This window comes from Rothia sp. 27098_8_29 (assembly GCF_041432785.1).
In the GTDB taxonomy this organism is placed as follows: Bacteria; Actinomycetota; Actinomycetes; order Actinomycetales; family Micrococcaceae; genus Rothia; species Rothia mucilaginosa.
Window position 1 is genome coordinate 403701 of record NZ_JAPWAI010000001.1, and the last position, 115343, is coordinate 519043.

Annotated in this window: 88 protein-coding genes, 1 tRNA gene and 1 other RNA gene (2 of these 90 cut by a window edge); 54 read left to right on the forward strand and 36 right to left on the reverse strand. The window is 59.6% G+C overall.

From position 1 onward, the window contains the following. The 4 genes from O3649_RS01655 to O3649_RS01670 all read left to right on the forward strand — a co-directional run. On the forward strand, positions 1-672 hold the end of the coding sequence (locus tag O3649_RS01655) for a UPF0182 family protein (protein WP_371572457.1). Its footprint begins 2481 nt before the window's first position; only the last 672 of its 3153 coding nucleotides appear in the window; its start codon lies beyond the left edge, outside the window; it ends in the stop codon at positions 670-672. A gap of 347 nt (positions 673-1019) precedes the next feature. Then, positions 1020-1096 (forward strand) — tRNA-Met (locus tag O3649_RS01660). Positions 1097-1736: 640 nt separating this feature from the next. Continuing rightward, the gene (locus O3649_RS01665) at positions 1737-2972 is read left to right on the forward strand and encodes an IS256 family transposase (protein ID WP_371572459.1); all 1236 of its coding nucleotides are present in this window, start codon (positions 1737-1739) and stop codon (positions 2970-2972) included. A gap of 98 nt (positions 2973-3070) precedes the next feature. After that, positions 3071-3664 (forward strand): protoglobin domain-containing protein, encoded by a 594-nt coding sequence (locus O3649_RS01670; RefSeq protein ID WP_005505324.1) that lies wholly within the window; start codon positions 3071-3073, stop codon positions 3662-3664. Between the two features lie 575 nt (positions 3665-4239). On the opposite strand, the gene O3649_RS01675 is transcribed toward O3649_RS01670, so the two are convergent. The 3 genes from O3649_RS01675 to O3649_RS01685 form a co-directional block, all read right to left on the reverse strand. Continuing rightward, positions 4240-4863 (reverse strand): cytochrome C oxidase subunit IV, encoded by a 624-nt coding sequence (locus tag O3649_RS01675; protein WP_371572461.1) that lies wholly within the window; start codon positions 4861-4863, stop codon positions 4240-4242. Positions 4864-5589: 726 nt separating this feature from the next. Further along, entirely contained in the window at positions 5590-6192 is a 603-nt protein-coding gene (locus tag O3649_RS01680; protein WP_231840295.1) for an ABC transporter ATP-binding protein, read from the reverse strand. 64 nt (positions 6193-6256) lie between these two features. After that, positions 6257-6496: a gallidermin/nisin family lantibiotic gene (locus O3649_RS01685; RefSeq protein WP_005505332.1), complete on the reverse strand. Its 240-nt coding sequence runs from the start codon at positions 6494-6496 to the stop codon at positions 6257-6259. 1433 nt (positions 6497-7929) lie between these two features. On the opposite strand from O3649_RS01685, the gene O3649_RS01690 reads away from it, so the two are divergent. Then, on the forward strand, positions 7930-10422 hold the full coding sequence (locus O3649_RS01690) for an S-layer homology domain-containing protein (protein WP_371572463.1): 2493 nt from the start codon (positions 7930-7932) through the stop codon (positions 10420-10422). Between the two features lie 120 nt (positions 10423-10542). Here the strand turns inward: O3649_RS01690 and O3649_RS01695 are convergent, their stop codons facing one another. From O3649_RS01695 to O3649_RS01710, 4 genes are all read right to left on the reverse strand, one after another. Beyond that, positions 10543-11307 (reverse strand): PspA/IM30 family protein, encoded by a 765-nt coding sequence (locus tag O3649_RS01695; protein ID WP_371572465.1) that lies wholly within the window; start codon positions 11305-11307, stop codon positions 10543-10545. 265 nt (positions 11308-11572) lie between these two features. Continuing rightward, the gene (locus tag O3649_RS01700; protein ID WP_371572467.1) at positions 11573-13642 is read right to left on the reverse strand and encodes a TPM domain-containing protein; all 2070 of its coding nucleotides are present in this window, start codon (positions 13640-13642) and stop codon (positions 11573-11575) included. Positions 13643-13926: 284 nt separating this feature from the next. Then, positions 13927-16371, reverse strand: coding sequence for a non-ribosomal peptide synthetase subunit (locus O3649_RS01705; RefSeq protein ID WP_371572469.1), 2445 nt, complete (start codon positions 16369-16371; stop codon positions 13927-13929). Between the two features lie 302 nt (positions 16372-16673). After that, positions 16674-16841: a hypothetical protein gene (locus O3649_RS01710; protein WP_162837313.1), complete on the reverse strand. Its 168-nt coding sequence runs from the start codon at positions 16839-16841 to the stop codon at positions 16674-16676. Between the two features lie 375 nt (positions 16842-17216). Between O3649_RS01710 and O3649_RS01715 the strand changes: the two genes are divergently transcribed. Next, entirely contained in the window at positions 17217-18545 is a 1329-nt protein-coding gene (locus tag O3649_RS01715) for a S1C family serine protease (protein ID WP_012903198.1), read from the forward strand. Positions 18546-18753: 208 nt separating this feature from the next. Here O3649_RS01715 and O3649_RS01720 read toward each other — a convergent pair whose 3' ends face one another. Both O3649_RS01720 and O3649_RS01725 read right to left on the reverse strand, forming a co-directional pair. Next, a complete protein-coding gene (locus O3649_RS01720; RefSeq protein WP_371572472.1) occupies positions 18754-19401 on the reverse strand; it encodes a uracil-DNA glycosylase family protein in 648 nt (215 codons plus the stop codon). A gap of 1 nt (position 19402) precedes the next feature. Then, the gene (locus tag O3649_RS01725) at positions 19403-19870 is read right to left on the reverse strand and encodes a tRNA (cytidine(34)-2'-O)-methyltransferase (RefSeq protein WP_371572473.1); all 468 of its coding nucleotides are present in this window, start codon (positions 19868-19870) and stop codon (positions 19403-19405) included. Between the two features lie 161 nt (positions 19871-20031). Here O3649_RS01725 and O3649_RS01730 point away from each other — a divergent pair, with 161 nt between their 5' ends. The 10 genes from O3649_RS01730 (at position 20032) to secA (ending at position 33828) form a co-directional block, all read left to right on the forward strand. After that, positions 20032-21279: a cysteine desulfurase family protein gene (locus O3649_RS01730; protein WP_371572475.1), complete on the forward strand. Its 1248-nt coding sequence runs from the start codon at positions 20032-20034 to the stop codon at positions 21277-21279. 195 nt (positions 21280-21474) lie between these two features. Further along, on the forward strand, positions 21475-22698 hold the full coding sequence (mnmA, locus tag O3649_RS01735) for a tRNA 2-thiouridine(34) synthase MnmA (protein WP_049327676.1): 1224 nt from the start codon (positions 21475-21477) through the stop codon (positions 22696-22698). Between the two features lie 134 nt (positions 22699-22832). Continuing rightward, positions 22833-23231, forward strand: coding sequence for a chorismate mutase (locus O3649_RS01740; RefSeq protein WP_371572477.1), 399 nt, complete (start codon positions 22833-22835; stop codon positions 23229-23231). Positions 23232-23298: 67 nt separating this feature from the next. Next, on the forward strand, positions 23299-24606 hold the full coding sequence (locus O3649_RS01745; protein ID WP_371572480.1) for a methionine synthase: 1308 nt from the start codon (positions 23299-23301) through the stop codon (positions 24604-24606). A gap of 55 nt (positions 24607-24661) precedes the next feature. Next, positions 24662-25363 carry an MtrAB system response regulator MtrA gene (gene mtrA / locus O3649_RS01750; RefSeq protein WP_005505360.1) on the forward strand — a complete coding sequence of 234 codons (702 nt, stop codon included), beginning with the start codon at positions 24662-24664 and terminating at the stop codon, positions 25361-25363. A 34-nt stretch (positions 25364-25397) separates the two neighbouring features. After that, the gene (gene mtrB, locus O3649_RS01755; RefSeq protein ID WP_070819471.1) at positions 25398-27149 is read left to right on the forward strand and encodes an MtrAB system histidine kinase MtrB; all 1752 of its coding nucleotides are present in this window, start codon (positions 25398-25400) and stop codon (positions 27147-27149) included. Positions 27150-27377: 228 nt separating this feature from the next. Next, entirely contained in the window at positions 27378-29084 is a 1707-nt protein-coding gene (locus O3649_RS01760; protein WP_371572482.1) for an LpqB family beta-propeller domain-containing protein, read from the forward strand. Positions 29085-29286: 202 nt separating this feature from the next. Beyond that, positions 29287-30009 carry a ComF family protein gene (locus O3649_RS01765; protein ID WP_371572484.1) on the forward strand — a complete coding sequence of 241 codons (723 nt, stop codon included), beginning with the start codon at positions 29287-29289 and terminating at the stop codon, positions 30007-30009. A 209-nt stretch (positions 30010-30218) separates the two neighbouring features. After that, positions 30219-30860: a ribosome hibernation-promoting factor, HPF/YfiA family gene (gene hpf, locus O3649_RS01770; RefSeq protein ID WP_239665130.1), complete on the forward strand. Its 642-nt coding sequence runs from the start codon at positions 30219-30221 to the stop codon at positions 30858-30860. A gap of 352 nt (positions 30861-31212) precedes the next feature. Further along, positions 31213-33828, forward strand: a complete 2616-nt coding sequence (secA, locus tag O3649_RS01775; protein ID WP_371572486.1) for a preprotein translocase subunit SecA — start codon at positions 31213-31215, stop codon at positions 33826-33828. Positions 33829-33954: 126 nt separating this feature from the next. Here the strand turns inward: secA and O3649_RS01780 are convergent, their stop codons facing one another. Together O3649_RS01780 and O3649_RS01785 are read right to left on the reverse strand one after the other, a co-directional pair. Then, positions 33955-34620 (reverse strand): Rv3235 family protein, encoded by a 666-nt coding sequence (locus O3649_RS01780; protein WP_371572488.1) that lies wholly within the window; start codon positions 34618-34620, stop codon positions 33955-33957. A gap of 109 nt (positions 34621-34729) precedes the next feature. After that, a complete protein-coding gene (locus O3649_RS01785) occupies positions 34730-35662 on the reverse strand; it encodes a LysM peptidoglycan-binding domain-containing protein (RefSeq protein ID WP_371572490.1) in 933 nt (310 codons plus the stop codon). A 208-nt stretch (positions 35663-35870) separates the two neighbouring features. Here O3649_RS01785 and O3649_RS01790 point away from each other — a divergent pair, with 208 nt between their 5' ends. Next, the gene (locus tag O3649_RS01790; RefSeq protein ID WP_049349479.1) at positions 35871-36524 is read left to right on the forward strand and encodes a hypothetical protein; all 654 of its coding nucleotides are present in this window, start codon (positions 35871-35873) and stop codon (positions 36522-36524) included. 191 nt (positions 36525-36715) lie between these two features. Here the strand turns inward: O3649_RS01790 and O3649_RS01795 are convergent, their stop codons facing one another. Beyond that, positions 36716-36949 carry a helix-turn-helix domain-containing protein gene (locus O3649_RS01795; RefSeq protein ID WP_044150292.1) on the reverse strand — a complete coding sequence of 78 codons (234 nt, stop codon included), beginning with the start codon at positions 36947-36949 and terminating at the stop codon, positions 36716-36718. Positions 36950-37312: 363 nt separating this feature from the next. Here O3649_RS01795 and O3649_RS01800 point away from each other — a divergent pair, with 363 nt between their 5' ends. The 3 genes from O3649_RS01800 (at position 37313) to O3649_RS01810 (ending at position 41552) form a co-directional block, all read left to right on the forward strand. Continuing rightward, a complete protein-coding gene (locus O3649_RS01800) occupies positions 37313-38005 on the forward strand; it encodes an SAF domain-containing protein (RefSeq protein WP_371572492.1) in 693 nt (230 codons plus the stop codon). Beyond that, complete coding sequence (locus O3649_RS01805; protein WP_371572494.1) at positions 38002-39672, forward strand: CpaE family protein; 1671 nt, start codon at positions 38002-38004, stop codon at positions 39670-39672. The genes O3649_RS01800 and O3649_RS01805 overlap by 4 nt, the downstream gene beginning before the upstream one ends. Before the next feature lie 305 nt (positions 39673-39977). Beyond that, complete coding sequence (locus O3649_RS01810; RefSeq protein WP_070819477.1) at positions 39978-41552, forward strand: sensor histidine kinase; 1575 nt, start codon at positions 39978-39980, stop codon at positions 41550-41552. A gap of 155 nt (positions 41553-41707) precedes the next feature. Here the strand turns inward: O3649_RS01810 and O3649_RS01815 are convergent, their stop codons facing one another. Then, positions 41708-41956: a WhiB family transcriptional regulator gene (locus O3649_RS01815; protein ID WP_005505386.1), complete on the reverse strand. Its 249-nt coding sequence runs from the start codon at positions 41954-41956 to the stop codon at positions 41708-41710. A 472-nt stretch (positions 41957-42428) separates the two neighbouring features. On the opposite strand from O3649_RS01815, the gene O3649_RS01820 reads away from it, so the two are divergent. Beyond that, a complete protein-coding gene (locus tag O3649_RS01820) occupies positions 42429-42869 on the forward strand; it encodes an alpha-N-acetylglucosamine transferase (RefSeq protein ID WP_070819478.1) in 441 nt (146 codons plus the stop codon). 65 nt (positions 42870-42934) lie between these two features. Here the strand turns inward: O3649_RS01820 and O3649_RS01825 are convergent, their stop codons facing one another. Then, positions 42935-47467, reverse strand: a complete 4533-nt coding sequence (locus O3649_RS01825; protein ID WP_371572497.1) for an FtsK/SpoIIIE domain-containing protein — start codon at positions 47465-47467, stop codon at positions 42935-42937. A 618-nt stretch (positions 47468-48085) separates the two neighbouring features. Between O3649_RS01825 and glf the strand changes: the two genes are divergently transcribed. The 19 genes from glf (at position 48086) to O3649_RS01920 (ending at position 66019) form a co-directional block, all read left to right on the forward strand. Continuing rightward, complete coding sequence (gene glf / locus O3649_RS01830) at positions 48086-49273, forward strand: UDP-galactopyranose mutase (RefSeq protein ID WP_070848099.1); 1188 nt, start codon at positions 48086-48088, stop codon at positions 49271-49273. Positions 49274-49275: 2 nt separating this feature from the next. Further along, the gene (locus O3649_RS01835) at positions 49276-51282 is read left to right on the forward strand and encodes a glycosyltransferase (RefSeq protein WP_371572499.1); all 2007 of its coding nucleotides are present in this window, start codon (positions 49276-49278) and stop codon (positions 51280-51282) included. After that, complete coding sequence (locus O3649_RS01840; protein ID WP_049342191.1) at positions 51279-52160, forward strand: ABC transporter permease; 882 nt, start codon at positions 51279-51281, stop codon at positions 52158-52160. Before O3649_RS01835 ends, O3649_RS01840 begins: the two co-directional genes overlap by 4 nt. Positions 52161-52164: 4 nt before the next feature. Continuing rightward, positions 52165-52938 carry an ABC transporter ATP-binding protein gene (locus tag O3649_RS01845; protein ID WP_005505398.1) on the forward strand — a complete coding sequence of 258 codons (774 nt, stop codon included), beginning with the start codon at positions 52165-52167 and terminating at the stop codon, positions 52936-52938. A gap of 492 nt (positions 52939-53430) precedes the next feature. Continuing rightward, positions 53431-54693 (forward strand): ATPase, T2SS/T4P/T4SS family, encoded by a 1263-nt coding sequence (locus O3649_RS01850; RefSeq protein ID WP_311446693.1) that lies wholly within the window; start codon positions 53431-53433, stop codon positions 54691-54693. Continuing rightward, positions 54693-55547, forward strand: coding sequence for a type II secretion system F family protein (locus tag O3649_RS01855; RefSeq protein WP_005505400.1), 855 nt, complete (start codon positions 54693-54695; stop codon positions 55545-55547). Before O3649_RS01850 ends, O3649_RS01855 begins: the two co-directional genes overlap by 1 nt. Further along, complete coding sequence (locus tag O3649_RS01860; protein WP_294633313.1) at positions 55544-56476, forward strand: type II secretion system F family protein; 933 nt, start codon at positions 55544-55546, stop codon at positions 56474-56476. Before O3649_RS01855 ends, O3649_RS01860 begins: the two co-directional genes overlap by 4 nt. Positions 56477-56584: 108 nt before the next feature. Beyond that, positions 56585-56812 carry a hypothetical protein gene (locus tag O3649_RS01865; protein ID WP_005505403.1) on the forward strand — a complete coding sequence of 76 codons (228 nt, stop codon included), beginning with the start codon at positions 56585-56587 and terminating at the stop codon, positions 56810-56812. Continuing rightward, positions 56812-57267: a TadE family protein gene (locus O3649_RS01870; RefSeq protein ID WP_070819484.1), complete on the forward strand. Its 456-nt coding sequence runs from the start codon at positions 56812-56814 to the stop codon at positions 57265-57267. The genes O3649_RS01865 and O3649_RS01870 overlap by 1 nt, the downstream gene beginning before the upstream one ends. Beyond that, on the forward strand, positions 57233-57754 hold the full coding sequence (locus O3649_RS01875; protein ID WP_049352612.1) for a hypothetical protein: 522 nt from the start codon (positions 57233-57235) through the stop codon (positions 57752-57754). Before O3649_RS01870 ends, O3649_RS01875 begins: the two co-directional genes overlap by 35 nt. Beyond that, positions 57741-58340 carry a pilus assembly protein TadG-related protein gene (locus O3649_RS01880; RefSeq protein ID WP_371572503.1) on the forward strand — a complete coding sequence of 200 codons (600 nt, stop codon included), beginning with the start codon at positions 57741-57743 and terminating at the stop codon, positions 58338-58340. Before O3649_RS01875 ends, O3649_RS01880 begins: the two co-directional genes overlap by 14 nt. A gap of 246 nt (positions 58341-58586) precedes the next feature. Next, positions 58587-59714 carry a peptide chain release factor 2 gene (gene prfB / locus O3649_RS01885; RefSeq protein WP_070615000.1) on the forward strand — a complete coding sequence of 376 codons (1128 nt, stop codon included), beginning with the start codon at positions 58587-58589 and terminating at the stop codon, positions 59712-59714. Positions 59715-59733: 19 nt separating this feature from the next. Beyond that, on the forward strand, positions 59734-60228 hold the full coding sequence (gene smpB, locus O3649_RS01890) for an SsrA-binding protein SmpB (protein WP_005508591.1): 495 nt from the start codon (positions 59734-59736) through the stop codon (positions 60226-60228). Between the two features lie 127 nt (positions 60229-60355). Beyond that, positions 60356-60820, forward strand: a complete 465-nt coding sequence (locus O3649_RS01895) for a DUF4190 domain-containing protein (protein ID WP_049354298.1) — start codon at positions 60356-60358, stop codon at positions 60818-60820. Between the two features lie 239 nt (positions 60821-61059). Next, positions 61060-61923, forward strand: a complete 864-nt coding sequence (locus O3649_RS01900; RefSeq protein WP_070543751.1) for a DUF4190 domain-containing protein — start codon at positions 61060-61062, stop codon at positions 61921-61923. A gap of 345 nt (positions 61924-62268) precedes the next feature. Continuing rightward, positions 62269-62641, forward strand: a transfer-messenger RNA (tmRNA) gene (gene ssrA / locus O3649_RS01905). Between the two features lie 677 nt (positions 62642-63318). After that, complete coding sequence (locus O3649_RS01910) at positions 63319-63681, forward strand: hypothetical protein (RefSeq protein WP_065425615.1); 363 nt, start codon at positions 63319-63321, stop codon at positions 63679-63681. A gap of 167 nt (positions 63682-63848) precedes the next feature. Then, entirely contained in the window at positions 63849-64298 is a 450-nt protein-coding gene (locus O3649_RS01915; RefSeq protein ID WP_049333302.1) for an 8-oxo-dGTP diphosphatase, read from the forward strand. A 1118-nt stretch (positions 64299-65416) separates the two neighbouring features. After that, entirely contained in the window at positions 65417-66019 is a 603-nt protein-coding gene (locus O3649_RS01920; protein WP_070738811.1) for a hypothetical protein, read from the forward strand. 107 nt (positions 66020-66126) lie between these two features. On the opposite strand, the gene O3649_RS01925 is transcribed toward O3649_RS01920, so the two are convergent. The 8 genes from O3649_RS01925 to O3649_RS01960 form a co-directional block, all read right to left on the reverse strand. Further along, complete coding sequence (locus O3649_RS01925; RefSeq protein ID WP_371572506.1) at positions 66127-67062, reverse strand: inositol monophosphatase family protein; 936 nt, start codon at positions 67060-67062, stop codon at positions 66127-66129. An 81-nt stretch (positions 67063-67143) separates the two neighbouring features. Next, the gene (gene rsgA, locus O3649_RS01930; protein WP_049342178.1) at positions 67144-68271 is read right to left on the reverse strand and encodes a ribosome small subunit-dependent GTPase A; all 1128 of its coding nucleotides are present in this window, start codon (positions 68269-68271) and stop codon (positions 67144-67146) included. Next, on the reverse strand, positions 68272-69783 hold the full coding sequence (gene aroA, locus O3649_RS01935) for a 3-phosphoshikimate 1-carboxyvinyltransferase (RefSeq protein ID WP_371572509.1): 1512 nt from the start codon (positions 69781-69783) through the stop codon (positions 68272-68274). A gap of 262 nt (positions 69784-70045) precedes the next feature. After that, positions 70046-70360 carry a mycothiol system anti-sigma-R factor gene (rsrA, locus tag O3649_RS01940; protein ID WP_314938000.1) on the reverse strand — a complete coding sequence of 105 codons (315 nt, stop codon included), beginning with the start codon at positions 70358-70360 and terminating at the stop codon, positions 70046-70048. A 92-nt stretch (positions 70361-70452) separates the two neighbouring features. Next, positions 70453-71202, reverse strand: coding sequence for a sigma-70 family RNA polymerase sigma factor (locus tag O3649_RS01945; protein ID WP_371572511.1), 750 nt, complete (start codon positions 71200-71202; stop codon positions 70453-70455). Positions 71203-71359: 157 nt separating this feature from the next. Beyond that, positions 71360-71434, reverse strand: coding sequence for a 50S ribosomal protein bL37 (locus O3649_RS01950; RefSeq protein ID WP_095343185.1), 75 nt, complete (start codon positions 71432-71434; stop codon positions 71360-71362). Positions 71435-71674: 240 nt separating this feature from the next. Beyond that, positions 71675-72274, reverse strand: a complete 600-nt coding sequence (locus O3649_RS01955; protein ID WP_005505446.1) for a GDSL-type esterase/lipase family protein — start codon at positions 72272-72274, stop codon at positions 71675-71677. A 220-nt stretch (positions 72275-72494) separates the two neighbouring features. Further along, complete coding sequence (locus tag O3649_RS01960; protein WP_371572513.1) at positions 72495-76172, reverse strand: multifunctional oxoglutarate decarboxylase/oxoglutarate dehydrogenase thiamine pyrophosphate-binding subunit/dihydrolipoyllysine-residue succinyltransferase subunit; 3678 nt, start codon at positions 76170-76172, stop codon at positions 72495-72497. Positions 76173-76759: 587 nt separating this feature from the next. Between O3649_RS01960 and O3649_RS01965 the strand changes: the two genes are divergently transcribed. From O3649_RS01965 to O3649_RS01985, 5 genes are all read left to right on the forward strand, one after another. Next, a complete protein-coding gene (locus O3649_RS01965) occupies positions 76760-78100 on the forward strand; it encodes a hemolysin family protein (protein ID WP_371572515.1) in 1341 nt (446 codons plus the stop codon). Further along, a complete protein-coding gene (locus O3649_RS01970) occupies positions 78097-79179 on the forward strand; it encodes a hemolysin family protein (protein WP_070819486.1) in 1083 nt (360 codons plus the stop codon). Before O3649_RS01965 ends, O3649_RS01970 begins: the two co-directional genes overlap by 4 nt. Positions 79180-79531: 352 nt before the next feature. Then, on the forward strand, positions 79532-80539 hold the full coding sequence (locus O3649_RS01975; protein WP_371572517.1) for a metal ABC transporter solute-binding protein, Zn/Mn family: 1008 nt from the start codon (positions 79532-79534) through the stop codon (positions 80537-80539). Beyond that, positions 80540-81439, forward strand: a complete 900-nt coding sequence (locus O3649_RS01980) for a metal ABC transporter ATP-binding protein (RefSeq protein ID WP_298699165.1) — start codon at positions 80540-80542, stop codon at positions 81437-81439. Next, complete coding sequence (locus tag O3649_RS01985) at positions 81436-82356, forward strand: metal ABC transporter permease (RefSeq protein WP_371572519.1); 921 nt, start codon at positions 81436-81438, stop codon at positions 82354-82356. The genes O3649_RS01980 and O3649_RS01985 overlap by 4 nt, the downstream gene beginning before the upstream one ends. A 265-nt stretch (positions 82357-82621) precedes the next feature. Here the strand turns inward: O3649_RS01985 and O3649_RS01990 are convergent, their stop codons facing one another. Continuing rightward, positions 82622-83086: a Fur family transcriptional regulator gene (locus tag O3649_RS01990; RefSeq protein WP_005505454.1), complete on the reverse strand. Its 465-nt coding sequence runs from the start codon at positions 83084-83086 to the stop codon at positions 82622-82624. Positions 83087-83243: 157 nt separating this feature from the next. Between O3649_RS01990 and O3649_RS01995 the strand changes: the two genes are divergently transcribed. Beyond that, positions 83244-83921, forward strand: a complete 678-nt coding sequence (locus O3649_RS01995; RefSeq protein ID WP_005505455.1) for an MBL fold metallo-hydrolase — start codon at positions 83244-83246, stop codon at positions 83919-83921. A 53-nt stretch (positions 83922-83974) separates the two neighbouring features. Beyond that, a complete protein-coding gene (locus tag O3649_RS02000) occupies positions 83975-84403 on the forward strand; it encodes an HIT family protein (protein WP_005505456.1) in 429 nt (142 codons plus the stop codon). A 126-nt stretch (positions 84404-84529) separates the two neighbouring features. Here the strand turns inward: O3649_RS02000 and budA are convergent, their stop codons facing one another. The 5 genes from budA to lipB all read right to left on the reverse strand — a co-directional run bounded on the left by budA (position 84530) and on the right by lipB (position 90587). Next, on the reverse strand, positions 84530-85279 hold the full coding sequence (gene budA, locus O3649_RS02005; RefSeq protein WP_005505457.1) for an acetolactate decarboxylase: 750 nt from the start codon (positions 85277-85279) through the stop codon (positions 84530-84532). A gap of 659 nt (positions 85280-85938) precedes the next feature. Continuing rightward, positions 85939-87363 carry a type I glutamate--ammonia ligase gene (glnA, locus tag O3649_RS02010; RefSeq protein ID WP_371572522.1) on the reverse strand — a complete coding sequence of 475 codons (1425 nt, stop codon included), beginning with the start codon at positions 87361-87363 and terminating at the stop codon, positions 85939-85941. Between the two features lie 346 nt (positions 87364-87709). Continuing rightward, positions 87710-88426 carry a DUF4191 domain-containing protein gene (locus tag O3649_RS02015; RefSeq protein WP_005505470.1) on the reverse strand — a complete coding sequence of 239 codons (717 nt, stop codon included), beginning with the start codon at positions 88424-88426 and terminating at the stop codon, positions 87710-87712. A gap of 209 nt (positions 88427-88635) precedes the next feature. Continuing rightward, entirely contained in the window at positions 88636-89643 is a 1008-nt protein-coding gene (lipA, locus tag O3649_RS02020) for a lipoyl synthase (RefSeq protein ID WP_005505472.1), read from the reverse strand. 164 nt (positions 89644-89807) lie between these two features. Beyond that, positions 89808-90587 (reverse strand): lipoyl(octanoyl) transferase LipB, encoded by a 780-nt coding sequence (lipB, locus tag O3649_RS02025; protein ID WP_371572524.1) that lies wholly within the window; start codon positions 90585-90587, stop codon positions 89808-89810. 105 nt (positions 90588-90692) lie between these two features. Between lipB and O3649_RS02030 the strand changes: the two genes are divergently transcribed. After that, a complete protein-coding gene (locus O3649_RS02030) occupies positions 90693-92438 on the forward strand; it encodes a peptidase (protein ID WP_371572526.1) in 1746 nt (581 codons plus the stop codon). A gap of 219 nt (positions 92439-92657) precedes the next feature. Here the strand turns inward: O3649_RS02030 and sucB are convergent, their stop codons facing one another. The 3 genes from sucB to O3649_RS02045 form a co-directional block, all read right to left on the reverse strand. Next, on the reverse strand, positions 92658-94331 hold the full coding sequence (gene sucB, locus O3649_RS02035) for a 2-oxoglutarate dehydrogenase, E2 component, dihydrolipoamide succinyltransferase (RefSeq protein ID WP_371572528.1): 1674 nt from the start codon (positions 94329-94331) through the stop codon (positions 92658-92660). Positions 94332-94522: 191 nt separating this feature from the next. Next, positions 94523-95908: a dihydrolipoyl dehydrogenase gene (gene lpdA, locus O3649_RS02040; RefSeq protein ID WP_044142607.1), complete on the reverse strand. Its 1386-nt coding sequence runs from the start codon at positions 95906-95908 to the stop codon at positions 94523-94525. Positions 95909-96325: 417 nt separating this feature from the next. After that, complete coding sequence (locus O3649_RS02045; protein ID WP_303937905.1) at positions 96326-97822, reverse strand: leucyl aminopeptidase; 1497 nt, start codon at positions 97820-97822, stop codon at positions 96326-96328. Between the two features lie 432 nt (positions 97823-98254). Here O3649_RS02045 and O3649_RS02050 point away from each other — a divergent pair, with 432 nt between their 5' ends. The 3 genes from O3649_RS02050 (at position 98255) to O3649_RS02060 (ending at position 103069) form a co-directional block, all read left to right on the forward strand. Further along, positions 98255-99160, forward strand: coding sequence for a PAC2 family protein (locus O3649_RS02050; RefSeq protein WP_371572530.1), 906 nt, complete (start codon positions 98255-98257; stop codon positions 99158-99160). A 278-nt stretch (positions 99161-99438) separates the two neighbouring features. Then, a complete protein-coding gene (locus tag O3649_RS02055; RefSeq protein ID WP_371572532.1) occupies positions 99439-101286 on the forward strand; it encodes a metal-dependent hydrolase in 1848 nt (615 codons plus the stop codon). Positions 101287-101698: 412 nt separating this feature from the next. After that, positions 101699-103069 carry an RNA polymerase sigma factor gene (locus O3649_RS02060; protein WP_294632931.1) on the forward strand — a complete coding sequence of 457 codons (1371 nt, stop codon included), beginning with the start codon at positions 101699-101701 and terminating at the stop codon, positions 103067-103069. 514 nt (positions 103070-103583) lie between these two features. Here O3649_RS02060 and O3649_RS02065 read toward each other — a convergent pair. Continuing rightward, the gene (locus O3649_RS02065) at positions 103584-104729 is read right to left on the reverse strand and encodes an ADP-ribosylglycohydrolase family protein (protein ID WP_371572535.1); all 1146 of its coding nucleotides are present in this window, start codon (positions 104727-104729) and stop codon (positions 103584-103586) included. A gap of 383 nt (positions 104730-105112) precedes the next feature. Between O3649_RS02065 and O3649_RS02070 the strand changes: the two genes are divergently transcribed. From O3649_RS02070 to O3649_RS02080, 3 genes are all read left to right on the forward strand, one after another. Then, positions 105113-106309 (forward strand): exonuclease SbcCD subunit D, encoded by a 1197-nt coding sequence (locus O3649_RS02070; RefSeq protein ID WP_070629400.1) that lies wholly within the window; start codon positions 105113-105115, stop codon positions 106307-106309. Next, positions 106306-109554: an AAA family ATPase gene (locus O3649_RS02075; protein WP_371572537.1), complete on the forward strand. Its 3249-nt coding sequence runs from the start codon at positions 106306-106308 to the stop codon at positions 109552-109554. The genes O3649_RS02070 and O3649_RS02075 overlap by 4 nt, the downstream gene beginning before the upstream one ends. A 65-nt stretch (positions 109555-109619) precedes the next feature. Next, on the forward strand, positions 109620-111209 hold the full coding sequence (locus tag O3649_RS02080; RefSeq protein ID WP_371572539.1) for an MFS transporter: 1590 nt from the start codon (positions 109620-109622) through the stop codon (positions 111207-111209). Positions 111210-111357: 148 nt separating this feature from the next. On the opposite strand, the gene O3649_RS02085 is transcribed toward O3649_RS02080, so the two are convergent. The 4 genes from O3649_RS02085 to O3649_RS02100 all read right to left on the reverse strand — a co-directional run. Beyond that, entirely contained in the window at positions 111358-112005 is a 648-nt protein-coding gene (locus tag O3649_RS02085) for an MBL fold metallo-hydrolase (protein ID WP_005508635.1), read from the reverse strand. 9 nt (positions 112006-112014) lie between these two features. Further along, positions 112015-113106, reverse strand: coding sequence for an S-(hydroxymethyl)mycothiol dehydrogenase (locus tag O3649_RS02090; protein WP_371572541.1), 1092 nt, complete (start codon positions 113104-113106; stop codon positions 112015-112017). Positions 113107-113290: 184 nt separating this feature from the next. Continuing rightward, positions 113291-114310 carry an alpha/beta fold hydrolase gene (locus O3649_RS02095; protein ID WP_102033330.1) on the reverse strand — a complete coding sequence of 340 codons (1020 nt, stop codon included), beginning with the start codon at positions 114308-114310 and terminating at the stop codon, positions 113291-113293. Positions 114311-114427: 117 nt separating this feature from the next. Further along, on the reverse strand, positions 114428-115343 hold the 3' portion of the coding sequence (locus tag O3649_RS02100) for a YihY/virulence factor BrkB family protein (protein WP_102033329.1). 476 nt of this gene lie beyond the right edge of the window; the window shows 916 of its 1392 coding nt (coding positions 477-1392); its start codon lies beyond the right edge, outside the window; its stop codon occupies positions 114428-114430.

The window sequence follows — 115343 nt, forward strand, 5'->3', positions numbered from 1 at the left end:
GGCCCGGGTCAGGCTCAGAATATTTTCAACTCTGATGCTGAGGTGTCGAACCAGCTGAACCTGCTGCGCCGCGGTTCGTCTGAGGTTATTAACGGCAATATGCTGACTCTGCCGGTGGGCGGCGGCATGCTGTACGTTCAGCCGGTGTACGTGCAGTCGAGCGGTGACGCTAAGTACCCGCGTCTGCAGCGTGTGCTGGTGAGCTTCGGCGATAAGGTCGGTTTCGCTCCGACTCTGGAGGAGGCGCTGAACCAGGTGTTTGGTGGCTCTTCGGGTGCGAAGCTGGACGGCTCGGCGGCTAGCCCCTCGGCTTCTGCCTCTGGCTCCTCTGGTACCTCTGGTTCTTCGGGCGCTGCGACCGGTGGCTCGTCGGCTTCGCAGTCTTCGGAGCTGAAGCAGGCTCTCAACGATGCCTCGAAGGCGATGACCGATGCTGATGCGGCGATGAAGAAGGGCGACTGGGCTGCCTACGGTGAGGCTCAGAAGCGTCTGGAAGCAGCCGTGAAGAAGGCTCTGGAGGCTGAGGAGGCGCAGAGCGCGGCTTCCGCTAAGGCTTCGGCAGCGCCCAGTGCCTCTGCGGCTCCGAGCGCCTCTGCAGCTCCCAGTGCCGCGGCTTCTGCAAGCGCCCCCGCAAGCGCGAAGCCCAGCGCCAGCGCCTCGGCTTCTCGCTAAGACTAAGAGGCTAAGCCTAAGAGACAGCGGGGGAGTAGCCCATACCGGAGGCTCATGGGTCTAGCGTCCTCGCTCTAGATCCGGGGCCTGCACTGGATACGGCTCCTACCGACTAGCTCTAGCGGTCTCTGCGGGAACATCTCTGCGGGAACGGGGTGGAAGTGATTCACTTCCACCCCGTTCCTGTATGTTCTACCCCTGGCACTGCCCCGTAGCCCCTATTCCTACCCAACTGCTTTCTACCCAACTGCTTTCTACCCAACAGCCCCTATTTTTGTGTGCTTGGTTACAAATCGCGTTTTTGGCTTGCATGCCCGGTTTGGGGTCTGTATAGTTGTATGAGTCGCCGCGGGGTGGAGCAGTTCGGTAGCTCGCCGGGCTCATAACCCGGAGGTCGCAGGTTCAAATCCTGTCCCCGCAACCAGAAAAACCCGGTATCTCAACGAAAAGTCGCTGAGATACCGGGTTTTGTTTTGCCCTGACGAGACCGAATCCCTATGTTATTCCCTACCTTTCAGCCAAACTCAGGCCCGTCGTCGAGGTGGGGGGAGGGGGGACTATCACCCAACATCGAGGACTATCATCCAACGCCCCTTCGGGGCGTATGACTATCTTCGCTCGTGCATGATCTCGTGGGAGGGAGGTTGCAGAGGAGGATTTTCACCGCCTAATCGGCGTTGATACCGGCTGTTTACCGCCTGAAAATGCAAAAGCGGTATAGCATTTTCCCTCGTATCTCAACCGAATCCCAACCCTTTACCGCCTAAAACCGAAAACTTTTATATATACACACGCATATGTAGGAAGATGAACACTCGCGTGTACACTTTTTAGAAATTAGGCGGTAGAGGCGGCAACACACTATGTTTTGACTGATATACCAACGTTTTCGATATACCGCTTAGCCTCAAACAGGCGGTAACTAAGCGGGTGAAAGAGTAGCGTCCCGCATAGTGGTGTAACCGTGTGGTGATCGGCCCGTTGCTTGTGATGGGTGCGGTCACCGTGTGATCCTTCGAGAAAGCTCTTCTACTTCTGACTCGAAATGATTTGGAGGCACAACGATGACCGCTCCTCATATTATCGACCCTGCTGGCATGCTTGGCGAGGCGTTGTCCCAGGCATCCCCAGATTTGATGCGTTCCCTGCTCCAGCACGTCATTAACGCGTTGCTATCAGCGGACGCTGACACCGTGTGCGGGGCCCAGTGGGGCCAACAAGACCCGCAGCGTCAGGCCCAGCGCAATGGGTATCGCTACCGGCCCCTGGATACCAGGGTCGGCACCATTGACGTGGCGATCCCCAAGCTACGCTCAGGCACCTACTTTCCAGAGTGGCTGTTGCAGCGCCGCAAACGCTCCGAAAACGCCTTGATCACAGTGGTTGCTGACTGCTACTTAGCGGGAGTATCCACACGCCGCATGGACAAGCTCGTCAAAACCCTGGGGATCACAGGACTATCGAAGTCCCAGGTCTCACGTATGGCAGCCGACCTGGACGAACACGTGGACGAGTTCCGCCATCGCCCCCTCGACGACGCTGGGCCTTTCACGTTCGTCGCCGCTGACGCACTGACCATGAAGGTGCGCGAAGGAGGACGCGTCGTCTCGTGCGCGGTCCTGGTTGCCACCGGAGTCAACAATGACGGACACCGCGAAGTACTGGGGGTGCGCGTATCCACCAGCGAGACCGGCCCGGCGTGGAACGAGTTCTTCGCCGACCTGGTCGCCCGAGGCCTCACCGGCGTGCGCCTGGTGACCAGTGACGCCCATCTGGGCCTGGTTGAGGCCATCGCCGCCAACCTACCCGGAGCCACCTGGCAACGATGCCGTACCCACTACGCCGCTAATCTCATGTCCGTCACCCCCAAAGCACTATGGCCCGCTGTCAAAGCGATGCTGCACTCGGTGTATGACCAGCCCGACGCCGCCTCAGTCAACGCTCAATACGACCGACTCTTGGACTACGTGCACGACAAGCTCCCCGCTGTGTGTGATCACCTCGATCAAGCCAGGGCAGACGTCCTCGCCTTCGCGTCCTTCCCCACCGGGGTATGGACCCAGATCTGGTCCAACAACCCCAATGAGCGCCTCAACCGCGAAATCCGCCGACGCACCGACTCCGTGGGGATCTTCCCCAACCGCCAGGCCATCATCCGCCTGGTCGGAGCCGTCCTCGCCGAACAAAACGACGAATGGGCCGAAGGCCGACGCTACCTCAGCCTCGACATCCTCACCAAATCACGACTCACACCACAACCCACCGGGCAGGAGGACACCCCACTCCAACTCAGCGCATAACCCACTCCGAAGGACACAAAACGATTACACCACTCCACAGGACTTGACCTGAGCAAGAGCACGTTCTACAATTGACGCATAAGTTCAAGGGGGTTCGCATGACCGCTTACGACCACTCGTCGGGGTACACCTACGGCACCGATGCCGTCCCCACGTCTCCGCTCACACTCGAGGATCTACGCCAGATTGAGGCCGCCGCGCACGTCCAGCCCGGTGACGCAGAGCTGCTCGCGCGAGCAGAACCCATCCTGGCGCCGCATGCCATGGAAATGGTCGACACGTGGCGCGGGATTTTGGCTCAAAAGACCTACCTGGCAGCACATTCCGCGCATCCGGATGGACAGCCGAACCCCGAGTACGCGCAGGCGTCAAAGCCCCGATTCGCCCAGTGGATCATCGACATGTGCACGCGCGAGCGGGATCAGGCGTGGTTGGACTACCAGTACCTGATTGGAGCTCGACACATGACCGCGGCGAAGAACGCGGCGGATGGGGCGGACTCGACGCCATTCGTGCCTCTGCGCTACGTGCTCGCCTTCATCGCGCCGACTGTGGAGGTCGGGCACCGTCTCCTGGCGGAGGGCTTCGAGGGCGCAGAACTGGACGCTGTCCGTGACGCGTGGACTCGCGCTGTGACTGTCGCCGTGACAGTGTGGGCGTATGCCTACCGCGATCACCCCGAGCAATTCTGATCCGGCGCTCGCCACCTACGACTCCCCCATCGGCCGCCTCACGCTTGATAGCGGTGTATTCGTCTTTCGCACTCTCTGACTGCTCTCCCTGGAAGCCTCAGTGGCTTCCAGGGAGAGCTTTCTTTCTGGGTTATAGGACACTACGTGTTGCTGGTTGGGTGACTTTTCGGCTTTCTGGTGCGGGAAAGTCACTCTTTCAGTTGGTCGTGTTTGCCTCGTTCCTGTGAATACTGCATCGTGCTCTGTGTGTGGCTGCCCCATGATCCGTCACGGTAAGAAGTCAACAGGAGGTCCTTTGAAGATCGCGGTGGTAGAAGTCCGCTCATCATCAAGGACCTCGACCTCTACCCACAACCCCCGACCAATACCTGGTCACCCACACTCAACTCGGAAGAGCCGGAAATAGCCTTCGTGATAGCGGAATAAAACGAAGGTGTGGAACTTGCAAGGACCGATCTCAAACTGGGATTCGATAGAACAGTTTAGCAAACGCTGACTTCGCTTTGCCGTCACTTGGAAACCTATCCGTTGGAAGTGCAGCTATCCTCACATACGCTTTTCCAAGTGAAGTATAGCTATGCACGTTTCACCGACGTTAGTAAAAACCCCGAACTTATCGCAGCCAACAGAAACCCGGTAGAAAATATATAGGAGCCAAAGGTGACGCCTTTTAAAATCCAAGTCGTGGGAACGACAGCAAACAAGATCGGTGAGTTCGCAAAATCACCTGTGCTAATCGGAAGACCTGCCACCACAAAAAAGATGATAACAATCCATGAAACTAATGAAGTAGTCCAAAGCCGAAGCGCAAAACAGGCCAGAGTTAGCACAACCGAAGAGAAAACAAGTACTAAAGCAGTATGACTCGACAGTCGCTCATTAACAAGCTCGCCAATGATAGAGACATAAAGCAGACTCAAACAAAGGTTAACTACTTGTGCGAGAAGCAGCGATTTAGCAATGAACCGGAGCAGAACTTTATCGTGAATACTAAACGAGACGTACGAGGCAGGGACCTTAGCATGCGACAAAGCTAGACCTGCCGTGGCAATTGGGAGCATGATGAGTAACGCGGATTGCGCTACGGCAATGGTATTTCCATAACGGAGAAACAGCAGCGGAAGAACTAGTGCACCGAGATAAGCGATCGTGACCCAACGAATGATTGCAATTCGCTCGATAGAACACAAAGACTTCATTTTCTTACTGCTCCTTTACTTCGAAACCTAGCCACAAGAACATAGGTAATAATTAGGATTGGTACCGGGATAAGCGCAGAGAAACCGAAATTTGATTGCTCCTGGATATCTACGAACGAGATTGCGGTACCATTGAGATTCAGCCCTACGGAGTGGAGGGCGTTTGATATGTATGGGGTAGCATTGTCAGCTAGGTTACCGGGTAGCACTATCCAGAAGTACAGAAGAACACCTGAAATTACCGCGGCAGTCGGAGGTTTTGAGAGACTTTCTAATGTCGAGTAGATCAGAGCAATTAGTATACTTTGGAAGGTAAGAAAGCAAAGCAGGGTTGCTAGCCCAGAGTGCATTTTCGAACCAGACAAAACCATTGTTAGATCGAATAGCAGCACACTAAGTAGGTTTACAAGAACTATTGAAAGTGTTCGACAGATGGTGCGTAGGACGCTAGGCAACCAGGCAATGTATACCTGCTGAGGCAAACCCCCGTAGTGGACCTTGGAAACCCTAGCATCAAGTATAAAGAGTAATGCGAGGGAAATTAGTGGCTGCGTTCCAGTAAAGAAGAAGCTGTATCCCCCTGTTATTGGAGTTCCGCTTGCCTCACTTGAAATCCATGCACCGAGGAATAGTGACGCCATTGAGCCCAAGATAGCCGCGAGAAAATACCAGATGTTCCAATAGTAAGTAAGCAAAGCACGGATAGCTGAAGTAATTCGCATGGTCCTACCCCCGGTGATATAGGTCCGCGAGATTCACGCCGTTGAGGTCGGGGATATGCAAAGCTTTGCCGTTACGAACTACGACACACTCATCCGGGACGCCTTGAATCTCATGGAGGAGGTGCGTTGATATTACAACGCAGTTCCCTTCGTCCCGATAACGACGAAGCGTCGCAGACAAGGAGATCATGCCATCTGGATCCAAACCATTCTGTGGCTCATCAAGGAACAAAAATCTTGGTCTAGATAATAAAGCAAGACAAAGCTCCAGCCGTTCCTTCATGCCGGTCGAGTAGTCCTTGGCTTTCCGCCCGTGGGCAGCGCGGACGATGCCCACACTATCCAAGGCCGACTCAGGATCAACATCCAGACCCCAGAATGCCGCGACGACCTGTACATTTTGTTTACCGCTCAGATACGGAAAGTAGCTTGGATGGTCGATTGCAGCTGACATTTCGCTAATGTCTGTCTGATCGTATCTAATGTGGCCACTTATTGGTTTTATCCGACCAAGGAGCGTTTTCATTAAGGTGGTTTTACCTGCCCCATTTGGTCCAAGGAGGCAGATTATCCTGCCAGTATTTAGCTGCAAGTTAATGCCGCTCACTACTGGGGAATTCTTGTACCCAACCGACAAATCAGTTACCGATATAGCTGGCATGGCCTACCTTTCAAAGAAAACGGCCCTGGAGGTAAGGCCTAGGATGCCTTCCCTCCAGGGCCGACTGCTGCGACAAAGCTACTAACCACTTGCAGCCAACAGAGATGCCGCAGCCGTTAGCACACTGGGCAGTGAAGCATGCAATGCCACCCGTCGGGCACCCAGGGGCGCACAGGAACTTCGAGGTGATGTGAGGACAAACAGCTTCCTCAACCTCTTCAACACGGGTGTCAAGGTCAACGGTGACCACGACTTCTCCAAGCTCTCAGAATCTGAACATATTCAGGTAACAGAAAGTTACCCGCACTGCTATGATACAACGATGCAAGATTAGTAGGGGCAACTTTCAGAATGTTCAGGTCGCAGGTTCAAATCCTGTCCCCGCAACGGATAACTCCCGATAGCTTAGCTATCGGGAGTTTTTTTATTCCCTAAAACCCGTACTCCCGCCGACCTGTCTCCTTCTGCTGTCCTCCCGTCACCTTCCGACCGCCGGTCTGCCTTCTTTCGCCACCTTCCTGCACCTTTCCTGTCGGCGACCTGTCTTCATTTGCCGCCTACTTTTCTTCTTCTTGTGCTACCTTTCTGCCGCCTGCTGGGCGGCTTTCTTTATATCTCCTGCCTCTCCGTATCTCCTGCCTTCTGTAATCTGCGGAGGGGGTCTTCTGAACCTTGTCGGGGCGGTGCTTCGGGGAGACTGATGGGGGGGCAGCCTGCTGCCCCTTCCGGGGTGCTTGAGGTGGATCTTTCGGCCTCTCGAAACCCCTCTTGAAACCTCCTCACGGAATTTCATAGAACCGTCGTGAAAGTACCCTGGACTGGTTTCGGAACGTCTCCCGATGCGTCTTTCGAGGTATTCCTCAGTCCGTCTATCGGGGCTTCAAGCGGGTGTGCCCATGGGGGTGGTGGAGTCACTTCCGAGCGGTTGCTGGAGGGTGGTTACGCCTTCTTGAGACGCTGCTTTTGAGCTCCTTGAAAGGGGATCTGAAAGGGGTCCTGAAGGGGGCTCTGGGGCGGGTCTCAAGAGCGTGATGAGGGGTCCGATAGGATGCCTGGGTGGGGGAGTGGCGAGGGGGCTGTTTTTGCCTCAAAGTGCATGCTCAAAGTGGAATATGCGAAAGGTGTCTATATTCCGGGCTTGGAAATCACTCGTTTTGCCCCGGAATTCCGCGGTTTTTGGAAGAAAATGGTCTTCGAGTGCAACAATTCACTCTGAAAGTGATTGTGGTCACATATAAAACATTCAAGTTAATTGTAGGGTTTTTTGAAACTCTTTCAAAAAACGCTCAAAAACCCCGGAAAATCAAGGAAAAATAGCTCATTCAACCTCTACTTGAGGGTGATTCAAGTTAAACTAGAAGCTTAGAAAAAGCTCTTGTTAAGATTGAATCTTGTTCGATACCCAAAAATAGCCCCAAAAAACCGCTGGAAAAGGCTTTTTGACCTGGTAGCTTTGAGTACGTGGTCACCGCGGTCCGCCGCGTAGCTCTCCGAAATGAATACTGCACCCCTCCATCACACGAGGAAACCCCCGCAACACACACGGGACGGTTACTGGACTTGCTCCATGCGGCATCACATTCGCAGGCCGACCGCCTATAGGCTTCTCACCTATAGACCACCTATCACTCAACCACTCTCGGGCGTCCGCGCCCCACGAAACACCAACAACGAGGACAACCCATGGCACTTCGCCCCCGCACTGTTAAGGCTGGCTCTCTCGCAGCCATCGCTGTACCCTCCGTGCTCGGTAGCACCCTGGTAGCACCCGCTTCCGCATTCGCACCCGTCGTTCAGGACATCCCCGGCGCAGCTACCCAGGCTCCGAAGTCCCTGTTCACCTCCACCGTGCAGCCCACCCTCTCGCAGGTTGCTGTGCAGATCCGCCAGCAGGCAGAACAGGCAAAGCAGACTCAGCAGGCTCCCGCAACGACCGCGGTTCAGCCCATCCAGAAGACCTACACTGCCCAGGCAACTCAGCAGACAACCCCCTCGGCTACCTTCCAGTCCGCACAGGCGGCTCAGCCTTCCGCTCAGCCCACCCTGGCACAGGTTGCACAGACCCCCGCAGCTACCCAGGCTCCCGCAGCTACCCAGGCTCCCGCAGCTACCCAGAGCGCTGCAACCCCTGCCGCGCAGCCCGCGCAGACCGCACAGGCTACTCAGGCGGCATCCGGTGTGGCGGCAACCCGCACCAACCAGACTTTCCTGTCCTACACCTCCCCGGCTGGTACCACTTCGCAGTACCACGTCTACGCTGAGGGTGTGGACTTCTCCAAGCCCGTTGGCGTGGTCTTCTACTTCGACGGTGACTACTGGCGCAACGACCAGTCCAAGGTCTACGACCCCTCCGGTGAACTGGCTCAGATGGCTGCATCCGCTGCGGCACAGAACATGCTGTTCGTGCCCGTCATCTCCCCGGACACCAACCGTTACGATGCTGGCGTGACCTGGTGGGAAGACATGGAGCGTAACGGCGAGTTCTTCCGCTCCTTCGCTTCCTCCTTCATTGCGGCTAACGGTGTGGACTCCTCCAACGTGTGGACCATGGGCTACTCCGGTGGCGCTGAGTTCATCACCTACGAGCTGAACACTAAGCCCCAGACCTGGCGCAACGGCGGCGGCTCCATCATGGTCGCTGGCGGCGGCCTGGACGAGGGCACCCCCTCGGCTGCGCTGAAGTCCCAGCCCATGTTCTGGTACGCAAACTCGAACGATGGCTCCGGCGAGACCTACCCGCAGACCTGGAGCGCACGAGGGGCCGTTGAGGGCGGCTACAACGCCTACCGCAACGCCGGCTACACCAACGCTTCCGCGACCGTTCTGAACGGCTCGGGCCACTTCGACTACAACTTCTCCGAGATTCTGAGCAACTCGCTCACCAAGGGCAAGGCAACCGCCGCTCCCAAGGTCGAGCAGAAGGCTGAGCAGAAGAGCGAACAGAAGTCTGAGCAGAAGCAGAACACTCAGCGTGCCCGCACCATGAGCTCCGCAACCTACCAGAGCTACACCTCCCCGGCGGGCACCACCTCCCAGTACCACGTGTACGCGAACAACCTGGACTACTCTAAGCCCGTTGGCGTGGTCTTCTACTTCGACGGTGACTACTGGCAGCGTGACGAGTCCAAGGTCTACACCCCCGACGAGGGTATGCTCGCGGCAATGGGCAAGATCGCTAACGCCCGCAACATGGTCTTCGTGCCGATCATCTCCCCGGACACCAACGCATCCGGCGACGGCATCACCTGGTGGGAAGACATGAACACCAACGGTGAGTTCTTCCGCTCCTTCGCTTCCTCCTTCATCGGCCAGAACAACCTGGACGCTTCCCAGGTGTGGACCATGGGCTACTCCGGTGGCGCTGAGTTCATCACCTACGAGCTGACCGACCACAACACCTCCTGGCGTAACGGCGGTGGCTCCATCATGGTTGCAGGCGGTGACTCGGACGGCTCCGTGGATGCTGACGCAACCACCAAGGGTCTGCCCATGTACTGGTGGGTTGGCGCGAACGACACCTCCGGTAACACCAACCCCGTCACCTGGAGCGCACGAGGCGCAGTCGAGTCCGGCTACAACGCATACCTGGGCGCTGGCTTCTCCGACGCCCGCGTGAAGCTGATTGACGGCTTCAGCCACCACGACTACGACCTGCCGCACATCCTGGCGTCCTCCCTGGACTTCGCCGGTAAGACCCCCGCGCTGGGCTACACCGACGTGTCCTCTTCAAACCCGAACTACAACGAGATCAGCTGGAACTCTGATCGCCGCATCATGCTCGGCTTCGCGGACGGCACCTTCCGCCCGAACGCATCGGTCAACCGTGCGCAGCTGGCAACCTACCTGTACCGCGTGGCTGGTCGCCCCGCCGTGAACGCACCGGCTGTTTCGCCGTTCAGCGATGTTCCGGTCAACCACCCCGCGTACAAGGAGATTTTCTGGCTGAGCCAGCAGGGCATCAGCGGTAGCGACTTCCGCCCCCTGGAGGCTGTCACCGAGTCCACCATGGCTGAATTCATGTACCGTGCGGCTGGATCCCCGGCACAGGCTCAGGGCGGCTACGCGTCCCAGGCTCTGGCATGGGCTGCCTCCAACGGCATTGGTACCGGCTCCACCTCCTCGGCAGCCATCACCCGCTCCGCTATGGCAGGTTACCTGTACATCTACGCGAACTAAAGCTCGCACCCCATAACGCATAAAGATCCGCCCCGTTCCTGAACTCATCAGGAACGGGGCGGATCTTTATAGGTTTAGCTCAAGAAGCTATGCGCTAGACCAGGCTTGAGAATTCCAGGCTTAGAGAGTCTGGGTGGGGAGTTCCACAGCCAGGGGAGCCGGAGCTGCCGGAGCGTTCTTTGCCTTCAGAGCGGCCAGGCGAGCGTCCAGCTCGGTCTCGCGCTCCATCTGGTCCAGGGTGTTGAACTGAGCATCCAGGGAGGAAGCTGCCAGCTCCTGCTGACCGATGACGCGTGCCTCTTCGCGGCGAACCTTCTCTTCGAAGCGGCTCATCTCGCTGGTCGGGTCCAGAACGTCGAACGCCTTCAGAGCGTCGTTCACCTGGGTCTGAGCTGCTGCAGTCTTCTGACGTGCGGTCAGCTCATCGCGCTTGTACTTGACCTCTTCAAGCTTGGAGCGCATCTTCTCCAGGCCGTCCTTGAGCTGGTTGACAACCTGAGTCTGAGAAGTCAGCTGAGGCTCAACAGCCTGCGCAGCCTTCTCAGCCAGCAACTGCTTGTTCAGAGCGATCTTAGCGAGGTTATCGAACTTGTCAGCGTTGGCAACGTCGCCAGCTGCACGGAACTCATCAGCCTTGTTAGAAGCTGCCAGAGCCTTGGTGCCCCACTCCTGAGCGGCCTTGACGTCCTCAGCGTGGTCCTTTTCGAGCAGTCGCAGGTTGCCGATGGTCTGTGCTACTGCAGCCTCCGCCTCGCGGATGTTGTTGGTGTAGTCACGAACCATCTGGTCCAGCATCTTCTCCGGGTCCTCAGCTGCATCAATCAGAGCGTTGATGTTTGCCTTAGTGAGCTGTGCAATACGGCCGAAGATGGTCTGCTTAGCCATAATCTCCTACTTTCTGTTCACGGGCTGCGGGGGAGCACTACGCTCCTCGTGAGCCGTGCCCGTATAACTAATTATGTGGCAGATTTCTGGGTGCATGCTGTGAAAATGATGCACGCCTGATTTCTGCAACCTAAACTTTTGGTAAATTACCTCAGGTGTTTTCCGACTGGGGAAGAAAGCGGTGAGGTAAGCTATCCACCCCGCCGGTCAGACTGTAGAAAAACCTACAAAAACCGACCGACAGAATCGGTAGCATCGGAGGCGGTTAGAAGCTACCGCCGTCACCGCCGCCGCTACCCCAATCGCCGCCACCGCCGCTGAAGCCGCCGCCCCAGCTGCCGCCGCTACTACCACCACTGCTGTGGCCGCCGCTGCTACCCCAGCTACTGGTGCCGGAGTTCATCGCGGTCATCAGAGCGCCCAGCAGCAGGCCCTTCGCCAGGTCACCGCCGAAGCTGCCGCCGCCGCGGTCGTTCTGGTTGTTGTAGTAGTTGCCGACCTCGCTCTGAGCTCGGTTCTGCGCATCGGTCGCCTTCTGAATCGCCATGTTGGCTTCCTTCATAGCGTTCAGCGGATCCGAAGAAGCCAGACGCTGAGCCTGACCCAGGTGACGCTCCGCCTCAGAAACAGCGGTCAGGGTCATCGGACCCACCGCAGCACGGCGGTTATTGATGTAGCTACGCGCACCGTTCACCGCAGCGTACGCAGAACGCATCGTACGATCCAGGTTCTGCGAAGCCGCACGAGAACGCTCACGGGTAGCACGCATATTCGTCATTGCCTTATCCAGCTCGGCGGAAAGCTGACGCAGCTGGTTCGCCAGAGTCAGCGGGTCATTCGGGCGAGCCGAAGCGCTCTGATTGACCTGGTTGAGCACCGCCTCCATACCGGCAGCGACCGCACCCAAATCATCGCGACGCTGAGAAGCAGCCAGGCTCTTCGCCTCAGCCACGTCACGCTGAATGCTCAGCAAGTCGGTGCTCAGACCCAGCTGAGCCTGCTCCAGCTCATGCGAGCGGGTATTCACTGCCGCACCCAGAGTCTGAATCTGCGAGGCGGCTTCCTCAGCGGTGCGCAGGTGAGCAACTGCCTCCGAACGAGCGGTCGCAACGGTCGCCTGAGCCTTCTCAACCTCCGCAGCGCACAGCACCATGTTCGACTCCAACAGGGTAGGAGTCTTCGAAATGGGCTCCAGTGCGCTGGGCAGGTAACGTTCCTTCAACGCGCGGTACTGGGCGGCAATCTCCTCCACCGAGGCACGCAGCTGCGGCAGACGCTGAGCCAGAGCCTCAATAGCCTGCGGTGCCTCCTGCTCCAGGTTGCGCAACTGAGCCAGCTTAGCGTCCTGCTCCTGAGCAATACGGGTGACTTCCTGAGAGTTATCAATAATCTCAGTCAACCAGGCACGCTGCTCAGCCTCAGTATCCGGGATGCTATCGGTCAGAAGCTGCTGACGCTGGAAGGACTTACGCATCAGATCCTCAGCACGCGCAATCTCCTGAGCGAACTCAGCAACCTGCTGATCGCTGTACTGTGCGCGCGCAAAATCCAGTTCCTGCTTCGCGTGGCTCATCGTCGTATCAGCCTGCAGAAGGGCGCTACCGGCGCGAGTGCGCAACTCCTCCAGCGGAACCTCCGGAATGGGGGAGTAGTTACGAGGCGCACCGTAGGAACGCTGAGGCTGCTGCTGAGCGTTCTTCTTCTTGCGGCGGCGGTACATCGCGTAACCGCCAGCACCCACGGTCGCCGCAGCACCCACACCGAGCACGCTGGTTACAACACCCGAAGAGCTACCGCCCTTCTGGGCCTCGATACCCTCAACCGCGGCAAGCGCCGCACCCGAATAGTCGCTATTCTGCAGCTTCGGTTTGATGTAGTTCTGGTACACCTTCGTCTGCTGATCGCTCGACAGGGTCTTCGTGCTACCCGCCAAGAAATACGCCTGGCGAGACTCGGTAGCAATCACCAGCACCACATCGGCAGAACCCCAATTGTTCTTCGTAGCAAGCGCCTTCGTCCAGCTCGAAGAAGTAGACGGGTTCTCAAACTTATCGATGACCACAACGTGCAAATCCACGTTGTGCTTCTTCGACAGAGCAGAAATCTTAGACTTCAGGGTAGCGGTATCACCCAAAGAGTTCGTGGAATCGTACACGGTGGTGCCCGTAATCTGCATCGGGTCAGCAGCCTGCGCCGATGTGCTCAAAAACGCAGAACCAGCCGGCAAAACCACCGGGGCACAAGAAAGACCTGCCGCCAGCACTGTGGCACCCAAGATAGTGCGCAGGCGAGGGCGTGCGGGACGAATCTGACGCGCAAAGGCGTGCTCGGTCATGGTCTTTCCTCCGTTGTCGTGAAGTATGAACGGACCTGCACTTCACGGTGTGCTTGTTCAACGCACACCTTAGTGCTGGTCACATTATTAGTGTAGCGGTGGCATAGCTACACAGACGCACAGATACGAGAATATTGCGCCGCTGTTTGCCGACCGTTTACCGTCTTCCCAGGCTTTATACAGGAAAGCCGGTATACAGGAAAGCCGGTATACAGGAAAGCCGGTATATAGGAGAGCCGGGGTCTAGCCTCACGCCAGACCCCGGCTCACCGGCTATTCAGTGATTAGCGCCGACGCGCAATCTTCAGATTGCTCATCAGGTGCTCCACTACCTCTGCGGCATCAACATCGTGGATACTCTGCGCTATGCCGTTCACCACCTGAACTCGCGAAGACGAGGCGAACATCCAACCCAAGAACTGCACATAATTCAGCAACCTAGAACTGCGTTCTGCCTGCTTTCGCATCTGTGACCACAAAAAGGGCGTAGTCGGCACGCCACGGCCCTTATACACCTGGGAATTAGAATGGGCATCCAGAAGCTCAGCGAGCGCCTCAATATTTTCGGTCAGCTCCTTCAAATCCTCATCCCCGGCAGAGGAGCCGACGTAATACCGTTCAACCAGGCTCAAAGGCATGTAGCCGCTACAGCTACTCACCCACGCCAGCTCCAAACGCAGATTCTGCAGACGAAGCACCTGCTTCAGAAGTCTCGAATGGGTGCGCAACACAGACAACGGCATGGAAGATAGTCTCTTCTCCTCCGAAAGCAGACCCTCGAAGGAGCCTTCCCCGGAAAACGCCTTATACGGATCCGAGACGCCCACCAGAAGCACCGGTCCCTCGTAGTGAACGAACGCCAGAACCTCGGGAACACTCGAGAGGGAACGGATGCGCTCGCCAATGGTCGGAAGATCCTCCCCATCCGGGGCGTACTGTTCGCGGCTGAACGTCAACGTCTGGATAGGCTGCTCGGCAAGGTCGGGCGAGTCATGAGCAAGCGCTCGCAAATCGGTCACAACCTCCGCCAGAACGCCGTCCTGCTCAACCTGCAGAAGCTCCTGGAGAAGCTCAATGACAGAGCGCGCCTGCAGGCACAAGACAGCGGCGCAGAACTCCGCATCCTGAAGCTCAAGACGCACCTTCTCCAGGCGCTCTTCCAGCGTGGACTGCACGCCCTTGAGCTCAAACTCGCTTAGCTGTTCCGGACGGAGCATACGGTGCGTACCATCATCGCCGGAACGGTAGAAAAGCTCGCTAAACTCCAACGTAGACTGAACGCCCTTCAACGCCCGCTCTCGCAACTCGGGCAGAACGTTAAAGGCGACTTCGGTCATCTCATTCCAGACCTTGGCCTCATCGATCTTCGAATCCTTACGAGCAGTCTTCTTCCATGTCTCGGCAAGCTGCATAGCGCGGTCAAATTCGCTCAGTTCCACAAAAGCCGCCAGCTTCTGTGCGCTCTCACGCAGATAACGCACCGCATACAGGCGGTCGCTCAAAGAATCTGGGAGGGTATCCTCCAGCAGACGCCAACGGAAGGTACGCTCAAAGCACTCCTCGGTCAGGCTAATGACGGTGGCGCTCAGGGAGAGCGCATGATCGCGAGCAAACGCGAAAGAACCCGGGGTATCCGCCAGACGAGGCAGGGACGTATAGAACTCCAGCGCCCCGCTCAGCTTCAGCTGAGATACCCGGATGGTTTCTTCCAGCTCGGCGGCAAGCACCGCGCGGTCAGCCTGGGCAGTCTCCTTGAAACAGTGCAACGGAGAAACCTGCGCACGCTCGAGCGTCTGCAGGTTCATGACTGCACGCATGAGATAGTTCTCAAGAATATCGATCTGCTGCCGGCGCGGACGCTGATTCAGCGGAACATGATTCTCCTGCGTGCCGACCAGCAGATGCTGCGGCACACCGCTAATCGACGGCAGCGCAAAGACCTCATCCTCTGATGTACTGACAGAAAGCACCATGGGGTAGCGGCTACGCTGCGCATTCTCTAGAGGGGGAATGAGCTTGAAGTTGGTGCTCAAAGAGAAATGGTCAGAGGGCGCCGGGTTACTCTTGGGAGACTGCTGGGCGGTCTCCTGCTGCGGGCGCTCTTCAGGCTGCGCCGGGGTGTTCTGGGGCATGCTCTGCTGTTCCTGGCTTTCTGCTGAATGGTTTTGCGCCGAGTGGTTCTGTGCCGAGTGGTTCTGTGCCGAGTGGTTCTGTGCCGAGTGGTTCTGTGCCGAAGAACCGGAGACACCACCGGCCTGCATCGGCTCCAACGGGGATGGCGCCGCCACCGGCTGCTGAGGAGGCTGAGGCGACTGAGTCTGCTGTGCCTGAGCCTGTTGAGCTTCGACAGCCTGATCCTGCTGGGGGATCGGGGGCTGTGCCGGCTGCTGAACGCTACCACCGGGCTGTGCCGGTTTCGGTTGGTAATGCATCGGGTAGCTCACCGCGCCCTGTACCTGCTGAGGGGGTACCTGCTGATTGGGTGCCTGCGGGGGCGGTACCTGCTGATTCATCGCCTGGTTCTGTTGCTGTTGCAATACCTGCCGCCTAATCTCACGCGCACGACGGCGCGAAGGGCTCAACGACGCGAAAAACGCTACCGCCGCGCAGATCAGAACAAATATAAGCAATGCATACAGGCGTGTTGCGCCATCCAAAGAAGACGCCACCGCTGCAGGCATGACCGGCAGCGCGCCAACAAGAGCGAAAACAGCAGAAATAATCCTCATGACTTCACCATAACCCAGCTAAATCCCGGGTGCTCGCAACGCCGTTGCCTTACCGCATACTAAAAGGGAAGTAGCCGGGGTACCGGGTGCTCTCCGCCAGTGCTTCCCGTATCCGCCTCACAATTAAAAGACGATGCGGCGTGCGCCCCATGTAGGGGCTCACGCCGCATCAATCATCACTCAACTCATTATCACACCCGGGCCGGTCCTCACACCGACCCTTCGGGACATACTGGGGATTCTCGCCCCTCCCGGTGCAGGGCTCTCATCTCCCGCCCCGGAAAACTATCAAACTCTATACGCTACCTACCGGCAGTCAGTGCGTGGGTAGCCATCTGCTGAGCCAGCTCGGAGGCCTTCTCCGCACGATGACGGCGGTACACCATTCCCGAGCAACACGCCACAATACCCGCACCAATACCGATGGAGCTTGCCAAGACCGCACAGAAAATCAGGGTTCCGATCATCATGGGCTTCTCCTTTACCTTTGTCCTTTGCCTTTGTTCTCTGCTCTATGTGCCTTCAACATTACGGACTGACCCTGTGTTCAAGCTGTGTACCAAGAAGCGTCATGCTGTGTAAACCGTGGAGAAAAACTGGGCGCTTTAAAAGAGAAACCTGAGAGTGAGTAGCGAACAAAGCCCCAAAATAAACTAGCCGTCGGGTGAATCGCCGGGTGCCTCAAGACCGGCTCATCAGCTGCCGATGAAAGGGCGCGAGGAAAATTCCCAGGGAACTCCCCGATAACCAACAGCAAAAAGATATAGAACGCAATGAAACACCCTCTACAGTAGAAAGATAGCGTGTGCCCAGGGTGACGCATACGCACGACTCTAGGAGAACTCATGACTCAAAACAATGGATGGTCCTACGGCGGCAATGACGGCGTCACGGATGCAACCCGTCCCCTGCAGAACGTGAACGGACAGGCAGGCTACCAGCCCGCAAACCAGCAGCAGGGTCAGAACGCATACCCGCAAGCATATGCTTCTCCCGGCTACACCTACCCCCAGGCTGCTGCCGCGCAGGTTGCGTCGGCGCAGTCTGCACCCCAGAACACCGACCATAACAAGCGTTACGGCGCAGGTGTTGTGCTCACCGCAGCTCTGCTCGCCGCCCTCGTTGGCGGTGGCGTTGGCGCGGGCGTCGGAGGCGGCATCGCAGCATCGAATAACAGCTCCTCCAGCTCCTCCTCGCGCGGCTCCGTGAGCTCCAATATCAGCAACTCTTCCACCGTGGCAGGCGTAGCAGAAACCGCGAAGAAGGTCCTGCCCTCCACCGTGACCATCATGGCCTCAAGCGGCTCCACCTCCGGCGGCGGTAGCGGTGTCGTCCTCGACAAGGACGGCCACATCCTCACCAACCACCACGTGGTTACCCTCGAATCTTCCAGAGAAGCATCCACCATTGAGGTTCGCCTGAGCGACGGTACCGTGCGCACCGCAACCGTGGTGGGCCTGGACGCTGCTGCTGACCTAGCGGTCCTGAAGATTAACCCCTCCGGTCTGGACCTGCAACCCATCACCTGGGGCGACTCCTCCAAGCTGGTCTCTGGCGAGGCAGTGGTTGCCCTCGGCGCGCCGTATCGTCGTAGCGAATCGGTGACCGCCGGCGTAGTCTCGAACGCAAACCGCGTGCAGCCCGCTGATGCGAAGGGCCAGAACTACATCCCCATGATTCAGGTTGATGTGCCCATCAACCACGGTAACTCCGGCGGTCCGCTGGTGAACCTCAAGGGCGAACTGGTCGGCATCAACGCGCAGGGCCAAGCAAGCCAGGACGGTGGTGCCGCCGACGGTATGGCGTTCTCCATTACCTCCAACTACGCCAAGCGCATCTCCTCCGAGATCATCGCCAAGGGTAAGGCAACCCACGGCTACCTGGGCGCGAGCGTAAAGAACAGCCCCGCGGATACCGGTTCGGGCTCGTCCAAGCTCATCCCCGGTGGCGTGGAAATTGCCTCGGTAGAATCTAACAGCCCCGCCGCGAAGGCAGGCCTGCGATCCGGCGACGTCGTGATTGAAGCCGACGGCCACGCTGTGACTAAGAGCGACGAGCTCAACGGTACCGTGCGTGCCGCGGCAGCAGGCTCTGATCTGAAGCTGAAGATTAAGCGCGGCTCCTCCACCCATGACATCACCGTGACCCTGGGCGACGCCGACAGCCAGAAGTAAACAGCCAGAAGTAAAACGCACTCTGCCTCTGAACAGGTAGAAACGCGGTTGGGAAACACCCGCTCAGCCGGCTCTACCGTTCAGTAACTTTAACTTCAAATAGAGTGCCACATGGTGTAACGAAAGAAAGCTCCCACCCCATACGCGGGGTGGGAGCTTTCTTTCGTTAGCACAGCAAACTGTATTGGCGTTGCAGATTAGGGGAGAATTAGACGCCCTCGAGAACCTCACTCACACGCTTCTGCAAAGCCGGGACAACCTCCTGCTCGAACCACGGGTTCTTCGCCTGCCACCTAAAATTCAGCGGCGAAGGATGCACCAGCGGCAGAAACTTAGGAAGATAAGACTCCCACGCACGAACCGTCTCCGTCAGATTCTTCTGCGCCTTAGGGGCGTGCACACCATCCAGGTAGTGCTTCTGAGAGTAAGCCCCCACCAGCAGAATCAGCTGCACATCCGGCATCAGCTCCAGAAGCTGCGGATGCCACTTCGGCGCGAAATCCTTACGCGGCGGGTTATCGCCGTGCGCGCCCTTACCCGGGTAATAGAAATCCATCGGCAACAGCGAAATCAGGTCGGGGTCGTAGAACTGCTCAGCCGTCACGCCCATCCACTCGCGCAACTTCACGCCGCTCGGGTCATTCCACGGGATGCGGCTCTCCTGCGCGGCACGCCCAGGCGCCTGACCAATCACCACAATACGGGCATGAGGCGACGCCGAATAAACCGGCTCCCAACCCTGCTCCGTGAACTCCCTATTCTGCGGGTCCAGGCGAATCTGCTCAGCCAGGGGAGGGCGCGTCTCCAGAATCTGCTGAACCAGAGGCCCCGGCAGATTATGGTGTGCTGTAGCCATGCTAGATAGCGCCTCCCTCAAAACCGTTCTGACGCCACGCCTCAAAAATCGCAATGGACGCAGAATTAGCCAGGTTCAGCGAACGGCGACCCGGCTTCATCGGAATCTTCACCCGCTCAGTCACATGCGAATCCTGCTGAACCTCAGCGGGCAGACCCACCGACTCTGGACCAAACATGAACACGTCACCGGGACGGTACTTAATATCCGCATAGGACCTCGAAGCAGTCGTCGTGAACGCAAAAACACGCTCCGGAGCCAGAGCCTCCCACGCATCCTCAAGGGTCTCATGCACCGTCACCACCGCCAGGTCGTGATAATCCAGACCCGCGCGGCGCAGATGCGCATCATCAAAGTTAAAGCCCAGCGGCTTCACCAGGTGCAGCTCAGCGCCAGTAATTGCCGCCAAACGGATAGCATTGCCGGTATTGCCGGGAATCTCAGGGGTATAGAAAAGAATCTTGAACACGTTCCTAAGTGTACCGCGCAGCCCCCGACCAGCATTGAGCGTCCCGGGGCAGTAGCGCTCGCCGACCCAGCCGCAGGTGAACACACCTAGAAGAGCTCGGACAGGGCGCGATAAAATAAGCGAGGCGAAAAAAGCCGCCAAACAACCCAGTAGGAGGAACCATGAGCGCAGAAACCAACCGTCAGAACGGCCGCGTCTACCTCGACCACGCCGCCACCACCGACGTACTGCCCGCAGCCATCGACGCCATGGTCGAACAGATGCGCAACGGCGGCAACCCCTCCTCCCTGCACGCTACCGGACGTGATGCCCGCGCCACCGTCGAGTACGCCCGCGAACGCATCGCCCGCGCTGTTGGAGCGGACCCCGCCGAGGTTATTTTCACCTCCGGCGGCACCGAGGCGGACAACCTCGCGGTCAAGGGCATCTACTGGAAGCGCCGCGAAGAAGACCCGCAGCGCACCCGAATTCTCGTCTCCTCCATCGAGCACCACGCCGTGGAAGAAACCTGCGAATGGCTCGAAAAGGCAGAGGGCGCGCAGCTCGAATGGATCCCCGTAGACGAGCACGGTAGCGTCAACCCGCAGACCGTCCGCGAACTCATCGAGAAGAACCCCGAAGACGTTGCCCTCGTGACCGTCATGTGGGCGAACAACGAAGTCGGTACCGTACAGCCCATCCCCGAAATCGCCGCCATTGCTGCTGAATACGGTATTCCCGTGCACTCGGACGCTGTGCAGGCATTCGGCGCGGTGCCTATCGACTTCCACGCCAGCGGGGTAGCGACCCTCGCAATCTCGGGCCACAAGATCGGCGGCCCCATGGGCATCGGCGCGCTGGTCGCAACCCGCGCCGTGCAGCTGACCCCCGTGCTTCACGGAGGCGGCCAGGAACGATTCGTACGCTCCGGCACCATCGATGCGCCCGCCATCGCAGGTTTCGCAGAGGCCGCCGTGCACTCGGTCGAGAACCTTCCCGAAGAATCCGCCCGCATCGCCGCACTACGCAACGAACTCGTTGCGGCAATTAGCGCGCTCATCCCGCAGGCACACCTGAGCGGCGAAAACCCGCTCACCGAAGAATACCCCGGCCAGAAGCGACTGCCCGGCAACGCCCACTTCACCTTCGAAAACGCAGAAGGCGACACCCTGCTCTTCCTGCTGGACATGCAGGGCATCAGCAGCTCCACCGGATCCGCATGCAACGCCGGGGTGACCCGCCCCTCCCACGTGCTCATGGCAATGGGAATGGACGAAGACACCGCCCGCAGCGCCCAGCGATTCACCCTCGGCCACTCCACCACCGGAGCCGATATTGCACGCCTCATCGCGGCACTACCCTCCGCCTACGAACAGGCAGCAAAGGCGGGACTGTCCTCGCAACTGCCGGACGCATCCCGCTGGCACTAGAAAGCCAGAAGAGAAGATACCCAACCGCCCTCAGCCTGCAATCTCAGCGTTCGCTGAGGGCGGGCTGAGGGTGCACTGCCCAATATCCCGCCGAGCCCCTGCGTACAATGGGTAGCTACAGTAACGGAAAGTCCGCCCGCACACAGGGCACGCTCCGAACGTTCCTAGAAGCTCAACACAACAGAAGGATAGGCAGTGAAAATTCTTGCAGCTATGAGTGGCGGCGTTGACTCCGCAGTCGCCGCAGCCCGTGCCGTAGAAGCAGGACACGAAGTAGTCGGCGTTCACCTAGCCCTATCCCGCATGCCCGGCACCCTACGCACCGGCTCCCGCGGTTGCTGCACCCTCGAAGACTCCATGGACGCCCGCCGCGTCTGCTCCCAGCTGGGCATCCCCTTCTTCGTCTGGGACTTCTCTGAACGCTTCAAGGAAGACGTTGTCGACGACTTCATCTCCGAATACGAAGCCGGCCGAACCCCCAACCCCTGCATGCGTTGCAACGAAAAGATCAAGTTCGCCGCGCTACTCGAACGCGCCCTCGCGCTCGGCTTCGACGCCGTGGTGACCGGCCACTACGCCCGCGTCATCACCACCGAAGACGGCAACCGCGAACTGCACCGCGCCGCCGACTGGGCCAAGGACCAGTCCTACGTGCTCGGCGTGCTCACCCACGAACAGCTCAAGCACGCCTGGTTCCCCTTGGCGGATACCCCCTCCAAGGCACAGGTGCGTGCGGAGGCGGCAGAGCGCGGCTTCTCCGTGGCGAAGAAGCCAGACTCCTACGACATCTGCTTCATCCCCGAAGGTGATACCCGCGCCTGGCTGGGCGACCACATCACAATGCGCCCCGGCCTCATCAAAGACACCCACGGCGAGGTGCTCGGCGAGCACCCCGGCGCGCAGGCGTACACCGTAGGCCAGCGTAAGGGCCTGGCGCTGGGCCGCCCCGCCGCCGACGGCAAGCCCCGCTTCGTGCTTGAGGTGCGCCCCAAGGAAAATGAAGTCATCGTCGGCTCCCGCGAGCTACTTGCCGTGCACGAAATCCGCGGTATCCGCGCCACCTGGGCGGGCGTCCCCGTGGAACAGGCGGCACGCTTCCTGGAAGAGCCCGCGCATCTGGGCGCTCGCAGCGAAGAGTTCGAGGTGACCGCACAGGTGCGCGCGCACGCCGACCCGGTCCGCGCCAAGGCGTACATGACCTGGGCACCCGACCCCGAAGCTGAAGAAGAAGGCGCGCTGCGCCTGGAAACCGTAGTGCGCCTCCTGGATCCGCTCTCCGGTGTGGCACCGGGGCAGACCATGGTGCTCTACCAGGGCACCCGCGTGCTGGGCCAGTCCACTATCGCCCGCGCCTACTCGCTGGACCGCGAAGACATTCAGGAAACCCTGTCTGCCGGCGCCTCAACCAGCGCCGAATAGCCGCTCAGAATAGCCACACTCAGCTGTTCCCGCCCCGTTGCCGCAGCCGCACACCCCGCTATTGCCAACCGTTGCTGCAACATCCTGCTTGGGCGGAACACACAGAAGACCACAACCGAACTGAGGAGAGACCGATGACCCCCGAAAACACTTCCTGCGAATTTGACCCCCACGCCACCTCCATGGGCGATGAAGTCGCACCGGAGATCTACGAGGAGCTCTTCGCCATGCGCCGCTCCATCGACAACTTCGATGCAGCGCTGGTGCACATCCTCGCGGAGCGTTTTCAGGCGACCAAGCGGGTGGGCATCCTGAAGGCTAAGCACAACCTGCCCGCCGGCGACCCTGGCCGTGAAGAGGCGCAGATTGCTCGCCTGCGTGCCATGGCGAAGGAATCCAGCCTGGACCCGGAATTCGCGGAGAAGTTCCTGAACTTCATTATTTCTGAGGTGATTCGTCACCACGTGCGCATCGCAAACGAGCAGGCTGAGCAGGACGGCGAGGCAACTGAAGCCGAGAACTCCGAAGGCTAGTACCGCGCAACTTTCGCATCATTGCGTTTGAACCTGTACTCCATCAGACCCCTCTGGACACACTCCTATGCCCGCTCAATCTTCCAACCGCCAGAACGTCCGTACTGAACCGACGCCGGAGCGCCTGCTACTGCCCGGTGAGTACCGTGCCCCCGAAGGGGACGAACTGACCGAACAGGACCTCGCCGCGCTCGCTACGGAGCGTCCGCCGGTGCGCGCCAGCGGACTGGGCGATTTTCCCGGCGATGATTTGGGCGAAGCAATGTCTCGAGTGGAAGGGGAGCTGGGTGCCCCGCACCTGCCGTTCTTGCCGCATCTGCCGGCGCTGGGCTGGCGGAGTACTCCTCTGGCACGCACCCTGGCGGTGTGCGAGGGACTTGCTTTTGACGGTGCCTCGTTTGGCTGGCGCATGGTGCATAGCGGCGGCAGGGGAGCACGCGAGTCTGCCTTGGCGCAGGACCGTCTGCTTTCGGATATCAATCTTCTCGCTGACCGTGTGGGTGCGCAGAAGAAGAGGTTCACTTCCAGTGCTGAGGGTTCCGCTGCGGTGTATAAGATTCAGCTGGTCGGTCCGCTGACTCTTGCCGCCAGTATCTATCTGCCCGGCGGCGAGCGTGCCATTAGTGATGCAGGGGCGAGCCGTGACCTGCTGGAGTCGTTCCTGGAAGGCCTGGAACGCTGGATGGGTTCTCTGCGCGAGGCTCTGCAAGCTCCGCGGGCGCTGATTGCCGTGCAGCTGGATGAATCCGAATTTCAGCGTCTGCTGGAGGGGGCCATCCCTACGGTGAGTGGCTTCCGCTCCCTGTCGGCGTTGCAACCTCACTACTATCAGCAGGTGTACCGCCGTATCTCGGAGCGTTTCGCCGAGCTGAATCTGCAGCTCATCCTGGACGTGGATGGCACCGCGCTCAAGCCTGTGCAGGAGCTGAAGCTGCTGAGCCAGTCCCGCCCCGCCCTTGACGCGTTGGCCCTTGTGAAGGCGATGCGTGTTGAGGACGGCGCTCCCTGCGCTTTGCTGTTGCATCCTGATCGCGCCCGCCTCAAAGGGCCCGGCACGCTGCAGGTTCCGCCGCTGAGCGACCCTCGTTCCTGGGAGCCCGTCGCGCAGCTTCTGGATGCGCAGACCCAGCTGTGGCTGCCGGTGGTGACTTCTGCACGGGTTCCTGATCAGGTGCGCCGCCTGTACAGCCTGTGGCGTGAGGTTGGTCTTGAGCCGACGCAGTTGAGTGCGGTAGGTTTGATGCCTGATGAGCGTATTCAGAGCGGTTCCGTGCCTGCTGGGATGACTTCAGCCGCGGTAAGTATGCTGGATGCCACGGCTTCGCTGGCTCGGGTGACAGAGTGTGCCCGTGCATTGGCCGAGTGCGCGGTATGATTAGATAATCAGCATTTTTATGTAAGTATTTACGACAATTCTTTAGGGAGGTACTGTGAGCGCAAGCGACGCACACACCATTTTGGTGGTTGATGACGATGATGCTCTGGCGGAAATGATTGGCCTCGTGCTCGCGCAAGAGGGCTTTAACGCTGTTTTCTGCGAAAATGGCAGCCGCGCTTTTGAAACTTTTATGCGCTCCACTCCCGATTTGGTGCTTTTGGATTTGATGCTTCCTGGCATGAACGGTATTGAAGTGTGCCAGCAAATTCGCCGTTCTTCTAATGTGCCGATTATTATGTTGACCGCTAAAAGCGACACTGAAGATGTTGTTAAGGGTCTTGAAGCTGGCGCTGATGATTACATTGCTAAGCCTTTTAAGCACGCTGAATTGTTGGCGCGTATTCGTACCCGTTTGCGTCCGCGTGAGAGCCGTCAGCTGGTGGTGTCCATTGGCGATATTGTCATGGATATGGACGGTCGTACCGTCAAGTACCACAGCACTGAGGTTCCGATGACTCCTCTGGAGTTTGACCTGTTGGCCGCGCTGGTTCGTCACCCGGGTCAGGCGTTGAGCCGCCAGGAACTGCTGGACATGGTCTGGGGTTACACTGATGTGAGCGATTCGCTGGTAAATGTGCACGTCCAGCGTTTGCGCGCTAAGTTTGATGAGCTGGGTGCGGATCGTTTTATCCAGACGGTCCGTGGCGTTGGCTATAAGATTCCGACCGAGCTGGTGGGATCTTCCGGTAGCTAATCGGAACCTATTCATAGGCGAAGGGATAACCTGATTGTCTGTTGCGAAGTCGAGCCATGAGCACGGCGCTTTGACGGCGGAGGCGGTAGCCTCCGCCTCTTCGCGTACCCGCGCTTCCAAGCCGCGTAAGGCACAGAAGCAGCGTAGGAACCTGATCCAGCGCGCTCAGCGTCTGTGGAAGGAATCTCTGCAGTTCCGTGCTCTGGGAACCGCGGGCATCATGATGTTCCTGAGCTTCTTGATGGTGGGTTGGTCCTTGTCGAGCCAGATTGCATCGAGTCTTTTTGAGAATCAGAAGAGCCAGGCGTTGGCGGAATCAGAGAGTGGTTTCCGCAACGTTCAGAGCGTGCTGGACTCCTCTGAAGCCCGTAGTGACAGCGAGATTCGTCGTAATGTGAGCCGTACCCTGACCGTCTTGGACGCGGGTAGCTCGGGTAAGCGCAATTGGATTCTTGTGCCTTTGGAAGGTCAAGGTAAGCAGGGTTTTATTCCTGAGCAGAGCAGTAATAATTCTTTGAATTCTTCGAGTATTCCGAATGATTTTAAAAAAACTGTTCGTGATAAGGACGGTATTTTCTGGCAGACGTCTACGGTGACTACTGTCGAAAATAATCGTGAGCGCACCTATCCGGTGCTTATCGTTGGTACACATATTTCTATTTCTCAGAACCCTAATTACGGTTTGTTCCTTGTGTACGATATGACGGATTCTTCCGCCACGATTGCGCATATTAACTTTGTTCTTTTTGGTGGTTTCTGTGCACTGCTTACTGTGGTGCTTTCTGTGGTGTGGATTGTGACTCGTTTTGTGGTCCGCCCGATTACGCAGACCGCTATTACGGCGGAGAAGCTGGCTGCTGGCGACCTGGATCAGCGTGTGTCTGTACACGGTGAGCATCAGGCGGCGCGTCTGGGCTATTCCTTCAACCTGATGGCTGACTCGCTGCAGGAGAAAATTGTTCAGCTGGAGCGCCTGTCGACTTTGCAGCAGCGCTTCGTATCTGACGTTTCTCATGAGTTGCGCACTCCGCTATCGACGGTGCGTTTGGGTACTGAGCTGCTGTACGATTCGCGTGAGAATATGAACCCGATGCAGGTCCGTAGCGTGGAGCTTCTGCATGAGCAGGTGGACCGTTTCCAGTCAATGCTTTCTGATCTGCTCGAGATTTCGCGCTTCGATGCTGGTAGCGCAATGCTGACCATTGACACGGAAGACTTCATCCGTGTTCTCTCGAATATTTTGCAGGAGGCTCTGCCTCATCTGGAACGTACGCATACGAAGCTGAACGTGCATACGAGCCATGAGAGCATCATGGTGGATATGGACCGTATACGTATTGAGCGTGTGCTCCGTAACCTGCTGTACAACGCGATTGAGCATGGCGAATCCCGCCCGATTGACGTGTATGTGGATGCAAACGCCACGAATCTGGGTATTGCGGTGCGCGACCACGGTATCGGCTTGTCTGAGGATGAAGCCGTTCAGGTGTTCAACCGTTTCTGGCGTGCTGATACTTCGCGTAAGCGTACCCTGGGCGGTACGGGTCTGGGTCTGTCGATTGCTGCTGAGGATGTGCGTCTGCACGGTGGCACGATTGAGGCGTGGGGCGAGAAGGGCCGCGGTGCTTGCTTCACGGTGAACCTGCCCCTGGTTCATGGCGCTCCGTTGGGTGAGTCGCCGGTTTTGGTGACGGGTGAGCCTGAGTCAAGCTCGCATCGTTCGGCGCCGGCTAAGGATACGCTGCCCAATATCGCTCCTCGTACGGCTGCTGGGGGCGACCTCTAGAAGAGGCGCGGGGCCCTGGTCCCTGTCATGAAACGGGGGATTGGGGTCGGTGCGGTTGTATTTGCACTTATCCTTGCGTATTTGCACTGTTTACCCAGTACAATCAATGCAGATATATTTTCACGGTGTTGCTATTTCGCTGTGTTGATTCTTTCGCCGCGCTGCGATGGCTTGCAGTGGTAGCTGGTGATTGTTTGTCTTTGTTCGTAGAGGAAGGTTAAGACCTCCATGTCTCACAGGGCTATTGTTTCTCGACGCGCCGCGCTGTCTTGGTGCGCGGTGTCTTTGGCGACGCTGATGAGCTCTTGCGCGGGTCTTCCTTCGAACGACCGAGTGACTCAGCACAGCAGTGGTCTGGACGTGAAGAGCGTTAATACTTCTCCGGCGCGTGCGCCGGGACCGCTGGCGGGCTCTACCCCCGAGGCGATTATTGAGGGCTTCGTGCGTGCTGGCGTGGATAGTATCGAAAATTATGCTGTGGCGCGCCAGTATTTGAGCTCTTCTTTTGCGGGCCGTTGGAATCCCTACGGTACGACTCGTGTGTACCGTAATACGGTGCAACCGCGCAGTGATGATAGCGGAAACGCTGAGGGTACGTACCATGTGCGTTTTCAGCAGACTGCGACCGTGAATAGTCAGGGTATTACGAGTACCTTCCCTGAGGCTCAGACTGAGACTCAGGATTTCACCGTGGTCATGGAAGATAACCAGTGGCGTATTAGCTCCTGCCCGGATGGCTTGTGGCTGGATGGCACTGAGTTTGAGCGTGTGTTTAGCCCGTGTCGCCTGTATTTCTACGATCGTGCGTTCCGTTATGCTGTGCCTGATATCCGCTGGTTCCCGCATACGGACCGTTACTTTGAGCTGCTGGTGCGTACCCTCATGATTGGTACTGCATCCTACTTGAAGGATGTTGCGTTCTCGGCGTTGAATGAGTCGATGAGCCTTGAGGTCGCTAACATGAGCGATAACCAGGATGTGCTGGTTCGCCTCTCGGGTGAGCACCTGGACGATAACCGTTTGGCGCGTGTGCGTGAGCAGATTATGCACGGCTTGGAGAACTTCTCGGGTCTGGGCAAGACTGAGGTTTTCTATAACGGCACTCTGATTCCTGAGAACGCGCCGAGCGGCTTTTCTGCGGTGAAGCTGAATCCGGGTGTTCCTGCCCGCACGGTTGCTATTAATTCGAACGGCCAGATGGTGGCGCGTGATGACTATATGAGCAATGCGGGTGAGCAATTGCTTCTGCGTGGCGTGACCCAGTTGAGTTCCCCGGCGATGGGCTATTCTGCGGATGTTTATGCCTGCTTGGCGAATGATGCTGCGAGCCTGTACACGGTGTATCAGGGCACTGCCCGCCGCGTGTGGCAGAGTACCGCGCTGACTGCCCCTAGTTTTGATGCGTACGGCTGGGTGTGGGCTGCTGATGGTGAGGGCGTTGTGCGTGCTTTTAAGCCGGATTCTGAGGACGCAACCGAGCGTGAGCGCGGCGTGGATATTGGTTTGTCCTGGCAGCGTAATTTGAGTTTTACGAGCGTGAACGTTTCTCACGATGGTGCCCGCATGGCGATTGTGGCGTCTACTGAGGGTGCGTCGGCTGTGATTATTTCCGGTATTGTGCGTGATGATGCCGGCAAGCCTCTGCGTCTGACGGAGATGGTGCGTCTGAGTTCTTCTGTGACTCCGCGTAATGCCCGTTGGGCTGGAGACCAGAGCGTCGTGGTGGTGAACGTGAAGAATGGTGAGTCTGAGGTGATTTCCCTCAGCGGTGAAGAGACGAAGCTGGACCGTCTGGATGGTGTGATGAGCATTTCCACCGCAGATAATACGTCGAATATTATTGCCCACCGTTCTGATGGTTCGTGCTATCTGATGGAGGAGCGCGGCTGGATCCGTTTGGATACGACCCTGCACGAGATTAGTTACGCCGGTTAGCCTCGGGTACCGGGTATAGCGCGCGGAAAGGTTGCTTTCGGTGAGTTCAGAACAGCGTGGTTTGAACGGGTCTCTGACCGGGCTCGCTGGCGCTCTCAAGAGTGCCGGTGGGTCTTTGGGCGAGGTGCTGATGCCGCGTACTTGCCCGTGCTGTGCGGTGCCGGTCACTTATGGGGCAGGCTCGCCACTGTGTGAGGCTTGCTTGCCGCAGTTGCGTTCGGCGTTGGCTAAGGCGGAGCGAGTATATGCTCTGCAACCTCTTGATGGCGCGGCTGCACCCGAGGTGCGTGCGGCATCCCGTTATGAGGGGAGCATGCCGCGTGCCCTGTTGGCGTTGAAGAATGCGGGCCGTACAGACCTGCTGCCCCTGTTGGGAGAGGGTTTGGCACGTAGCGTATACGAGCTTCTTCGGGTGCATCGGGCTGAGCTTCAGAGTGAGCCGGGCTCTTCTCTTTCTTCTGTAGATACCTCCGCCGCACCGGTTGAGGTTCTGCTGGTTCCGGCACCGTCCTCTGCGCAGAGCGTGCGCCGCCGCGGTTATGCGCCGGCGAATCTTTTGGTGCAGGAGGCGGCGCGTCAGCTTAATAAGCGTCTGCCTGCCTCGGTGCGGGTGCGCGCTGTGGACGTCATCGGGTATGCGCCTCGCGGTCGGCGGGGGAGCGGCGCCTCCATTATTTCTGATGCGATTTCCGGTGCGCAGAACGAGCAGAAGAGCCTGGGCGCTGTGGGTCGTGCCGAGCGGATGCACGGTGCCTTGCGCGTCATGGAGCCTGCCCTGTGCGCGGGTCGGGTGAGCGTTATTTGTGATGATGTGGTGACCACCGGTGCGACCGCCTCTGAGATGGTGCGTGTGCTGCAGGAATCCGGTTCGCGGGTGCTGGGCGTGTGTGCTGTGGCGGCGGTACCGAAAAAGGCTCAGATATAGCGTTTCTTGTAGTTAGTTGCAAGAGATACACGATTTTTGGCGAATAAAGTTCGCAGACGGACGAATAGCTATTATTTAGGCTAAATATTTGTCATATCTAGTGATATGAAACATGTTTCGTACTAGAATATAGACAAGGGAACGGCATTGGAGTCGAACCCCCGTACCGGGTCCAGCCGGACGCGGTATAAGCCCCCAACCTGGAGGGAATGATCGTGGAAGTCAACATCTACGGCCGCAATATCAAGGTCACCGAACGCCTGGAAGAGTACGTGAGCGAGAAGGTTCAGAAGTTCGCTCAGCTCGGCGATAACGTGAAGGACATCGACGTCAAGTTCAGCAAGGACGGTCACCTGGGTGGCGAGTCCATCCGCGTTGAGATTACCGTTGTTGGTACTGGTCCTGTCCTCCGTTCCGAAGCCCAGGGTCACGACAAGTTCGCGGTCTTCGATGAAACCTACGGCAAGCTCCTGGAGCGTCTGCGCCGTGCACGTGACCGCCGCAAGCTGCACAAGCGCGGTGGCAAGCACCCCGTCTCCGTGGCGGACGCTACCGGATCGATTCCTGTGGTTACCGAAGCAATTACCGAGATTCTGCTGCCGGATGTTCCGGTTGAAGAAGCAGCATTCGACAACAGCGAGGTTACCCTCGCCGACGAAGCCGCATCTCCCATCGAGATTCGCCACAAGAGCTTCAAGGGTGAGCGTCTGACTCCCGCAGAAGCTGTTGACCGTATGGAACTGGTCGGCCACGACTTCTACCTGTACATTGACAGCGAGACCGGCGCACCGGCTGCGGCATACCGTCGTAAGGGCTGGAGCTACGGCATCATTACTCTGGACAACGAGTAAAAACTAACGTACCTGCTGGATGCTGAGGCGTAAGGCTCTTTAGGGGTCGTACTCAGCGAGTGGGCTCAAGACCCGGGCGGTCTGGGAACATACACCGTGTTTCTCCAGGCCCCCGGGTTTTTCTTTGCCCTCCACACATCTGTTCCTTTAGACGGATGGGTCGGCTCTGCCTCAACCGGAGGGTGAAAGATTCGAGTGTCACCAAATGTCACCTCGTGGGCGCAGAGCGTAAAAAAGAGCTCGGACGGGCGAATTAGGCGGCTCTGCCATACAATATGTAGGAAGGCCTCACCGCGCGCACTTTCGCGCGCCCTTGGTGAGGGTACCGAAACAAGCAAGGAGTAGAAGCTCAGTGGCATCTTTCTTGGAGAAAATCCTCCGAACCGGCGATAAGAGGGTTCTGCGACAGCTCGAAGCGTACACTAAGGCGGTGAACTCGCTCGAGGACAGCTTCGCATCGATGACCGATGAGGAACTGCGAGCAGAGACCGACAAGTTCCGTGAGCGCGTCAAGGATGGCGAATCCCTCGACATTATGCTGCCGGAGGCCTTTGCGGTGGTCCGTGAAGCATCCAAGCGTACCCTGGGCAAGCGCCACTACGACGTGCAACTCATGGGTGGTGCAGCGCTGCACCTGGGCAACATTGCCGAAATGAAGACCGGTGAGGGTAAGACCCTCGTCGCGACCCTGCCCGCGTACCTGAACGCGCTGAGCGGCAAGGGCGTGCACATTGTGACCGTGAACGACTACCTGGCTGAGTACCAGGCGAACCTCATGGGTCGCGTGTTCCGCTTCCTCGGCATGGAGTGCGGCGTGATTCTGTCATCCATGGAGCCTGACGAGCGTCGTAAGCAGTACGCCGCAGACATCACTTACGGTACGAACAACGAGTTCGGCTTCGACTACCTGCGCGACAACATGGCGTGGACCGTGGAGGAGCAGGTTCAGCGCGGCCACAACTTCGCCATTATCGATGAGGTGGACTCCATCCTGATCGATGAGGCGCGTACCCCTCTAATCATTTCCGGCCCCGCAGCGGGTGAGGCGAACCGCTGGTACGCAGAGTTCGCGCGCATTGCCGCGACCCTGCTCAAGCGCGGCGAAGACTACGAAGTAGACGAGAAGAAGCGCACCGTCGGCATCCTCGAATCCGGCATTGACAAGGTGGAAGACCACCTGGGTGTGAAGAACCTCTACGAATCCAAGAACACCCCGCTCATTGGCTTCCTGAACAACTCCATCAAGGCGAAGGAGCTGTTCACCAACAACAAGGACTACGTGGTCATTGACGGCGAAGTCCTGATTGTTGACGAGCACACCGGTCGTATTCTGCCGGGCCGCCGCTACAACGACGGCATCCACCAGGCGATTGAGGCGAAGGAAGGCGTCGAAATCAAGCCTGAAAACCAGACCATGGCGACTGTGACCCTGCAGAACTACTTCCGCATGTACGACAAGCTGTCCGGTATGACCGGTACCGCGGAAACTGAAGCGGCAGAGTTCATGAACACCTATGAGCTCGGCGTGGTGCCCATCCCCACCAACAAGGGTGTGCAGCGCATCGACAACCCCGATAAGGTGTACCGCGACGAAATCGCCAAGTTCAAGGCGGTCGTCAAGGACATTAAGGAACGCCACGAAAAGGGCCAGCCGATCCTGGTGGGTACCGCAAGCGTGGAGAACTCCGAGTACCTTTCCCGCCAGCTGGCGAAGGCAGGCGTGCGCCACGAGGTGCTGAACGCAAAGAACAACGAGCGTGAGGCTGCTATCGTTGCGCAGGCGGGCCGTAAGGGCGCCGTCACCGTGGCAACCAACATGGCTGGTCGCGGTACCGACATTATGCTCGGTGGTAACCCCGAATTTGAGGCCGTCGAGAAGATGCGTGAGCTCGGCCTGGACCCAAACACCAACTCCGAAGAGTACGAGGCACGCTGGCCCGAGGTCCTGAAGGCCTGCGAAGACGCCGCTAAAGAAGAGCACGATGAAGTCACCAAGCTCGGTGGCCTGTACGTGCTCGGCACTGAGCGTCACGAGTCCCGCCGTATCGACAACCAGCTGCGCGGTCGTTCCGGCCGTCAGGGTGACCCGGGTGAGTCCCGCTTCTACCTGTCGCTGACCGACGAACTGATGCGCCTGTTCAACACCGGCATGGCAACCCGCCTCATGGCGGCAGCCCCCGAGGACTCCGCACTGGACTCCAAGATCGTTAGCCGCGCTATTGCTACCGCACAGGCAAACGTTGAGGGCCGTAATGCTGAACAGCGTAAGAACGTGCTCAAGTATGACGACGTGCTCAACCGCCAGCGTGAAGCGATCTACAAGGACCGCGGCCGCATCCTGCACGGTGACGACCTGAAGGAACAGATTGCCGGCTTCGTGGACGAGGTGCTGACCACCATCATCGACGCGCGCGTCGCTGAAGGCCACGCCGAGGACTGGGACTTCGACGAGCTCTGGAGCGCTCTCAAGCAGGTGTACCCCATCTCCATCACCGTGGACGACCTCGCTGAAGACGCTGGCGACCGCACCAAGATTACTCGCGACCAGATCGTGAAGGAAGTCCTGGCGGACGCACACCTCATCTACGATGAGCGTGAAAAGAGCGTCGGCGAAGAGAGCATGCGCGAAATCGAACGCCGTGTCATGCTGTCCGTCATCGGCGAGCGCTGGCCCGAGCACCTGTACGAGATGGAATACCTCAAGGAAGGTATCGGTCTGCGTGCGATGGCTCAGCGTGACCCGCTGGTCGAGTACCAGCGTGAAGGCTACGACATGTACCAGTCGATGCTCGGCGCGATCCGTGAAGAGACCGTGACCTACCTGTTCAACCTGGACCTGTCCAAGCAGCGCACTCAGGCTTCTGCCGTGCGCCTGGCTGAGCCTTCGCGTCCGAAGTTCCTGCAGTACTCCGCCCCGGATGAGGACGGCCACGAGCAGGTTCACGTGGAACGCTCGAAGGACAAGTAGCCTCAGCGTAAAAGCTGAAATGCTATAGATCTAGCAGAGAGGGTGCGAATCCAACACTGGATTCGCACCCTCTCTGCGTGTCTGTGCATGTCTGTGCGTTCCTGGGCGCGTTGTGTACGGGAAACCTTAGTCTTCGTCCGTGCGGCTCTGCGGCTGCTCGATGGAGGTAATCAGCCACATGCCGTGAATCAGCCGCATCTGCATGGTCACCACGCGCACCTTATCCGCACAACGCAGTAGCGCCACCACCTCGTAGAGCTCCTCGTGTACCTTCTGCGCTCGCACCCGCAATAGAACCGGCGGAAGAGTCAACAGCATCTCCTTGCGCACCTGACGCGGGTTCTTCGGGAAGAGGTGCAGCAGACGGTGGAAACAATCCGCTGACACCCACTGCGCCAGCTGCTGACGCGAACGACGAGCCGACATAATCTCCAGGTAAGCAATAGCCACACCCGCGCAACGGCCCTCCAGCTGGCGAGCTAGCGCATCCGCCGGACGCAGCGGGCGGCCCCTCTTCACTACCTTCGGGCGCTGAGCCGAATGCTGCTCATAACGCGGCAGAGGAAGCAGCGAATAAACCGAGGGGCTGTTGCGCCTCTGCACCAGAGTCATCGTGCCCTGCCCCTGCTCGGGGAGCGGAGCCACCTGCTCGGCAGCCACCGGCTGAGTCACCGGCTGGGATGGGTACGTCGCCTGACGCTTCGAGTACGGGCTGGCAGGCTGGTTGTCGCGGGAGGCAGGCTGATGCGGCGGGGTCCACGGGGAACGGGGGAGAAGGTTGGAGAAGCTCATGACGGCTCCTTTCGGTGCAGAGGCTTTCGGTGCAGGGGTATGTGAGGTGAGTCGAGCGAACGAAAGACTGTTGGGATGAGGTGGAATGGGGTGGAAGACGCGGGTGAGGTTAGTGAACGGGCTGTTCGGGAATCTGCAGAACCTGCCCCTCGTAGAGCAGCTCAGCGTTCTGGCCCAGAGCGTCCTTGTTCGCCTCGTAAATGTCGAGGGTGTAGTCGTAAATGGTGGAGGCGTCGGTGCCTTCGCCCAGCTGGTCGGCGGCAATCGACCAGAGCGTATCGCCCGCCTGAACCGTGTAAGAGTAGGTGCCCGCCTCGGTGCGGGGAGGAGAAAAGAAGGGGCTACGGTCCTGCAGGTAGCCTGCCGCCTCCGAAGGCTCGGGAGCCAGGGGAATATTGGGAACCTCAGCAGAAAGGGTCAGGGGAGTAGCGGACTGATTCGGGGCGGTATCGGAGAGAACCGCATCTGAGCTGGCGTCTGCCGCCGCGGTAATCGATGAATCTGCTGCCATAACTGCTGAAATGGTTGTCTGCGGTATGCCCTCCGCGCCGTTCAGCCCCGCGTTGCTGGGCGTAGCCACCGTAGCTTGCGCGGGAGCCAGAACCGCCCCCACTCCGAGCGCCGTGCCGCCGAGCGTCAGAACGATGCGGCGCATAAAACGCGGACGGAAAATCGCCGGAACCTGCAGCACAGCGCGGTCAGCGTTGCGGCTCGAAACTCGCAGGGAACGAGCGTAGAAGAGCGCGTAGATAAAACTGATGAACCACCAGGCGGTAATGAGGATTGCCGCCGCGCCAGCGCAGAGCAACGAAGCGTCAGCAAGAGGGTGCGCCGAGGGGATGCGGTGCAGGTTCACGCTCAACGCGCCCAGGACCGCCGCGGAAAGCAGGGGAGGGGCGATGAAGAGCAGAGCGTCCTGGTAGTTAGCCTTGGTGCTGGTTTCATGACCTGCGTCAGCGCCAGATGCCAGAGGAGTAACGGACGCAAGGGGATGCGAAGCGAAGGCTGCGGGGGTTGAACCCGACGTGGAAAGATGGTCCACAATGACCTCCAAATGGTGTGTTTGATGTGTTTTGATGTTGCTTCATTTATACAGGAAGTTGTGTTAAAAATGAAGCAAAACGCATCAAAATGTATAAAAAACATGTAATTTGGTGGAATTTGCTTCAAAAATTAGGCTCAAGAATCATTGCCCGACCAGAAAAACACCCCGGTTCGTATCCGCATCCATCCTCAGGTAGGGTCATAGCATGAGCATGGAAAAGTTCCTACGAGACATTGAGGCGCGCCTCGCCTCCGAACGCGCCTGGGATATGGAACAAGACGCCCGCCAAGTCGCCCGCGTCCACTATTCAACCATCACCCTCGACGACCGCCTCCTCGCACAAGTTGGCGGCCCCATCCGTATCTGCGCCACCGACATGCAAACCTACGAAGGTAAGCTCGAAATGGTCGGCGAAGAATGGGTCAGCATCGAAGCGCGCGGCGAGAACATCATCATCCCCTTGCGCGGAATGCTTTGGTGGGAAGGCGGCATAGCTCCCGGACGCGCTGATGTTCGCCCCGAACGCTACCGCATGAAAATCCAGCTCGCCCTGCGCTCCCTCGCCATGGCACGCGAGCCCGTCCGCCTCTCCCTCGAAGGCGGCACCGTCAGTTACGATGGCGTGATTGAGCGAGTTGGCGCCGACTTCCTCGAATTGCGCCTGCTCAACGGTGGACAGTACCCGCGCATCCACGAACGCGACCAGTACGCGCGTGCAGCCTACGGTGCGCAGGGAGGTTACGGGCAGGCTGGTTATGGTCAGGGCGCCTCCGGCTACTCCCGTGCACCTCGCGGCGCTGGCGTGCGCACCATTCCGCTGGCTCGTATTAGCGCAGTTATCGCCCGTATCTCACGCTAAAAGCACGGGGTAAATAGTGGGCAGTTCAATTTGTGGGAACGCCCATAAAAACGCCTCGACAAGTATAAATTCCCTTATAAAAGCAACAATAAACACAAAAAGGTCCGCCCCTCTCCATTGAAATCTCAATGAGAGGAGCGGACCTTTCTAAAACCACTCGAGCGTTGCGCCCGCGAGGTGCATGTCGAATGCTACTCAGCCTTAGCCTTTGCAGTGAGCTTGCCGGAAGCAATCGCCTCCAGAGTCTGCTCGTGGCGCTCAGTAATGTACTCTTCAAAACGAGAGCGTTCAATGCGCCACTGGTTACGTCCACCAATCTGAATGGCGGGAAGTTCGCCGCTACGCACCAGAGCACGCACCTGCGAAAGCGAAACCTGCAGCTCCTCGGCAACGTCGCTCAGAGTGAGGAAACGAGGTGCAGTCATCGAATTATTCCTTTCCGTGAGTGAAATCCTGGGCCCCTTAGCCACCGTTAGCGGCCTTATACATAGAGTCCATACGGAACATCTATTGAGTACTTTCAGTATATGTCATCACCATGAAATTTGCGCACAAAAAGCCTTATATGAGCTGAAAAGTTATCTAATTACCCATTCAAAAGGGGCAAGACTCAAAAATATTTCATAAACGCGACTCTTGTTGAGAGCGAGTACTAAATGAAATATGCTGTTAGGGTTAGTGCCAGAATCCAGTCAAAGCACTATCGAAAACACACCACTCGCTCATCGGTCAGTTGAACAACACCCGGAATCACCGCCGGCTTCCGCACCGAAAGGCACAACCACATCATGCGCATACGACAGAACGCGACGAAGCGTTCCACCCTCACCGAGCCCCACGCCAGGCGCCTCAAAAGGCCCACCGTCAAGGACTGGCGATTCATCCTCGGTGTACTTCTCGTGCTCGTCTCCATCACCGGCGTGCAGCTCTACGTGCAAGCCAACAACAGCAAAACCGAGTACTACACCGCCAAAAGCGAGATTCGCCTCGGCGAGAAGATCACCGAAGACAAACTAGCCCGAGTCGAAGCGAACATCGACTCCGCCAAAGACAAGTACTTCACCCGCGCCGAAGCCGCACAGATGAACGGCAAAATCGCGATTCAGCGCATCCCCGCCGGCAACTTCATCAGCAAGGAATCCGTAGGCACTGAAACCTCCCCGGGGCGCCGCCTCGCCACTGTCAGCATTGACCGCACCGCTGCCTCCGCGCTGAAGGCGGGCGAGCGCGTGGACGTGTGGACCTCCGGCCCGCGCAACCCCGACACGAAGAGCGATAACCGCACTGAAAACGGCGCCCGCGCCATCGTCACCAACGCTGAAATCGTTGCTGTAACGGTCGACGAAGGCGTGCTTGGCGCCAACGGCAAGGCAACCGTGCAGCTGTGGGTCAAGGAAGAAGCCCTCGCCGCCCTCGTCAAGGAAAGCAACAGCGACTCCAAGATCAGCCTCATCCCCGGCACCTATGGGGAGGGTCAGTGAACATCCCCGTCATCCTCTACGGCGATGACGGCTCGCTCCTGAACCGCATCGAATCCCAACGCGGTCGCGTCTCCGTGGCGCGCACCGTGCAGGACTTCAGCGAAGCCGTCGGAATGGCGCACACCGGCATTGCCCGCGTGCTGCTCTGTGCCCACGTGCCCGCCGAAATAAGCGCCTCCACCGTGGATGCGCTCGCCGCCTCCGAGGTGCTCCTGGCGGTCATCGCCCCGGACAACCTGCATCTGCCCACGCAGGCTCACCGTATCCGCCCCGAAGCTGCCCTCGACGAGATTCTGGGCTCGCTCGAACAAGCGGTGGATGCGGCGCTCGCCCGACCCGCCGCAGGTTACGGTATTCCCGCGCAGATCCCGGCTCAGCCGCCCGTTCAGCCTGTTATCCACCACCCCGAGGCTGCCTACGGTCAGGACGCAGGCTACGGATACGATGCAGGGTACGGCTACGACAGCGCGTACGGTGGCTACGGTTACGATAACGGAGCTGCTGGCCATGGGGCGGGCGGCTACGGCTATGATCCCGCCACGGGTGCTGCTACAAATGCTGGTGCACACTACGGCGCCGACTACGGAGGCTACGGAATCGACCCCGCAGCACCGGCCGCCCCGGCACCCGGTGCGCCTGAGCCGGCGGAAGCCTCCTCGACCGCCCCCAGCAACGAGGAATCCGTGCTCAGTCAGGCCGCTGCCATCGTTGACTCTTTCGCGCCCGGCAGCGACTACGCCCTGCACGTGCAGAACGAGAATAACGACGGCACCCTGCCGCAGCACCCTGACATCAACCAGGACCCCGCCGCGCCTTCCCGCTACCAGCCGGGCCACCGCCTCGGCACAATTGTGACCGTCTGGGGCACTCACGGCGCGCCCGGTCGAAGCACCATCGCCTTCAACCTTGCCGCCCTCGCGGCGCAGCAGGGGCAGCAGGTCTGCCTCATCGACGCAGACACCTACGCGCCCAGCCTGGATGCGCTCATGGCGCTCGAAGATACCGGCTCCGGCCTGGCGATTCTCTGCTCGGACGCCGACCGTGCCCAGCTCGACGAGAAAAAGGCGGGCGCCATCATGGAGCGCGTACCTCTGAAGAACGGCACCTTCGACTTCTTGAGCGGCATCACCTCCTCCTCACGTTGGCCCGAGGTGCGCGCCCGCGCCTTCGCCGAAGTACTCGAATGGCTCAAACACCGCTACGACCTGGTCATCTGCGATGTTGCCGCACCCATCGAGGTCGACGAGGAACTGACCTTTGACGGCCCGGCACCGCGCCGTAACGCCGCGACCCTCACCGCGCTCGCCTGCGCCGACCGCGTAATTGCGCTCGGTGAAGCGGACGTCATCGGCCTGCCGCGCCTGATCAACCTCGCCCGCGAGGTGCAGGCACGCCCGGATCTGTTCGCACCCGAAACGGATGTGCAGTACTGGCTCAACCGCAGCCGCCGCGAAGCCGCCGGATTCAACCCCGAGGCGAAGATGCGCGAGAACTGGGCACGCTACCTGTCGGTTCCGCTCACAGGCGTGATCCCGTACGAGCGTAAGGTCATGGACCGTTTGCGCCGTAACGGTGAAGCGCTGCTGGAGGTCGCACCCCGCCATGCGGTCGTGCAGTCCTTGGAAGCGATGCTTGAAGGTATGTACGCGGTACACCCCGGCGCGTAGGCCCGTCAGCTATAACTAGCGCTTGCTAAAAAGCCCGGCTTATCGGTATTCCTCTCAGAACATGGGAGCGCCGATACGCCGGGTTTTTGCGCCTTCACACGGGGGTCGAAACGGGGGAGTAGTGCGAATGCCTCACTGTACAACTGAGGGGTGCATCTCATCTCACAGCGTCATATTTGGGATTAAAAGCGTGCTTCAAGAAATGCTCTGTAAACTATTCCACGTATTGTCGTTTGAATGGGATTTGCGGCGAACAAACCGTAAAATGGTTGAACACACCCGAACTTAGGGAAGCACACAAACATATGTCTTTTGCAGAAGGAATTATGAGCGCCTGCGACTTCGGTCCCGGCGACACTGAACGCGTTCACCTCATCATGGGCGAATGGCAGGTCATCTCTGACATTGCCCAGAGTGACCTGGTTCTATGGTTCCCCACCGACTACGTTGTTGCCGACGGCAGCTCCCCGGACGCCGTATCCGGTCCCAGCGTAACCAGTACTTTCCGTGCCTTCGCGCACGTGCGCCCCTCTAACGTCCGAACCCTCTTCCACCACGACATCATCGACCACGACATGGAAGACGGAATCCGCGACGAAGCATACCGCGTCTGGATTGACCAGAACATCAGCACCTACACCGACGAAGGAAGCGGTGAAGGCGTTGGTGCCCGCCCGCGCGTACACGTAACCTTCGTGCCCATCGTGCGCAACAACCGCACCATTGCGTTGCTGACCAGCCACAAGATTGCCACACCCAGTGGCTACCCCTCCATTAGCGACGAAGTCTACGAATTCGCTGCCGACACCATGCTCTCCATGGTGCACTCCGGCCTGTGGCCCGACCCCCTCGCCCAGGGAAACAACACCCAGGGCAACCCCCGCGTGATTGACGGCATTATTGTGCTTGACCCGGCAGGCCGCGTAGTGGTGGCATCCCCGAACGCGAACTCCATGTACAACCGCATGGGCATGACCGGCTACCTCGAAAAGCGAAACCTTGCAGACGTCACCCGTGCGATGCTTCCTGCCGGTGAGCAGGCGGATGAAACTCTGCAGTTGGTCCTTGCAGGTCGTAGCGACCTGCGCACCGAATTGGTTATTGCTCGTGCCCGCGTGACCATGCGATCCATCCCGCTGCTTGCGCAGAGGCGTGCTCATATCGAGCGTGAGGGCGCCGTGATCCTTTGCCGCGACGTGACCGAGTTGCGCCGCCGCGAGCTGGAGCTCATGACCAAGGACGCGACCATCCGCGAAATTCACCACCGCGTGAAGAACAACCTGCAGACCGTGTCCGCTCTGTTGCGCCTGCAGTCACGCCGTATGACCACTGATGAGGCACGTCAGGGCCTGGAGCAGGCGATGCGCCGCGTGGCAACGATTGCTACCGTGCACGAGGCGCTTTCGCAGGGTCTGACTCAGAACGTCGACTTTGATGAGTTGATTGAGCGTCAGTTCCACCTGGCCGCTGAGCTTGCTTCCCCCGGTCAGCACGTGTCTACCAAGCTGATTGGCTCCTTTGGATCTTTGCCGAGCCAGTTCGCTACCCCTCTGGCACTCGTTATCAACGAGGTTGTCGCGAACGCTGTGGAGCACGGCCTGGACGGTGAGACTGGCACCGTAACCCTCGAAGGTATTCGCGGCACCAACGATGAGGGTGAGAACATCCTCACCGTCGTGATTACTGATGACGGTAAGGGCATGGGCGATAAGAAGATTGAAGAGTCCGGCCCGAACGCCTACCGCCCGGTGACCGGTAAGGAAGGCCTGGGCATGCAGATTGTGCGTACCCTGGTGGCGAGCGAGCTGAACGGCTCGATCCGCTGGGAGGCTAACGAACCGGCCGGTACCCGCGTGGTCATCACCGCGGTGCTCGTCTAAGCCCCTTCTCGTATGACATATAGAACTGCCGCCGCCCCGAGTACGGGGTGGCGGCAGTTTGCTGTCTAGATAGGTTCTGTATATGGCAAAAGCGTGGTGCAGTGACATAAAGTCACTGCACCACGCTTTTGATGCCCTATTGAATACTCCGGAAGTTAGGATGCACGGCGGGCACGAGCTGCGCGACGCTTCATCGCACGACGCTCGTCTTCACTGGTGCCACCCCATACGCCGGAGTCCTGGCCGGTCTCGATGGCCCACTTCAGGCAGACGTCTACAACCTCGCAAGAGCGGCAGACAGTCTTAGCCTCTTCAATTTGCAACAGGGCAGGTCCGGTGTTTCCTACGGGGAAGAACAGCTCCGGATCCTTGTCCAAACAAGCTGCACGACTACGCCAATCCACGGTGGACCTCCTTCATGATTTACGGTCTCACGCGGTGGCAAGACACATCTATTTTCCTGTGTGCGTGTCAAATACATCCGCTGATGGGATGCTCACCCAGCGTTAGGGTGAAAATTGACTTATCAACTTTCGCATGTTGGAGCGGATGTGACAAGTACTTTTCTCTAAAAACTTCAGTATTACGCTGAGGCATCTATCACTTAGGCAAACCTTTGTCTAATTGATGGGGTGAAGAATCGCATCCTGACACGCATAGTCTGCACCCCGTCTCATGGGCGAGGCGCGGGCGGCTGGGTGAGCGGCGCCTCAGGCATAATATAAAGCGGTACCTACCCCTGAAATACCGCACCGACGACGAGGCGGTGAACCCGAGGCGAACCCGAGGCAGGGGAGCACCCACCCGCTAACGCACTAGCACATCGGGCTGAGTACATCCCGGTCTGCCGCCGACACTACCCATGAGGAGCCCACCGTGCCGTCACGCCCGTTCAACGTCATCTATGCATTCGCCCTGACCGAAACCTTCGCGGCATACATCCTGATTCGCGGCATCCTCTACCCCTTTATCATCAGCGGAATGTCTACTGCTCAGGCGATTGTGGGCGGCGTACTCCAGGTGCTCATTGCCGCGGGCATGACCTACTTTGGCCTGCGTTTCTACCGCGGCCGCTTCGGTTCGCGCCTGCCCATGATTCTGATTACCCTCTGCGCACTGTGGGTCACCGCAAGCACCCTCGTCATGAACGTGAGCGCTTACGGCCTGAACATTGGCCAGGTCATCACGATTGCGGGTGTTATTGGTGCGGCGGCTGCCTTCGTCTTTGTGCTCATGCCCAGTAGCCGCCGCTATATTGAGGCGGTTACCGAAGCATCGGGCGAAGAAACGGAGAAGTACAGCCGCCGACGCCGCTAAACCCCTAGCGCGTAAACCCCTGGCGCCGCTAACCCCTAGACGGCTTGGCTCTAGAGTGCTCAGCTCTAGACCGCTACCGGCACCTTCTGCGTAGCTGTTACAGCCTGTGCAGCCGTGCTCAGCGCCAGGGGAACCTGCGCCGCGCACACGGAGGCGCCATCCACCACCACGATGCGACCGGCGGGCTGCTCACCCTGCGTGAACCGGTCCAGCGGCAGCGCGGTCACCGTGCACATGTCGGCATCCGCCAGGGATGCGGGCGCGAGCAGAAGCGCACGCGAGCATCCCATGAGCGCAGCCAGCAGGGGTGAGGAGGCGCGCCTCGGCCAGGGCGTGTAGGCGACCAGCATGGCGCGGAACTCGCCCCGACGCTCCAGAAGTAGCTGCTGAACGGCGGGCTGCAGGTACTGCAGATCGTCAATGAGCACGAGTGTGCGCGCGGGGTTTGTCACTGAGTCCAGGAGTGCGCGGGTACGCTCCACGCTCGGCGGCTCACCCGACGCGCCGCCAGAACCCGTGGTGCCGCCAGAACCCGAGGCGCTGCCATCACCCGAGGTGCCGCCAGAACCCTCAAGGACGAGGGTATCCAGCTGCGGGTTGAGCTGAGCAATGCTTTCCAGCAGGGTACTTTTACCCGTAGACCGGGAACCCTGCACCGGAACTACCGCGCCAGCCGGGGCGCTCAACCACACCGGCATCTGCCGGCGGTCAAACGCGACCAGCAGCTTAGCTCCCTGAGGATTGCAGGCGGAGTGGGCGGCGGTCACGTACTCGGTGGAGGGCATGCGATAGTACTCGGGGAACTGCCGCAGAAGAGTGCCGGGGCGAGTATTCGACCCGCTAGAAGCGCTCGCGGCGTTACCCCGCAGAACCTGAACCAGCTCCTGGAAACCCGCAACGCAGGGCGAAAGAATCGACGCGCTCAGCGGCTGATCCCCGATTAACTCCTCATTGATGGCACCCTCCACGCAGTAGTGGCTCTGCGCCGGGGTCGGATAGTCCTTGCTCGTTGAACGCATCAGGTCGGCGTCCAGGAAGCGGCGGCTCAACAGTGTGGAATGTGCCGCTGCAGCGAAACGACCGCGCGGGTTCAACGCGGAGGTGAACACTACCGAATAGCCGCGACGGCACCCCTGCGAGAGTAGATCGTAGAGCATGTTCTCCGTATCGGGTTGACGAACCAGCGCCTCCAGCCAACTGTCCAGACCGTCCACGACAATGAGTGGGCGGGCGGAAGCCTCGGTGCCCCACAGGTTCGGGACGCGCAGCTCCTCCAGGCAGAAACGCAGATGCGAAAGCTCCTGCGCACCCACGAGCGTCTCAAAGGCACCGGCGTAGGGTTCCAGGTCGCGGTAGAGTGCACCGTCAGAGGTCAGCAGAACAACCGGCGTGCGGGCGGCGAACGCCTGCGTCAGAAGCCCGTAAAGCATCGGGGCTCGTTCGGCGCTCTGCGCCAGCAGCGCCAGCGTCTGCTGACCCGACCAGCTGATCGGGCGGCGCACACCGTAGCGGGCAATCTCCAGCTCGCCCAGCAGGTACCCCTCGGAAGCGGTGCCAGAATTGGCGGGTTCCTGAGAATCTACAACCTGAGAGGTAGCCGCCGGGTCAATACCGTACGCTACCGGTTCGCTCATCGGCGCCTCCACCACGGGCAGCGGGGTGTTCTCGGGAAGCTCCGGCGGAATCGGGCAGTACTCATCCTGAACCGCCGCATTCTTCTGAAGACCCCTCGGTGCGTACTCGCGTTCATAGAGCGCACGAATCTGCTGCGCCGAACGAATCAGCAACTCATCCTCATGACCGCCGCCCTTCTGAACGGCAGACGCGGCAGTCAGCTCACGCCAGCCGCCCTCCTCAAGACCCAGCACCTGCACCGGACGAGCATCGCTACTCGAAGGGACCGCATCCACCAGCGGGGCGCGGAACGGCAGGGAACGACCATCCGGCAGGCGCACATACCCGGCACCCGGATGCGCCGCCGAAATATACGCCGCAGACTCATGCTCCAGCAGGTTATAGGAATCCTGCGCGCTCGCCACACGCAAGCAAATGCTCGTGGCAATATTGGCGCGAATATCCTGCGAAATAGCACCCTGCGGACGCTGAGTCGCCAACACCAAGTGCAGACCCAGCGAGCGACCAATCGTGGCAATGCGCATCAGCTCAGCCATAGCGTCCGGCATGGAATCGATGAGCATGCGGAACTCATCCACCACGATCAGCAGCTCGGGGTAGCGCGGAGTCGTACCCGCCGCCTGGCAGGACGCCAGGTAGTCGCGGTAGGAGTTCACGCCGAGCGCCTGCAGATCCACCTCACGTCGGTGAATATCGGCGCGCAAAAATTCGAGCGCACGCTCCACCGCGGATACATCAAAATTGCTCAACACGCTGAGCGCATGCGGCAACTGAGCCAGAGGACCCAAACCAGCCGAGCCCTTGAAATCCACCAGAATCAGGCCGAGGCGCTCGGGCGGGTAACGTAGCGCAGCGCTGAGCACCAGCGAACGCAGCAGCTGCGATTTGCCGGCACCGGTCGTGCCACCGAGCAGCCAGTGTGGACCGTGCTCAGACAAACCAATATTCAGCGAGCCACCCGAAGAAACACCCAGGTAGCAGCGAATATCGGAGGCGTAACGCTGAGCGGACCAACGGTGCAGAACGGACTCCACCGCCATGTCATCGGTGCGGTTCTTCTGCCGCGCGCTCTGCGCCTGCAGGGAAGAGAATAGATGCGCCGACTGGTGCACCTGCGCCTCACCGAGCGCGCCCTGCTCCTGCTCGCATCCGGCGCGGTACAGGTTCTCAAGAGCGGCACAGAACGCCTCAATGCTGAGCCCATCGGCGTGCTGGCACAGACCCTCACACGCCAGCGGATGCACCTGGTAGACACCCTCGGTGGGCTGCACCGGAGGCGCCGCATAACCCTGCGCGCGGTAACGAATACTCTGACGGTGGCTACCCTCACTCGCGCACTCAACCCAGGCGGCGCCAAAAAGCGCACCGGGTGCATGGGTGGAACTATCACCCTCAGCGTTGCCCAGCACGCAGAGCGCCGGGGCGTTCATCTTCTGCTCACGCGGGGAAGCGAATGCACGGGACTGCGAAGATTCCGCGACTGCCCCAGAGTTCAGCGCGGTCAGCAGGGGAGCGTAGACAGGGCTCGCCTGCAGGGGCATGAGAATCAGCGGCGGAACCGAAAGCTCCGACTGCAAGCTGCTCTGCAGGGCCTGCAGATACTTCTCCTGCTGCACACCCGGCAGACAATGCACGCTCACCCCCGGCACCACAGCCAGAGTCTGCATCAGACGATTGGTTCGCTGCTGATCAGCGCTATCAGCGCCCGCCAGCAGAACATGCACCGAACCCGGATAACCCGCCACCAGCTGCACCAGGTAGGCGCGCAGATGCGCCTCCTCCAGATTCAGGTAGTGACCGAGAGTCGGGGTGGGTAGCGGCAGATAGTGGGGCGCATCCTGCTTTTCCAGAGTGCCCAGCGGGAGGTTGCGGCCGCGCAGGTAGGGCTGGCGGGGACCGCACCCGAGCACAATAGCCGGGTAGGCGGCATCATGCAGGGCAGAGGGGCCCGAAATCGCCAGATCGCCCGCGGTCGGCAGGGCGAGGGCACGTTCCTTCTCTTGCAGTGCCGCCTGATAAGTTTGCTGCAATGCGGCACGGTTCTCCGCCCGATCGCCAAAGAAATGCAGAAGCATCAGTAGCGAAGACGCCGCAGACATTAGCAGAAGGAACCACATACCGGTCACCAGCGCAATGATCAGGCCCACCACAATCGGCAGGCACACGCTCAATAGAATCTGCTTGAGCTTACGCGGCGCGGGAGGGTTCACCACCACCGGCTCAAAGGGGTTGCCGGCGTCGCCCAGAGGAGCGAGCGTCTGCGAGGGCTCGCCAGGGGAAGAACCGGGGGTATAGGCGGTCGCGCTCGCCTTCTCCAAGGGATGCTCGCCGTGACCTGTAGGGGAGGTGAGCATGCAGAGTGAGGAGCCGAGGCGGAACGGCTCGTCCCAGCGCAGGATGCGCGGCTCGGCGTCCTGATTGTTACCCTGTGTTTTCTTACCGCCTTCATTCTCCGGGCTCATCGGGTGCTTTTCGATCCAGCGGATGCCGGAGCTATCGGCGTAGAAGCTGCCGTGTACCGGCTTGAGGAAGGGGTCTTGCAGGTGAATGTGGTGCGGCTGTTCTCCTCCACGGGTAGCTAGCGCCGCCCTGCCGAGGCTGGTGCGGCCGCGGCTGATGGGGAAGGTTGCGCCCGCGTCGGGTCCGCGCAGAATGTGCAGGAGGCTGACGGCGGGCGCGCCCGGAGTTTGAGATTCGTTCGGAATGTGGCTGTTTGGCGCAATCGAGGCTCCGGCGGGATCCTTATCGTGCGCGGGGCGTAGCTGGAACGTCGTTTCCTGTGCTTGAGCGTACGCACCGGGTGCAGGGTGTTGCAGGGCGTGGTTGAGTGCCTGCTCTAGAGCCTGCTGGTGTGCGCTACCGGGGCGCAGCTGTATTCCGGTGGGTGCCGCCTCGCCGTCGAGTCGGAGTACGCGGGGGTAGGGGAGGGTGGTGTTGTGGTGGTCGAGAAAGAAGAGAGTCATACCCTCAGAAAACATTAAAAAGCATTAAAGCTCAATAAATTATCTATATATAAACTAAAGTGTTCGTATTTTTTGAATTTTTCGCCCTATTTTTCAAAAAACTGTGGATAAACCATCTCAATCACCTCGCGCATACACCGGTGCGCATCCCCAAAAGTGCTGAGGGGGTGCTTCTTTGTGGTGCCTGAGAGTCATGAAACGCCCCCTCGAACCACCCCCTGCGTCTACAGCTCTAGGTGGCGGCTAATTACCACCGCAACTAGGGCGGGGTGAATATTTACCCGTAAATAAAATTCCTTCACCATGAGTAGACCGTAAAAATACGCAGAAGAAAGAACTGTCTCAGACCGGCGTGACCTCGGGGTTCGCGAAGAATATTCACTCGGAGAAAGAGTGTGTGAACAATAGTCCAAAAGCCCCTAAAAGCACGTCATAAGTATGCGTAGTGCTTGATAAACAGGTATCTTAGATTATGACTATATCCATCACGGGAGGGGCTTTTTGCACCCACCCGTGCGGATTGCGGCGCGACTGAGAGCACTCGGATGTGTCCAATCTGGTAGGTGAATACCGCCCTCGCAGAAGGGGTGGTGCGCCGTGATAATACAGGAGAAAACATTGACCGCTGACCTCGTAGTAGTCGGTTCGGGCCTCTTTGGTCTGACCATCGCAGAACAGGCTGCCACTGAGCTGGGCCTGAAGGTTGCCCTGCTGGACCGCCGTTCCCACATCGGTGGTAACGCATACAGCGAGAAGGAGAAGCAGACCGGTATTGAGGTGCACCGCTACGGTGCGCACCTGTTCCACACCTCCAATGAGCGTGTCTGGGAGTACGTGAACCGTTTCACTGACTTCACCAACTACGTACACCGCGTGTACACCCGCCACAACGGCATTGTCTACCCCATGCCGATTAACCTGGGTACCATCAACCAGTTCTTCAACGCAGCTTACTCTCCGGCAGAGGCAAAGGCGCTTATCGCTGAGCAGGCTGGCGAGCTGGCTGGCACCGACCCGCAGAACCTGAACGATAAGGGTATCTCCCTGATTGGCCGCCCCCTGTACGAGGCGTTCATCAAGCACTACACCGCTAAGCAGTGGCAGACCCCGCCGGAAGAGCTGCCCGCATCCATCATTTCCCGTCTGCCGGTTCGCTACAACTACGACAACCGCTACTTCAACGACAAGTACGAGGGTCTGCCCGTTGACGGCTACGCAGCATGGCTGGAGCGCATGGCGGCGCACCCGAACATTGAGGTGCACCTGAACACTGACTTCTTCGAGCCCGGTCACCAGTACTCTCGCGAGAACGTCCTGGGTCAGATTCCCGTGGTCTACACCGGCCCGGTTGACCGCTACTTCGACTACGCTGAGGGCGACCTGTCCTGGCGTACCATCGACCTGGAAGAAGAAGTCCTGCCGATTGAGGACTTCCAGGGCTGCTCCGTGATGAACTACCCCGATGCTGATGTTCCCTTCACCCGCATCCACGAGTTCCGTCACTTCCACCCCGAGCGTGACTACACCAAGGACGCAACCGTCATCATGCGCGAGTACTCTCGCTTCGCGAACAAGGGTGACGAGCCGTACTACCCGGTCAACACCTCCGTGGACCGTGAGAAGCTGCTGGCGTACCGCGACCTGGCTAAGGGCGAGAACAACGTGCTGTTCGGTGGCCGCCTGGGTACCTACAAGTACCTGGATATGCACATGGCTATCGGCGCTGCACTGTCCATGTTTGACAACAAGATCCGCCCGCACTTCGCGAACGGTGCGAAGATCGAGTCCGGTGGTGTTGACGCATAACCATGGCTGATAAGACTTTGAAGAACCTGCAGCGGGTTATTTTCCCGAGCGCGGTTGAGACTGACGTCGTGCCCCTGTACGTGGATGCGAGTGTCGCGACCGGCGTTCAGCTGCCGACCCGTATTGACGGCGACGCTTCCACCTCCATTGCGGAGGCGATGAACACCTCCGGTCAGTCTGTATCGAACGCCAGCGCGAACCGTGATGCCGCGAACAGCCTGAACAGCCGCCGCTCCATCACTGTGAACGCGGGCCAGAGCCTGTCTTTCGGTACGTACTTCAATGCGTTCCCCGCTTCGTACTGGCGCCGCTGGACTGACCTGCAGAAGGTCGTGCTGAGCGTTCAGACTTGCGGCGAGGGCATGGTCATTGTGTACAAGTCCAACGGCCGTGGCGTGATTCAGCGCGTGGATGCGAAGCTGCTCTCCGGCGAGGAGACCAACACCTTCACCCTGCCCCTGGCACCGTTCGGTGACGGCGGCTGGTACTGGTTCGACCTGGCTGGCACCACCGACCTTGAGCTGGTTGAGGCGAACTGGCTGGGCGACATTGAGCCCCGCGCAGACGTGAAGGCTGGTCAGGCGACTGTGCAGATTACCACCATGAACAAGGTGGAGTACTGCATTAACAACATTCGTGCTCTGGGTGAGAGCCCCGAGATTTTCGATGCTGTGCACGAGTTCCTGATTGTGGATCAGGGCACCCAGAAGGTGCAGGATCACGAGGATTTCGAAGAGGTCGTCAAGCCTCTTTCCGGTAAGTTCCGCATCATTAACCAGGGCAACCTGGGTGGTTCCGGTGGCTTCTCGCGCGGCATGTTTGAGGCTGTCAACAACGGCTCCGATTACGTGCTGCTGCTCGATGATGACGTTATCGTTGAGCCCGAGTCGATCCTGCGTATGGTGACCTTCGCGAACTACTGCAAGGAACCCACCATCGTGGGTGCGCACATGTTCGACATGTTCGACCGTTCGGTCCTGCACGCATTCGGTGAGGTTGTTGACCCGTGGCGTAACTTCTACGCTAAGCCGCACGAAGACATGGCTATGGGTCACAACCTGGGCCACCACAATCTGCGTAACACCCCGTGGCTGCACCGCCGCGTGGACGTGGACTACAACGGCTGGTGGATGTGCCTCATCCCGACCGCCGTCATTAAGGAAATCGGTCTGTCCCTGCCTCTGTTCCTGAAGTGGGATGACGCTGAGTACGGTCTGCGCGCTAAGGCCGCGGGCTTCGCTACCGTGTCCTTCCCCGGTGCGGGTGTGTGGCACGTGTCCTGGACTGATAAGGATGACTCGGTCGGCTGGCAGGCGTACTACCACGAGCGCAACCGCCTCATTACGGCGCTGCTGCATTCGCCCTTCGATAAGGGTGGCCGCGTGCTGCTGGAGTCCCTGTTCTTGGACGTCAAGCACACCCTGTCCATGCAGTACTACACCGAGGCCGGCCGCCTGATGGCGCTGGAGGATCTGCTCTCCGGCCCCGATCACCTGCACCCCTCGCTCTCGCAGCGTCTGCCGGTGATTCGTGCGATGGCTAAGGAGTACCCGGAGTCTCAGGTGAAGCCGAACGTGGATGACTTCCCGGCTATTCAGACGAAGAAGCCTCCGTTCCGTGGCCGCCGTTCCTTCGCGTCCCCCGGTTACAAGAAGCTTGCTTCCTGGACCGCGAAGACTGTTGCTCGTCAGCTGTTCAAGCCGGTGAGCGAAGAGGCGAAGGCTCACCCGCAGATTCAGCTGAACTACGGTGAGACCAACTGGTGGACCCTGTCGAAGTTCGATTCGGCTCTGGCGACTAACGCTGAGGGTACCGGCCTGTTCTGGTACCGCCGCGACCCCGAGCAGCTCAAGTCGAAGCTGGCTCAGGCTGCTAAGCTGCACGTTCAGCTGGTGACCGGTTGGGATAAGCTGCGTGAGCAGTACCGTTCGAAGGCTGCTGAGGTTGCCTCCTACGATGCGTGGGCTAAGACCTTCGCCGAGCATACGGATTCTGAGCTGACCCGATGAACGATCTGAAGTCTGTTCCCCTGAAGGCGCCCGGCCGTGGGCGCGGCATCCTGGATGCGGTGAAGAACCGCTACCTGCTTCGACTGCTGGTCGATAAGGAAATCCAGGTCCGCTACCGCGGCTCGGTGCTGGGCATTTTGTGGTCGTACATTAAGCCGGGTGTGCAGTTCCTGGTGTTCTACATTGCCATGGGTATGTTCCTTGGCTTGGAACGCGGTATGCACAACTATGCGGTGTACCTGTTCTCGGGCATGATTGCCATTAACTTCTTCTCGGAGGGTTTTGGTAATGGTGCTCGCGCCATGGTGGTTAACAGCGCGCTGATTCGTAAGATTTACCTGCCGCGTGAGCTGTTCTCACTGTCGACGGTGTGGGTGGCTCTGGTGCATTTTGTGCCTCAGATTGCCGTGATGTTGCTGGCCTGCTTCTTGGTGGGTTGGTCCCCGACCTGGCTGGCATTTGGGTCGATTCTGGCGGGCATGCTCATCGTGATGATGCTGTCTTACGGTCTGGGTCTGATTTTCGGTGTGGCGAACGTGTTCTTCCGCGATTCGGAGAACATTGTGGACATGCTGCTGATGGTGGCTACCTGGTTCTCGCCGGTGCTGTACTCCTGGACCATGGTGCGTGACACCCTGTACCCGTGGGTGTTCAACGTGTTCATGGCTAACCCGCTGACTGTTGCGGTGGAGCTGTTCCACTATGGCTTCTGGCATCCGACGCTCCGTCCTGAGGATTTGGCGCTTCCTGCTTCGCAGGTGGTTCCGCATCTCTTCAGCTTCTGGACTCCGATTGCCATTGGTATTTCTCTGCTGACCGTTTTGATTGGTGATTTGCTCTTCCGTAAGTTTGAGGGCAACTTCGCCCAGGAGCTCTGATTCTGTGGATATTAAGAAGCTTGAGTTCCCGCCGGTGAGCCCGGACGCTCCCGTGGTGATTCACGTGGAGAATTTGGTGAAGCGCTTCGTTCTGCGCCACACCCGTTCGATGAAGGAAGCTTTTGTGTGGTTGATTAAGGGCCGCAAGGGTGATCTTTCGGAGAAGTTCAATGCGCTCAACGGCGTGAGCCTGGATATTCGTCAGGGCGAGCGTGTGGCTCTTCTGGGTTTGAACGGCTCGGGTAAGTCCACGCTGCTGAAGATGATTTCTGGTGTGATGCGCGCCGATGAGGGTGAGGTTCTCACGCGCGGCAATATTGCGGGTCTGATTGAGGTGGGCGCTGGTTTCCACCCGGATCTGACCGGTCGCGATAACGTGTACCTCAACGGCGCGATTTTGGGTATGACCAAGGATGAGATTGAGGCTTCCTTCGATTCGATTGTGGATTTCGCTGAGATTCACGACTTTATCGATACCGAGGTGAAGTTCTACTCTTCGGGTATGTACCTGCGTCTGGCATTCTCGGTTGCGGTTCATACGAACCCGGATATCTTCCTGGTGGATGAGATTCTTGCGGTGGGCGATGAGCCGTTCCAGAAGAAGTGTATTGCGAAGATTCAGGAGCTGTGCTCTGCCGGTAAGACTCTTGCCGTGGTGAGCCATGACCTGGATTTGGTGTCTAAGATTTGTGACCGCGGCGTGGTGCTGGAGCACGGTAACCTGCGTTTTGACGGTCCGATTAAGGAAGCTGTGAAGGTGATTCGTGGCGGCGACTAACCGCTAGGTGATTGCTTGTGATGGGGCGTGTATTCCCGTTGGGGGAGTGCACGCCCCTTTGCTGTGCCTGGGAAGGAGCGCCCGAAAGTTGCGCACGGGAAGGAGCGCCCGAAAGCTGTGCCCGGGAAGGTGCTGCTGCTGGGTAGGGTTCTTGCGTTTTACTAGGGGAGGCTGCGGCTTTTAAGACGAAATGTTACGTGTACACCGAGTGCAATATGGCAGTGATTAACGGTGAGCGGTTCGAGGGGTGTACCTGCAACTGTTCTGCAAGTCACAGCTGACTAGGCGTTTTGAATTTTAGTGCACGTTGGGTAACGATATGCGCAATTCCAGGCATCAAAAATGCCCAAATACTATACTCGTAAATATTAAGGGGTGTTTTATTACATTTTGATAAATTTGATGCGCTGAGGGTAGGGTGATGGTGGCATTGATGTATCAATGCTTCACCGTATTCCACACAACCACACCACACAGCATCGGATCACTTCAATGGAGAACACCGTACTGGATACCCGGGCGGAGCATCTAACTCTGCTCGAAGAAAATATCCGTGAGGCAATGCGCCACCGCAGCCTGGACCCGCACGAGGACCAGCATGCGGTGCGCGGGCTCATTGACGAGCACCTGAACGATTATGAGCAGCGGCGCGCCCGCATTTCCCTGCCGGATTTGGGTGACCGTGAATCCGTGATTCAGCGCCTGCACGATGAAATCTGCGGCTTCGGCGTGATTCAGCCGTTCCTCGATGATGAGAGCGTTGAAGAAATCTGGATCAACTCTCCCGATGAAATCTTTATCGCCCGCAACGGCGAAAGCGAATTGACCGGTCTGCACCTGAGCGCCGAGGCGATCAATAGCCTGCTGGAGCGCATGCTCAAGCCTTCGGGTCGTCGTGTGGACCTTTCCTCCCCGTTTGTTGATGCATCCCTGCCGGATGGCTCCCGCCTGCACGCGGTGATTCCGGATATTACTCGCAGGCACACGAGCATCAATATCCGTAAGTTCGTGGTGCGTGCCCGCCGCCTGCCCGACCTGGTGCGCATGAACTCGCTGAGCGCCGGCGCGGCGTCCCTGCTGCACGCGGCGGTGGAGAGTGGCATGAACATCCTCGTTTCGGGCGCAACCCAGGCGGGTAAGACCACGATGCTGAACTGCCTGTCGGCATCCATTCCTCCGCGTGAGCGCGTGATTACGTGCGAAGAAATTTTTGAGCTCGCGGTTCCGCTACGCGATGTGGTGGGTCTGCAGTGCCGCCAGCCGAACCTTGAGGGCACCGGCGCGATTGAGCTGCGCCGCCTGGTCAAGGAAGCTCTGCGTATGCGCCCGGACCGCATCCTCATTGGTGAGGTACGTGAAGCGGAGTCCCTGGATATGCTCATTGCGCTCAACGCGGGTCTGCCGGGTATGTGCACGATTCACGCGAACTCGGCGCGTGACGCGGTGACCAAGATTTGTACCCTGCCGCTGCTGGCGGGCGAGAATATTTCCTCGGCGTTCGTGGTGCCGACCGTGGCGTCCTGCTTTGACATTGTGGTGCATTGCGGCCGCGATTCGCGCGGTCAGCGTCAGGTCGAAGAGATTAGCATGCTGGGTGGCCGCGTTGAGGACGGCGTGATTGAGATGTCCCCGCTGTTTGTGCGCCGTGACGGTCAGATGGTGTGCGTGGCGTTGGAGCTGCCGAACCCGGACCGTTGGATTCGTGCCGGTCACCGCCCCGAGCAGGTGCTGGCTGCGGCGAAGGCGGGTCAGTAATGCCTCTGTTTCTGAGCCTGATTTTGGGGTTGGGCGTCTGCCTGATTTACCTTTCCTGCTTTCCTGATAACGGCAAGCCGCCGAAGCCGAGTAACGACCCGGCGCTGGTTGTTGCGTTGCGTAAGGCGGGTATGCATTCGCTGACTCCTCGCACGTTCATGTGGGTGAGCGTCGCTAGCGGTGTGAGCGCGTCGGTTCTGTTGCTGATGCTTACTCAGCTTTTGCCACTGGGCCTGCTGGGTCTGATTGGTGGTTTTGCGGCGCCTCGCGTGATTGTGAATCACCGTGCCCGCGCGGCGGATGCCCGTATTTGGCAGTTGTGGCCGGATGCGGTGGACCACCTGCGTTCGGCGATTCGTGCCGGTTTGTCCTTGCCGGAGGCGCTGATTCAGCTCTCGTACCGCGGCCCGGAAGAGCTGCGTGATGCCTTCGCCCATTTCTCGCGTGATTACCGTGCGTCGGGTGAGTTCGTGCCGTCGCTGAACCGTTTGAAGGAGTACCTCTCTGACCCGGTGGCGGACACCATTATTGAGGCGTTGAAGATTGCCCGTGAGGTGGGCGGTTCGGACCTGGGTAAGCTGCTGGGCACGCTGAGCGATTTTCTGCGTGAGAATGCGCGTACCCGTTCGGAGCTTCTGGCTCGCCAGTCGTGGACTGTGAATGCGGCTCGCCTCTCCTGCGTGGCGCCCTGGTTTGTGCTGTGTCTGATGGCGACTCAGCCTGCCGCGCGCATGGTTTATAACTCGTTTGCCGGTGCGATGCTGATGATTGCCGGTGCTGCTATTTCTTTGGCGGCGTACCGTCTGATGCTGCGTATTGGTGAGTTGCCGCGTGAACGGAGGGTTTTCGGGTGAATCTGCCTCTGATTTTTGGTCTACTGTTGGCGGCCGGTGTGGGTCTGATTTTTTCGTCGGTGCTGAATACTCGCAGTATTTCGTTTTCTGATCGTGTGGCGTCGCAGTTGCGCGGTGAGACTCTGCGTGAGTCGCTGTTGAAGGAGCAGGAGCGCCGTGAGCCGAGCCTGCTGGAGGCGATTTCGGCGTTCTGCGCGCCGCTTCTGCGTTCGCTGTCTTCGTCGCTGAGCGGCTCGTCGCTGAGCGATAGTTCGGTGCAGGAGCGTCTGCGTCGTGCTGGTTCTTCGCAGAGTGTGAGCGCGTTTCGTGCTGAGCAGCTGCTGTGGGCTCTTGCCGGTGTGACCGTCATGAGCGCCTTGACCGTCATTGGCGTGGTGCAGGAGCGTTTCTCCATCCTGGTGGCTCTTGTCCTGGTGCTGGTGAGCGGTTTGAGCGGCTTTCTGGCGCGTGACTGGTGGCTGGGTGAGGCGGTGACTAAGCGTGAGAAGCAGCTGGTTGCTGAGTTCCCGGCGCTGGCGGAGATGATGGCGCTGTCGGTGACGGCGGGCGAGTCGGCTCTGGCGGCTTTGGAACGTATCTGTTTGACCTCTCGCGGCGAGTTGGCTCGTGAGTTTTCTGAGATTTTGGCGCAGACCCGCACCGGCGTTTCGCTGCTGAGCGCGTTGCAGGAGTTTGCGGAGCGTACTCGCGTTCCGGCGTTGAGCCGCTTCGTTGAGGGTATTGCTGTTGCGATTGAGCGCGGTACCCCTCTGGCTGATGTGTTGCGTGCGCAGGCACAGGATGTGCGCGATAACGCTAAGCGTGAGCTGATGGAAACAGCCGGTAAGAAGGAGATTGCGATGCTCGCCCCGGTGGTGTTTTTCATCCTGCCGCTGACCGTAATTTTTGCGGTCTTCCCGGGCTTGTCGCTCATGCGTTTGAACTTTTAGATTTTGCGGCAGGTACACACCGTACCGGTCGCACCGCGGTGGGCTGGGCTGATTGCCCGGTGCGCCGCACCAACCACACACTACACCCTTTGATAGAAGGAGAAAATCATGTTCCGTCGTTTCCGCACCACCCTCACCGTGCTGATCGCCCTGGCTATCGCATCCGTGCTGGCTCTGCGCCTGAAGAACAAGCAGGATGACCCCGAGCGCGGCGACGTGCCCGGCTGGGTCATGATCACCATGATGAGCGCCGTGCTGGTTGCCGCTATCTTGGCGATTGCCCAGCCGGCTCTGACCAAGATGTTCAACGACGCGATCGCTCTGGTTCACCAGTAATGCGTAAGCCCCGCATCGCTTCTGAGCTGACTGCCGCTGAGCTATCCTCCGCGGAATATTCTGTGGAGGATAGCGAGCGCGGTGACGCCAGCACGGAATTCGTCATGGTCGGTGCCCTGTTGGTGTTGCTGACCATGGCGATTCTGCAGGTTTCTTTCGCCCTGTATGCACGAACCATGCTGGTGGATGCTGCGGCGGCTGGGGCACGGTACGGTACGATGCGTGACCGCACTCCGCAGGAGGGCATGGAGCGTACCCGTCAGCTGATTGAGGGGGCTCTTCCGTCTTCGTACGCTGAGAACATTTCGTACCGTCAGAGTAGTGATTCTACGGGTGTGCGCACTTTGGAGGTGACGGTGAAGTCTCCGTTGCCGGTGCTGGGCCCGTGGGGTTTTCCGGATTCTATTGAGGTGAAGGGGCATGCGATTTATGCGGAGCATCGTTCCGGTGATTAGTGGCTTTTCGCTTCGGCAGCGTGTGAAGGAACGCCTGAAGAGCCGTTCTGATTGGCCTCTTTTTAGCCAGCACCGCCCTGAAGAGGGTAGCGCCATTGTGGAGTTCCTGGGTTTAGGTATTACTCTGCTCATCCCGGTGCTCTACGGCATTCTGACGATTTTTAGCTTGCAGTCTTCGGTGATGGCGGCTCATGCTGCGAGCGCCCAGGTGGTGCTGTATGTGCAGGAGCAGCCGCAGGATTCGTCGGTTGGCCCGGATTTGGCTCAGCGTCTGGCGGTGCATGCTGCCGCGGATTACGGGGTTGAGCCCTCCGATGTGAGCGTGTCGTTGAGCTGTGCGTCGGGGGAGTGTGTCTCGGGTACGAAGGCGTACGCCACGGTGACGGTTCAGGCGCATCTGCCGCTGCTGCCTTCGTTTATGGGTGGCGGCGTGATTCCGGTGAGTTCTCATGCGACGAGTTGGGGGTCTGGTCATGCTAATTCCTAATGGCTCGCCCGCTCATCTGTTCTCGCCCGCTCGCCTGCTTTCCTCTGTGCGGGAGCGCTACGCTAACGCATGCCGTTGTGCCCGTCTACAGGTTCGTGCCCGTGCGCAGAGCCGGGCGCTCGCCGCTGACCCGATCGCCTCAGGCCGCCTCGCCGCTGACCCGGTCGCCTCAGGTCCGGAAGAGGGCAGTATTGCTCCGCTGATTGTGGGCATGCTCGCGTTGCTTCTGCTCATTGGCTCGGTGACGGTGGCGATTACGGGTGCGTATCTGCAGACTCAGCATCTGCAGAATATGGCGGACGCTCAGGCGAACTCGATTACCCGCACGATGCGCACTCCTGATGAAGCGAGTGGTTCGGCGGCGTGGGAGTATGCGAGTGCGTACCTGGCTGAGGTTCAGCCGGGGCAGGATTTTCATGCGTTGCGCCTGGAGAACGTGTCCGTGGATTCTGATCATAGTGTGCACGTGTACCTGTCGGCTCGTATTCGTCCGCCGCTACTGTCGATTCTGGTGCCTGATGGTATTGAGGTGACCGCTCACGGTTCGTCGCGTTTGAAGACGAGCCAGGGTCCGTCCACCGATTAGTGCGTCCATCAACGTCACACGGGCGTATCGGCTCACTCGCTTATTGGTGTGTTGTGAGCCCCTTAGACTGCGAGGGTGCATCCGCAAGGTAGTGTAACGGCTAGCGGATGCGCCCTCGTTTTATGCCCTTTTTATGTCTTCGTTGTGCGGGTTCTGCCCTCTGTCTGCCTTATACTTCTGCGCTGTGGGCTGTTGCGGGCTGTAACGGCGGGACTTTCTGGCCGTTTCGCGATAGTGTTAAAAGCTATGGCATCCTTCGACTTTTCTGCTGAGATTAAAGAGCTTCGCGCGATTTTCACCTCTATTGCTGCTGTGAGCGATATTGAGGGGATTGAGCGCGCCATTGAGGACCTGTCTGCGCAGGCTGCCGCACCCGATTTGTGGGATGACGTGGAGAACGCGCAGAAGGTGACGAGCGCACTGTCGTATAAGCAGTCGGAGCTGAATCGTCTGCGTTCGCTGTCTTCTCGCATTGATGATGTTGAGGTGATGGTGGAGCTTGCCGAAGCGGAGGATGCAGAGACTGCCGCCGAGCTGCTCGCCGATGCTGAGCGTGAGTGCGGTGAAATCCGCGCCAAGCTGGAAGAGCTTGAGGTGCTGGTGCTGCTATCGGGTGAGTACGATCAGCGTGAGGCTGTGGTGACGATCCGTTCGGGCGCCGGCGGCGTGGATGCTGCTGATTTCGCGGAGATGCTGCTGCGCATGTACCTGCGGTGGGCGGAGAAGAACGGCTACCCGACGAAGGTTCTGGACACCTCCTACGCTGAGGAGGCGGGCCTGAAGTCGGTGACCTTCGAGGTGAACGCGCCGTATGCTTTTGGTCGCCTGTCGGTGGAGGCGGGTACTCACCGCCTGGTGCGTATTTCGCCGTTTGATAATCAGGGCCGCCGCCAGACCTCGTTCGCGGCGGTTGAGGTGATCCCTCTGATTGAGCAGACGGATGCTATTGAGATTCCCGAGTCTGAGATTAAGGTGGATGTGTTCCGCTCCTCGGGCCCGGGTGGTCAGTCGGTGAATACGACGGATTCGGCGGTGCGTATGACTCACTTGCCGACCGGTATTGTGGTGTCGATGCAGAATGAGAAGTCGCAGTTGCAGAACCGTGCGGCGGCTTTGCGTGTGCTGCAGTCTCGCCTGTTGCTGTTGCGTAAGGAGCAGGAGGATGCGAAGAAGAAGGAGCTTGCCGGTGATATTAAGGCAAGCTGGGGTGACCAGATGCGCTCCTATGTTCTGCATCCGTACCAGATGGTGAAGGATCTGCGTACCGGCTATGAGGAGGGTAATACCTCTAATGTTTTGGATGGCGGTTTGAACGCCTTTATTGATGCTGGTATTCGCTGGCGTGCTTCGGGGCGCGCGGCTGAAGAGAGCTAAGACGTATAAGGATTGAGTGATGGCTCAGAAAAAGAAGAAAGACGCGAAGAAGGACCCGAATAACGCGATTATTGCCCAGAATAAGAAGGCTCGCCACAACTACAACATTGTGGATACCTATGAGGCGGGTATTGTTCTGCTGGGTACTGAGGTGAAGTCTCTGCGTGATGGTGGGGCGTCCATTGTGGATGGTTTCTGCCAGGTGACCGATAACGAGTTGTGGCTCGAGGGTATTCATATTGCGGAGTATGGTTACGGTACGTGGACGAACCATGCGGCTCGTCGTCGCCGTAAGCTGCTACTGCATCGTTCTGAGATTAATAAGTTGGCGCAGAAGCTGAAGGAGACTGGTTACACGGTGGTTCCTTTGAAGCTGTACTTCTCGAATGGTCGTGCGAAGGTTGAGATTGCTTTGGCGACCGGTAAGCGTGAGTACGATAAGCGTCAGGCTTTGCGTGAGCGTCAGGATGACCTGGAGGCGCGCCGCGCGATGCGTTACCGCAACCTCGGCTAGGGCTGAGGCAACGGCGGGATGCACCGCTGGTTCGGTGACTGCCTGTAGGGGCGGGGCGCGGTTCCTCGCGTATAATGGTTGAAAATTCGCGGTGTACCGCGAGCACCATACGTTTTTGAGGAGACACATGTCTGAGAACCCGAACTACCAGCAGAACCCGGGCGAGTTCATCCCCGCACCGCAGCAGGCACCCGCATACAACATGCAGGGCGGCTACCCCGGCTACCAGCCGACTCCGAGCTCGGCTCTGGCGATTGCTTCGCTGATTCTGGGTATTATTGGTCTGCTCTCTGGCTGGCTGATTTTCGGTGGCGCGCTGGGTCTGGTCGGCGTGATTCTGGGTATTGTTGCCCTGGTGAAGGTAAAGAACGGCACTGCCTCCGGTAAGGGCATGGCGATTGGTGGTATTGTCACCGGTGCGCTGGGCATGATTGTTGCTGTTGTTGTGCTGGTTCTGGGCTTGATTGGCATTGGCATGCTCAGCGAGTGCGCTGAGAATGCGGTGCAGGATTCGAGCGGTAACTATGTGTGCACCGTTCATGGTGAAACCATGACGATGAGCCCTAAGGAATATGAAGCTGTCCGCCGCTAAGCCGCGTTGAGCATATAGAGATGTGAAGGGACCGAATAGTGTTGAACTATTCGGTCCCTTGTTCTTTCTCGGCGCTGATTCTGCCCGATTGGTGGATTCTGGGCGCTGAATCTGAAATCTTGAACTTCACAGATGACCCAAATGACAGCTTATTTATATAATGGAACCGAACTCAGCGCGCAATGGTGCGTTGGGCGAGTATAAATTGTTCGCTGCAACTGTGAAGGAAAGAACGACGGATGTCTGAGAATAACTACGGAAACAACCAGGGGAACGCGCAGAACCCCTACGCTGCTCAGCAGCCTAATTCTTCCGCCCAGGGCTCGTACGGTCAGGATTATGGCCAGGCTCCTTCGGCTCAGAATACTTACGGCCAGGACTACGGTCAGAGCGCATCCGCTCAGAACAGCTACGGCCAGGCGCAGCAGAACTCGGGCCAGCAGTCTTCGGCTCAGCAGAGCCAGTACGGCCAGTTTGGTGCGCAGCCCTCTTCGCAGAATGCTTACGGCCAGAACGCTGCCCAGGGTGCTTCGGCACAGAACACCTACGGTCAGCAGCAGTACGGCTACGGTCAGGACGCATCCTACCAGGCTCAGCCCGCTCAGCAGAACCAGTACGGTTACGGCCAGGAAGCCTCGTACCAGGCTCAGCCTGCTGACTACAATTACCAGCAGAACTCTTACCAGCAGCAGCCTCAGCAGGACGCTTATGGTTACGGTCAGCCCGCAGGTTACCCGTATGCGGCTCCCATTGTGAAGAAGGCTCCCGGCATGGCGCTGGCTGCGATGATTCTGGGTATTGTGGGCGTCGTGACCGGTTTCTTCGTATTTGGTGCGCTGCTGGGTATCGCTGCGATTATTCTGGGCGCCCTGTCCCTGAAGAAGGTCAAGGAAGCTGGTGCGGGTAAGGGCTTCGCGATTACCGGTATCGTAACCGGCGCGGTGGCTGTCCTGTTCTCGCTGTGCATGCTCTTCGTGTACATTTCTGTTGCTCAGACTGCTGAGAAGTGCCTTGAAGTTGGTACCGATGACGGCCACGGTAACGTGGTGTGCCAGATTGGTGATAACCCGAACAACCGCATGACTGTTCCGGCTCACCGCTAAGTCTTAGCCGCCTAATTTTGGCTACCCAGCGCGGTACGCGAACGGGGTGAGGATCCCAGATTTTCTGGGGTGCCTCACCCCGTTTTCTGTGCCCGTGATTTTCTGCGCTCGCCGTGTTTTTTTGGTGCTAGCGGCGGCGGATGTTTCGGTGGCGGAGGCGCGCTAGCACTCTTCTCTGGTAGCGTTCTCTGTCAGTGAGAGCGCTGCGCGTGCGGGGTGGGTGACTTGCACGCCGTTAAACATCTTAGTTATACTGAATCTCTACCGTGTTTGAATGGCACCGCGGCATCAAGGTATGTCGAGGAAAACTTTCAGAGGACGGTGGGCTTTTTGATAAAAGCATAGGGGGATGATCGGTTTCGACGATGTGAGTTGAGATGGGTGAAGCGTGCCGAGGATGCAGGGTTATCTCGTTAACGCCCTCTGCAAAAAATTAAGTGCAGAATCTAAGCGCACTGACTTCGCACTCGCTGCCTAAGCGCGAGTTGCCGTCTGTCGGCCTGAGCATGCCTTTGGCTCAGTTACCGGCATCGACTTAAAAGGCCACTGCTGCTAGCCCTTGTTGCGGGGGTTAGCGGGACTTTTACGTGACTAGGTTCGTCGGTATATGTGTTTATGCAAGTACCGGAGCCGAAAAGTAGCGTTCGCATAAACTGCGCACGGAGAAGCCCCGTTGACGCCACATCGGACCGGGGTTCGATTCCCCGCATCTCCACGATCTCCCAACCGTCCGCTATCCCGTATGGGGTGCGGCGGTGATTATCGGTTCCAATCCAGAGGAAGAACCGCGGTAGGTTTCTACCACCCGGCAGGACGCCCCACGGCGTCACCTGCCGGGTATTTTTATGCCCAATTTTCAGTCCGTTCCGGGGGGCCGGCGTGCCCGAGGGTGCTCAGGTGACCGCATCGTAATGAGAACGCCATCAGAGAATGACGACTCATATGTCGTTGACTTCGAGGGCCTGTCTATCTCTCCTCATCCGTTCGAGGGACGATATCGGGGTAGCTGGTCCTCATTCAGAGACTACCTCACTGACGAAAATAAGGATGAGTGGCACAGCTGACTCGACAAAGATGTGTGCTATTTCGATGGGGCTGTCTATGAGCGAAATGCACGCTTTGAGTACAGCACCATCAATGTCTCGGATAGGAAGGTTTTCAGCTTTGCCTTGCTATGAGCCTCAGCCCGATATCCGTCGCCCACATGGTAATTTGGGTCTTGCCTCCCCGCTAGAAGTATTTGATATCGATAATGTTGTCAATGATGATACACTCAGGTGGTCAGACACCGATTATGGGACAGATTCTGAGGCTTACTGAACCCAGCAGCCTACATTGTTCCTAGGGGTTCAGAATCGACCGATTTATTGTGACATGGGTAGCAAAGGAGCGGCGATGGCGGAGGACCTTACCGAAGATCAGGTGCGCGACAAGGCCAGGGGAATCCTCGACTTCGTGGACAGGCCGGGGGTCGTCTCTGGCGTCGGACAGCTCATGACGTTCAACCGGGTGGGCTTCAAGGGTGTGGCGGACAAGCCGGACGGGTGGTATCTGCCCGACAACGTGAACAACCCCGCCGTCGTGCTGGAAACCAAGGCCAGCCGCATCGTGCTCAAAAAAGACCAAGTCGATGAACTGCTCAAGAACATACGCATCCTCATAGGCTCAAGGATATGGGCTATCAGATGTTTCATACGGCGATTCATTCGGTTCTGTCGAAATCGCTTGAGAGTGCCGCAACCAAAACACGAAGATTGACATCCTGCTGGAGGAGTATTCCAACATCAAGATGAACACGACGGACAATCAGAAGGCAATCAATGATTTCATTGATTGGGTGATTGAGATTAAAGAGTTTCTCTGTGAATTGCTGGAAGCGATGTACGAAGAACTTCCTGTTCCGAAAAAGAAGAAGTGAGAATAATATGAGCAGAACGGAAAATGTTGAATTGACGGTATTGTGTCTCATCACGGATGGGGACAGAATGCTCCTTCAGAACAGAGTAAAAAATGACTGGCAGGGATATACGCTTCCAGGCGGTCATGTGGAACCGGGAGAATCTTTCGTTAATGCGGTTATCCGTGAAATGAAAGAGGAAACGGGGCTGGATATAAAGAATCCACGGCTTGTGGGTGTGAAGCAATTTCCAATCAAGGACGGACGCTATGTTGTTATTTTGTTCAGGACTAACGAATATAGCGGGACGGTCATGTCTTCTGACGAGGGTCAGATGGAATGGGTGGAAAGCAATCGCCTATCAGAGATAAACACGGTCGATGATTTTGAGGATTTGATGCGAGTAATAAACGATCCGGCTCTGACGGAATTTCAGTACCTGGTCGATGGGGATACATGGACAGTCTCTATAAAATAGTATGAGTACACGAGGTTGAAAAATGAGCAGACCTATAACAACTTTATTTATGCTTATGTCGGTAGACGGCAAAATCAGCACAGGCTCCTCGGACGAATTGGATGTAGATAAGGATTATCCTACTATAACTGGCGTGTCGGAAGGTTTGCATCAATCACTATGATTTTGCTCCTGAGAATGGGAGCCCAAGACTGAGCTGGAAACAGTAGAGTCGTAGATACCGACAAAATATCCGGCATCCTCCGTTGTCTCACAGAAAGCAATGGTGGCCTCCGTAATACCAGCCTTGGAAGAGGTCGAATGCGTGCGAAGAATATATTTACACTAGGATTTTTTCTCACTATTGTTCCGGTGTTCTGGGTGATTATCTCATTTGCCAGAGACTGGGAGTTCTTCGATCCAGTATCAATTCTAAGTGCAATTTTAGGAGGTCTTTTGGTCACTTTTGCAGCCAGAAGGACGCTTGAGAGTGATTCAAAGTTCCCTAAAGGACCTAGTGTGTAAAACATCGCTTAGAAGTTTCTAAGTGGTCAACGAGATGTGGTAGCAGTTTTAAAACTGCTGCCACATCTTGCTGTATATAAAGGTAATATATGAGTCTTTTATCTTGGTTTGGTCTTAAAACACCTGCTCCATCAGCACCACAGAACACCTGGTCTTTGACGAACACCGCGTTCCCCGCATCTCCACGATCTCCCAACCGTCCGCTATCCCGTATGGGGTGCGGCGGTGATTATCGGTTCCAATCCAGAGGAAGAACCGCGGTAGGTTTCTACCACCCGGCAGGACGCCCCACGGCGTCACCTGCCGGGTATTTTTATGCCCAATTGTCGGTCTGTATTGTCGGTCTGTTCTGGGGTGTACCGGCGTGCCCGAGGGTGCTCAGGTGACCGCATTGTAATGAGAACGCCATCAGAGAAGGCGAAAACGCACCCTATGGCGTAGTATCGAAGGGTAGATATCGTTGTTCGGCGTTGATTGTTCATTCAAGCTCACCGGCAACATTCGAGAGCAACCACAGAGCCACCAAACGAGCCACAGAATAGCCGGTCATAGGGACGCCACCGCTACGACGCGGTAGCTACACAGCCGCTATGACGACCACTCAAGGACACACCATGGAAAACCAGATTCCCGCCCCCTCCTTCCCGGAGCAGAATAACGCAAACTCCCCGCAGCCGGTACCTGCAGGCGTCGCACCCGGCGCTCCCCTCGGCGCAGCACCCGCACCCGCCCTGGGCGTGGCACCCGCTAACGTGCGCGACCGCGATGACAGCTACCAGCGCATCCCGGACATCTACCGGGTACCGGCTGAGCACCGCCGCCCCTACGGCGAGACCACCGGCGACTTCCGCGGCCCCGGCTACTTCTACTCCATCGGCGCGTTCGGTGCCTCCCTGGGTGCCCTGGCGCTGACCCTCTACGCGTGGGTTCAGGTCGCGGCACTCCACGCTGAGGCAAGGACCAGGTCCGGCGATTACAGCTCCTCTGCTTATAGCTCCAGCCTGAGCCTGAGCCCCAACATCATGGTCATTGCTCTGCTGCTCGTGGGTCTGATCCCAGTGGGCGTGTCCATTTGGCTTGCCATCTACTCGGCGAAGGTGAACGCCGGTCACACCACCAAGTACACCTCGAAGATGACGACCTTCAATATTCTGGCGTACATCATCTCGGGTCTGAGCCTGCTGGGTCTGCTCGGCACCCTCACGATGCTGTCCTAAACAGGCTTATTTGCTCTCATAGCGATACATAGCGAGGCGGCGGCTTTCCACTTACCGGAAAGCCGCCGCCTCGCTATATTGTCACCGTCACCGGGGAGGGGGGCAGACTAGGATCGGGGTGCGAGCGCCTCCAGCACCTGCTGCTGGACCGCCGCCGTATTACTTGCCACCAGGGACACCGGATGCACACCGGCGGCTGAAACACCCGCGTGCTCGGGTAAATAGCCCTCAAGGGTGGAGGCGACGCCGCCAGCCTCGCGGATCAGCGGCAGTAGCGCCGCCACCTCGTAGAAAGACAGGGATGCGTCCACGACGGTGTCCACGGCACCCTCAGCGAGCATACACGCCGCCCAGAACGAACCGTACGCGCGGGAACGACCTACTGAGCACAGAAGCTGTACAAGCTCGCCAGAGCGGTCCACAGCGCTTTCAGAGGCCGCCTTCCAGGAGGAGAGGTCGGTGTACGCGGCAGACAGCTGATCCAGCTGAGTCAGCGAAGACACTTCAAGACGAGTCGCCTGCGCCAAGGACTTACCCGTGTACGCGCCCGAACCGCGAGCAGCCCACCAGCGGCGACCCAGCGCGGGTGCAGACACCACACCCACCACCGGCTCACCCTGATCCAGCAAAGCAATCAGAGTCGCCCACACCGGCACGCCGCGGCGAAAATTATCCGGCTCAGCAATCGGCGCAATCACCCACTGGCGCGGCGCCTGACCGTTATAGCCGGCATGCGCACCGGCAATACCGTCACGAGTACGCACACGCGACAGCTGCGCGCGCAGAAGCTCCTCAACCTCCTGAGCCACATCCGAGGCGTAATCGGCAGGCTCCTGCACCTGCGGCTCCGCGGGCTGCTGAGTAGCCTGCTGCCAGGGTGCCAACGGTGCCGCGGCGGGTGCCGCCTCGGCGGGCTCTATCACCTCGGATGCGGGGGAGAAGACCGGGCGGTCACGGAAACGCATGGCGCTCACACGATCGACGCTATCGGCAAGAATATGCGCAAGACGCAAATCGTCGGTGTACTGCTGGGGACGGCTCATAGTAATGCTCTTCTTCAGGAATCGGTGATGTAGTCAGCAAAAATGTGTGTGCAGTGCTGTGTGTAATGCAGGGGAGGGAACCTAGACGAGAGCGCCCAGTTCCTTCTCCGAATCGCCCTCTTCAGGAGTCAACAGCAGCAGCTTACGCAAGGACTCCAGGCGGGCGGGACCGCTCTCACCGGCACGACCGGCGGCAACGTACGCCTCCAGACCGCACTCGGGAGCCTGCGCCGCGTGCGTACACGCCTTCGGGCAATCCGCCGCACCCGGCGCCAAGTCCACGAACGCCTCCACGACGGTCTCCGGCGGCACATGCGCCAGACCGAAAGAACGAATACCCGGAGTGTCAATAATCCAGGTGCCCGGCTCCATCGGGTCGCCATTCGCATTCACCGGACGCAACGCCAACGCCGACGAGGACGTGTGGCGGCCACGGCCCGTCACGGCGTTCACATGACCGGTCGCACGCTCAGAGCCGGTCAGCGCATTCACCAGGGTCGACTTGCCCACACCCGAATGGCCCAGAAGCACCGACACCTGACCCAGGAGCTCCTGCAGAAGCTCCTGAACCGGTGCCGACTCCAAACCGGCAGCACCCTCCTGACTCGGCGCCAAACCATCCGAAGACGAAGACAGCACAATCTTCAAACCGCTCGCCGCATAGTAATCCAGCAGGTTCTGCGGGTACCGCACATCGGTCTTCGTAATGCACAGGATCGGCTCAATCCCGGCGTCAAACGCCGCCACCACGGCACGGTCAATGAAGCCGGTGCGCGGCTCCGGGTTCGCCGCAGCAACCACAATCACCAGCTGCTGAGCATTCGCCACGACCACGCGCTCCGACGGGTCGGTGTCGTCGGCGCTACGGCGCAGAATCGAGGTGCGCTCGCCCAGCCGCACAATGCGCGCCAGGGTATCCTTCGCGCCGGAGGTATCACCCACCAGATCCACAAAGTCACCGGTCACAATCGCGGTGCGGCGCAGCTCCTTAGCGCGCGCCGCAATGAGGGTACGCTCCTTCTCAGTACCCTCATCAACGACGACCGACCAGCGGCCGCGGTCCACCGTAATGACCCTGCCACGAATCGCTTCTTTGAAGGTCGGGCGGTCCTTCGTGCGGGGGCGGGAGCCCTTCTTGTTTGGGCGCACGCGCACATCCGACTCATCCCATTCGGAGAAATCGCGCACGTTCATGCGGGAAGAACCCATTTAGAAGACCTCCTGGTCGGCGGTAACGTCAGCGGTGGAAGCGCCAGCCTGCCATTGCGCCAGCATGTCCTCCCACATTGCGGTAAATTCGGGCATGGTCTTAGCCACGGTGGCTACGTTCTGCACCACCACATTGGGGCGGCGCAGACCAATAATCGCAGCGAAGGTTGCCATGCGGTGATCGTCGTAGGTGCGCGCCAGAACCTGCTCAGCGTCAGTATCAGCGGGGATGGGCGCCTCAATCACCAGCGAATCGGCGGTGTCGTGGGCGGCACCTCCCAGACGGTTAATCTCAGCGGCGAGCGCGGCGAGGCGGTCTGTCTCATGACCGCGCAGATGCGCAATGCCGGTCAGCTCAACACGGCCCTTCACGAAAGCGCAGGCAGCTGCCATGGTCGGTGCCAGCTCGCCACCGGCAGACAGGTCAAAGGAGAAATCACCCTCGGGAAGCTGCGCCGGACCGGTCACGGTCAGACGGCCCTCAGCGTAGCGAACCTGCGCACCCAGCGCGGGCAGAAGCTCACGCCACATATCGCCCACCTGGGTCGTACCTGCCGAAGAATCATCCGCGGGTGCCGGCCAGTGAGGAATAGTCACCGACTCGCCGGTCACCACGGCAGCGGCAAGGAACGGACCGGCATTCGACAGATCCGGCTCAATGGTCATCTCAAAGCCGGGGAAAGAACCGGGGTGAACCGTCCAACGGTACTCGCCGCTCTCTGCTTCGTTGCCTTGGCTCGGGTACTGCTCCTGCACCCGAATACCCATCTGGCGCAGCGCCTCCACGGTCATCTGAATGTGCGGGATGGACGGCACCGAAGAACCCTCGTGCACCAGCACCATGCCCTGCGGCAGGCGAGGCGCCATCAGCAACAGCGCCGAAACGAACTGGGACGACGTCGAAGCATCAATACGAACCACGGGCGCCTCAGAAACACCCTCTACGCTCGCCAGACCGGGGGAGCGCAGCACGAAGGGCAGAGCGTTCTCGCCCTGCTCACAATCCACCTGCACACCCAGCTGACGCAGACCCTCCAGAACCGGACCCATCGGACGCTGACGAGCATGCGGGTCACCGTCAAAAGCGAACTCACCCGGCAACAGCGCGGCCAGAGCGGGCACAAAACGCATCACGGTACCGGCAAGGCCGCACTCAATCGACACAGTGCGCGACTGAGCGGAATCGGACTGAGCCTGTGCGGAATGCGCTTCCACAAAGCTCAGGGGAGTAACCTTAACATCCGGACCGAACGGCGAATCGGTCGGAACCAGCTCAATACCCGCACCCAGCTGGCGCAACGCCTCAATCATCAGCGCCGAATCGCGCGAATGCAGCGGCGCACGCAAATACGAGGGGGAATCAGCCAGAGCAGCAAGCAACAGATAACGGTTCGTGAGCGACTTAGAACCCGGAATATGCACCAGCGCGTTCTTGCCAGCGGCTTCGCTGGAGGCGGGTGCCAGGGGAGCGGGCCAATCACCGGGGGAAAGCTGCACTGCTGCGTCGCTCATACATCCTCTTCTGGTTCAAATCATGGGGAGGGCGCAGACTCAGAGACGCTGCGCCGGTTGACGTCTACCCCTATTCTACCGGTTGAGGGTTTGCGAGCCGCTGAGGGCTCCAGCGATGAGATGGGCAGCGCGAGCCAGGCAACACGGACCAGACAGCGCGAACTAAAACAATACGCGTGAAGGCGGGGCACCGTTATTGGTGCACCGCCTTCACTCATCATCAGATGTCTATACCCCCAGCGGGGTAAGAGCCTGAGGCAGCTTAGAGGTTAGCCTCGGCGCAGAACTTCTGCACATCCTGCAGCAGACGTGCCTTTAGCTGCTTGGGCGCCTGCTGAGCGCACGAAGAACGCATCTTCTCACGAATCATCAGCTCAAAGTCCTTCACATCCGCGCACTCGGGGCAGGCATCCAGATGCGCCTGAACCGTGCGCAGCTGCTCGGGGCTCAGCTCCCTATCGAGGAATTCGTAGAGGCGCTTGAGGGTCGCCGAGCAGGGCTGTCCGCCGCAATCCTCCAGCGGCTCAGAAGCCGCGGAGGCTTCGGGGACAGAAGAATTCTTGTCTGTGGTTGACATCGGGGTTCCTTTCACACGGAAGGTATAAAGCGTTAGGGGAGTCTAGCCTCAACCGCATGGGGGGGGGCTAGCTCACGTGTAGAAGAGCGAAGCTAAGAATCCGCAGGCGCCTCGGAACGAGAGTCCGCCGGCGGGGACTTTACGCCCTTGGCCGCCTTAGTGCCCTTAGCGCCCTTGGTAGCCTTTGCCGGCTGCCCCTTAGCGCTCGCCTTCGCGGCTGCCTTCGCCTCAGCCTTCGCTTCTACCTTTGCGATGGTCGACGGGCGCAGACCGTTCTCACGCGCATAATCGAGCAGCTTCTCACGCAGAATAAGGCGGCCACGATGCAAGCGAGACATCACCGTGCCCAGAGGGATATCCAGAATCTCCGCAATGTCCTTGTACGCGAAACCCTCCACATCGGAGTAGTACACCACCATGCGGAAATCCTCAGACAGCTCGTTCAGAGCCTCACGAACCTCCGTATTCGGCAAGGCGCTCAGCGCCTCCACCTCAGCAGAACGCAGACCCACCGCATCATGCTCACCGGCCTGAGCCAGCTGCCAATCCTCCACCGTCTCACCCTGAGACTGCTGCGGCTCACGCTGACGCTTACGGTACAAATTGATGTACGTATTCGTCAGGATGCGGTACAGCCACGCCTTCAGGTTCGTACCCTCGGTGAACTGGTGGTACGAAGCAAAAGCCTTCATGTAGGTTTCCTGCACCAAGTCTTCAGCATCGGCAGAGTTGCGGCTCATCCGCAGGGCAGCAGCGTAGAGCTGATCCACATACTGCATAGCGTCCGCGGTAAAGCGTTCGCGTAGCTCGCGGGTATCCGCCGCGGTGTTGGTTTCAGCCATGTTTCTCCTCTACAGGAACGCGCCAGGCGTTCACATCCATAACGTAGAATTCTTCTCTTTATTCCGCAGAATGCGCACAAACATCTGCGGGTAAAGCAAAACCCCGGGTCCGAATAATATCCGAAACGCCGGGGTTTTAAAGTGTATGCAAGATACCTTATGCGTTGGGGCGCTTACCGTGGTTTGCGCCGCCCTTACGACGGTCCTTGCGCTTACGACCGCGCTTGCTCATCAGAGCCTCCTTATAGTGTTCATGGATGCACGCCCCACCTTCGCGGTGCGTGCCCCCTATTACCTGCCCTAGCAGAGGCGGTCACCGAAAACCGGTGCTCCACGCTATAAGGGCAACGCCGTCTATTTTTTCATAGAAACGGCATGATTGCATCTTGGAACCGGGATATGAGCTAAAAAACACGAACTTTCTTCGTGTCTCTTCGCCCTTTCGACCAGGTCCAACTAGGGGAGCGGGCTCTTAGCCGTGCTCAGGAATGTTCAGCCAGTTGTACCAGCCGCGGTGCAGAACCAGCCACGCCATCAGACCGTAACCGGACTGACCCGGACGGCCGTCATTAGCGGCAAGGTCGTTGCGCCACTGCTCGTGGTGAAGCAACGGGTTGAACGTATCCACGTACACGTGGTTACGGCGGGTCACCACATCCGCGTATGCCGCCGACAGGTCAGCGATACGGCGGTTACGCTCAGCGTCCAGGGTCGGCGGCGGACCAACAACCAGAACCTTAATGTTGTTCTGCGACGCCATGTCCACAATGTTCGCCAGGTTCAAACGCGAACGAGCGCTGGTCAGACCCAAATCAATGTCAAAGGTCGACGGAGCAATAATGAGGCGGTTATCAGCACCGGGAACGAAGCGGCGGCGCGCCTCCTCGAACCAGCGTGCATTCAGCTGCTCGCTACCTTCATTGGGGGCGGCAAGGTTATATGCCGCAATGGATGCGGTGGTCTGCGGGGTGCGCGCCATAACACGGCCAAACCAGCCGAGGGTACGGGGATCGCCAACACCGGCGAGCAGGTCATCGCCGACTGCCACAATTCGAATATTGCGTTGCTCCACGGAATTCTTTCTTCTGCAGTATGCGCCCGCCGTGAGAGGCGGCAAGGCACGTGAGTAATAGTCTTTATATCTAGGATAAGCGCTTACCGGCCTCTTTTCGAACTTAATACCCTATCCGGTAAGCATCCGAGACTAAAAAACCCGTCTGCCCGCCAGAAACATCTGACGGGAAGACGGGTTTTGAAGAGCTAAATCATGAGCCGATCAGCTGTAGAAGACCTTAGCCTTCGAAGACCTGCTTGAGCAGAGCCTCAGCCTCAGCTGCGTGCAGCTTACCGGTACCGGCAGCCGGGGAAGCAGCTGCGGAGCGGGAAGCCAGGCGCATACGGCGGTCAATCAGCGGCTGCAGGTTGAGAGCCATGAACGGCCACTGACCCTGGTTAGCCGGCTCGTCCTGAGCCCACACAATGTCGGTAGCGTTCGAGTACAGAGCCAGCTGCTCCTTGATCTCCTGCTCGGGCAGCGGGTACAGCTGCTCCACCGAGACAATAGCGGTCTTGGTGTCGCCGCGGCGCTCGCGCTCAGCTTCCAGATCGTAGTAGAGACGACCGGATACGAAGACCACACGCTCAACCTGAGCCGGGTTAATACCCGAACGGTCACCAATCACCGGCTGGAACGAACCCTCGGTGAAGTCCTCAATGGAGGACGCAGCAGCCTTCAGACGCAGCAGCTGCTTGGGGCTGATCACCACGAGCGGCTTGTACGGACGGTGCTGAGAGTGGCGACGCAGCAGGTGGAAGTGCGAAGCCGGAGTCGAGGGGCAGGCAACAGTCATGTTGTTCTCAGCGCACAGCTGCAGGTAACGCTCAACACGAGCCGAGGAGTGGTCAGGACCCTGACCCTCGTAGCCGTGAGGAAGCAGCATAACCAGCGAGGAACGCTGGCCCCACTTCTGCTCGGAGGAAGACACGAACTCATCAATGATGGTCTGAGCGCCGTTTGCGAAGTCACCGAACTGAGCCTCCCACACCACGAGCGAGTCGGGGCGCTCCACCGAGTAGCCGTACTCGAAGCCGAGAACGCCGTACTCAGAGAGGAAGGAGTTGTAGATACGGAACTTGCCCTGGTCCTCAGAGAGGTGCTCCAGCGGCGACCACTCTTCATCAGTGATGTGGTCGTGCAGAACAGCGTGACGCTGAACGAAGGTACCGCGCTGAACATCCTGACCGCTCATACGAACGTCGGTGCCCTCCATCAGCAGCGAACCGAAGGCGAGCAGTTCACCCATACCCCAGTTCACGTTGCCGGTGCGGCCCATCTCAACGCGCTGCTCCATGAGCTTCTTCAGCTTCTTGTGGACGGTGAAGCCCTCGGGCTCCTTACCGAACGCGTCAGCGATGTGCTGCAGAGTCTCACGGGAAATTGCAGTCTTACCGCCGTGAACGACCTCGGTGTTCTGCTGGGATGCGGGCAGTTCCAGACCGGAAACGTGCGCGCCAGCAGGAGCCGGTGCCGAAGACTGAGTCTCAACGAAGATAGCGTCCAGCTTCGAGTGGTAGGAGTCCAGAACTTCGTCTGCCTCTTCCTGAGAGACATCGCCGCGACCGACCAGGTCCTGTGCGTACAGGGTGCGGGTCGAGGGCAGGACGTCAATATCCTGGTACATCTTCGGCTGGGTCATCGACGGATCGTCAGCCTCGTTGTGACCGCGGCGGCGGTAGCAAATCAGGTCAATGACAACGTCGCGACCGAAGCGCTCACGGTACTCGAATGCCAGGCGTGCGGCGCGAACCACTGCGTCCGGGTCATCAGCGTTGACGTGGAAGACCGGAGCCTTAGTCATGCGCGCAATGTCGGTAGCGTGGGTTGCGGTGCGGCCGTCGTTCGGCAGGGTGGTGAAGCCAATCTGGTTGTTCACCACAACGTGCACGGTGCCGCCGGTGGTGTACGCCTTCAGGTCAGCCATCTGCAGGGTCTCCATGACGATACCCTGGCCAGCGAACGCTGCGTCACCGTGAATCAGGATCGGCAGGACCGGGTGACCCTCAACGCCCTGCTCGTTGTAGACGTCCTGCTTAGCGCGGACGATACCCTCGAGCACGGTGTTTGCAGCCTCAAGGTGCGAGGGGTTAGCTGCCACGTAAACCTGGGTCTGCTTACCGGAATCGGAGGTGAAGACACCCTCGGTACCGAGGTGGTACTTCACGTCACCGGAGCCACCCTCGTAAGGTGCTGCGGTGCCGGAGAACTCACGGAAAATCTGAGCGTAGGACTTACCAGCAATGTTGGTCAGCACGTTCAGACGACCGCGGTGTGCCATACCAATGGCAACGCCCTTCAGGTCGTTGTTAGCGGCCTTGTCCAGCACAGCGTCCAGCAGCGGAATCAGGGACTCGCCGCCCTCCAGGGAGAAGCGCTTCTGACCCAGGTACTTGGTCTGCAGGAAGTTCTCGAATGCCTCAGCCTCAACCAGCTTGGAGAGAACACGCAACTGCTCCTCGCGGGTGGGCTTAGCAACGCCGCGCTCCAGACGCTCCTGGAACCATGCGCGAACCTCGGGGTCCTCAGAGTACATGTACTCAACGGACAGGGAGCCGGAGTATGCCTCGTGCAGGCGCTCCAGGATGGTGCGCAGCGGCAGACGCTCGGAACCGCCGAAGCCACCGGTCGGGTAGACGCGGTCCAGATCCCACAGGGTCAGGCCGTAGTTCTCCAGCTTCAGGTCCGGGTGCGAACGCATCTTGTAACCAACGGGGTTGGTTGCTGCGGTCAGGTGGCCGTGCACGCGGTACGCGTGAATCAGCTGCTGGATACGTGCAACCTTGGAAATTTCCTGAGCGTCATCGACGTGGTTGTCGCGTGCCCAACGAACCGGCTCGAAAGGAACCTTCAGGTCGCGGAAGATTGCGTCGTAGAAGTCGTCGCCGCCGAGCAGGTAGTGCTCAACCAGCTTCAGGAACTCACCGGAACCTGCACCCTGAATGACACGGTGGTCGTAAGTGCTGGTCAGGGTGATGATCTTGGACAGACCCTGCTGGGTGATGAGCTTCTCGGACAGGCCGCGGAACTCAGCCGGGTACTCCAGCGCGCCCACACCGATGATGGCTGCCTGGCCCTTGGAGAGGCGGGGCACCGAGTGGACGGTACCAATACCACCGGGGTTGGTCAGCGAAACAGTGGTGCCGCGGAAGTCCTCAATGGTCAGCGCGCCGTTACGGCCACGCTTAACGATGTCGTTGTACGCATCCCAGAACTCGCGGAAGCTCAGCTTCTCAGCACCCTTGAGGTTCGGAACGACCAGGTTACGGGAACCATCGGGGCGGGGCAGGTCAATAGCCAGACCAAAGTTCACGTGTGCGTTGTGGATCGCAACGGGCTTGCCCTTCTCGTCCACACCGTAGGTCACGTTCATCGAAGGCATCGCTGCCACTGCGCGAATTACTGCGTAACCAATCAGGTGGGTGAAGGAGACCTTGCCGCCGCGGGTGCTTGCCAGGTACTTGTTGATGGCAGCACGGTTCTCAATGAGCAACTTTGCGGGGACCGCACGAACGGTGGTCGCGGTGGGGACAGTCAGCGACTCTTCCATGGTCGTGACGACTGCCTTAGCAGGGCCGCGGAGGGGGACAATCTTGTCTTCAGCAGGTTCCACAGGTTCAGCCTTCTTGGTAGCAGCGGGAGGGGTGGGGTTAGCAGGCGTAGCCGCAGGCTTCGGTGCCGCGGGGGCGGGAGTTGCTACAGGTGCGGCAGGTGCAGTCGGTGCGGCGGGTGCCGCAGCAGGAGCTGCACTAGCGGTACCGGCGCCTCCCAGCGCCTTGTCGATGGTCTCAAAAATGGGCCACCATGAAGGGTCCACGAGGTTCTTGTCCTTCTGGTAACGCTCGTACTGTTCTTCAACGAACCATTCGTTACCGGCAAATTCCTCAGGCACCAGATGTTCTGGCAGATTTGGCACGTTAAACGCCTCTTCCAATTAGTGTGAATTTATCCGTCGCGTCCGGGACTCTCCCCGGCATAGACGACCCGCGTCTTCGAGGGGCGAATCATCACGCTGAGCATGTGCGCATCGCCTAAGATGGTGGCCGTATGTGCGGGGTGTGCACCGTACAAACCTGCCTAGCGTGCCGTGAACGTCGGGGTTCATCCGCTTGCATGGCGGCACACTCATGCTCCTATGTATAAGTGTAAAGAGAAGCACGGTGAACTTTCCAGCTCATCGCGCTATATCCGCAATGCAATTTTTCACTCTTACGGATTAGCAATGAGCCGCGTGCGCAACAAGTACTGTCTTGCACGTGTGAGCAGGCACTCTACAGCACCGGGAAGAGACGAAACCTTCGCTAAAATATGGGGTATGGATGACCCTTTGAGTAAGACTCTGACTACTAGCCAGCGCAGAATACTGCCCGCATACTCTGCGCAACACGGCACTGTAACACCCAAAAACACCACCTCCGATGCTCAGCATCTGGACAGCCTGACTGCGGGGCTACCCCGCCAGGCCCAAGGCACCGTGCACCAGTTGATGGAGGCGGTGACCGCGTGGATCTGATTCTCCTACTCATCGGCCTGCTCCTCATCCTGGGAACGGGCTTCTTCGTTGCCGTAGAGTTCTCCCTCGTAGCACTCGAAACCGCCACCGTGCAGCAGGCAAAGGACTCCGGCGATAAAGCAGCCGACGCCGTCCTGCGCTGCCTCAAGACGCTCTCTACTCAGCTCTCCAGCTGCCAGATTGGCATCACCATCACCACGCTGCTGACCGGTTACACCCTCGACGCTGCCATCAAGGCGCTCACCACCGGCGCCATCAGCAGCCTGGGTCTGCCCACCAGCGTGACCGACGTACTCACCCTGGTGCTGGCGATGCTCATCGCAACCTTGCTCTCCATGGTCGTCGGCGAACTGCTGCCCAAGGGCCTCGCTATCGCCGAACCCTACGATGTGGCGCGTCGAGTCGCCCCCGCGCAGCTGGCATTCACCCGCGTCATGTCCCCGCTCGTGCGCATCATGAACGGATCCGCCAACTGGATTCTCGGACGCTTCGGCATGGAAGCCAAAGAAGAACTCTCCGCCGCCCGCACCCCCGAAGAGCTCTCCTCCATGGTGCGCCGCTCCGCAGAAGAAGGCACCCTCGACTCCGACGCGGCACGCTTCGTGGACCGCACCCTGCGCTTCTCCGAGCTGACCGCCTCCGAAGTAATGACCCCGCGCGGCCAGGTCGCCATGCTCGAAGACACCGCCCCCGTTGCCGAAGTCATCAAGCTGGCACGCTCCACCGGCCACTCCCGATTCCCCCTCTACAAGGGCGACCACGACAACATCGTGGGCGTCGTACATGTGAAGAAGGCGGTCGGCGTGCCCCCGGAGGTTCGCGAAACCCTCGAAGCCGGCGCCCTCGCAGAAGACGTGCTGCAGGTCCCCGAAACCCTGCACCTGGATGCGCTGCTCACCCAGCTACGCCAGGGCGCCCTGCAGCTTGCCGTGGTCCTGGACGAATACGGCGGAACCGCGGGCATCGCAACCCTCGAAGACCTCGTAGAAGAAATCGTCGGCGAAGTCTCCGACGAACACGACCGCGGCCGCACCGAACGCCCCCTGCGCTACGGCAACGGCGACTGGGTGTTCTCCGGCCTGCGCCGCCCCGACGAAATCAACACCCTCATCCCCGGGCTCGAGGTTGAGGAAAGCCCCGAATACGAAACCGTCGGCGGCTTCATGATGGAACGGCTCGGACGCATCCCCGAAGTAGGCGACAGCGTCCCCGTACCCGGCGGTACCCTGCGCGTCGACACCCTCGAAGGCCGCCGCGTGGACCGCATCCGATTCACCCCCACGCCCGCCACTAGCGCACAGGAACAGACCGAGAAGGGAGGCAACGCATGAACGACTGGGTAGCCATCGCACTGCTCGTCATCCTGCTCGCCGGAAACGCCTTCTTCGTCGCCGGTGAATTCGCCATCATGTCCACCCGACGAGCACAAATCGAACCGCTCGCCGAAGAAGGCAATAAGCGAGCGCAGACCGTCATCTACGCGCTAGAGAACGTCTCGCTTATGCTCGCCACCTGCCAGCTGGGCATCACCATCTGCTCGCTGCTGATTCTGAACGTCTCAGAACCGGCGCTGCACCACATGCTGGAGGTGCCCCTGCACCTGGTCGGCCTGCCCCACGCGATCGTGGACGTAATCGCCTTCGGTATCACTCTGATCCTGGTCACCTACCTGCACGTGATCTTCGGCGAGATGGTTCCCAAGAACGCCGCCGTGACCCTCGCCGCCCGCGGTGTGGCTCTCTGGATTGTGCCGACCCTGGTGACCTTCTCCAAGATTTTCGCCCCCGTGGTCGCCCTGCTGAACAACCTGTCCAATAAGCTGCTGGCGCTCATGAAGGTCGACGCAAAGGACGAAGTCGCCTCCACCTTCACCCTGGGCGAGCTGCAGACCATCGTGGCAACCTCAACCGCAGAAGGCACCGTGGAAGACGACGCCGGCGTGATTGAAAGCGCCCTCGAATTCACCGAGAAGGACGTCTACGAAATCATGGTGCCCGGCGATAAGCTCGTCACCCTGCCCTTCGGCAGCACCCCCGCCGAACTGGAACGCGCCGTGGCACGCAGCGGCTACTCCCGCTTCGTCATTACCGACAGCGACGGAACCTACATGGGCTACCTGCACGTGAAGGACGCCCTCGCCATCGCCCCCGAGCGGTTCGACGAGCCCTTCCCCTGGTACAAGCTACGTTCCCTGGACACGCTCACCCCGACCACCGATATTGACGATGCGCTCGCCTCCATGCAGCGCAGCCGAACCCATATCGCGCAGGTTATGGATGAGCAGGGCGTAACCCTCGGCGTGGTCTTCCTCGAAGACGTGCTGGAGGAGCTTGTCGGCGAAATCAACGACACCACCCAGGACGCGGTGCGTGAGCGTGTACGCCGACAGCAGGCGCGCGAAGCCCAGTAATAAGCCCAGTAGCCGCATCGTGAGATATCCCGAATAAAACAGGGAAATCTTGAACACACAGCCCGCCCGGTGCCCTCGTCACGGAGGGCGCGGGGCGGGCTGTTTTGCGGTTAAAAACGTCTTATGGATGCCCCCAAAGGGCAGTCTCAGACGGAGGGATGAAGCGGCAGTATAAAGTAGCGGTGGGGGAGCGCAGTAGGCTGAGCTAACTATCCCTGTTGCATAAGCTACTGACAAAGAAAAGGGTTGCCTAACAGCACCCAAATGACACCAATAAAGAGTTGTTTATACGGGTGTGCGCATGATGTAGTTAAGGAACCTACAGACTAGAACGAACCGAAAGAGAGCCCTCATGTCGCACCCGAAGATCACCCGCAAGCACTTCCTCACCGCAATGGGCTCACTCGCCGCATCCTCCCTGCTGCTGGCAGGCTGCGCAACCGAGAACAGCACCTCCTCCGGTTCGTCCTCCTCGGCTGGCTCCAACAGCGGCAAGGTGAAGGTCGTCGCCTCCACCGACGTCTACGCAGACATCGCCAAGCAGGTCGGCGGCGACTACATTGAGGTCACCGCGCTCATCGCCTCCACCAGCACCGACCCCCACTCCTACGAAGCCACCAGCGCCGACCGCCTCAAGGCAAAGGACGCATCCCTGATCGTCATCAACGGCGCAGGCTACGACCTGTTCCTCGAAGACCTCGCCGGCAAGGACAACACCTCCCAGAAGATCGTGAACGCGGTCAAGGTCAGTGGCAAGCTCACCGACGCCGAATACACCCACCTGGTCGAGGACCACCGCGGCGGCGAACACCACGAAGACGGCGGCGACCACGCCCACGCACACGAGTTCAACGAGCACCTCTGGTACGACTTCGAAACCATGAAGAAGGTCGCCCAGAAGATCGCTGAAGAGCTTGCAGGCATCGACTCCGCACACGCTGAGGCGTTCCGCACCAACGCATCCACCTTCTCCAAGGAACTGGACGCACTGGACACCACCGCCAAGGCAATCGCCGGTGAAGGCAAGAAGTACCTGTCCACCGAGCCCGTGCCGGACTACCTGATTTCCTCCACCGGCGCAGAGAACGCAACCCCCAGCGAATTCGCTGAGGCAGCCGAAGCTGGCAACGACGTCCCCGCACTCGTCCTGAAGGAAACCAAGGACATGGTCACCGAGAAGAAGGTCCAGCTGCTCGCCTACAACGAGCAGACCTCCACCTCTCAGACCAACGAGGTGCTGCAGGCAGCTAAGGACGCCTCGGTGAACTACGTATCCTTCACCGAAACCCTGCCGGAAAACACCAACTACCTGGCATGGATGAAGACCAACGTCAGCAACCTCGAAAAGGCGCTCTCCTAAGTGACTGACAACAATAACGGTGCCGCCCCCGCGATTTCCATTCGCGGGGGTAGCCTCGCTTTCGGGGCCCGCACCCTCTGGAAAAATCTAACCCTCGACATCGGCGCAGGCGAATACTTCGCCGTGCTCGGACCCAACGGCTCCGGTAAGTCCACCTTCCTCAAAGTCGTTCTCGGCCTGACCGGACTCAACGCTGGCGAAATCTCCGTGCTTGGCAAACCCGCACGCCTGGGCAACGCCGGCGTCGGCTACGTACCGCAGCAGAAGTCGATCCCCACCTCCACCCCGATGCGCGCCCGCGACCTCGTGGGACTTGGCGTGGACGGGCACCGCTGGGGCATCCGCCTGCACGGCCGCAAATACCGCGCCAAGGTTGACGAGCTCCTTGAAGCCGTCGGCGCGACCGAATACGCGAACGTGCCGGTGGGCCTGCTCTCCGGTGGTGAGCAGCAGCGCCTGCGTATCGCCCAGGCGCTCGCGAATGACCCGAAGATTCTGCTGGCTGACGAGGCGCTACTCTCCCTGGACCTCAACCACCAGTACGCGGTGGCTGAGCTGATTCACCGGTTCAACCGTGAACGCGGTGTGGCGGTGGTGTTCGTGACCCACGAAATCAACCCCATCATTGAGCATGTGGATCGTGTGCTCTACCTGGCGAATGGCCGTTTCACTGTCGGCTCGGTGGAAGAGGTCATGACCAGCGAGACTCTCACCTCCCTGTACGGAACCCCGGTGAGCGTGCTCAAGTCTAATGGCCGTTACGTGGTGGTGGGTGAGACTCACGCCAGCGACCACTGCCATATTGAGGGCACCGACCAGAACATTCACGGTTCCCACCTGAAGTCTGGTCTCTCCGAACCGCAGCGCACTCTACACATTCCGGGAGGAACCACTCGATGACCATTCTTGCTTCCCTCCCTGCTCTGGCACCGGTTGCCGCCGCGCAGAACGATTTGCTTTCTCGTATCTTCGTTTTTGACCGCTACGGCGAGCTGCTACACATGCTGCAGAACTCCATTTTTGCTGGCGCTGTTCTGGGCCTTATCGGTGGTTTCGTCGGTATTTTTGTGATGATGCGCGACCACGCCTTTGCGGTACACGGCGTCTCTGAAATGTCTTTCGCGGGTGCAGCCCTTGCCCTGTTGCTCGGCTATGACGTGGTGACCGGCTCCATGGTCGGTTCGATTGCCTCGGCTCTGCTGATTGCCTTTCTGGGCTCTAAGGCGAGCAATTCGAACTCGGTCATCGGTGCACTCATGCCGTTCGGCTTGGGCTTGGGTATTCTCTTCCTCTCCCTGTACCAGGGCCGTAGCGCGAATAAGTTCGGTCTGCTGACCGGTCAGATCGTGTCCGTGGATGCCGACCAGCTGCACACCATGATTATTGGTGCGGTGGTTATTATCTCCCTACTGGTGATGGTGTGGCGTCCGCTGAGCTTCTCCTCCCTGGACCCGGAGGTCGCTCGCGCTAAAGGTGTGCCGATGCGCTTCCTGTCCCTGGTGTTCATGGTGATTCTGGGTATTGCTGTGGCGCTGTCGGTGCAGGTGGTCGGTTCGCTGCTGGTGCTGGCGCTGTTGATTACTCCGGCGGCTGCGGCGATGCAGGTGACTGCCTCTCCGGTACGCACCCTGATCCTGTCGGTGCTGTTCGCGGAGGCGTCCATTGTGGGCGGTATTCTGCTGGCTCTTGCCGGTTCGCTGCCGATTAGCCCCTACGTGACCAGTATTTCCTTCCTGATTTATGTGGTGTGCCGTGTGATTGGTGGCGTGAAGCGTCGCCATAGCGCCTCGGGCCGCCAGCTGGCTGAGAAGGCATAAGATCTATAGAAAGAGCCCCACCTCGGGAATGAGGTGGGGCTCTTTCGTTGTCGTGCTGTGTTAGCGCTACGGGTCATGTACCCGGTGCGCAATGCGGGCTCAACCTGTGTGGCGTTGTGTTGTCCTGTCCAGATGCCCTGTGTGTCGTGCTGTAGTGGCGCCGAAGATCTTTGAAGACGCCGTATCCTTCGTTGAGAAGGTTTTCCCCGGTGGGGGAGAGCTCCTCAGATGGAGGGGCTTAGAGGTTGCGGCTTAGCCTGCAACGTTAGCGTGCAGCGCCGCCCTGCGATTCTTCCTCGCGACGTGCCAAAGTGCAGTCCGGGCAGTAACCGGTCACTTCAACCACGTGCTCCAGCTCCGAGAAGCCGTGCTGCTTACCCATGGCCAGTGCCCAGTCCTCGAGGGCGGGTGCTTCCAGCTCAATGGCGGTGCCGCATCGGCGGCAGAGCAGGTGGTGGTGGTGATCTTTCACCCGGCAGTGGCGGTACAGGGTCTCACCCTCAACGCCCTTGACCGAGTCGAGCTCACCGGCGTTAGCCAGCGACTGCAGCACGCGGTAGGTGGTTGCGAGAGAGACCTGTTCCTTGCGGTTCGCGAGGGTCAGGTGCAGATCCTGTGCTGAGATGAAATCGCCGAGCTCTTCCATGGTCGCCTTGATGATGCGACGCTGGCGGGTATTTCGGGCTTCGGCGGGCTTCGTAATTCTCCGTACGGGAATATGAGTGTCCATTGCTGAACCTTTCGGGGCGGAAATCCGTCCCATTGTGTGGTCGATCTTGTCTTACGACTTTACACTAGAGGCGTTCAAAAGGTGGTTGATTTGCGCTTTATCTCAAAAATTGAAGTCATCAACAGGCACGAATGAGGGTTAACGGTAGACTAAAACTATGAAAATGACGAAGTACACCCACTCATGTATCCGCCTTGAGAATGAGGGGCGCACCCTCGTTCTTGACCCCGGCAACTTTGCTGCAGAAGGCGAACACGCCACCGCGCTGGAAGGCGCCGATTACCTGTTCGTGACCCACGCGCATCCGGACCATTTTGACGGCCCGTCGGTGCTGCCGCTGATTGCTCAGCGTGCCGAGTCGCAGACCCCGTTGAAGATTTGGGCTCCCGAGGCTGTTGCCCAGGTCATTAAGGAGGCTGTGCCCGCTGCCGAGGTTACCGTTGTTTCCTCTGATTCTGAGTTCAGCATCCCCGGTTTTGAGGTGAAGACCTACGGCGGTCAGCACGCACTGATTCACCCGCTGATTCAGACCATCGCCAATGTCGGTTACCTGATTAACGGTGCCTTGTACCACCCGGGTGACTCGCTGGTGGTTCCTCACCGCGTGCGTGCGAATACCGTTCTGGTGCCGATTCACGCGCCCTGGTCGAAGGTTCAGGAAGTCATTGATTTTGTGATTGCGACCGGCGCTCAGCGTGTGGTTCCGATTCACAATGGCATGATTAACCAGAACGGCACCGGCATTATTGAGGGTCTGGTGACGAACTTCGGCGCGAAGTACGGCACTGAGCTGAAGCACCTGAACCCCGGTGAGAGCATTGAGGTTGAGGCGTAAGCCTGACCACTGAGCTTCAAACGTGCCGGTGACGGCGCATGAAGGAGATTATTGTGAGCACGATTTTTACCAAGATTATTGAGGGTGAGATTCCCGGCCGCTTCGTCTGGAAGGACGAGCACTGCGTCGCCTTCCTGGACATCATGCCCCTGTCGGAAGGTCACCTGCTGCTCGTTCCCCGCGCAGAGATTGACCGTTGGCCCGACCTGCCGGCTGAGCTGGCGGCGCACCTGTTCGCTGTGGCGCACAAGATTTCTGGTGCCCTGGATCAGGCGTTTGATAAGGACCGTGTGGCTCTGATGATTGCGGGCTTCGACGTTCCGCACACCCACATCCACCTGTTCCCGGCTGACGGCATGGCTGACTACGATCCCGCTAACGCGAAGAAGGATGCTACCGCCGAAGAGCTGGATGCGGCTGCTGAGAAGGTGCGTGCTGCCCTGCGCGAGCGCGGCCACGGCGAGTTCGTGCCGGAGGCATAAGCGCCCTTTACAGCGTGTATAAACACGACAGCGCGTATAACCACGAAGGAGCCGCCCTCTACACAACAGTAGAGGGCGGCTCCTTCGTTGCTATATCCCGTTGCTATGTTCCGGCGGGAAAGAAGCTTAGTGCTTTTCAGCCTTGGAGATCTGCTCAGCCAGGTCCTCGGGGGAGAGGTTAGCGGAGGAGAACTCGGGGGTCAGCGGCAGGTGCAGCTGCAGGCCGGTACCGGGGCAAATCTCGACCTTTGCCGAGCGCAGCTTGAAGTCGACCACGTGACCGCCCTGAACGCGCTCATCATCGATAAAGTGGGCGTGGCAGCCGGGCACCGAGATGCCCTGCTCGTAGATCGGGGTGCGGAAGCCAACAATCGTGCCGGTCACGTTATCGAACTGGACAATGTCCTCATTCTCGGTGGCCGCAACCATCTTCGGGTAGGGCTTCTCCTGCTTGATGACGGTGCGGGTGCGGACCCATTCGAACTCGCCGTAAATCTTGATGGCGTACATGTAGTTCTTGGAGACGGTGAAGTCATCCAGAATCTGCGAGGCAGACTTACGGAGTAGGTTATGCGGTAGTTCGCGCTTAATCATGGGCACGAAGTTGGTGACCACGGCGTAGGGGGTCTGCTGGCGCAGGTCGGGCAGGGATACGGAGCCGTCGTGGCGCACCTGGTAGCAGACGCCGTCGAGGACGACCATTTCGCCGTCGAGGCCGTTGAAGGTACCCACACCGAAGTTGCCGTGGCTCAGAAGCTCACCGATGGTCATCTCGCCATCGTAGATGCCGTCCAGCAGCTGGGACATGAGGCCGGTCTGAAAAACTTCGTTACGGAAAACAGTTTCACCGTTTAGGATGGTCGGCTGATATGCCATGAGATTTCTCCTCGTTACAGTGGATGCGGCGTCAGACGGGTCGGTCGGTCATCGGCGATACTCGCCCTAGCTGATGCTAAAAAGGGGAAGGGCGGCGGGGAGAACACGGCGTTGTGATGTCGTTTCTCTAGGAATTCGTAGGTGCCGCCGGCCGGGCGCACGCACTTTCATTGTACGCCCGTGCAGGAAGAACCCCGGGACTAGCGGGTACAACATCTTATGATGTGGCCCTTGCACAGATTACCCAGGCGCGGATCACCCAGGCGCGGATCACCCAGGTGTGAATTACCCAAGCGCGGCTGATATACCGCAAGTGACGCTAGGGCATAAAAATAGACTGGCGTTCCCTCCGGTTGCACGACAAAAAGGGAGGGAACGCCAGCACCAACAGCTTAGCCCTTAGAGCCGCTCTAAGCGCAACTAAGATACACGAGGCTCATCTAGGAAGAAAAATATTAGACACGAACCGTCACTAAAATAGTCCGGTGAGCCTGCGCCCCTCAGAAACCCAGCAGAAACCACAACAACGGCCTATACGCTCCCAAAGAAACGTATAGGCCGTTGTGCGCTATCTAGAACTTGCCCCAGAACCCACCCCGGAATTTACCTCAGTGCGGGTGCGGGGCAAAGCCCATAAGGAAAGATAAGACGCCAGCGGATTAGACGCCGTAGTACAGCTGGTACTCAAGCGGGTGCGGAACCAGCGAGAGCGGCTCCAGCTCGTTCTTACGCTTGTAGTCAATCCACGCCTGAATCAGGTCCTGGGTGAAGACGCCGCCCTCGAGCAGGAAGTCGTGGTCAGCCTCCAGAGCCGCCAGAGCCTCCTCCAGGTTAGCCGGAGCCTTCTTGATGTCCTTAGCCTCTTCAGCGGGCAGCTCGTACAGGTCCTTATCGATCGGTGCCGGCGGCTCAATACGGTTACGGATACCGTCCAGACCAGCCATCAGCTGAGCAGCAAACGCGAAGTAGGGGTTAGCGGAGGGGTCCGGTGCACGGAACTCCAGACGCTTAGCCTTCGGGTTGGTGCCGGTAATCGGGATGCGGATACCAGCGGAACGGTTACCCTGCGAGTACACCATGTTGATGGGAGCCTCGTAGCCGGGAACCAGACGCTTGTAAGAGTTCACGGTCGGGTTGGTGAACGCCAGAACAGCGGAGGAGTGCTCAATCAGACCGCCAATGTACCAACGTGCGGTGTCAGAGAGGTTAGCGTAGCCGCGCTCATCGTAGAAGAGAGGCTCGCCGTCCTGCCACAGCGACTGGTGGCAGTGCATACCGGAGCCGTTGTCACCGAACACGGGCTTAGGCATGAAGGTTACGGACTTGCCCCATGCGTCTGCGGTGCCCTTGATGACGTACTTGAATTTCAGCAGGTCGTCAGCAGCCTTGGTGAGGGTGTCGAACTTGTAGTTGATTTCTGCCTGGCCGGCTGCGCCCACCTCGTGGTGGCTACGCTCAACCTCAAGGCCAACCTCGTCCATTGCTACGCACATTGCGTCACGCAGGTCAGCCTGCTTGTCGACGGGGGAGACGGGGAAGTAGCCGCCCTTGACGGGGGTCTTGTTGCCCAGGTTGCCGCCCTCTTCCTTGCGGCCGGTGTTCCAGGGAGCCTCATCGGAGTCGATCTTGTAGAACACAGAGTTCGGCTCGACCTGGTAGCGGACGTCCTCGAAGACGAAGAATTCAGCCTCGGATGCGAAGAATGCGGTGTCTGCAATGCCGGTGGACTGCAGGTACGCCTCGGCACGCTCAGCGACGCCGCGGGGGTCACGGTGGTAGGGCTCGCCGGTGCGGGGGTTCACGATGGAGCAGATGATGACCAGGGTCTTCTCAATGCGGAAGGGGTCAACGTACGCGGACTGAACGTCGGGGATCAGCTGCATGTCGGACTCTGCAATGCCCTGGAAGCCGCGAATGGAGGAGCCATCAAAAAGCTGGCCGTTGACGAAGAAATCGTCATCAATCGCCTTAGCGGGCAGGTTGAAGTGCTGCTGCACGCCGGGCATGTCGGTGAATCGGATATCAACGAAGACTACTTCTTCGTTCTTGATAAAGTCGAGAACTTCCTGGGGGCTGGTAAACATGAGGACTGCTCCTTGTTCGACTGACGGTGCAGGAGGGTATCTTCCCTCATCACATTCAGTCTTTGGTTTAGTTTTTGGCCGCGGGCAAAACCCTGTGACATATCAAGCATAGTGGTTATTTTTTGCGCGTGCGTGACTATCGTGTTTCGGTAATGTTACAAATCCTGGAAAGGAGTTACATCTTGGTTGTCTTACGACACACAGCGCAGATGCTAACGCCCTCTAATAAAGCTCTAGTAAAGCCAACATCAATGCCAGCAACGCAATAACCGGGTATAACAAAAGGCCCCGGCCCTCCCCCCACGGGAAGAGCCGGAGCATTCAAAACCTTATATCAGCGTCTCGCTTAGCGGCCGCGCATCGCACGACGGTCCGGGCGAGCACGCATCGGGTCAACACCCTTCGGCAGACCATTCATCGGGTTACGCATAGTGTTCAAGGTGCTCAGACGACCAGAAACAACCTGCATCTCCTGCTGAGTTAGAGCCTTCGGAAGCTTGTTCATAGTCTTCACAACGTCCTTGAGCTCAACCTGACCCTCATCATGACCGGTCTCAATCACGTGAACCGGCACACCGGGAGCCACACGAGCCAGGTGCTTCTTCTCAGTGTTCACCAGCGAGTTCACACGGCTGTGAGGGCCCTCGGTCACCAGCACAATACCGGGACGGCCCAGCGCACGGAACACCAGATCCTGGTTGCGGTTCGCAGCAACGGGCTGCTCCTCAACAATCCAACCGCGGCGCACCGAGTTCATCGCCGCGCCACTACGACCGGGCTGGTTCTCAATCTGCGCAAAAGCCGCAGTCTGCGCGCGGCGACCCAGCAGAAGCATCGCCACGATAGCGGCAACGCCCAGACCCAGAATCAGGAAAGTAATCCAGTTACCCAGAGCAATACCGATGAGGAGGAAAACCAAAAGGGTACCCAGAGCCGACAGACTCAGAATCCAACCGATATTCGGGTCGGACTTCTTGGTCATCTGGTAGACCTGCTTCATCTGGGCGAAAGTGCCCGGAGTGCGTTCCTTCTTCTTTTTCTTCTCTTCGCGCTTATCTGCCACGATTCTTCCTCGGCTGGTTCTTCCGCGGCCCCGAGAAGCGCCTCAAACGCTCACGGAACCATAGTGACGTAACGATGCAGTGTATGCCTGCAATTTTTCTAGTTTACCCTACCCGCACAAGGGGCGGGGCATAAGGGGAGGCTCCCCGAACACCGGACGAACACCGGGTTCGAGGAGCCTCAACGCTCTCAGAAAGATTCTGAAAAGGCTTAGTAGCCCGCAGCCACCAGGGAGGAGGCTTCCTGCAGGGCTGCACCCTCACCCTCAATGTGGGCAAGGTTCTCAGGAATCGGGTAGCCGTTCTTACGCATTGCACGAGCCCACAGGCGACCTGCACGGTACGAAGAACGAACCATCGGGCCCGCCATAACGCCAGCGAAACCAATCTCCTCAGCCATGTTCGCAAAATCCACGAACTGCTGCGGCTTCACCCAACGCTCAATCGGGTGGAAGAGCGGGCCGGGGCGCAGGTACTGGGTGAGGGTAATGATGTCACAACCAGCATCGTGCAGATCGCACAGCGCCTCGTAAATCTCGTCGTCGGTCTCGCCCATACCCAGAATCAGGTTGGACTTGGTGACCATGCCACCTTCCTTAGCCTGGGTAATAACATCCAGGGAACGCTCGTAACGGAACGCCGGGCGAATCTGACGGAAGATACGGGGAACGGTCTCCAGGTTGTGCGCAAACACCTCAGGCTTAGCGTCAATCACCTTCTGAACATGCTCGGGAACACCCTTGAAGTCGGGGACGAGCATCTCAACGCCGGTGTTCGGGCACATCTTGTGAATCTGGCGGGTGGTCTCTGCGTACAGCCACGCACCGCCGTCTTCCAGGTCGTCACGAGCCACACCGGTCACGGTTGCGTAACGCAGACCCATGACCTTCACGTTCTTAGCAACCTTGAACGGCTCAGCGTAGTCAACAGCAACAGGCTTGCCGGTCGCAATATTGCAGAAGTCGCAACGGCGGGTGCACTCGGAGCCACCAATCAGGTAGGTTGCCTCACGGTCTTCCCAGCACTCGTAAATATTGGGGCAACCGGCCTCTTCACACACGGTGTGCAGACCCTGACCGCGAGCCAGCTCGCGCATCTCGTTGTATTCGGGGCCAACAATAGCCTTGGTCTTAATCCAGTGAGGCTTCTTCTCAATGGGAACCTCAGCGTTGCGGGCCTCCACACGCAGTAGCTTGCGTCCTTCAGGTGCGGTGCTCAAAAGTCTTCTCCTTGGTCTAGATGTGCCCTCTGTGCAGGTGGGCCATCTTCTATTTTACGCCCGCTCAGGCGTAGGTGAAACTGGTTTTCGTATATGACGAACAAAGCCGGACGCGTTACGTGTACGACCCGTTCGATGCTTCTTGACTGCGTCTAACCCTGCGTTTAGTCCTGCGCCGCAATGGGCTCGAAGGACTCAGCCAGGCGGTCCTGGTACTTCAGAAGCTCCGCCTCCAGCGGCTCCAAAATATCGGCGGGGGTGACGGTGCGGCCCAGCTGCTCCGAAATAGTGGTAACACCCGCATCGCTAATGCCGCAGGGAATGAACTGCTGGAAAGGCGCGGTGTCGTTGCAACAGTTAATCGCAAAGCCGTGCATGGTGGTGTTACGCGAAACGCGCATGCCCAGTGCCGCGATCTTCTTGTCCTGGGTGACGCCGTCGCCCAGAATCCACACGCCGCTACGGCCCTCAACGCGCTCACCCTTAATGCCCAGACCAGCCAGGACGTTAATGATGATTTCCTCGATGATGCGCACATACGCCACCACGTCAATGGGCTCGGGCAGGCGCAGAATCGGGTAGCCGGTCAGCTGGCCGGGGCCGTGCCAGGTCAGCTTGCCGCCGCGGTCAATCTTGACGACGGGGGTGGACTTGTCTGCGGGGTACTCGTGGTCTTCGGTGCGTTTACCGGCAGTAATCACTGCCTCGTGCTCAAGTAGAAGAATCGTATTCTGGCGGGTGCGGTTAGCCACCTCATCGTGGATGCGGTACTGCTTGTCCAGGCACTCAACATAGTTCACATAGTTCGGGGCGAAGCCCACGCGTTCAATCGTCACAGACATACTTTCTACCTTAGTACTGCTAGTGGAGGGAAGAAAATTAGGGCGCCCTGAATCACGTGATGAGCGAACACGTCGGAATGTTACGGGCGGATGTGGTGGCATGCCGGGGTGAATATTCCGGGTGTTGATTTTAGGGTTGCATGGTTTATTTATGGTGTTTTATTAAGTCTAAACATATTATTTAGTGTTATTTGATAACATAATGGTATGAGAAGTAAAGAAGCACACGTTCTGGAAAGTATCGCCAACCCGGCTCTACCCACTCTGCAGATTGTCGAGTACCGGGGCGAAACCACCGCAAGCGCACCCACCGAGAGCGCATCCGCTACATGTTCCGTACCCTCCGCGCACCCCGGACGCTACACCCTGCGCATCATTTCTCAGCCCGTCCCGCTAGATCCCTCCACCCAGCTGGCTCCTGCCGCGCCCACTCTGCGCGCGGCAGCCAACGGGTACGGATTCGAGGAAAACACGGATGCATCCGCTCAGAGGCACGCCCAGACCCCGCAGGTAGCCGCCGCCCTGCGTAACGCGCCCGGACTCGCCAAGCTCCACGCCGTTACTAGTGAGAGTGCCGATAGCGCCGATCAGCTGTGCCTCTGGTACGAGCCCCTCGACGCGGGTACCCTCGACAAGCTCCTGCGCGCTCGCACCCTCAACCCCGCCGAGCTCATGACCCTGGCACGAACCCTGCACCGGGCGCTCGGAAGCCTCAAAAAGGTGGGGGAGGGGCGTGCCGACCTAAGCGCCGAATACATCGCTCTGAGCGCCGCCGGAGTACCCAAACTCCTGCTACCTGACGCCGTCTATCGTGAAGCGGCCCCTCACGATACGGAACAGCTCACCGCCGCTCGGGGCAACTACGCTCGCTCCGCAGCAGCCCTGCTCTGGCAAGCCGCCTGCGGGCACACACCGGAACCTTCCGCCGCCCGCGTACCCCTCTCACTGCGCATGGATTCACAGCGCATGGGAGCGGTCGGTACTGCAACCGATGGGGCACCCAGCAGCGAATGGATTGAGCGCCTCGGCAGAGCCCTCGAATACCTGCTGGACGCACCCGCCCAGGAGGTGGCGCTCGCAGGGCTCAGCTCCGTGGTCGCTCTGGCGGAGGAGGTGCCGCCTCGCCCGCTGAACGTCTACCTGAGCTGTTCGGAAAGAGCCCGCGCCCTCATTCCCGCAGCTGTGGATTCCGCGCCGGTACAGAAGCTCTCAAAGACGCAGAAGGCGCAACGGTACCTAGCGGAACGTCTGCCTCGCGTGAAGAAGCCGAGCATGAAGAAGCCGGGCGTGAAGAAGTCAGGGCGCGCAGCTACCGCAGGTTCTAAGCCGTTGAGCCCCACTGGGAGCCCTGCGGCGAGCTTCACAAAGATCCCCGCAGAGACTGCGCCACCCGCTCTAAAGAACGCAGCGGCGACGGGCACATCCCGCCTGACGGCGCTACGCGGCGCGTTTACCCGCCCCACCGCGCGACTGGGACTGGCTGCACGCCTGGGACTTGCCGCGCTCGCGCTGGGGGCTATTGCGCTACCTCTCGGGTTCACCCTCTACGGGCGGAACGCCCCGGCAACGGCACAGCCCGTATCCGCTCAATCCGTGAACGCAGCGGGGGAGCAGGACCCCGGTGGCACGGCAATACAGAATCAGAGCACACAGGATCAGAGCGCGCAGGGCGATCAGATTCTACGAGCCCTGATCGACCAGCGAAACCAAGAACGCCGTGCCCGAGGCGGTGCAGAGCTCACCGTCGACACCGCCGAAGAACTCAGCCGCGACAGCGAGAACATCCGCGTGATGGCGGTAGTCTCCGCACCCGGCTACCGCGCCGATAAAACCGAGCAGGAAGCCCGTAAACTCAGCGAAGAAAACGGCGTCACTCGCCAGAAAGTCATCTTCGACCTGCATCGAGGTGAGAAAGGCTGGGAGATCGCCCGCGCCGAACCCGTCCCGGCATAGCTGATGCCGCGTAACTGACGCCATGCAGCTGATGCCACGTAACTGACACCGCGTAACTGACACCGTAGAAACGCGGACACAACAAAAGGCGGCGGCCCCACCCACCGAAGTGGATGGAACCGCCGCCTTTTGCTCGCTGTTCGGGAAAACCCGGAGAGCTACGCTCGGTTACCCATCAGGGCACCGCCACAAGGAAACTTCCTTGAATCTATGCAGGTCTTAGAGGCCCAGCTCAGACTCGAAGTTTGCCTCCTCCAGGCGGGTCTTGAGGGTGTGCAGGAAGCGACCAGCGTCCGCACCGTCGACCACGCGGTGATCGTAGGTGAGGGACAGGTAGCACATGGAGCGGATAGCGATAACGTCGTTACCGTCAACATCCTTAACAACCATGGGGCGCTTCACGATGGAACCGGTACCGAGGATTGCAACGTTCGGCTGGTTGATGATCGGGGTGTCGAACAGTGCACCGAAGGAACCAATGTTGGTGATGGTGAAGGTCGAACCCGACAGCTCCTCGGGGGAGATGTCGCCGGTGCGTGCGCGGCCACCCAGGTCGCCAATAGCCTTTGCCAGGCCAGCAATGCCCAGGTCAGAAGCGTTCTTGATGACGGGAACCAGCAGACCCTTGGGGGTGTCCACAGCAATAGCGATGTTCTCGGAGCCGTGGTAAGTGATCTGCTTGTAGTCTTCGGTCATGGAAGCGTTCAGAGCGGGGTGCTGCTGCAGAGCCTCAGCGGATGCCTGGACGAAGAAGGGCAGGAAGGTCAGCTTAGCGCCCTCACGAGCAGCGAAGCCGTCCTTAGCCTTTGCACGCAGCTGAACGATGCGGGTCACGTCAACCTCGGTGACCTGGGTCAGCTGAGTGGAGATGTCCAGGGACTCACGCATACGCTTTGCAATAACCTGGCGGATACGTGCGGTCTTCTCGACGGTGCCACGCTTGGGGGAAACCTCGAAGGTGTGCGGTGCCTTTGCGGAACCAGCAGCCGGAGCAGCAGCTGCAGCGGGTGCAGCAGCGGCGGGAGCAGCGGAACCCTTAGCAGCGATAGCAGCCTGAACATCCTGCTTGCGGATGCGGCCACCAACACCGGTGCCCTTGACGGTGGACAGGTCGATGCCGTTGTCCTTAGCGAGCTTACGGACCAGCGGGGTCACGTATGCTTCGCCCTCAGCAGCTGCCGGAGCGGCAGGTGCAGCGGGGGCTGCAGGAGCTGCGGGAGCAGCCGGAGCAGCAGCGGGTGCTGCGGGAGCAGCAGGAGCCTCAGCAACCGGAGCCGGAGCAGCGGGAGCAGCTGCAGCAGCAGCGTCGCCGATGATAGCCAGAACCTGGCCAACCTCTGCGTCCTCATCCTCGGGGATGCGGATCTCGAGCAGGGTACCTGCTACGGGGGAGGGAACCTCGGTGTCAACCTTGTCGGTGGAAACCTCAACCAGAGGCTCGTCAACCTCAACCTGCTCGCCAACTTCCTTCAGCCAGCGGGTAACGGTGCCCTCGGTGACGGACTCGCCCAGTGCGGGCAGTACGACCTCGATGCCTGCAGCAGCAGCTGCGGGAGCAGCCGGAGCAACAGCGGGTGCAGCGGGAGCCTCAGCAACCGGAGCGGGAGCTGCGGGAGCCTCAGCAGCTGCGGGAGCAGCCGGAGCAGCAGCGCCGGAACCGTCGCCAATGATAGCCAGAGCAGCGCCGACCTCGACGTCCTCGTCCTCGGGGACGAGAATCTGCTCAACAACGCCTGCTACGGGGGAGGGAACCTCGGTGTCAACCTTGTCGGTGGAAACCTCAACCAGGGGTGCGTCAACCTCAATGGTGTCGCCGACCTCAACGAGCCAGCGGGTAACGGTACCCTCGGTCACGGACTCGCCCAGTGCGGGCAGTACTACGGTGTGGGACATAATCTTTCCCGTTCTCCTTGTGAATGCTTGAACTAGAAAAATGTGAGCGGTGACCCGGATGCGCGTCGTATGCGTCAAAGCACGTCGACGCGCATCCGGATAGGGGCGTTGTTCAGCGGATACGCCCGGCAACCGCTAACGACCAACGGTCGTCAATACTAAGCTGACGCGCTAACGCCAGTCAGCAAAATTTATGCGCTGTGCAGCGGGGTGCCGTTCAGGACCATTGCAGCCTCACCCAGGGACTCGTTCTGAGTCGGGTGTGCGTGGATGAACTTAGCGACGTCCTCGGGGAATGCTTCCCAAGCAACCCACATCTGAGCCTCACCAATCTGCTCACCCATGCGCTTACCAATAGCGTGAACACCAACGATGGGGCCGTCCTTCTGGCGGACAACCTTCACGATACCGGTAGCACCGAGGATAGCGGACTTACCGTTACCAGCCAGGTTGTACTCAGCGGTCTCAACGTTCTCAGCGCCGAACTTCTCCTTAGCCTTGGGCTCGGAGTAACCAACGGAAGCGATCTCCGGGTCACAGAAGGTGACCTTGGGGATGTTCACATCTTCAACGATGGAGGGGTTCAGGCCAGCGATTTCCTCAGCAACGAAGATACCCTGCTGGTAACCGCGGTGAGCCAGCTGAACGCCGGGGACGATGTCGCCAACAGCGTAGATGTTGCCAACGCCGGTGTGCAGGCGCTCGTTAGCCAGGACGAAGCCGCGATCCATGGGGATGCCCTGCTCCTCGTAGCCCATGTTTGCGGTGTTCGGGCCACGACCAACAGCAACCAGAACGATCTCTGCCTCGAAGACCTTGCCGTCAGCCAGGGTGACCTTAGCACCGTTAGCGTCCTGCTCAACCTTCTCGAAGAGGGTGCCGGTGTTGAACTTGATGCCGCGCTTCTTGAACGCACGCTCCAGAACCTTGATGATTGCCGGGTCCTCGTTGGGAACCAGGTTCGGCAGGCCCTCGATGATGGTGACGTCAACGCCCATAGCGTTCCACATGGATGCGAACTCGCAACCAATCACGCCGCCACCGAGCACGATAGCGCTCTTGGGCAGGTAGTCCATCTCCAGTGCCTCAGTGGAGGTCAGAACGCGACCCTCAATGGGCAGACCGAAGGTCTTGGAGACCGAGCCGGATGCCAGGATAATGTTCTTACCCTTGTACTCAACACCACCGACGGTGATGGTGTCCTGAGCGGTCAGCTTACCCTCGCCGGGGATAACCTCTACGCCCTTCATCTTCAGCAGGCCTGCAAGACCCTTGAACTTACCGGAGACGATGTTGTCCTTGTAATCGCGAACCTTGCCCATTTCGATGGACTGCAGCACAGCGTTAACGCCAACCTTGGACGCCTCGCGTGCCTCTTCTGCCAGCTCAGCAGCGTGCAGGTACGCCTTGGTGGGGATACAGCCGGTGTGCAGGCAGGTGCCGCCGACCTTTTCCTTCTCGATCAGGCCGACGGTGAAGCCTAGCTGGCGTGCGCGAATAGCTGCAGAGTAGCCAGCGGAACCGCCGCCGAGGATGAGGATGTCGAATTCTTGAGCCACGATATTGCTCCCTTGCATAGTTGTTGGGGCTAAAGACCCCTGCAATGAGTTCTTTACCAATTTATTGGTAGGTTTCCCAGCATGCGCGAAAGGCCCGCGACTTACAAAAAATCGCGCGCCCCTCCGCGTACGCAGAAAAACACTTAATACAACAATACCCCCGTTGACGGTCGTTTAAGTTCACTCAGGGCGGTTTTAGCCGATTAATCGCCCAAACACCGCAAATTTTTCACCACTCAAGAAAAGCGGCGCGTCATAGAACGGCCAGATGGCAGCCCCACCACAGCGGTCGCACTGAACCAGCCAAGAACGGAACCAGCCAAGAACAGACGCAGAGGAGGGCTCCCCGGTAGAAATACCGAAAAGCCCTCCTCAGATTAGCTCTATGCTGTGCGGCTCGCACCAGTTAGGATGCGCGCCCAGCAAAGCTACAGGCTACTTAGCGTACGACTGGATGAAGTTCACCAGGGTAGCGGTACCGAAGCCGGTACCTTCCTTCGGGGTGAAGCCGTAGGGTGCCTCCTCGTTGAACGCGGGGCCTGCAATATCCAGGTGAGCCCAGGGGATGCCCTCGCCCACGAACTCCTTCAGGAACAGGCCGGCGGTCAGCGCGCCACCGTAGCGGGAACCAATGTTCTTAATATCAGCAACGGGGGACTCCAAGCTCTTACGCAGGTAGGACTCCAGCGGCATCGGCCAGTACGCCTCACCTGCGGCAGCACCGGCTGCAATCACGCGGTCACGAATCTCCTCGTCACCGAGCAGAGCCGCAGTGCGCAGACCCAGAGCAGCCATAGCGGCACCGGTCAGGGTAGCGATATCCAAGATGACGTCCGGGTTCGACTCAGAAGCCAGAGCGATACCATCAGCCATGACCAGGCGGCCCTCAGCGTCAGTGTTCAGCACCTCAACGGTACGGCCATCACGCATGGTGATGATGTCCTCCGGACGCAGAGCGTGACCGCCGGGCATGTTCTCAGCCAGGCACAGGTAACCGGTCACAGCAACCGGCACATCCAGCTCAGCGGAAGCAACCACAGCGTTCAGCACGGATGCGGCACCCGCCATATCGCACTTCATGGTCATCATCGAAGCGGCAGGCTTCAGCGAGTTACCACCGGTATCGAAGGTAATGCCCTTACCGACCAGAGCCACGTGAGCCTTCGGGTTCTCCGGGGTGTACTTCACAACGGCAAGAACCGGCTTGCGGGGCGAACCCTGACCAACACCGGAAATGCCGCCGAAGCCCTCCTCAGCCAGGCGGTCGTGGTGGAACAGCTCAATCTCAATGTTTGCGTAATCCTCAGCGACCTCAGCAGCGAACTCCGCGAAAGTCTCCGGGTACAGGTGCGACGGAGGCAGGTTCACCAGGCGGCGAGCATCCTTAGCGGTCTCACCCAGAACCAGGGCGTGAACCAGAGCCTCCTCAGCTTCTTCCTGCTCAATCGAAGAAACAATCAGAATGGACTCGATCTCTTCCTGGACGGAATCCTTGGTCTTGAAACGCAGGCCCTCCTCAACGAAGTTACCCAGCACAGCGCCGTGAGCAATAGCCTCAATTTCCTCTACCGAAGAAACACCGAAATCGAAAGCAATCTCCTCAGCGGAACCAACCAGCTGACGAGCCGCAGAACCAGCCGCGTAACGCAGAGCGTCCAGACGCTCCTGACCCTCAGCAGTATCAGAGCCCAGACCCGCCAGCGCCACAATACCGGCACCGGTGTCCTCAAGGCCGGGCAGACGCAGCAGCTGATCGGGGGCACCCGAGGCGCCCAGCGCCTCCAGCAGCTCGTTAATACCCTCAACAGAGTCCTCAGACAGGGAGCTCGGCGCCAGGTACGCACCGTCCGAACCCTTCAAAACGCCCAGAACCAGAACGTCAGCTTCGAGCGCTTCAAGGTCGGTGCTGTGAATAGACAGAGACAGAGACATCGTTACTCCTTTGCGTATGTCTTCTCAAAATAGTCGGGACACATCCTCGCGCCCGAAAAACTCAACTGTAGGCCCTCGAAGAGTGAGGATGAATACCGCCGCGCAAAGCCGCGCGGACTACTGCTTCTACTCTACACGGATATGTAGGAGGGCGTGAGGTTCAGCTCTCACCCCGAACAGCTGGCAGAACAGAAAAGACACAAGAAGCCGAGCTGCAGCGTCTTAAGAACGTCGACAAGACACCAAACAAGTTCACCTACTGCGAGAAAAGCCCACACACTGTCGAGACAGGGCAGTAGTGGCATAAAATGAAAGACTACGGAAAGCGTCAGATAACAGAAGACGCCCCTTCGCCCCAACACCTCGGGTGCCGGCAGAAAACACTAAGCCCACCCGAACGCGGCGCGAACCAGACAGAAGTGAGGAGGCGTAATGCTCAACCCCGAAGATCTCTACTTAGCCAACACCAAAATATTGGACGACCCCAGGATGCACGGGCTAACCCTCGTCATCGCCCTCTCCAGCCCGCAAGACGCAGGCTCCACCGCAGGTCAGCTCGGGCAGGTGCTGCTCAGCGAGCTCAAAAACATTGAAATCGTCGAGTTCGACAGCGACCAGCTGCACGACTACCGTGCCCGCCGCCCCTACATCCGCTACGAAAAAGACCACTTCGAAAAGCCACAATACCCGCAGCTGAAGCTCTACGCCGTAGAAGACAGCCTCGACAAGCCGTTCCTGCTACTCACCGGTGCCGAACCGGACCTGCAGTGGCAGCGCTTCGAAAAGGCGGTGCTGACCATCGCCCAGCGGGTCAAGCCCTCCCTGGTTGTGCTGGTCTCCGCATTCCCCATGCCGGTGCCGCACACCCGCCCCTTCCCGATTACCGCGCACGGCTCCCGCAAGGACCTGATTCGCGGCATCTCCCCGTGGAAGCCCATCGCGGACGTGCACGCAACCGTCACCAACCTGCTGGAAGTGCTCTTCACCGAAAACGGAATCGACACCGTCGGCTTCGGCGTGAACATTCCCCAGTACATTTCGGAGGCGGACCTGCCGCAGGGCACCCTCACCGCCCTCGAACACGTGGGCATGGCGGCGCACCTCTCGCTACCCACCGAGAACCTGCGCGAAGCCGCACGCCACGTGCACAGCCAGATTAACGACCAGGTCAAGCAGAACCCCGAAATTGGTCGCATGATCACGACCATGGAAGAGAACTACGACGAGAACTTCCGCACCTCCGACATTGCGGTTCCCCTCTCGCGACGCGACGCGCACAACGTGCCCAGCCGCGACGAGATTGGTGCGCTCTTCGAGCGGTTCCTCGACGAACAATAGGTGCGCGCAGTAGGGGATACCGCGGGGGAGTACGAGTCATAGGGGAGCGAAGGGTTACCCGCCGAGAGCCTGGCTCGTGGATACCGCCCGTCAGAAATTGTGTGACAGGTATTGCGTGACAAATTATGACGCGGCACCCCGCGCCGCTGTGGACAAACCCCCGCGCACAAACGAACAATACGAATAAATCTGTGGAGCCTTCGGACACATGACCCGAAGTATCCACAGATTTATTTGTATAACCTGCGAACCCGCGCAAACCATGCCACCGTGAAGGCATGAACGCAAACAACATCTCCAACGGCAACACCCCTAACAGCGGCCACAACTACAGCGGCTACGACACGCCCCCACCCATCCGCAACGAATACGACGTGCTCAGCTGCGCCCTCCACCAGCACGGCTACTGGCCCGACCACTCACTCATCATCCTCACCGCAACCGACAACACCCTCGGCCCCAGCCTGCGCGTCAACCTACCCGACGAACCCTGCACCCACACCGAACGCGCCGACTTCCTCCACGAAACCTTCACCAAACTCCCCACCTGCCACAACGGCGAAACCCTCACCCGCTTCTACGCCATCATCATCGACGGCGACAACACCGTACGCCAACGCCAACTCAACCCCGACACCGCACAGCTCGCCACCATCGACGAAATCCATAACGACCTCGAAACCCAAATCAACATCAACACCTGGCTCCACCTGCTCCACGACCCGCGCATCGTCAGCGAACTACGCTGCGAAGACGTCATCTACGCAGGCGGCGCCAGCATCTGGGCGCTCAACCCCGAACAGCAAGCCCTCACCCTCCTCGCACCCATCGAAGAACTCCGCCACAGCCACTACTACACCTGGCTCACCCGCCACGGCAACACCATCGCCGACACCGCCCAACACAACTACGCCCATAGCCCCTGGGACACCGACCCCACAACCAACCCCGAAACCCGCCACGACTGGGAAAACGCCGTAGAACTCTGGGCCCACACCCGTACCAACACCACCCGGAATGACGAAGCCCGCCGCCAGGACATTCGCACCATCTACCGCCAAGCCCAAATCGACCTCTGCTACTGGGACGCCGCCATCAACGCCGCCGCGCACCTGCTCACCACCCACCCGGTCGATGATGCTAACGCGCCCACTATAGGCGATGCGCTGCGCGACCTCATCCCCGCCGAAGTCGCCGGGCACCTACGCGCCTCCATCGCACCGGTAACCCTCAACCCCATCACACCCGAAATGCTCACCTACCTCGCCGGATACGGGCTCAACCACGCCCAAAAAATGCTCGCCCACCTGCACTACTCCGCCCAATACACCTACCACGCCTTTGGCGGCGAATATCCCAGCGCCAGCCCCAACTTCGTGCCGCTCGAACCACCCCACTACGGCACCCGCATCACCCGCAAAACCTACATACCCGACAGCTTCACCCACGCACTCAGCGCCACACCCGGCACCGAACAGGCATACGTACGCGCCGTGCCCGAAAAATGCGTGCAATGGCAAGACTGGATCCGCCGCACCCACCGCACTATCCAACAGAGCCGCAACAACCAACACGCCAACCTCAACGGCTGGGCACTCGAAAACCTCACCCCCGCCGACCACGCCAGCGCAGCCGAACTCAACACCATCAGCCGCGACGTGCTCCCACGCCTCGACGAACACCCCAACGACCACAACACCCACAACAAACTCGAAAACCTCAAACAACGAATCGACGAAAGCTGCACCACCAGCGAATACCTCACCAAACACCACGCCGTCTACACCCACTACCTCAACGCCCTCAAAGGAAAACTAGACAGCCCCCACTGGGCACGCCTCAACGCACTCGAACTACTCACCAGCCTGCTCACACCCCACAGCACCGACGGAGAATACGCCGCACTACGCAACACCCAAGCCTGGACCAACTGGTACAAGGGCTACAGCACCTACGCCCGCCTACTCCGCCAAGAAGCCCACCGCCACACATCCGGAAAGGACCTCAACATCCTCGACGTACACCTCAACGCGGGCAACCTACCCGCCTGGATCAAACACACCATCTGCGGCGAACCCGGAACACACCGCGAACCCATCAGCACCCTCAAACCCCGAAAACCCTAAAACCGGCCCCTAAAAGCGGTGCCTAAAGCGAAGTACAAATAGGGGAGGGGCGCGCCACCAGGCAGGCCCCTCCCACCGACTCCTCCCATCCACAACCGCACCCAGCCGCGCCCAGCCAAAACCAGGCCCACAAGCCCCCAAACAGCGCGTCAAATTGAAAACAACCAAAAATCTGCAATACTTATATATTGACCCCGTATAGTCAATGCGCTACAACGCGCCCTCAAACAGCTCAACACAACGAGCAACGGAACCTTGTAAACGACCAACGCACGCGGAATAAAACCCGCCCCCACAGCGTTAAACACGTCAAAAGCAGCAAACACCCCGACCGAGGACGCCAGCACAGACTTGACAGGGTCTTAGGTGTTTTGCAAACAAAACACCCCACCACAAGCCAGAAAGGGTTCTAGTGGCACCTGCAACCAGCAAGAAGACCGTGACCGGCGACGCAACCGAAGAAACCGTCGCAAAAACCACCACCAAGACCACCCGCACCAAGAAGGCAACCACCAAAGCCGCAGCAGCAACCGAAGACACCACCGGCGCAACCGCCGAAACCGGTGCCGAAACTACTGCCGAAACCGAGGCAGACAAGCCCAAGCGCACTCGTAAAACCACCACCAAAACCGCAACCAAGCGCAAGACCGGCGGCCGCCGCAAAAAGAACGACGACGACGAATTCGACCTCGGACTCGACGAAGAACTCGAAACCACCGACGCCGAAGACGAAACCGACGAAGAAGACGAAGAAACCGTAGCCAAAAAAGAAGAAAAGAAGGCCGCGGAAGAAGTAGCAGCCAAGGGTTCCGGCTTCGTCCTCACCGCAAACGACGACGACGACGCACCCGCACAGCGCGTCGTCACCCCCGGCGCAACCGCCGACCCCGTCAAGGACTACCTCAAGCAGATTGGCAAAGTCTCCCTGCTCAACGCACAGCAGGAAGTCGACCTCGCCATGCGCATCGAAGCAGGCCTCTACGCCGAACACAAGCTCGCCGAAAACCCCGACATGGACAAAGAACTCAAAAAGGCCATGCGCTGGGTCGTCCACGACGGCAAGCGAGCCAAGAACCACCTGCTCGAAGCCAACCTGCGACTCGTCGTCTCCCTCGCCAAGCGCTACACCGGCCGCGGCATGCTCTTCCTCGACCTCATCCAGGAAGGCAACCTCGGCCTCATCCGCGCCGTCGAAAAGTTCGACTACTCAAAGGGCTTCAAGTTCTCCACCTACGCAACCTGGTGGATCCGCCAGGCCATCACCCGCGCAATGGCAGACCAGGCCCGCACCATCCGCATCCCCGTGCACATGGTAGAAGTCATCAACAAGCTCGCCCGTGTGCAGCGCCAGATGCTCCAGGACCTTGGCCGCGAACCCACCCCCGAAGAACTCGGCAAGGAACTCGACATGACCCCCGAAAAGGTCATCGAAGTCCAGAAGTACGGCCGCGAACCCATCTCCCTGCACACCCCCCTAGGTGAAGACGGCGACTCCGAATTCGGTGACCTCATCGAGGACTCCGAGGCAGTCGTCCCCGCAGACGCAGTGTCCTTCACCCTTCTGCAGGAACAGCTCCACTCCGTGCTCGACACCCTCTCCGAGCGTGAAGCCGGCGTGGTCGCAATGCGCTTCGGCATGACCGACGGCCAGCCCAAGACCCTCGACGAAATCGGTAAGGTCTACGGCGTGACGCGTGAGCGTATCCGCCAGATCGAGTCCAAGACCATGTCTAAGCTCCGTCACCCGTCGCGTTCGCAGGTACTGCGCGATTACCTGGACTAAAAGTTCATAGCTAGCGGTTCTAACGTGCTGGCGGATGCTCGTGCAGCTGGTCTGCTGTCCGGCACGCGGACAATGCTCGCGGGGGAGTGCGGGGCCGGACTCCGTGCGCTTGTCCTTACAGACGGCGCACCGGTTCCCGCTCGCGGGGGAGTGCCCCCTCATCGGTGCCTGAGGCACCTCGAGGACGGAGCCCCCGCTACGCGTGACCGGCTACGCCGTAAGGTTTAGCTTCGCTAGTTCTAGCACATACAGAAAAAGGCTCTCCGAGATACCGGAGAGCCTTTTCTGCGTATGTAAACAGTTTGTATATGCGGCACGCGGGCGATGCTCGCGTAAGTTCTGCACAGCCGGTTTGCGGACAATGCTTGCGGCGCAGTTCCGCACGACCGGCACGCGGACAATGCTCGCGGGGGAGTGCCCCCTCTTCAGCGCCTGGGGGCGCTTCGAGGACGGAGCCCCCGCTACGCATGTCTGCTGCGCCGTCAACGTTCAGCGCCGTTGAGGTTCAGCGCCGCTACAGGCCCAGCTGGCGCAGATAGCGTTCCGCCACCGCCTCCACCTGATCTAGCCCGCGCACACGACCCAGCACCTCCGACCACGCATCAGCCTCACCGCCAGCCACCGGCAAACCAGCCGCCGCCCACAACGCCGCCGTCATCGCACCCACCGAATCCGAATCCGAATCCACCGACACCGCACGGCACAAACCCTCAAACAGCGCATTGCGTACCGTCGCATCGTCGGTATCAGCAGGCAGACTCTTCACGGCATCCGCCGCGCACCAGAACGCCACACCCAACAGCTCCGGCGCCGTCCAACCCGTACCAAAATGCTCCGCCACAGCTTGCGGCACCGGCACCACGCCGCGCTCCAGCAGCTCAAGGGCACGGCTCAGCGCCGCAGCCGTACGCGCAGCATCACCCGGAATCGAATCATCCGCCGCTACCGTGCCGCACCAGTCAAGCACACGGCGGGCAGAATCCAACAACGCATCAAACGAGCCAGCCGGGGACGCCAACAGGTCACGAACCAGCAACGCATACGCCGCCGCCGAAGCCAACGCCTCCGGATGCCCATGCGTCAATGCCGCCGCACGCACCGCCAACAAAACTACCGTACGCTCCTGCGCCACCGGCAAAACACCCAACGCCGCCGAACGCACCAACGCGCCACTACCCAAAGCATCAGGATTCAACGACTTCGACACCAACTGCATCTCACCCGAACCCAACGCCCGCAACGTCGCCGCACCCGGACCACGACGAGCCGTCAACTCTGCCGATCCATCAATCTCACGATCCAACGAAAACGGCGCAGACTCCGGCAGAACATCACCAATACCGCGGAACCACCGCAAATACGCCAACCACAAACACGCCAACTCATCCGCCGCCGCGCCCTCATTGTTCCACTCCAAAACCTCCGTCAGGCCATCCAGAGTGAAGCAGGTCAGCTGCGTATCATCACTGATTAGCAGCTCACCAAACGCCGAATCCCACGGCTTAGGGGTACGCTCCGCAATCTGCTCAGCCGACAACAACTCCAACGGATAACCCAGCGCATCACCCAACGCAGACGCACACAACAGGCCGCGCACCCTGCTCGCAAACTCAGCCGAAACCTCAGGCGCACGCGTGAACTCAACAGAAGAAAAACTCATAGGGCGATTATCCCACGGGTGGTTAGGATGCGTGGGGGATGTATCGGGCGGCTTTGTACTCAGGATGTGCGGGGGAGGATGTACCGGGCGGCTTCGTGCTCACGCTCGCGGGGGAGTGCCCCCTCTTCAGCGCCTGGGGGCGCTTCGAGGACGGAGCCCCCGCTCCGCATGAGCACCTACGCCGCGGTGGTTTGGCTACTCGTCCTCGCCGGGACTGTAAGGGGCCTAGACAAAGAGGGCTTTGCACTCACGCTCGCGGGGGAGTGTCCCCTCTTCAGCGCCTGGGGGCGCCTTGAGGACGGAGCCCCCGCTCCGCGTGAGTGCCTACGCCCTAAATGACGAACTGTGAGGCGCAAAATAAGACGCAATGCCATACTGAAACCATGAAGATTCTGCACACCTCCGACTGGCACCTCGGCCGCACCTTCCACCGCAGCCCCCTCACCCGCGAACACCAGCAGTTCATCGACGAACTGCTCAACTACGTGCACGCCGAAGGTATCGACACCCTCCTCATCAGCGGCGACGTCTACGACAGCACCATCCCCACCGCCGAAAGCACCACCCTGCTCGACCAGGCACTCACCCGCCTCATGCGCGCCGGCGTGCACGTCATCCTCAGCTCCGGCAACCACGACTCCTTCCGTCGCCTCAGCTACGGCGCCGCCTTCTTCGAAGCCTCCGGCGTGCACCTGCGCACCAGCCTCGAAGACGCCACCCGCCCCGTCGAACTCACCGACGGTACCTTGCGCGTACACGTCTACGCCATCCCCTACCTCGCGCCGCGCCTCCACGCCACCGCCCTCGGCGTAGAACCCACCCACCAGGCAGTCCTCGGCGCCGTCACCAACGCCATCCGCGCCGACGCCGCAGAACGACGCGCCCGCGGCGAAGGCGCCGACCGCATCATCGTCATGAGCCACGCAACCGTCAGCGACACCACCGGCAGTGACATTGCCGGCAGCGCAGACACCACACCCCGCAGCGACTCCGAACGCGACATCAGCGTCGGCGGCATCGACTGGGTACCCGCCTCCCTCTTCGACGGCTTCGACTACGTAGCCCTCGGCCACATCCACAAGCGGTACCCCGTCACCCCCACCATCCGGTACAGCGGCTCACCCCTCGGCTTCTCATTCAGCGAAGAACACAACCGCAACGGCGCCTACCTCATCGAACTCAACCCCGGCGAAGAACCCACCATCAGCAGCCACGAATGGGCAACCCGCGTGCACATGAAAACCTTGCGCGGCACCATGGAGCAGCTACTCAACGACCCAGAAAACAGCCCCTACGAGCAGGGCTACTACTGCCGCATCGAACTCACCGACGAAACCCTACCCGTCGGCGCCGTCGACCGCCTGCGCAGCCGCTACGAAACCATCTCCCACTTCAGCTACCGCAGCACCCAACCCGCCACTGACAAACCCGCCGCCGCACCCCTCACCCGCGACGCCGACCCCGTCGAAACCTTCGACCAATTCCACCAATACGTACGCAACCGCCCCCTCACCAGCGAAGAACGCAACGTCATCACCACCCTCAGTGACCACATCAAAAGCCACAAGGACAACGCATGATCCTGCACAACCTCGAATTCGAAGCCTTCATGGCATACCCCAAGCGCCAAGAAATCAACTTCGACGCCCTCAACAACGCCGGCGTATTCCTGCTCAACGGCCCCACCGGCGCCGGTAAAACCACCATCCTTGACGCCATCTGCTACGCCCTCTACGGCGAAACCAGCAGCGACCGCGAATCCGCCAAACTGCACTCCACTTACGCGGCACACAGCGGCACCAAACCGCGCGTGCTACTCGACGTGACCCTCCACGGCAAGCGCCTGCGCATCGACCGCACCCCCGCCTACAACAAGCCCATCACCCGCGGCGCCCGCAAAGGCCAGATGCGCGAAGAAAGCGCCAAAGCCACCCTCGCCGAACTCGCACCCGGCGCCGACCCCTCCGACGAAAAGGCATGGACGCCCATCTCCAGCAGCGTCGCCGAAGTCAACCGCACCATCGCCGAACGCACCCACCTGACCAAAGAACAATTCCTCAAGGTCGTACTCCTGCCGCAGGGTCAGTTCGCGCAATTCCTCAAGTCCAAGCCCAAAGAACGCAAAGAACTGCTCAAAAAGATGTTCCCTGTCGAACACTACGAGCAGCTCTTCGACGCGCTCCTTGAAGAATCGAAAAAGGCTCAGCAGGACGTCGCCCAGGACGAAAACACCCAGCGCGGCTACCTTGAACGTGCCCGCGTAGAAATGCTCGCCCTGCAGTCGCTCCTGGATGCTGTAGATACGGATGCTGAAGAGGCTGCTGGGGAGGAGACTTCCGAACAGCTCACCGCTGAGAGTGTCACCGCCGAAACCCTCGACGCATGGATTGCCGGCGGGGTAGAACGCGCCCGCGAAACCTCCACGCGCGAAAAGCAGGAACAGCAGCGCCTCACCGACGAAGCCGACCGGAACACTCGCCTACTCGCCGAACGCGCCCAGCTGCAGGCCGACTGGCGCGAATACGAGCAGCTCTGCGAGCGCCGTACCCGCCTGACCGAACGCGCCGATGAGCATAAGGCGCAGCATGAAGAGCTGGCGCAGGCGCGTGCTGCCGCGCCCCTGCACGCGCAGTACGCGCAGGTCCATGCCGAATCGCAGGCGCTCGCCGCCCGGGAACAGGAACATTCGGCGTGTGCTTCCGCGCTTGAAGAAAACGGTCGTGCCTTGCTTGCGGCGCTCCGCGATGAGGAAACCGCGGAAGACGTCACCTTCCCCGAAGAGACGACCTTCGCCGCGCTCCCGGATCTCGAACCCGCCGAGCAACAAACCCAGCTCGAAACGCTCCTCGACACCCTGCGCGTCCTGCAGAAGAAGGACGCACAGCTTACCGACGAGGAAGCCGCCGTTGCCGCCCTGCTGAAGCAGGCTAATGCCCTCGAACAGGACAAGGCGCGTGCCGAAAAGACCCTGAGCGACCTGACCGCCGCCGCCGAGCAGCTTGCCGAAGAACTCGCCGGCTACAGCACCGCCGACGAGGAGCGTACCCTCGCCGCGCACCTGGTCACCGAGGTGCAGCAGAAGCACGATGCCGCTCAGCAGATGCAGCAGAAGCTCGATGCCGCCTCCGCAGCGGTTGCTGAGGCTGAGAAGCAGAACAAGCGCACCGCCACCGCCGAGCAGAAGGCGCAGGAAAAATGGCAGGCCTCGGCTCAGCAGGCGCTCGCCGCGACGGAGGAGTTCAAGAACCTGCAGGTGCTGCGCCTCGCCCAGGCGTCCTCGCTGCTGGCGCGTGAGCTCAAGGACGGCGAACCCTGCGCGGTCTGCGGCTCGGTCGAGCACCCCGCCCCCGCGCAGATTGCCGAGGGCGAGCAGTTGGTTGAGCGCGCCGACCTGGACGCCGCCAAGGAGCGTGAAGACAAGGCGCACAAGCAGGCGCGCACCCACGAACTGGCTAAGGACCGGGCGACCAAGGCGCACCAGGAAGCCTCCGAGGCGCTTGCCGCCGCCCGCACCCAGTACGAGACTCTGGCTGCCCAGGGCGAGTGTGATGTTGAGCAGACTGCCGCGCAGCTGCAGCAGGCGCAGACCCGCCTCGCGCAGGCTCAGTCGCGCGTGACGGCGCGTGACGGCGTGCTGGCGAAGGTTGAGCGGGTGCGGGTTGAGCTGCAGAAGGCTCAGGAGGCGCTACGCACCATCGAGGGCGCGGCGGTGGAAGCTCAGACGCGTCACCGTGACGCTACGACGCGCTGTGAGGCTACCGCGGCCGATTTGGCGCCTGCTCGTGCGGCGGTGGGTTTTGCGCAGCGTGTTGAGGCTGTGGAGGGCTACCGTGCGGCGCATCAGCGTCTTGCTCGTGCGGTGTTGCTGTTGGGGCAGGCGCGTGAGCGTCATGCTCTGGCGGCGGCGCAGGCGCAGCGCCTGTTGGGCGAGTCTGCGTTTGAGAGTGCTGAGCTGGTGCAGACGGCGGTCCGCACCCCTGAGCGCGTCGACGCCCTGGAACAGGCTGTTGCCGCGTACGAGCTGGAGCATGCCCGCCTCCTTGAGGGCTTTGGCCGTGAGGCAATTGTTGCGGTGGCGGCCCGTGTTGCCGCTGGTGAGCAGGCACCGGATGACCTGCAGGGCGTGCGTGAGCAGGTTGAGCAGTTGCGCGCGGCGGTTCACCGTTTGACTCTTCGTGAGGGTGAGCGGGAGAGCCTGCTGCGTTCCCTGCAGGCACTGCGTGGCGAGTATGCGGCGTTCCGTGCAAAGACGGCGCAGCGTTATGACCGTGCGCAGATGCTGGCGAACCTGGCGGCGGCTGCCCGCGGTGATACGCTGGGCGGTTATGAGCATCAGGTTGACCTGGTCAGCTATGTGCTGGGTGCCGAGTTCGAGCGGATTCTGCACTCGGCGTCACTGCACCTGGACCGTATGAGTGAGGGTCGCTACGGCATGGTGTTCAGCGATCACCGTGCGAAGGGTAGCCGTTCCGGCGGTGGCCTGAACCTTGAGATTACTGACACCTGGACGGGTGAGCCGCGTGAGGCGTCGTCGCTGTCCGGTGGTGAGTCGTTCTTGGCGTCGCTGTCGTTGGCGTTAGGTCTGGCGGAGGTCGTACAGGCGAATAACGGCGGCATCGAGCTGGACACCCTGTTCATTGATGAGGGCTTCGGCACGTTGGACGCTGAAACTCTGGACATGGTGATGGGCACGATTGAATCTCTGCGTGATAGTGGCCGCACTATTGGCCTGATTTCGCATGTGGAGGAGATGAAGAACCGTATTCCAGCGCAGATTGTGGTGGAAAAGGGTCAGAACGGCTCGTCGGTGAGGGTAAACTCCTAGTAGGCATAAATTCGCTTCCGGGCTGCTGTTGTAGCATGTCCGGCGGCTTATTCGTGAAAGAGATGATGACCTCGACACCTCAGGACAGGGCACCGAATTCAACGTATCGTGTGGAACCTTCGGCTGATGCGCACACTAACGCATCCGCGCCGAAGGTTCCTCCGCGCACCATGAAGGTGGCACCCGCCTCCGATGCGCTGAATAAAATGCGTGCTTCGGGCACGGGCATTCCGACGGTTCCGGGCACGTCCCTGACGGATGTGGTGCGCAACAACGAGCACGTGTTGCAGGAGTTGCCGCCTCGCCCGATTCCGGCTGCGGATGAGATTAATACGAACGCGTCGGTGCCGGACATTTTGCGTCAGCATTGGGCGTTGTTCCTGCGCAACGGTAAGGAGCAGCGTCGTCACCTGTATGCGGTGCTTCGTGCTGAGGGTTTTGCCCGTAATGTGTTGACGATTCTGTTCCACATTCCGGCGGCTTCTTCGGCGTTTGCGCTGTATATTCTGTTGGCGAGCCACCTGGGTAGTGTGCATGATGGCGGCTACGCGGTGGCGGCGTTTACTGGCGCGTATTCGGTGCAGATTATGCTCGGCCCGATGCTGGTGCGTGCTCTGGGGTTGCGGTCGTTGCTGGCGATTACGTCGATTCTGAATATCGCTGCGGTGCTGAACATGCTGGTGATTGGTTGGCGTCTAACGGTTGACCCGAATAATGTGAGTACGACCTACCATGCGCTCTCGTGTGTGGCGATGGGTTTCACGACTCCGCCGTGGACTCCGTTCGCTCTTGAGTCGCTGTATCGCCGTAACTATCAGTACAGTGATGTTCGCTTGTCGACTGCGGTGTCGTGGGGTACCACGGCGAACATGTCGATGCATCCGCTGGCTGCTCTGCTGGTGTGGCTGGGCGATGCGTACATCACCCCGAATAATGAGTATGCGGGCTTCTGGATCACGATTATTCTGGATGCGCTACTGTTCGTCGTGGTGCTGGCGGCGCCGAGGTGGCTACCGGATATTTCGCGTATTCGCATGGCTCCGCCGCAGAATCTGGTGCGTCCGAGCCGTCAGACGGTGGTGCTGATTCTTGGTCTGGTGCTGCTGGGTGCGTGCATGGGTTCGGTTGGTTCTGGTCTGCTGGGTTTCTCGCTGATTCACGGTTCGATGAACCTGTTCATGGCTATGGTTGCGACCGGTACCGGTGCGCTCGTGGTGGTGGCTTTCCCCGTGGTTTTGGGCGGCCGTTCGGTGAACCCGTGGCATGGCTGGCTGACGAGCGGCGTTCTGCTGATTATGGCGGCGCTGTACTTGCCGGCGAGCGATGATACGTCCACGATTTTCTATGCGTTGGCGCTGTGCGGCGCGGTGCTGGGCGTGGCGTTTGGCGGCCATGAGCTGTGGCTGAACCGTTCGCTCAAGCATATTCCTGATGCGCAGGCGAGCTTCTTTACCCGCTCGATGCTGGGTATTGGTCTTGCGCTGGGTAGTATGTGGGGCGGCTATATGGGCGACGCCCCGTATTACCGTAATGCGTTTATGGTTCCGGTGATTATTGCGACTCTGTATTTTGCGTTGGGTCATTTGTACGGCTACCTGTGGCGTGAGGAGCATGAGGAGCAGCTGACTCCTTGGGATCAGTTGGAACGTCGTTAGCGCATGTTTAAAGGCGGATGCCCCGCCACCTTCTACAGGTGGTGGGGCATCCGCCTTTTGCGTACCGTGCTCGGTTTGTGGTGAGCCTCGGCCTGAGAACCTCAGTGTGAGAGCCTCAGTGTGAGAATCTCAGCGTGAGGCTGCCGGTTTAGTGACCGCGCTTAATCCATGCCGGAAGCTCGGGTGCTTCCAGGCCAATGCCGGTGCTGTCGCCGTGGCCGGTGAGGACCGCGGTGGACTCGGGCAGGGTCAGCAGGCGGGTCGAGATCGACTCGATGATGGTGTCGAAGTCGCTGTAGGAGCGTCCGGTTGCGCCGGGGCCGCCGTTGAAGAGGGTGTCGCCGGAGAAGACGACGCCTTCGCTGTTCTCCCAGCTGAGGGTGGGTGCGTAGAAGCACACGGAGCCGGGGGAGTGGCCGGGGGTAGCGAGGACCTTCAATTCGGTGTCGCCGATGCGCAGGACGTCGCCGTCAGCGAGTTCGTGGTCGAAATCCCAGGAGGGGTACACCATTTCCCAGAGCACACGGTCTGCGGGGTTCAGGTAGACGGGTGCGCCGAAGCGTTCTGCCGCCTCCTTGGCGCTGCGGATGTGGTCGTCGTGGGCGTGGGTCAGCAGGATCTTCTCCACGGTGCGGCCTGCGACGGTGCGGGAGATCTTGTCGACGTCGTGGGCGGGGTCAATGATGATCACGGAGGAGTCATTGCCGATAATCCAGACGTTGTTGTCGACGTCCCAACAGCCGCCGTCCAGCGAGAAGGTGCCGGAGGTGACGACTCGTTCAATACGTTCGCTCACGCTACGCTCCTAGAGTTCCACGACCGAGCGCAGCACGCGGCCGGTCTTCATGGTTTCGAATGCTTCGTTGACGTCTTCGAGGGTGATGCGCTCGGAGACGAAGCCGTCCAGGTCGAGGCGGCCGAGCAGGTACTGGTCCACGAATTCGGGGAAGTCGCGGGAGGGCAGGGTGTCGCCGTACCATGCGCTCTTGATAGAGCCGCCGCGGCCGAACACCTCATCCAGCGGGATGTCCCAGGTGGTGCCGGGCGCGGGCACGCCGACGAGGACGACGCGGCCAGCCAGGTCGCGTGCTTCGAATGCCTGCTTGAAGGTGGGGGCGATGCCGACAGCGTCGATGACGAGGTCTGCACCGAAGCCGCCGGTGAGTTCCTTGATGGCTTCGACGGGGTCGACCTTGGAGGAGTTCACGGTGTGGGTTGCGCCGTGCTCGCGTGCGCGTGCCAGCTTCTCTTCGTCGATGTCGACGGCGATGATGGTGGTTGCGCCACCGAGCTGTGCGCCTGCAATTGCTGCGGTTCCGACGCCGCCGCAGCCGATGACTGCGACGGACTCGCCGCGCTTGAGCTCACCGGTGTTCAGAACAGCACCCAGACCTGCGGTAACGCCGCAACCGAGCAGGCCGATTGCTGCGTACTGTTCGGGGCTGATGTCAGCGGTGATCTTGGTGCACTGACCGGCTGCGACGAGGGTCTTCTCAGCGAAGGAACCGATACCCAGTGCGGGGGTGAGCTCGGTGCCGTCCTCGAGGGTCATCTTCTGGGTTGCGTTGTGGGTTGCGAAGCAGTACTGCGGCTGGCCCTTGCGGCATGCGCGGCATTCGCCGCAGACTGCACGCCAGTTGAGGATGACCAGGTCGCCGGGGGCGATGTCGGTGACGTCATCGCCGACAGCCTCGACGATACCTGCGGACTCGTGGCCCAGCAGGTAGGGGAAGTCCTGGCCAACGCCGCCGGTGACGTAGTGGTGGTCGGTCTGGCAGACACCGCAGGTGAGGACCTTGACGAGTGCTTCGCCCTTGCCGGGGTCGGGTACGTTGATGGTGGTGACGGTGACGGGTGCGTCCTGGGCGAGGGCTACGACAGCCTTAACCTTGTGCATGGTGCTCCTTTGCTGAGGCACGGTTGAGGTTCAACCGCAGATAAAGGTTTTTTGATACGTTCCCATTCTAAGAGCTAAGGCATACCTGATGCACCCCTGGGCTGAGCGTGAAGCCCCCAGGTGAATGTGACGTTTTATGACGTTGTCTCTTACTCCTCCCGGAACCCGCGTAGCCTGCGGCTACTTACTCTGCCGCCTCCACCTCTGCTGCAAAGGCGAGCGCACCGCGTCGGAATGCGCCCGAGGTCAGTGCGTTCACGTGGTCGCGGCCGGGTAGGGAGATGAAACGGTTGAGCGGGTTGTTGCCGCGCACCATGTCGTAGAGTTCCGCCCCGTCGGCGGCGATGGTGTCCGCGTCACCGAGCACGACCGCAATGGGTGCGTGCGGATGCGCGCCCGGGTGACCCGCAGGCAAGTCGGGGGATCCGGCACGCAGGGCGGGCACGTCGAAGAACGGGCCGAAGGGAATCCGCACAAACTTCAGCAGCGCGTCGGGCTGAATGGGGGAGTTGTCAATAATCGAGGTGAAGGAGGCAATCGCCTCGTCGGTGGAGTCTGCCGCCGGGGTTTCACTATCCGCCGTGACGCTGGTTCCCTCGTGCGCTTCGAGCATGGCGCGCAGGGTGATGAGGTGGTCGTGTAGGGGCAGGCCGCCCAGGGTGAGGGATGCGACCGCCTCCGGGTGGGTGAGGGCGAGTTCCCAGCCGACGCGCGCACCGAAGGAGAAGCCAATAACGTGCGCGCGGGGCTCCAGTTCAACGCCGAGGTCGTTCTCGGTGGCGACGGTGCGCAGCAGCTGGGCGAGCAGGTTGGTGAACAGGTGCATGGGGGTCAGCGGCTGACCTGCAGCATCGACAGGGGGCACTGAATCGAACGGAATTGTGCGGCTGCGCACGCCCGTGTTGTCGGGGAGCTTGCAGTCGATGGCGTGCATGGATTCGGGGTCTTTGAGGTAGTCGTCTGAGTGGTAGGGCAGGGTAACAATCAGCACGGGGTATCCGGCGCGCAGGTATTGGCGGATCCAGCTGGTGCCGCCGTAGAGCTGTTCGCCGCGGGTGGCGAAGCCGTGAATCATGAGGGCGGGGACGCGGCTCTTGAGCTGCTGCGGCTGGTAGAGGGTGTACTCGAGGTCGGGCATGGTAGTGCCGGGTACAACAGCATTGGGTACAGCAAAGGGCGCGGGAGAGAAATCTGCACTGGTCATAGTTCTATCTTAGTGACCAGCGCAGGGTTTCTGTCCTGCGCCCTTTTCTATCTCGTGCCCTTTTCTGTCTCGCGCCCTTGATGTGTTGAGGCGGTACGCGCTCAGCTGAGCTGCCGCTTAGTTCTTCTGTGCCGCACCGGTTGAGTTATCGGTGCCCAGGTCGAAGAGCGCCTCCTGCTGAGAGTCAACCTTCGCGCTCGCTTCTGCCTTCGCCGCGGTTGCCTCAGAAGCCTGAGTTTCGGTGGCGTCTGCCTTCGCCTGCTTCTGCTGCAGCTGTTCCTTACCGTTTTCGATGCGTTCCTTGCCGTCGGCAATGAGCGTGCGAATCATGGTGGTGTTGGTGTCCACCGCCTTTTGCACGCGAGCGGCAATGGAGGGGCCCTTCGGCTTGGGGAGCATGTCCTGGCCTGCCGCCTGCTGCTGTAGTTCGCGTCCGGCGGACATGAGGCGTTCGCTCTGTTCTTTCATCGCACGGGATGCGGTGGTGCTGCGCGGCTGAACCTTCAGGTGTCCGTGGTCGTCTTCGCCGGCGAGTACCTGGCGCATGAGCATGATTTCTGCGTCCAGGTGCGCGCCGAAGAGGAGCATATTGTTCATGATCCAGATGAACAGCAGCATCACAATCACACCACCAATGAGGCCGTAGGTGGCGTTGTACTTGCTGAAGTTGTTGGCGTAGAGGGTGAAGCCGAAACCGCCCAGGCCCATGCCGAAGAGTGCCAGCGCCGCACCGGGGGAGAGCTTCCACTGTTTGAAGCGGCGCACGTTCGGGGTTGCGGCGTACAGCAGGGTGATGAGCCCGATTGCCATGAACAGGATGAGGACCCAGCGGCCGTTCAGCCAGATGAGCTTGATGAGCTCCATATCGACGGTTTCGGGTACATACTGACCGACCATGTCCAGGACGGTTACGCCCAGCAGCATCATGAGCATCATGAGTACCACGAGGATGATGAGCACGGTGGTGACGAAGACGTTCAGCGGCTTGAGGATCCAGCCGGGGCGGCCTTCACGCACGTTGTAGACCGTGTTG

Excerpts from the sequence above, each read along its gene's own strand:
- O3649_RS01665 (WP_371572459.1), top strand. The coding sequence starts at position 1,737 with ATGACCGCTCCTCATATTATCGACCCTGCTGGCATGCTTGGCGAGGCG.
- O3649_RS01670 (WP_005505324.1), top strand. The coding sequence starts at position 3,071 with ATGACCGCTTACGACCACTCGTCGGGGTACACCTACGGCACCGATGCC.
- O3649_RS01675 (WP_371572461.1), bottom strand. The coding sequence starts at position 4,863 with ATGAAGTCTTTGTGTTCTATCGAGCGAATTGCAATCATTCGTTGGGTC.
- O3649_RS01690 (WP_371572463.1), top strand. The coding sequence starts at position 7,930 with ATGGCACTTCGCCCCCGCACTGTTAAGGCTGGCTCTCTCGCAGCCATC.
- O3649_RS01695 (WP_371572465.1), bottom strand. The coding sequence starts at position 11,307 with ATGGCTAAGCAGACCATCTTCGGCCGTATTGCACAGCTCACTAAGGCA.
- O3649_RS01700 (WP_371572467.1), bottom strand. The coding sequence starts at position 13,642 with ATGACCGAGCACGCCTTTGCGCGTCAGATTCGTCCCGCACGCCCTCGC.
- O3649_RS01705 (WP_371572469.1), bottom strand. The coding sequence starts at position 16,371 with ATGAGGATTATTTCTGCTGTTTTCGCTCTTGTTGGCGCGCTGCCGGTC.
- O3649_RS01710 (WP_162837313.1), bottom strand. The coding sequence starts at position 16,841 with ATGATGATCGGAACCCTGATTTTCTGTGCGGTCTTGGCAAGCTCCATC.
- O3649_RS01715 (WP_012903198.1), top strand. The coding sequence starts at position 17,217 with ATGACTCAAAACAATGGATGGTCCTACGGCGGCAATGACGGCGTCACG.
- O3649_RS01720 (WP_371572472.1), bottom strand. The coding sequence starts at position 19,401 with ATGGCTACAGCACACCATAATCTGCCGGGGCCTCTGGTTCAGCAGATT.
- O3649_RS01730 (WP_371572475.1), top strand. The coding sequence starts at position 20,032 with ATGAGCGCAGAAACCAACCGTCAGAACGGCCGCGTCTACCTCGACCAC.
- O3649_RS01740 (WP_371572477.1), top strand. The coding sequence starts at position 22,833 with ATGACCCCCGAAAACACTTCCTGCGAATTTGACCCCCACGCCACCTCC.
- O3649_RS01745 (WP_371572480.1), top strand. The coding sequence starts at position 23,299 with ATGCCCGCTCAATCTTCCAACCGCCAGAACGTCCGTACTGAACCGACG.
- O3649_RS01760 (WP_371572482.1), top strand. The coding sequence starts at position 27,378 with ATGTCTCACAGGGCTATTGTTTCTCGACGCGCCGCGCTGTCTTGGTGC.
- hpf (WP_239665130.1), top strand. The coding sequence starts at position 30,219 with ATGATCGTGGAAGTCAACATCTACGGCCGCAATATCAAGGTCACCGAA.
- O3649_RS01780 (WP_371572488.1), bottom strand. The coding sequence starts at position 34,620 with ATGAGCTTCTCCAACCTTCTCCCCCGTTCCCCGTGGACCCCGCCGCAT.
- O3649_RS01790 (WP_049349479.1), top strand. The coding sequence starts at position 35,871 with ATGAGCATGGAAAAGTTCCTACGAGACATTGAGGCGCGCCTCGCCTCC.
- O3649_RS01795 (WP_044150292.1), bottom strand. The coding sequence starts at position 36,949 with ATGACTGCACCTCGTTTCCTCACTCTGAGCGACGTTGCCGAGGAGCTG.
- O3649_RS01800 (WP_371572492.1), top strand. The coding sequence starts at position 37,313 with ATGCGCATACGACAGAACGCGACGAAGCGTTCCACCCTCACCGAGCCC.
- O3649_RS01810 (WP_070819477.1), top strand. The coding sequence starts at position 39,978 with ATGTCTTTTGCAGAAGGAATTATGAGCGCCTGCGACTTCGGTCCCGGC.
- O3649_RS01825 (WP_371572497.1), bottom strand. The coding sequence starts at position 47,467 with ATGACTCTCTTCTTTCTCGACCACCACAACACCACCCTCCCCTACCCC.
- O3649_RS01835 (WP_371572499.1), top strand. The coding sequence starts at position 49,276 with ATGGCTGATAAGACTTTGAAGAACCTGCAGCGGGTTATTTTCCCGAGC.
- O3649_RS01840 (WP_049342191.1), top strand. The coding sequence starts at position 51,279 with ATGAACGATCTGAAGTCTGTTCCCCTGAAGGCGCCCGGCCGTGGGCGC.
- O3649_RS01850 (WP_311446693.1), top strand. The coding sequence starts at position 53,431 with ATGGAGAACACCGTACTGGATACCCGGGCGGAGCATCTAACTCTGCTC.
- O3649_RS01855 (WP_005505400.1), top strand. The coding sequence starts at position 54,693 with ATGCCTCTGTTTCTGAGCCTGATTTTGGGGTTGGGCGTCTGCCTGATT.
- O3649_RS01865 (WP_005505403.1), top strand. The coding sequence starts at position 56,585 with ATGTTCCGTCGTTTCCGCACCACCCTCACCGTGCTGATCGCCCTGGCT.
- O3649_RS01870 (WP_070819484.1), top strand. The coding sequence starts at position 56,812 with ATGCGTAAGCCCCGCATCGCTTCTGAGCTGACTGCCGCTGAGCTATCC.
- O3649_RS01875 (WP_049352612.1), top strand. The coding sequence starts at position 57,233 with ATGCGATTTATGCGGAGCATCGTTCCGGTGATTAGTGGCTTTTCGCTT.
- O3649_RS01880 (WP_371572503.1), top strand. The coding sequence starts at position 57,741 with ATGCTAATTCCTAATGGCTCGCCCGCTCATCTGTTCTCGCCCGCTCGC.
- prfB (WP_070615000.1), top strand. The coding sequence starts at position 58,587 with ATGGCATCCTTCGACTTTTCTGCTGAGATTAAAGAGCTTCGCGCGATT.
- smpB (WP_005508591.1), top strand. The coding sequence starts at position 59,734 with ATGGCTCAGAAAAAGAAGAAAGACGCGAAGAAGGACCCGAATAACGCG.
- O3649_RS01895 (WP_049354298.1), top strand. The coding sequence starts at position 60,356 with ATGTCTGAGAACCCGAACTACCAGCAGAACCCGGGCGAGTTCATCCCC.
- O3649_RS01900 (WP_070543751.1), top strand. The coding sequence starts at position 61,060 with ATGTCTGAGAATAACTACGGAAACAACCAGGGGAACGCGCAGAACCCC.
- O3649_RS01910 (WP_065425615.1), top strand. The coding sequence starts at position 63,319 with ATGGCGGAGGACCTTACCGAAGATCAGGTGCGCGACAAGGCCAGGGGA.
- O3649_RS01915 (WP_049333302.1), top strand. The coding sequence starts at position 63,849 with ATGAGCAGAACGGAAAATGTTGAATTGACGGTATTGTGTCTCATCACG.
- O3649_RS01920 (WP_070738811.1), top strand. The coding sequence starts at position 65,417 with ATGGAAAACCAGATTCCCGCCCCCTCCTTCCCGGAGCAGAATAACGCA.
- O3649_RS01925 (WP_371572506.1), bottom strand. The coding sequence starts at position 67,062 with ATGAGCCGTCCCCAGCAGTACACCGACGATTTGCGTCTTGCGCATATT.
- rsgA (WP_049342178.1), bottom strand. The coding sequence starts at position 68,271 with ATGGGTTCTTCCCGCATGAACGTGCGCGATTTCTCCGAATGGGATGAG.
- aroA (WP_371572509.1), bottom strand. The coding sequence starts at position 69,783 with ATGAGCGACGCAGCAGTGCAGCTTTCCCCCGGTGATTGGCCCGCTCCC.
- rsrA (WP_314938000.1), bottom strand. The coding sequence starts at position 70,360 with ATGTCAACCACAGACAAGAATTCTTCTGTCCCCGAAGCCTCCGCGGCT.
- O3649_RS01945 (WP_371572511.1), bottom strand. The coding sequence starts at position 71,202 with ATGGCTGAAACCAACACCGCGGCGGATACCCGCGAGCTACGCGAACGC.
- O3649_RS01970 (WP_070819486.1), top strand. The coding sequence starts at position 78,097 with ATGAACGACTGGGTAGCCATCGCACTGCTCGTCATCCTGCTCGCCGGA.
- O3649_RS01975 (WP_371572517.1), top strand. The coding sequence starts at position 79,532 with ATGTCGCACCCGAAGATCACCCGCAAGCACTTCCTCACCGCAATGGGC.
- O3649_RS01985 (WP_371572519.1), top strand. The coding sequence starts at position 81,436 with ATGACCATTCTTGCTTCCCTCCCTGCTCTGGCACCGGTTGCCGCCGCG.
- O3649_RS01990 (WP_005505454.1), bottom strand. The coding sequence starts at position 83,086 with ATGGACACTCATATTCCCGTACGGAGAATTACGAAGCCCGCCGAAGCC.
- O3649_RS01995 (WP_005505455.1), top strand. The coding sequence starts at position 83,244 with ATGAAAATGACGAAGTACACCCACTCATGTATCCGCCTTGAGAATGAG.
- budA (WP_005505457.1), bottom strand. The coding sequence starts at position 85,279 with ATGGCATATCAGCCGACCATCCTAAACGGTGAAACTGTTTTCCGTAAC.
- glnA (WP_371572522.1), bottom strand. The coding sequence starts at position 87,363 with ATGTTTACCAGCCCCCAGGAAGTTCTCGACTTTATCAAGAACGAAGAA.
- lipB (WP_371572524.1), bottom strand. The coding sequence starts at position 90,587 with ATGCCACCACATCCGCCCGTAACATTCCGACGTGTTCGCTCATCACGT.
- O3649_RS02030 (WP_371572526.1), top strand. The coding sequence starts at position 90,693 with ATGAGAAGTAAAGAAGCACACGTTCTGGAAAGTATCGCCAACCCGGCT.
- sucB (WP_371572528.1), bottom strand. The coding sequence starts at position 94,331 with ATGTCCCACACCGTAGTACTGCCCGCACTGGGCGAGTCCGTGACCGAG.
- lpdA (WP_044142607.1), bottom strand. The coding sequence starts at position 95,908 with ATGCAAGGGAGCAATATCGTGGCTCAAGAATTCGACATCCTCATCCTC.
- O3649_RS02045 (WP_303937905.1), bottom strand. The coding sequence starts at position 97,822 with ATGTCTCTGTCTCTGTCTATTCACAGCACCGACCTTGAAGCGCTCGAA.
- O3649_RS02050 (WP_371572530.1), top strand. The coding sequence starts at position 98,255 with ATGCTCAACCCCGAAGATCTCTACTTAGCCAACACCAAAATATTGGAC.
- O3649_RS02055 (WP_371572532.1), top strand. The coding sequence starts at position 99,439 with ATGAACGCAAACAACATCTCCAACGGCAACACCCCTAACAGCGGCCAC.
- O3649_RS02065 (WP_371572535.1), bottom strand. The coding sequence starts at position 104,729 with ATGAGTTTTTCTTCTGTTGAGTTCACGCGTGCGCCTGAGGTTTCGGCT.
- O3649_RS02070 (WP_070629400.1), top strand. The coding sequence starts at position 105,113 with ATGAAGATTCTGCACACCTCCGACTGGCACCTCGGCCGCACCTTCCAC.
- O3649_RS02075 (WP_371572537.1), top strand. The coding sequence starts at position 106,306 with ATGATCCTGCACAACCTCGAATTCGAAGCCTTCATGGCATACCCCAAG.
- O3649_RS02080 (WP_371572539.1), top strand. The coding sequence starts at position 109,620 with ATGACCTCGACACCTCAGGACAGGGCACCGAATTCAACGTATCGTGTG.
- O3649_RS02090 (WP_371572541.1), bottom strand. The coding sequence starts at position 113,106 with ATGCACAAGGTTAAGGCTGTCGTAGCCCTCGCCCAGGACGCACCCGTC.
- O3649_RS02095 (WP_102033330.1), bottom strand. The coding sequence starts at position 114,310 with ATGACCAGTGCAGATTTCTCTCCCGCGCCCTTTGCTGTACCCAATGCT.